The organism is Stenotrophomonas oahuensis (assembly GCF_031834595.1).
GTDB classification, from domain to species: Bacteria; Pseudomonadota; Gammaproteobacteria; order Xanthomonadales; family Xanthomonadaceae; genus Stenotrophomonas; species Stenotrophomonas oahuensis.
The window spans coordinates 3,573,765-3,689,107 of sequence record NZ_CP115541.1; the positions used below are offsets into that span (position 1 = coordinate 3,573,765).

A 115,343-nucleotide genomic window follows, 5' to 3' on the forward strand; every position below is an offset into this window, starting at 1 on the left:
TTGTTCGCACAAATCCAACAGACAAAAAAACGGCAGCCACCTGTACCAGCGCGGCTGCCGTGGAGGAACATCCCCCGCCGTGACGTGCGGCGGGGGTGGAACTCAGAACTTGTAGGTCGCGCCGAAGTACAGCTGGCGGCCGGTGTACAGGTTGGAGATCAGGCGGGCATCCGTGTCGTTGCCCAGGTGGATGCGCTGCTCCGACTTGGTGGCGTTCAGCACCGAGGCGGTGAAGGTCAGCGAGTCGGTGAAGTTGTACGCCACGTTCAGATCCAGCTGGTCGTACGGTTCGCTGTACTCGGTCATGCCGGCAGTCAGGCCACCCACGATTTCGCCACGGCGGTTGTACGAGGCACGGGCCAGGAACTTCTCGTTCTCGTAGAACACCGTCACGTTCGCCTGGTTCTTCGCGCTGCCGACCAGCGGCGAGGCACCCAGGTCCTGGCCGTCCAGCACGATCGAGGCCAGGTTGGTGTCGTTGTAGGTGTAATTCGCCTGCACGCCCAGACCGAAGTCGAAGGTGTACTGGCCGTACAGTTCCACGCCCTGCGACACGCCGTCACGGCCGTTTGCCTCGGTTTCGTAGTCCTGCACCGTCACCGTCTGGCCGCCCACTTCCATCTGCAGGTCACGCACCACCGGCACCGTGAAGTTGTTCACTTCCTTGCGGAACAGGCCAATACCCGCCACCGCCCCCGGCTTGAAGTACCACTCCAGGCCGATGTCGTACTGGTTGGCTTCGAACGGTTCCAGGTTCTTGTTGCTGCCATGGCCCGCCCAGCCTTCCTCCGGTGCACCACCGGCCACGCGGCGGTCGTTCACGTACTCGGCGCTGTAGTAGCTCAGTGCGCCCGGGGCCGCGATGCTGGTGTAGCTCGGACGTGCGATCACCTTCGAGGCCGCACCACGCAGCACCAGGTTGTCCGTGATGTCCCACGCGATGTTGAAGCTCGGCAGGAAGTCGGTGTAGGTCTTGTCCGAACCGATCAGCTCGAAAGTCTTCTCGCGTGCCAGGTTGTCCGGCAGACGCACGAAGCCGCTTTCACAGCCGTAGGTCGGGAACGCGGCCGCAGCCGGGTCGTCGCACGACATCGGCGCGCCCGAAGCGTTGTCCAGGAAGTAGTCGTTGAAGCGTTCGATCGAATCGCTCGACTGCGCGAACTGCTCGGTACGCACCATGCGCACACCCACGTTACCGCGCAGACGCTCGGTACGGAAGTTGACCTGGAAGTAGCCCGAGTAGATCTTCTCGTTGACGTTGTAGACGAAGTCTTCTTCGACCCGGTTGTGCGAACCGCCGTAGGTCTGGTTCAGATAGTTGATGTACGCCGGGTAGTTGATGCCCGGGAACACGTTCGCATCGAAGCCACCGCGGATGCCGCTGATCGGGTTGGACAGGAAGAAGCCCGGCTGGGCGATGCCTGCCGTGCTGTCACAGCCCGCCTGGTAGCGGTTGTTGTCATAGTCGGCCGGGTCGGTGCCCGGGCACACCCAGTAGGTGTTGCCGGTGTTGCGGTGGACCTTGCCGTCACGGTATTTCGCGCCGAACTGGATCGAATCCAGCCAGCCGGTTTCGAACAGCTTGGTGAAGTCAGCCTGGAAGTAGTTCTGCTCCACTTCGGTCTGCATCCAGGACGAATCGGTCGAGCCGGTGTCCACTTCGGCAATGCCGTTCATCAGCTGCTGCTGCAGGTCCGGCGAGAACGTCACCGACGGCGTGCCGGTCAGGTCCCACGCGGTGTAGCGGTTGCCGGCTTCCCACACGCCATCGACGCGGCGACGCGGCTTGGCCGACATGCGGAAGTTCATCGACGGGCCACCTTCCGACCAGGTACGGCCGCCGGTGAACGACGCCTTCCACAGCGGGCTGATGTCCCAGTCGATGCTCAGGTCGGCAGTCTGCGACAGCGCCTTTTCGCGGCTGTAACCACCGGTCAGCTGCGGGGTCGGCACGGTGCAGTCGTCCGGACCCCAGCCACCCGGGGCCATGCCGGCGGCAGCGGCCTGGTCTTCACTGCAGTAATAGGTCTTGCCGGCCTGCTTCTCGAACTGCGCGCCCGTGACGATGGTGCCGCTGGGGTCCATGGTCAGCCCATTGAGCAGGCGACCGCCAGCCCAGTTGCCGTCCTGGTTGTAGCGCGCCATGTTCCATTCCGGCACCTTCAGCATGTGCTGCTCGTAGTTTCCGTCCAGTTCGAAACGGAAGTAGTTCGCCGTCATGGTGAGGTTGTCGATCGGCTTGAACTGGAAGGTGAACTGGCCACCCTTGCGCTCACGCTCTTCTTCCTTCACCGCGAAGTTCACCGAGGTGGGCATGAAGAAGTCGGTGTAGCTGCCACCGTTCTGGTCGTTGAAGCCGGAGTTGCCCCACCAGTAGTTGACACCGCCCTGGGTGATGTCGCGGCCATGCACGTCACGCGCGATGGTATCCATGCCGTACCACTGGTAGTTCTCGGAGGTGACCTCCATGGTCCGGCTGGTGCGCTTCTGCTGGGTCACGCCGACCAGCACGCCGAAGCGCTCGTCCTGGCTGTGCCAGGAGTACAGCGCCGACGCCTGCGGATCCACGTCTTTGTGGGTGTCCGAGGAAGTGCCTTCCAGGGTTACGTAGCCGGAGTTGGATTCCATCTCCAGCGGGCGACGGGTGTGCAGAATCACCGTGCCGCCGATGCCACCTTCGTCGATGCGCGCTTCCGGCGACTTGAACAGCTCGGCGCTGGACAGCATGTTCGACGGCAGCAGGGTGTAGTTGAAGGAACGGCTGGCCTCGTCGTTGGTCTCCGAGGTGGCGATGTAGTTGCCGTTCAACTGGGTCAGGGTCAGGTCCGGGTCGAGGCCGCGCACGCTGACGCTCTTGCCTTCGCCGCCGTCACGGGTGATGACCACGCCCGGCACGCGCTGCAGCGAATCGGCGACGTTCTTGTCGGGGAACTTGCCCACGTCCTCGGCGGTGATCACTTCGACCACGGCGTTGGCGTCGCGCTTCTGCTGCAGGCTCTGCTCGATGGCGTAGCGGTAGCCGGTAACCTGGACGCTGTCCAGGGTGGTGGCGTCGGCGCTCTGGGCCGGGGCAGCGGCGGGGGCGGCCTGCTGGGCGAGGACGGCCGGCGCAAAGGCGGCGGTCAGGGCGAAGGTGATCGCTGCCGACAGGGCATGGCGACCGTGCTTACGGGACATCTGTTTCATTTCCACTCTCTCCCTCTCCTGGATCGAACTGGGGTGCTGGTACACGGATGTGATTGAATCGATCTAATCTTGTGTGCCGATTTCTCTGGGGTATCCGGGCTGCTCCCCCCAGCGCGCCACGGCCGCTGTATGACGGTTTAGAGTTGGATCGATCTAAACTGCCGACCGGGGAATTTTAAACATGGCTGAAACAAAAGCGCATGCTGCTCCGCAATAACTGAACAGGGAGACGGTCGTTCATGTTGCGGCGCAGAATGCATCGATCCAAACCGGCGTGGTTTACTCCGCCACTTAAATCGATCTAAATTCCCGCCAACGGGGATTTGCACGCCCATCGACCCACAGGAACCCACTGCATGCGCCGATTGCCGTCCCTTCGCCCCCTTCCTGCCCTGCGCCGCCCGCTGCTGGGGTTGGCCTGTCTGACCGTGCTGGGCTTCACCCCGATGCTGCAGGCCGCCCCGGCCGCGCTGGAGCGTGAGGTCAACACCTTCATTGGCAGCAAGGACGACGGCAACACCTTCCCGGGTGCCTCGGCCCCGTTCGGCCTGATCCAGGTCAGCCCGATCGGTGAGCACTACGCCGGCTGGCGCTATGACGACCCGAAGATCCGCGGTTTCGGCCACTCGTTCCTGTCCGGGGCCGGCTGCTGGGAGCAGGGCGGCCAGGTCTCGGTGCTGCCGGTGACCGGCAGCATCGGCCCGGGCGGCGATTTCGATACCGACAACGCCAAGAGCTTCGACCACAAGGCGTATGCCTCCAGCTACACCCATGAAGGCGAAGTAGGGCAGGCCGGCTATTACAAGGTGCGCCTGACCAGCTACGGCGGCATCGACGCCGAGGCCACCGCGCGCACCCGCGCCGCCGCCGAGCGTTACACCTTCCCGGCCGACCAGGCCGAAGGCCACGTGCTGGTCAACGTCGGCCAGGCCAATGAACGCCATTCGGTGATCGGCAGCGTCATCGACGTGGTCGGCGACCGTGTGGTGGAAGGCAAGCTGGTCACCAAGAGCTTCTGCGGCGGCCACCAGTACACCACCTGGTTCCGGATCGAGTTCGACCGCCCGTTCAAGGCGTTCGGCACCTGGGGTGAGGCCGGCGGTCTGCCCGGTGCGCGCCATGGCATGGAAGGTGAGCAGAAGCCGAGCGGTGCTTGGCTGAGTTTCGATACCTCCAAGGGCCGTGCGGTCACCGCCGTCAGCGCCATCTCGCACGTAGACGCGGAAGGCGCGCGTACCAACCTGCGCGAAGACGGCATGCAGAACGGCAAGCTGATCGGCTTCGAGCGCATGCGCAGCCTGGCCCAGCAGCAGTGGCGCAAGGAACTGAACACCGTGCGCGTGGACAGCAAGCACGCCGACGACCGCACCGTGCTGTACACCGCGCTGTACCACGCGCTGCTGCAGCCGCTGACCGGCAGCGATGCCGACGGCCGCTACCGCGGCTACGATGACCAGATCCACCGCGCCGACGGCTGGACCTACTACGAGTACTTCTCGCTGTGGGACACCTACCGCGCGCAGAACCAGTGGCTGGCGTTGACCCGTCCGGAGGTCACCCGCGACATCGGCCGCACCCTGCTGGCGATCAACGAACAGGGCGGCTGGCTGCCGCGCTGGGGCTACGCGAACTTTGAAACCAACATCATGACCGGCGACCCGGTCACCCCGTTCATGGCCGACCTGTGGCGCTTCGGCGCACTCAAGGGGCGTGAAGCCGAGGCCTACACCGCGCTGCGCCGCAACGCGTTCGAGCTGCCGCCGATGAACTCCCGCCATGCCGGCCGCTCCGGCAACCCGGGCTATGTGCAGAACGGCTTCGTCGCCTACGACCGTGCATTCCCCTCCAAGGGCATGGACGTCGACCCGCACCACGGCGGTTCGGCCACGCTGGAGTACGCCCTGGCCGACTGCGCGCTGGCACAGATGGCCGACGGCCTGGGCCACAGTGCCGATGCCGGCGTGCTGCGCGAGCGCGGCCGCAACTGGAACAAGGTATGGGATGCCTCGGTGCGCGATGAAGAGACCGGCATGAGCGGCTTCCCGCGTCCGCGCATGGACGACGGCAAGTGGTACGTGCCGGCCGACGGTCACTACAGCCCGCGTTCGCACCACGGCTTCCATGAAGGTACCGCCTGGCAGTACCAGTGGCTGGCCCAGCAGGACATGCCGGGCCTGGTCCAGGCCATGCACGGCCGCGAGCAGGCCGGCAAGCGCCTGGACGCCTTCTTCGCCTACGACGCGCTGCTGCAGTCGCCGCTGCAGGCTGCGCGCAAGGAATGGGTGGTGGGGCCGTACAGCTACTACAACCAGTACCGCTACAACCCGAACAACGAACCCGACCTGCACGCGCCGTGGATGTACACCCTGATCGGCCAGCCGTGGAAGACCGCCACGGTGGTACGCGCTGCGCAGCAGCTGTTCACCAACGCGCCCAATGGCGTCACCGGCAACGACGACCTGGGCACCATGTCGGCGTGGTACCTGTTCAGTGCGCTGGGCCTGTACCCGGCCGTGCCGGGCACCGGTGAGTTCCTGCTGCACACCCCGCGCTTCGCCAATGTGGAAGTGGACCTGGGCACCGGCCGTACGCTGAAGCTGCAGGCCCCGGGGGCCGAAGGCCGCACCCTGCAGTACATCCAGTCGGTGAAGGTCGACGGCCAGGACCAGGACAAGGTCTGGCTGGACTGGAACCGCCTGCAGCAGGGCGGCACCATCCGCTATGCGTTGGGCACGCAGGCCCCGGAAAGCGGGTGGGGCACCTCGACCGGGGCGCTGCCGGTGTCGTACTGCGCGACCCCGGGGGCGTCCCTGGAATGAGCGCGGCGTAGGCCGATGCGATCGTTTAGGCTTGCATCTCCCTTGACCCGCCCGATGCCACGATGAAAAAGGAACGTTCTACTGCCAGAGGGGCCGCCACGAAGGCATCGTCTTCGAAGGGGGCCGCTGCACCCACGTCTCGCGCAAGCGGGCGTGCGGTGACCGTGACCGACATTGCCGAGGCCATCGGGGTCTCGCGCGCGACCGTGTCGCTGGTGCTGCGTGGCAGCCCGCTGGTCAACGTGGACACCCGTGCGCGGGTTGAGGCCGAGCTGCGCAAGCAGCGCTACGTCTACAACCGCAGCGCAGCGAATCTGCGCCGTCGCACCTCCAGCAGCGTGGCGCTGGTGATCAACGACCTGTCCAACCCGTTCTTCGCCGAATTCGCTTCCGGCGTGGACGAGGCGCTCGGCGCGAAGGGCTACGTGACTCTGCTGGGCAGCACCGGCGAGTCGCCGCAGCGCCAGCAGGCGGTGGTATCCACGCTGATGGAACACACCCCGGCCGGGTTGATCCTGTCGCCGGCCGAGGGCACCGACGCCACCGAGCTGCGTCAGGCGCTGGGCTTCAATGCCAACGTGCTGCTGTTCAACCGCGAGCTGAAAGGCGGGGACTGGGACTTCCTGACCCTGGACAACCAGCAGGGGGCCTACCTGGCCACGAAGCACCTGATTGAACGGGGGCATCGCCGGATTGCCTTCTTCGGTGGCCATGCCGACTCCAGCTCCTGCCATCAGCGCCGTGCCGGCTACAAGCAGGCGCTGGGCGAGGCCGGGCTGCAGGTACCGCCGCAGTGGATGATCGAATCCGCGCCCAACCGGCTGGAAGCGGCCGCACGCACCGGCGAACTGTTCGCCGAGGGCGCGCAGCCGACCGCGGCGGTCTGCTACAACGACACCGTGGCCCTTGGCCTGATGCTGGGCCTTGCTTCACGTGGCGTACGCCCCGGCACCGAGTTCGCGGTGACCGGCTTCGATGACATTTCCGAAGCAGCGGTGGCCCTGCCGCCGTTGACCACCCTGACCGTGAATCCGCGCGAGCGGGGCCGGCAGGCCGCCGAGCTGCTGCTGCACCGGCTCGACAACCCCACCGCACCGCCACAGCGCACCGTGGCTCCGGTGCAGCTTCGCATCCGCGACAGCAGCGGCACCGCCGCCTGACATCGCATCCCTTTCATCTGCCCGTACCCTGAGACGCGTCCCGCATGCCCATCTCTCCAACGCCCCGACTGCCCACTTCGTCTTCGTCCGCGCCCGTGGTCAACACGCGCGTCGCGCTGGCCGTGGCCACCACGATCTTCTTCATGTGGGGCTTCCTGACCTGCCTCAACGACATTCTGATTCCGCATCTGAAGGCGGTGTTCGAACTGAACTACGCGCGCGCGATGCTGGTGCAGTTCACCTTCTTCGGTGCGTACTTCCTGATGTCGCTGCCGGCGGGTCGGCTGGTGGCGCACCTGGGCTACAAGAAGGGCATCGTGGCCGGTCTGGCCATCGCGGCCGTCGGCGCGCTCGGCTTCTGGCCGGCCGCCGAACTGCGCGTGTATGAAGCGTTCCTCGGCGCGCTGTTCGTGCTGGCCACCGGCATCACCGTGCTGCAGGTGGCGGCCAATCCGTATGTGGCGCTGCTGGGGCCGGAAAAGACCGCGTCCAGCCGCCTGACCCTGGCCCAGGCGCTGAACTCGCTGGGCACCGCGATCGCGCCGATCTTCGGCGGCCTGCTGATTCTGGGCAACACCGTGAAGAGCGCCGATGAGCTGGCCGCGCTGAGCGCCGCCGAACAGCTGGCCTACCGCACCCAGGAAGCCCAGTCGGTGCAGGGCCCTTACGTGGGTCTGGCGATCGCGCTGGCGCTGCTGGCGGTGTTCGTCTATCTGTTCCGCCTGCCGGCGTTGAATGAAACCACCGAGCAGGCCGACCCGGTCAAGCACACCCTGATGGATGCGCTGCGCCATCGCCATGTGCTGTTCGGCGTGCTGGGTATCTTCTTCTACGTGGGCGCGGAAGTGTCGATCGGCAGCTTCCTGGTCAATTACCTGTCGATGCCGAACATCGGTGGCTTCAGCGAACAACAGGCCACCGGCTTTGTCGCCCTGTACTGGACCATGGCCATGTTCGGTCGCTTCGCCGGCTCGGCGATCATGTTCATGTTCTCACCGCGCATGCTGCTGACGATCTTCGCCACCGCCAACGTAGCGCTGCTGGCGCTGACCATGAGCACCGAAGGCCATGTCGCGGTGTACTCGGTGGTCGCCATCGGTCTGTTCAACTCGATCATGTTCCCGACCATCTTCGCGCTCAGCATTGAACGCCTCGGTCCGTTGACCAACAAGGCTTCGAGCCTGTTGATCATGGCCATTGTCGGCGGCGCGATCGTGCCGTTCCTGCAGGGCCTGCTGGCCGACCGCATCGGCCTGCATCTGTCCTTCATCCTGCCGTTGCTGTGCTACGGCTACATCCTGTTCTATGGCATGTGGGGCTCGCGCCCGCGTGCTGGTTTCAGCCAGGGGGGCTGAGCGCGTCATGACCAAGATTGTGTGTTTCGGCGAAATTTTGATCGATCTACTTGCGCAGCCACCGGCCACGCCGGATACCCCGCGCGCGTTCCTGCAGTACGCCGGCGGCGCGCCGGCGAACGTTGCCGTGGCCGCCGCCAAACTGGGTGCGGACACCCATTTTGCCGGCATGCTCGGCCAGGACATGTTCGGTGACTTCCTGGCGCAGAGCCTGAGCGACGCCGGCGTGGCTACCGACTGCATCGTGCGCACCGACCAGGCCAAGACCGCGCTGGCGTTCGTGGCGCTGGACGCGCAGGGCGAGCGCAGCTTCAGCTTCTACCGGCCGCCGGCCGCGGACCTGCTGTTCCGCGCCGAGCACTTCCAGCCGGCGTGCTTTGAAGGCACGCGCACCTTCCATGTGTGCTCCAACAGCCTGACCGAGGCCGAGATCGCCGAGGCCACGCTGCAGGGCATGCAGCGCGCCCGCGCTGCCGGTGCCCTGGTCAGCCTGGACCTCAACCTCCGTCCCTCGCTGTGGCCGGCCGAGGTCGACCCGACCCCACGCCTGTGGGAGGCACTGAAGCTGGCCGAGCTGGTCAAGCTGTCGCGCGAGGAGCTCGACTATCTGGCGGCACCGCTCGGCATCGACGGTGGCGATGCGGTGATCCAGCGTCTGCTGGGTGCCAACGCGCAGGCCGTGGTGGTCACTGACGGGGCCGCGCCGATGCGCTGGTTCACCCGCCATGACCAGGGCACGGTGACCGGCTTCCAGGTGCCGACGGTGGACAGCACGGCCGCTGGCGACGCCTTCGTGGCTGGCCTGCTGTTCGCACTCGGCGAGCGCGGGGCTGATGGCAGTGCCTTCGCCGCGTTCTGCCGTGACGCGGCCGGTCTGCGCGAGGCGATTCGTTTCGGGGCCGCCGTGGGCGCTCTCGCGGTCACCCGCAAGGGCGCGTTCGCCGCCATGCCCAGCCTGGCCGAAGTGACACAACTGCTGCAGCAACAACAGGACACCGCCGCATGACCCCGCATGTTCCGCCCCAGCCTGATTTCCGTTCGCCCGAGTTCCTGCGTGCGCATATCGCGCAGACCATGGCGTTCTACCAGCCGCACGAGATCGACCCCAACGGCGGCTTCTTCCACTACTACCGTGACGACGGCAGCGTGTACGACGCCAGCCACCGCCACCTGGTCAGCAGTACCCGTTTCGTGTTCAACCACGCCATGGCGTACCGCGAGTTCGGCAAGCCGGAAGACCTGAAGGCGGTGGAACACGGCATCGCCTTCCTGCGTGACGTGCACCGCAACCCGGTCACCGGCGGCTACGCCTGGACGCTGCGCGACGGCGTGGTCGAAGATGCCACCAACCACTGCTACGGCGTGGCCTTCGTGCTGCTGGCTTACAGCTGCGCACTGAAGGCCGGCATCGGCGAAGCCCGGCAGTGGATGGACGAAACCTGGCAACTGCTGGAAGCGCGTTTCTGGGAGCCGGAGTTCGGCCTGTACAAGGACGAAGCCGACGCCGACTGGAATTTCAGCGACTACCGTGGCCAGAACGCCAACATGCACATGTGTGAGGCGATGCTGGCGGCGTTCGAGGCCAGCGGCGAACAGCGCTACCTGCAGCGTGCGCTGCTGCTGGCCGACCACATGACCCGCCGTCAGGCCGCGCAGGGCGAGGGTCTGGTGTGGGAGCACTACGACACCCAGTGGAAGATCGACTGGAACTACAACCTCGACAACCCCAAGCACCTGTTCCGTCCGTGGGGCTTCCAGCCCGGTCACCAGACCGAGTGGGCGAAGCTGTTGCTGATCCTGGATCGTCACGTGCAGGCCGACTGGCTGGTACCGACCGCGCGTCATCTGTTCGACGTGGCCGTGGAACGCAGCTGGGATGCCGAACGCGGTGGCCTGTACTACGGCTTCGCGCCGGATGGCAGCGTGTGCGACGACGACAAGTACTTCTGGGTGCAGGCCGAGTCGCTGGCCACCGCGGCGCTGCTGGCCAAGCGCACCGGTGAAGCGGTGTACTGGGAGTGGTACGACAAGCTGTGGGCGTATGCCTGGCAGCACATGATCGACCACCAGTACGGCGCGTGGTACCGCATCCTGGATGCGGACAACCGCAAGTACAGCGATGAGAAGAGCCCGGCCGGCAAAACCGATTACCACACCATGGGCGCCTGCCACGAAGTGTTGAACGTGGTGCGTTGACTGGGGAATGGGAAACAACCGTAGAGCCACGCCCTGCGTGGCTTCGCGGAAATGATCGGCCGTAGAGACGCGCCATGCGCGTCTGCGCGGTGCCGGGGTGGGTCGAAGCCACGCAGGGCGTGGCTCTACAGGAGGATGTATGCGGCGATTGGGCGTTCTGCTTCTCACTCTGCTTTGGGCGCTGCCAGCCGCAGCCACCCCGCTGTCAGCCCAATGGTCCTTCCGCCTGCTCCCAGGCAACGCCCAGGCAAGCGCCCACCCTGAAGTCACCCAATGGCGCAGTGCCCAGATCCCAGGTTCGGTCCACACCGACCTGCTCGCACACGAGTTGATACCCAACCCCTACGCAGGCGCACCCGAAGCCGGCCTGCAATGGATCGGGCTGGCCGACTGGGAATACCAGGCCCGCTTCGACGTCGACGCCGCCACGCTGGCCCGCAAACACGCCGAACTGACGTTCGAGGGCCTGGACACCTTTGCCGAGGTCACCCTCAACGACCGCCCGCTGTTGAAAGCCAACAACAGCCACCGCAGCTGGCGCGCCCGCGTCGATGGTCGCCTGAAGGCGCACGACAACACCCTGCGCATCGTGTTCCGTTCACCGATCACCACGCTGCTGCCCCGCGTGCAGGCGATGCCGCACAAGATCGCCGGCAACTATCCGTCTCCCTACGGCGATGAACCCAAGGACGCGATGGTCGGCAACTTTGTGCGCAAGCCCGGTTATCACTTCGGCTGGGACTGGGGCCCGCGTTACGTGACGGCGGGTATCTGGCGTCCGGTCACGCTGGACAGCTGGGACGTGCAGCGCATCACCGATGTGGCGGTGCAGACGCAGGCGCTGAGTGAGCAGCGCGCCGAGCTGCAGGTGGACGTGGAAGTGGAGCGAGCTGCGGCCGGCACCGCCCAGGTACAGGTGACCCTGATCGACCCGGATGGCAGCGTCGCCGCCACCGTCGAACAGGAGGCCAGCCTGCGCAAGGGCAGGCAGGTGGTTTCCGTACCCGTGCAGGTGGCCAACCCGCGTCGCTGGTGGCCGGTGGGCTACGGCGAACAGGCGCGTTACACCGTACGCACGGTGGTCGACGCCGGCAAGCAGGGCAGGGTGGAGCAGCAACTGCGCACCGGCCTGCGCACGGTGGAGTTGCGCCGCGAGGTCGACCGCGATGGCGGCCAGGGCTTCGCCTTCGTCATCAACGGCGTGCCGATCTTCGCCAAGGGCGCGAACGTGATTCCGTTCGACGCGTTCCCGGCCCGGGTGGACGCCGCACGTCTGCGCCGCGACCTCACCGCTGCACGCGACGCCAACATGAACATGGTGCGCAACTGGGGCGGTGGCTACTACGAGGATTCCACCTTCTTCGACATCGCCGACGAGCTCGGCCTTCTGGTCTGGCAGGACTTCATGTTCGGCGGCGGCATGCAGCCCGGCTACGACCCCGCGTTCCGCCAGAATGTGGTGGCCGAAGCACGCGACAACGTGCGCCGGCTGCGCCGCCACCCGAGCATCGTGCTGTGGTGTGGCAACAACGAAGAAGAGACCGCGTGGAAGGATTGGGGCCACGGCCGCGATTTGACCGCGGCCGACCCGGTGTTCGCGAAGAAGGTGTGGCAGGGCTATGTGGATCTGTTCGGCCACGACCTGCGCCAGGTGGTCAGCGAGCACGGTTTGGGCGTGCCGTACTGGTCGAGCTCGCCGAGCAACGACCTGGACGAGAAAGCCAACGACTCCACCCGTGGCGACAAGCACTACTGGCAGGTGTGGGGCAATCCGGCGCTGCCGGTGCAGGCGTATCTGCGCGAGACCCCGCGTTTCATGTCCGAGTACGGCCTGCAGGCGTGGCCGTCGCTGCGCACGCTGCAGGGGATCATTCCCGCCGACCAGCAACAGGTGGACAGCCCGGTGGTGAAGGCGCACCAGAAGTTCATGGCGGGCGAGGGCAATCAGCGCCTGCTGCAGTACATCGAGCGTGAGTTCGGCACACCGCGCAATTTCGATGACTTCGTCTACCTGAGCCAGGTGACCCAGGCCGAAGGCATTGCCCTGGCCGCGCTGCATCACCGCGCCTCACGCCCGTACACCATGGGCTCGCTGTACTGGCAGCTCAACGATGTGTGGCCGGGCGCGTCGTGGTCGAGTGTCGATCACGACGGTCGCTGGAAAGCGCTGCATTTCCATGCCAAGCGCTTCTTCGCCGGGCATGCCGTTGCCGCGCTGCGCGACGAAGGTGTGACCCGGGTCAGTCTGCTTAACGACCGTGCCGAGCCGCTGCGCGGGGCGTGGCGGTTGCGGGTGATGGATGTGGATGGCCGCGTGCGTAGTGATGAGCGCAAGGCGGTGACGGTGCCGCCGTTGGCTGCGTTGGAGGTCGGGCGGTTCACCGATGCGCAGCTGCTGGGCAAAGCGGATCCGAGGCGCACCGTGGCCGTGGCGGAGCTGCTGGACGGCGAGCAGGTGGTATCGCGGCAGGTGGTGTATTTCGCTGCGGCCAAGGACATGCGTCTGCCGCAGGCAAAGATCGTCAGTCGCTGGGTCCGCGAGGGTGATGACAGCGTGCTGGAGCTGCGCTCTGCGCAGCTGGCGCGGGGGGTGTGGGTGGAATTTGACGGGTTTGATGCCGTACTGGACGACAACGCGCTGGACCTGGTGCCGGGGGAACCGGTGCGGATCCGGGTGAAGGCGGATCAGAGTGCCAAGGCGTTGGCCGACGCGTTGCGGGTGCGGAGCGTGGCCGAGGCAATGGGCCGGTAATCGAACGCGGCCCGGGATGGTCGTGGACACGCATGGCGTGTCCCTACATCGATGCCGCGTAGGGACGCGCCATGCGCGTCCGCCGCGCTGCTGGAATTACAACGTGATCTGCTGGAAATTCTCGACCCGGTCGTGGCCGTGCGTTGCCTCACCTGTGCGCGGCAGCGGGTAATCCTGCAGGCGGTCCAGCAGACGCGTCTGCAGCCCGGCCTCTCGCGCCGCATCCAGCTCTTCCACCACGTCCGACAGGAACACGATCTCCCCGGCCGGCACGCCTATCGCCTGCACGATGTTGCGGTAGCTGTCGGCCTCGCGCTTGCCGCCGATCTCCGTGTCGAACCAGCCCGACACCAGCGCGGTCAGGTCGCCGGCTTCGCTGAAACCGAAGAACTGCTTCTGCGCCGGCACCGAGCCGGACGAGTACACGTACAGGGCCTTGCCCTGTGCGTGCCAGCCCTTCAGCACCGCAGCGACTTCCGGATAGAAGTGCGCCTGGTAGTCGCCGCGCTCGTAGCCGCTCTTCCAGATCATGCCCTGCAGCGCCTTCAGCGCGGTGTGCTTGCGGTCCTGGTCGATCCAGCCCTGCAGGGTTTCCACCACGAGTGCGTCCTGGCAGGCACCGCCGATCTCGGCGGCCACCGCGTCCAGCCAGCGGCGCACTTCAGGCTCCTGCCCATGCGCGGCAACGAATGCCGGCAGCGCCTTGCGCGCATACGGGAACAGCACGTTCTTGACGAACGAGATGCTGCTGGTGGTGCCTTCGATATCGGTCAATACAACGCGGGGCGACTGCGACATGGATCAGGAAGCCTGGGTAGGAATGTAACGGGGGAATTTCTGCGCGATATCGGTGCCGGTGAAGTGACCGACCCAGCCGTCCGGCTCGGTGAAGAAGCGGATCGCGACAAAACTCGGCTCTTCGCCCATGTCGAACCAGTGCGTGGTGCTGTCCGGCACGGCGATCAGGTCGTCCTTCACGCACTCGATCTCGTACACCTTGTCACCCACGTGCAGGGTGAACAGGCCGGAGCCGGCAACGAAGAAGCGCACCTCGTCTTCCTTGTGGAAGTGTTCGTCGAGGAACTTCTTGCGCAGTTCCGCACGGTTGGGGTTGTCCGGGGCGATCGAGGCCACGTCCACGCTCTTGAAGCCACGTTCGGCGACCAGCCGGTCAATGTCGCTGCGATAGGCCGCGAACACCTCGTCCTGGCTGGCACCGGGGGCCACTTCATGGGCCGCCTGCCAGCGCTCGAAGGTCACGCCGATTTTCTTAAGTTCATCGGCAATCACGGCACCGTCCTGGGTATCCAGCAACGGGGCCTCGGGGGCGGTGTCATTGAAGATGCGCAGTCGGCTCATGGCGGCAGCTTGAACGTGGGAACGGGGGTCTTAAAGGGTAGCAGCCGCAGCCCGCGGTTGGGGGCGCGGCGTAATGACGCGGGGGAAGCAGCACATTGCCCGTATTCATGATGCAACGTAGAGCCGGGCTTGCCCGGCTGATTTAAACGGCAGCCGGGCAAGCCCGGCTCTACACGGGCGTTCAGAGCCCGCGCAGCTTCCTGAGCTCCAGCTCGCAATGGAACAGGAACTCAAACGCTTCCAGGTGCCGGCGCGCCTCGGCCATGTCCCGGCCCCAGGCATACAGCCCGTGGCCATCAATCAGATACCCCCACAGGCACTGCTGGTCGAGCAGGGCATCGACCTGTGCGGAGAGCACGTTCATGTCCTGGGTATTGGCAAACACCGGCACTTCAATCGCCATTTCGTGCGTGCTGTTGCCATGGAAGGCCTTCAGCAGCTCGTAGCCTTCCAGCCGGATATGCCCCTGCGCCGCATACAGGCGCGAGGCCACGGTCTGCACCGGGGAATGCGTATGCAGCACACAGCCTACTTCCGGGAAGCGGCGGTACAGCTGGGTGTGCAGCAGGGTCTCCGCCGACGGCCGCAGCGGCCGACCCACGGCCTGGCCATCGAAGTCCACGACCATGATGTCGTCTTCGATCAGCCGGCCCTTGTCCTTGCCGGACACGGTAATGGCCGCATGCTGGTCATCCAGCCGGTGCGAGAAATTGCTGCTGGTCGCCGGCGTCCAGCCGGCCTGGGCCAGCTCACGCACGTTGTCGATCAGGATCTGGGCAAGCTGGCTGAGGCGGGTGGTGTCGTAGGGGGTGTTCATGGGGGTGATTTTAACTGGCTTTCGGTTGTTTGGTCGCGAAGAGCCGGGTTCCTGGGGGAGTCCGGTCGGGGTGGGGTTTGCGGGGGACGCTGCAAGTACGTCCATGTAAGCTTTGTCGCCGCATCCATGCGGCTCAAACCCCCGCAAACCCCACCCCGACCGGCCTTCGACAGAATTCTGCGTGTGCCAGCACTTGGGGGGAGGGGAGAAAAAGCAGAGCCGGCCAGTGGCCGGCTCCAAGGCATGACGACCAACGGTCGTCATCTACCAGCGGCACGGGCGCCGCTTTTGCTTTTCGGCTCCGTCACCGACGCACTGTCGAGGGTGGGTCGGGATGGGCTGGAGGGGGCGTGAATCAACGCCCGCGCAGGCGGCTGTGGCGGAAGCCGTACAGGAAGTAGATCGCAAACCCGATCACCGTCCAGCCAATCATCAACATCCAGTTGTGCATCGTCATCGCCGACAGCAGCGCCAGGCAGCTCAGCACCCCCAGGCTGCACACCAGCCACGCCGCCGGAATCCGGAACGGACGCGGCAGGTCCGGCTGGGTGCGGCGCAGGATCAGCACGCCCGCGCACACCGCTGCGAACGCGATCAGCGTGCCCATCGAGGTCAACTCACCCAGCACGTCCAGCGGGAACAATGCCGCCAGCAGCGCAATGCCAATGCCGGTGATCACCGTATTGATGTGCGGCGTGCGGTAGGTCGGATGGATCTTGGTGAACACCGGCGGCAGCAGGCCGTCACGGCCCATGATCATGAAGATGCGCGGCTGCGCGATCACCATCACCAGCACCACGGACGACAAGCCGATCAGCGCGCCTATCTCCACCACCACCCGCAACCAGCCCAGCTGCGGATGCGCGGCCACCGCCGTCACCACCGGCTCGTCGGTGCCCAGCAGGTTGTACGGCACCAGGCCGGTCATCACCGCAGCCATCGCGATGTACAGCACCGTGCAGATCACCAGCGACAGCATCATGCCGATCGGCATGTCACGCTGCGGCCGGTGCGATTCCTGCGCCGCCACCGACACCGCCTCGAACCCGATGTAGGCGAAGAACACCATCGCCGCACCGCGCAGCACGCCTTCCATGCCGTACTTGCCCGGGCCTTGGTTCTCCGGAATGAACGGGGTCCAGTTGGCCGGGTCCACATACTTCCAGCCCACCACGATCACCAGAATGATCAGGCCGGTCTTCAAGACCACCATCGCCATGTTCATCGCCGAGGATTTGCTGATGCCCACGTAGCACAGCCAGGTCAGCAGCAGCACCAGGATGGCGGCTGGAATGTTGGCAATCGCGCCGGTCGGACGCAGTTGCCCGTCCAGCGGCGCGCTGACCAGTGCGGCCGGTAGATGGATGTCGAAATGGCTCAGCAGGCTCAGGAAGTAGCCGGTCCAGCTGACCGCCACCGCAGAGGCCGAGACCCCGTACTCCAGCACCAGCATCCAGCCGATGAACCAGGCCGAGAGCTCGCCGAAGGTGGCATAGGTGTAGGTGTAGGCACTGCCCGACACCGGGACCATCGAGGCGAACTCGGCGTAGGCCAGCGCGCAGAAGGCGCAGCAGATCGCCGCCAGCACGAACGACAGCATGATCGCCGGGCCGGCATGGTTGGCCGCGGCCTGACCGGTGATCACGAAGATGCCGCCGCCGATCACCGCGCCGATGCCCAGCGCAGTCAGGCCCCAGGGGCCCAGATGGCGCTTCAGGCTCAGCCCGTTGGCGTCTTCATGGGCGGCATGCGGGTGCTTGGTGGCCCACAGTTGTTTGAGCATGTGTTTGGGTCTTTTCGGGTGAAAACGAACGGGCCGGCAGTGGGCCGGCCCGTTGCGGAATTATGACTGCTTGGCGAGCTTGCTGTTGCGGATGCCGTAGCCGAAATAAATCAGCAGGCCCAACACCGTCCAGCCCACGAACAGGTGCCAGTGCACCACGAACGCCTGCCAGAACAGGAACAGACAGGTCAGCGCGCCGAGCGGGGCGATCAGCCATACCGCCGGGACCCGGAACGGGCGCTCGAGCTCCGGACGGGTCCGGCGCAGCACCAGGATGCCGATGCAGACCGTGGCGAACGCCAGCAGCGTACCCATCGAGACCAGTTCGCCCAGCACGTTCAGCGGCACCAGCCCGGCCAGTGCGGCGGCGATCACGCCGACCACGATGGTGGCCCAGTACGGCGTACGGAAGCGGGCGTGGACCTTGCCAAACACCTTCGGCAGCAGGCCGTCGCGGGAGATCGTGTAGGCGATGCGGGTCTGGCCCATCATCATCACCAGCACCACCGAAGAGAGGCCGGCGATGGCACCGATCTCCACGAAGGTCTTCAGCCAGCTCAGGGTCGGGTAGGGCTCCAGCGCGGTGGCCACCGGCTTGTCGGTGCCCAGCAGGTGGTACGGCATCATGCCGGTCAGCACCGCGCAGACGATGATGTAGACCACGGTGCATACGGCCAGCGAGCCGAGCAGGCCGATCGGCATGTTGCGCTGCGGGTTCTTGGTTTCACCGGCGGCGGTGGAGACCGCGTCGAAGCCGATGTAGGCGAAGAACACGATGGTGGCCGCACGGAACACGCCGCTCCAGCCGAACTCACCGTCCACGCCGGTGTTATCCGGAATGAAGGGGGTCCAGTTGGCCGGGTCGATATGCGCGGCACCTACGCCGATGAACAGGCAGATCACCGTGACCTTGATCGCCACGATGATCGCGTTGACGAACGCCGACTGGGTCACGCCCACGTACAGCAGGCCCGATACCGCCGCCACGATCAGCACCGCCGGCAGGTTGAAAAGCTTGCCGGAGGAGACAAACTCCTGCCCGGTCCAGGCAATGGGCGCGGCGCTGAGCGCGTCCGGGAACGGCATGTGCAGGGTGGTGGTGATGAAGCTGATCAGGTACGCCGACCAGCCCACCGCGACCGAGGCCGAGGCGAACAAATACTCCAGTACCAGGCACCAGCCGATGAACCAGGCCATGCCTTCGCCGAGCGTGGCATACGAGTAGGAGTAGGCGCTGCCGGAGACCGGCATCATCGCCGCGAACTCGGCGTAGCACAGGCCGGCCAGAGCACAGGCGAAGCCGGCGATCACGAACGACAGCATGACGGCGGGGCCGGCATGGTTGGCTGCAGCCTGACCGGTCAGCACGAAGATACCCGCGCCAATCACCGCGCCGATGCCCAGCAGGATGAGGTGTCTCGCGGTGAGGGTCCGTTTCAGTGTGGCTTCGCCATCCAGGCTGCCTTCGATCGGCTCACCGGCATCGACGTGCCCGGCCGGTGCCACCGGTTTGACCCTCAACAGAGACTTCAGCATGCAGTGCTTCCCGTAACGCGAGGCCAGGCCCCGCTGAATGGAATGAGCGGGGCGCGATACATTGCCGCGCCCCCTTGATTGGGGTGGTGCCGCCCCAGCGGACGGCCCGCTGTACCTTAGCCAAAGCTGAAGCCTGCGCACAAGCGCAAATGCAGCATCGGCGGCGATAATGGGTCAAATCCGCCTTCGCCCCCCGATTCCATGTCGCTGAACTCTGAATCCCTTGTAGGACAAGACGCCGCTCTGCGTGCGCAATTGGCGGATTACGCCCGCCGGCACCCCGAACACGCCGCACTGGCTGACGAATTCAGCACACTTCTGGACGATGCCGAGAATCCGTTCCTGCGCAGCCGGCTGGCCGGGCATTTCACCGGCAGTGCCTGGCTGGTCAGCGCCGACGGTGAGCGCATCCTGCTGACCCATCACCGCAAGCTCGACCGCTGGCTGCAACTGGGTGGGCATGCCGACGGCGAGCGCGACCTGGCCAAGGTGGCGCTGACGGAGGCGGAGGAGGAATCCGGCCTGGGCGGGTTGGTGCTGGAGGACGGGGTGCTGTTCGACATCGACAAGCACTGGATTCCCGAGCGCAAGGACGTGCCGGGGCATTGGCATTACGACGCCCGCTACGTGGTGCGGGCGCTGGGCAGCGAGGCGTTCGTGGTCAGCGAGGAGTCGCTGGCACTGGCCTGGCGCACGGTGGCCGAGGTGGCGGCGGAGGCGATTGCGACCCCGGATGGGGATCAGTCGTTGCCGCGCATGGCGAAACGGTGGTTGGCGCGGTAGGTCACGACCGTTGGTCGTGACGATCAATACAAAACGCGCGTCCGCAGCGTGCCCGGAATCGCCGCCAGCTCCTCGCGCACGCCCGCGGCCTGCTCCTCGCTGGCGGTGATGTCGATCACCACATAACCCACCTTGGGGTCGGTACGAAGAAACTGGCCGTCGATGTTGACGTTGTGACGCGAGAAGATCTCGTTGACCTTGGACAGCACGCCCGGCACGTTCTGGTGGATATGCAGCAGGCGCAGGCTGTCGGCGTGCTCCGGCAGGGTCACTTCCGGGAAGTTGACCGCCGACAGGGTGCTGCCGTTGTCGCTGTAGCGCACCAGCTTGGCCGCCACTTCCACGCCGATGTTGTCCTGCGCCTCCAGCGTGCTGCCGCCGACGTGCGGGGTCAGAATGACGTTGTCATGCGCGGTCAGCGGCGAGACGAAGGCGTCGCCATTGCCCTTCGGCTCGACCGGGAACACGTCCAGTGCCGCGCCGCCGATATGGCCCGAATGCAGCGCTGCATCCAGCGCATCGATATCGACCACGGTGCCGCGTGCGGCGTTGATCAGGTGCGCGCCGGGGCGCATCTTCGCCAGCTGCGGGGCACCGATCATCCACTGCGTGGCGGCGGTTTCCGGCACGTGCACGGTGACGATGTCGGCGCGGGCCAGCAGGTCGTCCAGATCGATCGCAGCGCGCGCATTGCCCAGCGACAACTTGGTTTCAATATCGTGGAAGATCACCTGCATGCCCATGGCTTCGGCCATCACGCCAACCTGGGTGCCGATATGGCCGTAGCCGACGATGCCCAGGGTCTTGCCGCGCACCTCATGGCTGCCTGCGGCCGACTTCGACCAGCCGCCGCGATGGCATTCGGCGTTCTTCTGCGGAATGCCACGGGTCAGCATGATCGCTTCGGCAATGACCAGTTCGGCCACGCTGCGGGTGTTGGAGTAGGGCGCGTTGAACACTGGAATGCCGGCCTGTTCCGCCGCTTCCAGGTCGACCTGGTTGGTGCCGATGCAGAAGCAGCCCACGGCCATCAGACGTTTCGCATGCGCAAGCACGTCAGCGCTGAGCTGGGTGCGCGAACGGATGCCGACGATATGCGCCTCGGCGATGCGCGCCTTCAGCTCCTCGTCCGGCAGCGCCTTGCTGTGCACCTCGATCTGCGAATAGCCGGCAGCGCTGAACACGTCGATGGCGGTCTGGCTGACCCCCTCGAGCAACAGCACACGGATATCCTGCTTCGGGAACGAGGTCTTCTTCGGCGACATGGGCAAAGTGCAGCACGGTGGAGAGGGTGGACCACTATGCCAGAACGGCACCGCGATGGTGCGGCGCGGCAACGGTTTCAGATGCATCCATTGCGCCGTCCGTCGAGGTCGCACGACCAACGGTCGTGCGCTACCCTTCGGGGTTTCCCCGGCCCCGTGAGTTCCATGACCGACCCGCGCCTTGAATCGCTGTTGCAGGACTGCCCCGGGCTGCGGCTCAAGACCGATGCGGCCGATCTGGAACATTACGGGCGCGACTGGACCCGCCGCTGGACGCCGGCCCCGCTGGCCATTGCCTTGCCGGCCAGCGTGGAGGAGGTGCAGGCAGTGCTGCGCTGGTGCAGTGCCCAGGGCGTGGCGGTGGTGCCCTCGGGCGGTCGTACCGGGCTGTCTGGCGGGGCCGTTGCCGCGAATGGCGAGCTGGTGCTCAGCCTGGAGCGGATGAACAAGCCGCTGACGTTCAATGCCGTGGACCGCACCCTGACCGTGCAGGCCGGCATGGCACTGGAAGCCGTACACAACGCGGCGCTGGAACACGGCCTGATCTACCCGGTGGATTTCGCCGCACGCGGTTCCTGCTCGATTGGCGGCAACATCGCCACCAATGCCGGCGGCATCCGGGTGATCCGCTACGGCAACACGCGCGAATGGATCGCCGGCCTGAAAGTGGTCACCGTCAACGGCGAACTGCTGGAGCTGAACAAGGGGCTGATCAAGAACTCCAGTGGCTACGACTTCCGCCAGCTGCTGATTGCCTCGGAAGGCACCCTGGGGGTGATCGTCGAGGCCACCCTGAAGCTCACCGACCCGCCGCCGGCCAGCAACGTGATGCTGCTGGCGCTGCCCTCGTTCGAGGTGCTGATGGAGGTGTTCGCGGCCTTCCGCGAGCGCCTGCAGCTGCAGGCCTTCGAATTCTTCACCGACCGGGCGCTGGAGCACGTGCTTGCGCATGGCGCACAAGCCCCGTTTGCCGAGGTGCATCCGTTCTATGTGGTCACCGAGTTCGCCGCCGGCGATGAGGTCCAGGAGGCGGCTGCCATGGCCGCGTTCGAGGCCTGCATGGAGCAGGGCTGGGTGAGTGATGGCGTGGTCAGCCAGAGCGATGCGCAGGCCGCCCAGCTGTGGCGTCTGCGCGAAGGCATCACCGAGGCGGTGGCGCGCTACAAGCCGTACAAGAATGACGTTTCCGTCCGCATTTCGTCGATGCCGGCGTTCCTGGCCCGCACCCAGGCCCTGATCGGCGAGGCCTATCCGCACTTCGACGTGGTCTGGTTCGGCCATATCGGCGACGGCAACCTGCACATCAACGTGCTCAAGCCCGACGGCACCGGCGATGCCGAGTTCCTGCAGCAGTGCGAGCACGTGACCAAGCTGCTGGCGCAGGTGCTGAAAGACTTCGATGGCAGCATTTCCGCCGAACATGGGATCGGATTGGTCAAGAAAGGCTATCTGGACAGCACCCGCGGCCCGGCCGAAATTGCCTTGATGAAGGCGGTCAAACGCACGTTTGATCCCCAAGGTTTGCTGAATCCCGGCAAGGTTTTTGACCTGTAGGGCGCGACAGCTCTTCACGCACCCGATACGCTCTGTGCTTTCCCGCCTGAATGACACCCTGATGATGCGTCCGATTCTTGTTGTTGCCGTGCTCGCCCTGTCGCTGCCGCTGTCGGCCCTGGCTTCCAGCTTCGCCGGTTCTTCGGCCGGTTCCGCATCCGGTGCCTCGTCGGCCGGTTCGTCCAGTTCCGATGATGACAAGGTGGTGCTGGACGCGCGCGAAGACGCGGCTGCCTTCGTGGCCAGCGACGGCGCGATCCGCGGTGCCCGCCTGGAAGCCGCGCTGCTGCACCTGCGCGAGCGTGATGCCGCACAGCGCGAGGCCAGCGACATGGCCCTGGCGCGGACCCTGCTGGCGCGCTGATGCGTTTACGCCGCTGGGCCCTGCGCCAGTGCGCGGCGGTCCTGGCGGCGTTGCTGGCCGTTCCCGCCGCCCACGCCGCGCTGCAACTGGAGTTGCAGCCGGCGGGTCTGACCGCCGCCGAGCAGGCCGCGGCCGCACAGGTCCTGGCGGCTGCGCCGGATCTGTTGCCGGTCGGCTGGCAGGCTCGTTTCCACGCACCGGTGCCGGTGCGCTGGTCTGATCGACTTCCTGACGGCGTGCATGGCCGCGCCCGGGGCGGGACGATCATGCTCAGGCGCGCCCTGTTGAATGACGTACAACCCGGGCAGCCGCTGCCGCTTCCGCTGCAGGCGGCGCTGATCCATGAACTGACCCACGTGCTGGACCGCGCTGCCGACGGCGGCTGGTCCGGCAGCGCGCGCTGGCGCGACCTCGCCGGCTGGCAGCAGCGACCGTGGCGCATGGGACGTGGTGCCAATGCGTTCAGCGCGCGCAGCCCGGATGCCTATGAGCGGCACAGCCCGGCCGAGTTCCTGGCGGTCAACGCCGAGCACTATCTGCTGGATCCGGACTATGCCTGCCGCCGCCCGGCGCTGGCCGCGTGGTTTGCCGAGCACATCGGGCAACGCGACACCCCCGCGACCGGGTGCGACGCACGCGTGCCGCTGGTGCAGGCCGGCGAGGTCAGCGGCCAGGCCTCGCTGCTGGAACTGGACCCGTCGCGCGTCTATGCAGTGGAGTACCTGCTGGCCGAAGGCAATGACGCGCTGATGAGCCGCTGGGGCCACAGCATGCTGCGGCTGGTGATCTGCGCCCCCGGACGGCCGCGCGGACCGGCCTGTCGCATGGATCTGGCCCACCATCGGGTGCTGTCGTTCCGCGCGTTCGTCGGTGATGTGCAGATCTCCAGCTGGGCCGGTTTGACCGGCGCGTATCCCTCGCGGCTGTTCGTGCTGCCGCTGAACCAGGTGATCAACGAGTACACCCAGGTCGAACTGCGCGGGCTGTCGTCGATTCCGCTGCAGTTGAGTGACGCCGAGATCGCCTCGCTGCTGGAACGGGTCGCACAGGTGCATTGGAGCTACGACGGCCGCTACCGCTTCATCAGCAACAACTGCGCAGTGGAGACCGGCAAACTGCTGCAGGAAGGCGTGCCGCGGCTGGGCGTGGAAGGCCTGAACCGGATCACCCCGCGCGGCCTGCTGTCGCGGCTGCAGCGGCAGGGCGTTGCCGATACGTCCGTGCTGGATGACCGCCGCGAGGCGACTCGTCAGGGCTATTACTTCGCGTCCGCGCAGGCGCACTACCAGCAGTTGTTTGAGGTCGTGCAGGCCGAGCTGGCGGTGCCGGCATCCGATGTCACTGACTGGCTGCAACTGCCTGCCGCACAACGCGCAGTCTGGGTGGAGCAGGGCGGCTTGCGTGCCACTTCGGCGATGCTGCTGCTTGAACAGGCCGCGCGCAATCGCGAAGAGCTGCGTGCGCGCTCGGGGTTGAAGCGCGCGCTCAGCGATCCGCACGGTGGGGTGGATGCCGCGCATGCGGCGTTGATGGCGTTGCTGGATGACGCCGGGCAGCTGGTGAGTCCGGCCGGGTTGTTGCCGCCGGGTGGGTATGGCGTCCCGGTGGGCGACGAGCGCGCGGCTGCGGAAGTTGCGACGGCGCGGCTGAGCGCGCGGGGTGTGAGTGGGTGGGAGGCGTTGCAGGTGGAGCTGCGCGAGCGGTTGCCAAGCGCCCAGCAGCAGGAACTGCAGATGATCGAACGCAGCCTTGAGCGGTTGGGAAACAGGATGCGGCAGTTGGCGAGCGATGAAGTGGCGTCGTGATGATCCGGCACCGCGAGGACACGCATGGCGTGTCCCTACGTAGTGACGCGCCATGCGCGTCAGCGTAACCCGGGTCATTCCAGCTTCACCTGCCTATACATCGGTCCGACTACGATGAACGGCTGACGTAACCGATCGGCAAGGAGTCGAACATGCGCATTTCCCCCTGGATTCTCAGCGCCGCGATCACCGCAAGCCTGGCCGCCTGCCAGCCCGCCGCGCAGGACGCCAACACCGGCACCGCCGAAGTCGCGCCGCCCGCCGGCACTGCCACCAGCGATGAACGCACTTACGCGTTCCAGTGCGGCGACCTCGCCGTGCAGGCCACCTATCGCGGCCAGGATTCGGCCACCGTCGTGGTCGGTGGGCGCACCTTCGTGATGTCCTCTGAAACTGCGGCCTCGGGCGCGAAGTACGGTGATGGCCAGGGCAATGTGTTCTGGACCAAGGGCACCACTGAAGGCACCTTGACCCTCGCCGGCGAGCCCGACCGTAGCTGCACGGGTTCCGGTACGGAAGGCGAAGCGGCACCGGCGGCGACCACGCCGGCAGCTTCCACGGCCACGTTCCGCGCCACTGGCAATGAACCCGGCTGGCTTGCGCAGGTCAGCGACGGTGAAGTACCGCGCCTGCATGTCGAGACCGACTATGGCGAGAAGAAGTATGAGATCGCAGCACCGACGCAGGGCCAGGATGGCTGGTCAGGCAGGGCCGATGATGGCACTGAGATCAAGCTGACGTTCCAGCGCACGGTGTGCGAGGACAACATGAGCGGAAAGGCGTTTGGCGCGACGGTGATGCTGACTGTGGGTGCCAGGCAGTTCCACGGCTGTGGTGATTTTTCCGGTGCCCCAAAGGTGGCGGTGAAGCCGTAGATCGGGCGCATTGCCGCGCTTTGGATTCGCGCTTTGGACTTTTGTAACCGCTGCAGATGATCCATCGGGGGAGGCCTGCGGGTAGCCTCCGGAGGGACACTCCACGGCATGGATGCCGTGGAGTAGCCTACATGGACGTACTTGCGGCGTGTCCCGGAGCGGGGCTGCCCGTAGGCCTCCCCGCACGGAACAGTGGAAACGCCGTGGCCGTTGGCGATAGCGCCGAAAGCAGCCGGGCAAGCCCGGCTCAACGGGACGGCGAACGATCGGCGTTTGCGGTGTCCGGGACGGCGAACGATGGGCGTTGCGGATGGCGGACCATCCGCGTTGCAGGCGATCAGATCAATCCGCGCGGCCGGCGAATTCGCCGGTGGTGGTGTTGACCAGCACGCGCTCGCCGTTGGCGATGTACTCCGGCACCATGATTTCAATGCCGGTGTTGAGCTTGGCCGGCTTCGGACGCTTGGTCGCGGTGCCGCCCTTCAGTTCCGGCGGGGTTTCAATCACTTCCAGCACCACGCTGGTCGGCAACTGCACCGCCACCGGCTGGTCGTCGATCACCTGCACGTAGATGCCGGTCAGGCCGTCGGTGATGTAGCCCGCGTCGTCACCGATCACGTCCGCGTCCAGCGTGTACGGGGTGTAGTCCTCGTCGTCCAGGAACACGAACGCGTCGCCATCCTTGTACGAGTAGGTGCTCTGACGGCGCAGCAGTTCCACTTCCGGCAGGTTGTCGTCGGCGTCGAAGCTGGCATCCAGCTTGTTGCCGCCCGGCACGCTGTACATGATGAAGCGGAAGCGGACGTTGCCGCCGCGGCCCTGCGGCGAGCTGCGCTCGATGTCGCGGATCTGGTAGACGCCGTTGTTGTACTCGACGACGTTGCCTTTCTTGATGTCGTTGGCTTTCATGGGAATGAAGGTCGGTGGTGTGGGAGGTAAGGGATTACTTGGCGGCCAGACGCACCGCGCCGTCCAGGCGGATGGTCTCACCGTTGAGATAGGTGTTGCCCAGGATGTGCCCGACCAGGCCGGCAAAGTCCTCCGGCTTGCCCAGGCGCGGCGGGAACGGAATCGACGCCGCCAGCGATTCCTGCACCGCAGGCGGCATGCCGTCCACCATTGGCGTCCAGAAGATGCCGGGGGCAATGGTCATCACGCGGATGCCGAACCGGGACAGCTCGCGCGCCATCGGCAGGGTCATCGCGACCACGCCGCCCTTGGAGGCGGAATAGGCGGCCTGGCCGATCTGGCCCTCGTAAGCGGCCACGCTGGCGGTGTTGATGATCACGCCGCGCTCGCCGTCGTCGCCGGCTTCGTTGTGCTGCATGCGATTGGCGGCCGCCTTGGCGACGTTGAAGCTGCCAACCAGGTTCACCATCACCGTGCCCTGGAAGTTGGCCAGCGGCATCGGCGCTTCCTTGCCCAGCACCCGGCCCGCGCCGAGGATGCCGGCGCAGCTGATCACCGCGTTCAGGCCGCCCAGGAACTCGGCCGCGGCGTCGATCTGCGCCGCAACGGCCGCTTCGTCGCTGACGTTGGTATTGAAGTAGCGCGCTTTGTCCGCGCCCAGCTCGGCCACCGCGGCCGCGCCTTTCTCGTCGTTGAGGTCCCACAGGGCGACCTTGCCGCCATGGGAAACCAGATGACGGGCCACGGACAGGCCCAGGCCGGAAACGCCACCGGTGACGACGGCACGCACAGAAGACAGCTGCATCAGGTGATTCCGCAGGTTCAAGAACCGCCGATTCTAGCCGAAGCCGGGCCTTGCACCGTTGTGCACTGCCACCTGCGGCTCAGCCGCGACGCGCCAGCCGGCGGGCGAAATCGTCCGGAGCCAGCCCCGGCGCGAACAGGAAGCCCTGGCCGACGCTGATGCCCATGCCGTGCAGGGCATGGCGCTGCTCCTCCGATTCAATGCCCTCGGCCACCAGCCCCAACCCCAGGCTGCGGGCGATGCCGCACACCGCTTCGCACACCGCCACGTCCGAGCGGTTGCCCGGCACGCCCTCGACGAACATCTGGCTCAGCTTCAGCCCGTGGATCGGCAACCGGCGCAGGTAGTTCAGTGCACTGTAGCCCTCGCCGAAGTCGTCGATGGTCAGCAGTACGCCCATTTCGCGCAGGCGGCCGAAGGTCTGCAGGGTGTCCGGTGCGTCCTCGATCAGCACCCGCTCGGTGAACTCCAGCTCCAATGCGGTGCCTGGCAGGTCGAACTCCTCCAGTACCTGGCGCACGTTGCGGGCCAGGTCCTCACCGACGAACTGGCGGTAGGACACATTCACTGCCACCCGCACGATGCCCAGCCCGGCGTCCTGCCACAGGCGCACCTGCCGGCAGGCCTCGCGCAGCACCCACTGGCCGATGCGCACGATGTCGCCGGTGCTTTCGGCGTGGCCGATGAACACATCCGGGCGCAGTTCGCCCAGCTGTGAGTTGCGCCAGCGGATCAGCGCCTCGGCCGCGATCAGCTGGCCGCTTTTCAGGTCCACCTGTGGTTGGTAGACGAGATGGAACTCCTCGTCGTCCAGCGCGCGATGCAGGCGGCTTTCAATCTGCAGGCGGTCGTGCTGGCGCTGCGCCAGTTCCGGCGAGAACACCTGCCAGCCATTGCGGGTGCGGCGTTTGACGTCGTACATGGCGATGTCAGCGTTCTGGATCAGCACCTGCGGCCGCAACCCGTCCTGCGGCGCGCGGGCGATGCCGATGCTGGTGGTCACCGCAAACTCGTCGCTGCCGAAGCGGAACGGCGGAATGAAGGCGCGGGTAATGGCCTCGGCCAGCCGCTCGGGCTGGTCGGGCTGGTCGCGGGTGTCGCACACCACCAGGAACTCGTCGCCGCCGAAGCGCGCCACCAGCCCTTCGGTGCCAATGGCGGTGGAGATGCGCCGGGTGGCGTCGATCAGCAGTTCGTCGCCGGCGTTGTGGCCGAGCATGTCGTTGACCGTCTTGAAGCGATCCAGGTCGATGTACAGCACCGCCACCCGGCTGTGGGTGGGGCTGGCCATGCGCGTGGCCAGGTCGCCCAGCACCGCGTCGCGGTTCATGATGCCGGTCAGCGGGTCGGTGCGCGCCTGGATGCGCAGGGTTTCCTCGGCGTGCTTGCGTGCGGTGATGTCCTGCACGGTGCCGGCGATGCGCGCGGCGTCCACGTCGCCGGCCTCGGCCTCGCCGATCATTCTTACCCAGAACGAATGGCCGTCGCTGCGCGTGCCCTGCAGTTCCAGCTCGAACGGCACCTGCCGGTCGATCACCTCCAGCAGCGCCTGCTGCAGCTGCAGGCGGTCGTCGGTGCGCAGGCAGTCCATCAGGTGGGCCATGTCCTGCATCGGCAGGTCCTGGCCCAGAATGCGCGCGGCCTCGTCGGTGAGGTACAGCCGCTGCAGGCCGCGGTCCCACTCCCAGCCGCCGATATGCGCCAGCGACTGCGCGCGGTCGAACAGGGTGTTGTTGCGCTTGAGCTCGGTGATGTCGCTGAACAATCCGAACACGTGGTCCGGGGTGTCGCGACCGTTGCTGTACACCGGCACATTGGTGGTGGAGATCCAGATCATGCGCCCGCGCGGGCGGTGGTACAGCCCGACGATGGTGCTGCGGATGATGCGTCCGCGCTGCAGCGACTCGGCCGCCGGCCACTGCTCGCGGGTGAGCGGATGGCCGTGTTCGTCCACGCTGATCCAGTCTTCCGGGGCCAGCAGGTGCTGCAGGCTGCCGCCGCTGGTGCCGAGGATGCGGTGCGCAGCCGGATTGGCCGAGACCACCTGCAGATTGCGGTCGAACAGGATCACACCCTTGTCGATGGATTCCATCAGCAGCCGGTAGCGCGATTCAGCCTGCCAGCGGCTGCTCAGGTCGCGTGCCACCGCCACGATGCAGTGCTCGCCCTGGTGCTCGAAGCCGGCCGAGTGCACTTCAACCGGGAAGCGGCTGCCGTCGCCGCGCATGTTGGTGACTTCGATGACGTAGGTTTCGCCCCGGCGCAGGGCTTCCCAGACCGGATCGAGGTGGTCGCTGGGCAGGTCGGGATTGAGGATCTCGATGGGCTGTCCGACGATGTCCTCGCGCGGGCGGCCATAGGCGCGCACGCCGGCGTTGTTGAGGTCCAGCACCACGCCACTTTCGCTGAGGATGCTGACCGGGTCGGGCACGGCGTCGAACAGCGCGGCATAGCGCCGGAGTGCCAGCTGGCGCTCGTCCATCGCCTCCTGCAGGGCCTGCTGCACATCGCGCAGCACGGCGTGCAGGTCCTCGCCGGTCGGGTGGGCGAGGGCGCGTTCCAGGGCGGCCAGCGCGTGCAGATGGCCGGTGAGATGGTCACCGACCGCTGCATCCCTGCGCGGGCCGCCCCGGCTCATAAGGCGGCCAGCGCTTTGCCGGCCTTGCTGCCGGTTTCCCGGCCCAGCCGCGCAGCCAGCCAGCGGCCGGTGGCAGCCAGGGCCAACAGGTCGATGCCGGTGCGCATGCCGATGCCGTGCAGCAGGTACACCACGTCCTCGCTGGCGACGTTGCCGCTGGCCCCCTTGGCGTAGGGGCAGCCGCCCGCGCCGGAAACCGCCGCATCCACCACCCGCACGCCTTCGTCCAGGCAGGCGTCGATGTTGGCCAGTGCCTGCCCATAGGTGTCGTGGAAGTGCACCGCCAACGCCGGCATCGGGATTTCACTGGCCACGGCCTTCAGCATGGCGCGCGCTTTGCGCGGCGTACCGACGCCGATGGTGTCGCCCAGCGAGATTTCGTAACAGCCCATGTCATGCAGGGCGCGGGCCACCCGTACCACCTCGCTGACCGCGACCTCACCCTGGTAGGGGCAGCCGAGCACGGTGGAGACGTAGCCGCGCACCTTCACCCCGTCGGCGCGGGCGCGCTCCAGGATCGGCGCGAAGCGCGCCAGTGATTCGTCAATGCCGGCATTGGTATTGGTGCGGTTGAACGTTTCCGAAGCAGCGGTGAACACCGCCACTTCCTCCACACCGACCGAACGGGCGCGGTTATAGCCCTGTTCGTTGGGCACCAGTACCGGGTAGTCGATGCCGGGCCGGCGCTCGATCCCGGCGTAGACCTCGGCGGCGTCGGCCAGCTGCGGTACCCAGCGCGGGCTGACGAAGCTGGTCGCCTCGATGCTGCGCAGGCCGGTCAGCGACAGCTGCCGGATCAACTCGATCTTGTCGGCGGTGGCCACCGGCTGGGCCTCGTTCTGCAGCCCGTCACGCGGGCCGACCTCGACAATGCGCACGAAGTCATCCATGGCAGTGCGCCTCCTGGCGGGAAAGACACAGATCACACAGCGGGCAGCGAACAGGTTCGATCACGAAAATTCCTGGCAACGTATTGGAGACCGCAGTTCCCTGGCAGGCCACGACAGGGTGTTACGCGGGATGAGCGATAAAGCGGCCATTGAAGGGTGGGACGGGGATCACGTGGGGGTGGACACGCCGGTAGGTACCGACCGTTGGTCGGTACGCAGGGCGAGTCAATCCTGTGTCACCCAATGCGGCGAGCGCTTGCCGAGGAATGCCCCAAGGCCCTCCTGTCCTTCCGCAGATACCCGCAGCCGGGCGATCAACGCGGCGTTGTCATGGTCCAGCGCGTCGCGGTCCGGCCCCTGCGCCACCCGGCGCACCAGCTGCTTGGCGCTGGCGGCGGCAATCGGCCCCGCCTTGTCCAGCAGGCCCAGCTGGCGCTGGACGGCTTCGTCGATGCGCTCCGGTTCCACCAGCTGGTGAACCAGGCCGATCCGCAGGGCGGTCTCGGCATCGAAATGTTCACCGGTGGCAAACCAGCGGCGGGCCTGGCGCGGGCCGATGGCCTCGATTACATAGGGGGAAATCACCGCTGGCAGCAGGCCCAGCCGGCTTTCGGTCAGACCGAAACGGGCAGCGGTGCTGGCAATGGCGATGTCGCAGCAGGCCACCAGGCCGACCCCGCCGCCAAAGGCCGCGCCGTGCACGCGGGCCAGGGTGGGCTTGGGCAGCTCGTCCAGAGTGCGCATCAGCCGGGCCAGGGCCAGCGCGTCCTGCCGGTTTTCCTCCTCGCCCGCGGCGGCCATGCCGCGCATCCACTGCATGTCGGCCCCGGCCGAGAAGGACGGCCCTTCACCGGCCAGCACCACCGCGCGGATCTGCGGGTCGTTGCCGGCCGCGTCCAGGGCCAGGGTCAGCTGCGCGATCAGCCCGGCATCGAAGGCATTGTGCAGGGTGGGGCGGTTCAGGGTCAGGGTCAGTACCGCGCCGTGGCGTTCACGCTTGAGGGCATCACTCATGGGGGACCTGCAGTTGCTCCATATACATGTACGGATCATAGCGGTGCAGGGGCGCGCGGCCATGACGCGGCGCGGCGATGCTAATATTGATAACCATTCTTATCGACCCGAAGGCGACCTGTGACGTTGTCCGATCTGCCGCTGAACGGCTCCGCTCTGGTGGATTCCGTGCAGGAAATTCATGCAAACGACGCCATTGCCCGACGACTCCAGGAACTGGGGTTCGTCGCGGGTGAGAATGTGCGTCTGGTAGCCCGTGGCCCGATCGGCGCTGAGCCGCTGCTGGTGCAGGTAGGCTTTACCCGTTTCGCCCTGCGCATTGCCGAGGCAAAGCGCATCCAGGTGCGTCCGCTGGCTGAAGGAGCGCAGGCATGAGCGCGGCCGCCGCATTGCGCGTGGCGCTGGTGGGTAACCCCAACAGCGGCAAGACCGCGCTGTTCAACCAGCTGACCGGCAGCCGCCAGAAGGTGGCCAACTACACCGGCGTCACCGTGGAACGCAAGGAAGGTCGCCTGCGCGCGCCGTCCGGCCGCGAGTTCGCCGTGCTTGACCTGCCGGGTGCCTACAGCCTGCAGCCCGCCAGTCTGGATGAGGCGATCACCCGCGACTTCTGCCGGGGCTTCTACCCGGGCGAGGCTGCGCCGGACGTGCTGCTGTGCGTGATCGATGCCACCAACCTGCGTCTGCACCTGCGTTTCGCGCTGGAACTGCGCGAGCTGGGCAAGCCGATGATCGTCGCCCTGAACATGGTCGACGCCGCCCAGCGTCGCGGCATCCAGATCGACGTGCGGGCGCTGGAAAAGGCGCTGGGCGTGCCGGTGGTGGAAACCGTGGCCGTGCGCCGGCACGGGGCCAGGGCGCTGGTCGAGCGCCTGGACGCGATGGTGCCGCACCTGCAGGCCCCGGTGGAGGTGCCCGACAAGGCCGCCGACTACCACGCCCAGGTCCGTGACATCCTGGCTGCCGCGGTCAGCATGCCCAGCCGCACCGCGAAGATCGACGACACCCTGGACCGCTGGCTGCTGCACCCGGTGTTCGGGCTGCTGACCCTGGTGGTGGTGATGTTCCTGATCTTCCAGGCGGTGTTTGCCTGGGCCACGCCGATGATGGACGGCATTGAGGCCGGCTTTGGCTGGCTGGGCGAAACGGTCGCCGCCACGCTGCCGGAAGGACCGCTGACCAGCCTGCTCACCGACGGCATCATCGCCGGTGTCGGCGGGGTGGTGGTGTTCCTGCCGCAGATCCTGATCCTGTTCGCCTTCATCCTGGCCCTGGAAGAATCCGGCTACCTGCCGCGCGCTGCGTTCCTGCTGGACCGCATGATGGCCTCGGCCGGCCTGTCCGGGCGCTCGTTCATCCCGCTGCTGTCCAGCTTCGCCTGTGCGGTGCCGGGCATCATGGCCACCCGCAGCATCCAGGACCCGCGTGACCGCCTGGCCACCATCCTGGTCGCCCCGCTGATGACCTGTTCGGCGCGTCTGCCGGTGTATGCGCTGCTGATCGGTGCCTTCATTCCGCAGAAAACCCTGTGGGGCTTCGTCAGCCAGCAGGGACTGGTGCTGTTCGGGCTGTACGTGGCCGGCATTTTCAGCGCGCTGCTGATGTCGTGGGTGATGAAGAAGTGGCGCCGGGACAAGAGCGAGCATCCGCTGATGCTGGAGCTGCCGTCGTATCGCATTCCTCACCCGCGCGATCTGGCGGTGGGCCTGTACGAGCGCGGCATGATCTTCCTCAAGCGGGTGGGCGGCATCATCCTGTCGCTCACCATCCTGCTGTGGGTGCTGCTGAGCTTCCCGGGTGCCCCGGAGAACGCCACCATGCCGGCCATCGACTACAGCTTCGCCGGTCAGATCGGCCACGCCATGGCGGTGTTCTTCGCCCCGCTGGGCTTCAACTGGCAGATCTGCATCGCGCTGATTCCGGGCATGGGCGCGCGCGAAGTCGCGGTGTCCTCGCTGGCGACGATCTACGCGCTGTCAGCCGCCGATGACGACGCGGCGATCCAGGCGCTGACCCCGGTGGTGGCCAATGGCTGGTCGCTGGCCACGGGCCTGTCGCTGCTGGTGTGGTTCATCTATGCGCCGATGTGCATTTCCACCTTGGCCACGATCAAGCGTGAAACCAACTCGTGGAAGCAGGTCGGCTTTGCCACCTTCTACCTGTTCGCGGCGGCCTACGTGGCGGCGCTGATCACCTACCAGGTGACCAAGGCACTGGGAGGCGGCTGATGGAGCTGAGCCTGCTGCTGCAGTACCTGGTGATCGCGCTGGCCGCCCTGGTCAGCGCGTGGGTGGTGCTGAAGAAGCAGTTCCCGGGGGCGGCGCGCAGGCTGAGGGGCGGGCTGGCACTGTGGCTGCTGAAGCCGCAGCGTGGGGCGCGGCTGCAGGCGCTGGGGCGGAAGATTGCGCCGCCGGCGAATGTGGGCGGTGGCGCGTGTGGTGGTTGCGACAGTTGTGGGCCGAGTACGCCGAAACAACATTGATCGTTTCCGGTGGCGCACGACCGTTGGTCGTGCGACGTCCAGTGTGACGACCAGCGGTCGTCACCTACCGTTTGGGCCGCCTTTCCGCTAGCCTTTCTGTATGAACAACTCCCCCCTTCGTCTGCTCATTCACGGTGCCTCCGGGCGCATGGGCCAGGCCCTGCTGCGCCTGGCCGCCGAGCGTGACGACCTGCAGGTCGTCGCCGCCATTACCCGCCGCTCGCCGGCCCAGCGCGTGGTCGAGGGCGTGCCGCACTTCGCCGCCAGCGAATTGTCTGGTGCGCCGGCTTTCGACGTCGCCATCGATTTCAGCCTGCCGGAGGGCTTCGACCCGATCCTGGCGCTGTGCCTGGAACGCAAGGCTGGGCTGGTGTCGGGCACCACCGGCATCAGCGAAACCCAGCGCCAGGCGCTGATCCAGGCCGCCGCCAGCATTCCGCTGGTCTGGGCCTCCAACTTCAGCCTCGGCGTGGCTGTGCTGGACGAGCTGGTCGAACGCGCCGCCACCGCCCTGGCGGGCTGGGACTGCGACATCGTCGAGTCCCATCACATTCACAAACAGGATGCGCCGTCGGGCACCGCGCTCACCCTGGGCGCAGCCGCGCAGAAGGGCGGGGCCCAGCCGCACTACGCCAGCCTGCGCGCGGGCGACATCGTGGGCGAGCACCTGGTCCAGTTCACCGGCATGGGTGAGCGCATCGAGCTGACCCACCGGGCCACCAATCGCGACATCTTTGCCCGTGGGGCCCTGTTTGCCGCCGTTCAGCTGAATGGGCGGGCGGCAGGCAGTTACCGGGTACGGGATCTGCTTTCGGCGTAGAGCCACGCCCTGCGTGGCTGAACAGGCAGCCACGCGCCGCCGGGCGCAACGGAATGCACGCAAACGCTGGCGCTGGCGTGACCTTCCTATTACAATTCCCGCTCGCCGAATCACGACAGCCGGACCGGATAAAAACCGACGTCCGCGCTTTTTTGCAACCGCTTTTCAGTGGATCGCGCGGCGTGACTTCGGTGACCCCTCGGTAGCCAAAGTGAGATTTCCGTGACCCAAGCCGCAATCCTCGTCCTCGAAGACGGCACCGTATTCGAGGGCGAATCCGTAGGCGCGCCCGGCCTGTCCGTCGGTGAAGTGGTGTTCAACACCGCCATGACCGGTTACCAGGAAGTGCTGACTGATCCTTCCTACGCCCGGCAGATGGTCACGCTGACCTACCCGCATATCGGCAACACCGGCATGACCGACCAGGACGACGAAGCCCGCAAGGTGTGGTCGGCCGGTCTGATCGTGCGCGATGTGCCGCGCCGTCCGAGCAACTGGCGCAGCCAGGTGTCGCTGCAGGACTGGCTGAACCAGCGTGGCGTGGTGGCCATTTCCGGCATCGACACCCGCAAGCTGACCCGCATCCTGCGCGAGAAGGGCGCGCAGAACGGCGCACTGATGGCCGGTGACGACATCAATGTCGACGTAGCGCTGGAAGCCGCGCGCAAATTCCCGGGTCTGAAGGGCATGGACCTGGCCAAAGTGGTGAGCACGGATGCGACCTACAGCTGGAACGAGGGCCAGCTGGACCTGGACCGCAACGCGTTCGTCAACGCCGCGCCGCAATACAAGGTCGTCGCTTACGACTTCGGTGCCAAGCTGAACATCCTGCGCATGCTCGCCGAGCGCGGCTGCGATATCACCGTGGTGCCGGCGCAGACCCCGGCCGCCGAAGTGCTGGCGCTGAATCCGGACGGCGTGTTCCTGTCCAACGGCCCGGGCGACCCGGAGCCGTGCGACTACGCCATCGACGCCATCAAGGTGTTCCTGGACAAGAAGCTGCCGACCTTCGGCATCTGTCTGGGCCACCAGCTGCTGGCACTGGCCTCCGGTGCGAAGACCGTCAAGATGGGCCACGGCCACCACGGTGCCAACCACCCGGTGCAGGACCTGGACAGCGGCCGGGTGATGATCACCTCGCAGAACCACGGTTTTGCGGTGGATGAAGCCACGCTGCCGGCCACCCTGCGCGTGACCCACCGCTCGCTGTTCGACGGCACCAACCAGGGCATCGCCCGCACCGACGTGCCGGCGTTCTCGTTCCAGGGTCACCCGGAAGCCTCGCCCGGTCCGCACGACGTCAGCCCGCTGTTCGACCAGTTCGTGGCGCTGATGGCGCAGGCCAAGGCCTGATGCGACGCGCCGCTGCCCCAGGCGCGGCGCGGTTCCACCCCCAGTTTCCTGATCGACAGCGTGCGATCACCCCACACACGCTGTACTGACTTAGAGAAGAAAATGCCCAAGCGCACTGACCTCAAGACCATCCTCATCATCGGTGCCGGCCCGATCGTCATCGGCCAGGCCTGCGAGTTTGACTACTCCGGCGCACAGGCCTGCAAGGCGCTGCGTGACGAGGGTTACCGCGTGGTGCTGGTCAACAGCAATCCGGCCACCATCATGACCGACCCGGAGATGGCCGACGCGGTCTACATCGAGCCGATCAACTGGCAGACGGTCGAGAAGATCATCGCCAAGGAAAAGCCCGACGCGCTGCTGCCGACCATGGGCGGCCAGACCGCGCTGAACTGCGCGCTGGACCTGGCCGACAACGGCGTACTCGAGAAGTACAACGTCGAGCTGATCGGTGCCAAGCGCGAAGCGATCCGCATGGCCGAAGACCGCGAGCTGTTCCGCGTCGCCATGGGCGAAATCGGCCTGGAATGCCCGAGCGCCGCTGTCGCACATACCCTGGACGAAGCGCTGGAAATCCAGACCCGCGTCGGCTACCCGACCATCATCCGTCCCAGCTTCACCCTGGGCGGCAGCGGTGGCGGCATTGCCTACAACCGCGAAGAGCTGGTCGAGATCGTCACCCGCGGTCTGGAACTGTCGCCGACCACTGAGGTGCTGGTGGAAGAATCGGTGCTGGGCTGGAAGGAATTCGAGATGGAGGTGGTGCGCGACACCGCCGACAACTGCATCATCGTCTGCTCGATCGAAAACCTCGACCCGATGGGCGTGCACACCGGTGACTCGATCACCGTGGCTCCGGCCCAGACCCTGACCGACAAGGAATACCAGCGCCTGCGCGATGCCTCCATCGCCGTGCTGCGCAAGATCGGCGTGGATACCGGTGGCTCGAACGTGCAGTTCGGCATCAACCCGGAAACGGGTCGCGTCGTCGTCATCGAAATGAACCCGCGCGTGTCGCGTTCGTCGGCACTGGCCTCCAAGGCCACCGGCTTCCCGATCGCCAAGGTCGCCGCCAAGCTGGCCGTGGGTTACACCCTGGACGAGCTGAAGAATGAAATCACCGGCGGCCTGACCCCGGCCTCGTTCGAACCGTCGATCGACTACGTGGTCACCAAGATTCCGCGCTTCGCCTTCGAGAAGTTCCCGGCCGCCGATGCCCGCCTGACCACCCAGATGAAGTCGGTGGGTGAGGTGATGGCGATGGGCCGCACCTTCCAGGAGTCGGTGCAGAAGGCCCTGCGCGGCCTGGAAACCGGCAAGGTCGGCTTCGACCCGACCGAGCTGGATCTGAGCAGCGAAGACGACCTGCAGACCCTGCGCCGCGAGCTGAAGGCTCCGGGTCCGGAGCGTCTGTTCTACGTGGCTGACGCATTCCGCGCCGGCATGAGCGTGGAAGAGATCTACAACCTGTCGTTCATCGATCCGTGGTTCCTGGACCAGATCGAAGAAATCATCGCCGAAGAAGCCAAGGTCGCTGCCGACGGCATCGATGCGCTCGACGCTGCGCGCCTGCGCAAGCTCAAGCGCGCCGGTTTCTCCGACGCCCGCCTGGCCCAGCTGACCGGCACCAACGAAGCGGCCGTGCGCGCGCTGCGTCGTGCCCACAAGGTGCGCCCGGTGTACAAGCGCGTCGACTCCTGCGCCGCCGAGTTCGCCACCGGCACTGCCTACCTGTACTCGACCTACGAGGACGAGTGCGAAGCCGCGCCGAGCAACCGCGACAAGATCATGATCCTGGGCGGCGGTCCGAACCGCATCGGCCAGGGCATCGAGTTCGACTACTGCTGCGTGCACGCGGCACTGGCGCTGCGCGAGGATGGCTATGAAACCATCATGGTCAACTGCAACCCGGAAACCGTGTCGACCGACTACGACACCTCCGACCGCCTGTACTTCGAACCGCTGACCCTGGAAGACGTGCTGGAAATCGTCGAACTGGAACAGCCGAAGGGCGTGATCGTGCAGTACGGCGGCCAGACCCCGCTGAAGCTGGCGCGCGCGCTGGAAGCCAACGGCGTGCCGGTGATCGGCACCAGCCCGGATTCCATCGACCTGGCTGAAGACCGCGAGCGCTTCCAGCAGCTGGTCGAGAAGCTGGGCCTGAAGCAGCCGCCGAACCGCATCGCCCGCAACGACCAGGAAGCCCTGCTGCTGGCGCGCGAGATCGGCTACCCGCTGGTGGTGCGCCCGAGCTACGTGCTGGGTGGCCGCGCGATGGAAATCGTGTACGGCGAATCCGACCTGGCCCGCTACGTGCGTGACGCGGTGAAGGTGTCCAACGACTCGCCGGTGCTGCTGGATCGTTTCCTCGACAACGCCGTGGAATGCGACGTCGACATCATTGCCGACAAGGACGGCAACGTGCTGATCGGCGGCGTGATGGAGCACATCGAAGAAGCCGGCGTGCACTCGGGCGACTCCTCGTGCTCGCTGCCGCCGTATTCGCTGTCGGCTGAAACCCAGGCCGAGCTGCGCCGTCAGGTGGTGGAACTGGCCAAGGCCCTGAATGTGGTCGGCCTGATGAACACCCAGTTCGCGATCCAGGCGGGCGAAGACGGTAACGACATCGTCTACCTGCTGGAAGTGAACCCGCGTGCCTCGCGCACCGTGCCGTTCGTGTCCAAGGCCACCGGCATGGCGCTGGCCAAGATCGCCGCGCGCTGCATGGCCGGCAAGACCCTGGCCGAGCAGGGCGCAACCAAGGAAATCGTGCCGGATTACTACTCGGTCAAGGAAGCGATCTTCCCGTTCGCCAAATTCCAGGGCGTGGACCCGATCCTCGGGCCGGAAATGCGCTCCACCGGTGAGGTGATGGGCGTGGGCCGCAGCTTCAGTGCCGCGTTTGCGCGCGCGCAGGAAGCCGGTGGCATCAAGGCTCCGCCGCAGGGCAAGGCCTTCGTTTCGGTCCGCGACCCGGACAAGAAGCGCGTGCTGCCGGTCGCCCAGGCGCTGCTGGAACGCGGTTACACCCTGGTCGCCACCCGTGGCACCGCCGCGTGGCTGCAGCAGCACGGCATGGACTGCGAGATCGTCAACAAGGTGGTCGAAGGCCGTCCGCACATCGTCGACTTGATCAAGAACGGTGAAATCGTCTACATCGTCAACACGACCGAAGGCCGTGCCGCGATCAACGACTCGTTCTCGATCCGTCGCGAGGCGCTGCAGCACCGCGTCACCTATTCGACCACCATTGCCGGTGCCAAGGCACTGGTGCAATCACTGGAATTCCGCGGGACCGGCCCGGTCTGGTCGCTGCAGGAGCTGCACAAGGAGTTGAATGCATGAGAGCACCCATCACCCTGAAAGGCGCGCAGAAGCTGCGCGACGAACTGGATCACCTGAAGACGGTCAAGCGCCCGAAGGTCATTGCTGCCATCGCCGAAGCGCGTGAGCACGGTGACCTGAAGGAAAACGCCGAGTACCACGCCGCGCGCGAAGAGCAGGGCTTCATTGAAGGCCGCATCAAGCAGCTGGAAGGCGAGCTGTCGCATGCCGAGATCATCGACATCAGCAAGCTCAACGCCGGCAGCAAGGTGGTGTTCGGTGCGAGCGTGACCCTGGCCGACGTGGACACCGACGAAGAGAAGCAGTACCAGATCGTGGGTGACCTGGAAGCGGACATCAAGCAGGGGCTGATTGCCATCTCCTCGCCGGTGGCCCGTGCGCTGATCGGCAAGAACGAAGGTGACAGCATCACCATCGACGCGCCGGCCGGCCAGCGCGAGTACGAAATCGTCAGTGTGCAGTACCTGGCCTGACCCGTGGCCAGCGCGACCCTGCTGCTGCCGGCGCGCAGCCGGTTCCCGGCCGCGCCCTTGCCCGATGATGTGGCCAGGGCGCTGGGCCGCGCCGAGCGCAGTACGGTGGAGGCGGGCGAGCGCGCCCAGCTGCAGCGGCATTTCCAGCTGCAGCCGGCGCACTGGCCGGTGGCCGCGCTGACCCGCCAGCTGGATGTCGGCGATGCGGTGGACGGCGTCTGGCTGCGTGCCGATCCGGCTAATGTGGCCCCGGACATGCAGGGCGCTCGGATGATGGGGCATGGCGACACGCTGCGCCCGGACGACGAGGACGTGGCCGCGCTGCTGCCTGCGCTGCAGCCGCTGTTTGCCGGCTACGGTTTCACCCTGGATGCCCCGGTGCCCAGCCGGTGGTACCTACGCTTGCCTGAAGAGATCCAGCTGCCCGCGTTTGCCGCGCCGGATGATGTGCTGGGGGATGATCTGTTCGACCATCTGCCGCCCGGTGACACCGGTCGGTTGTGGCGGGCGCTGCTGACCGAGGCCCAGGTCATGCTGCATCAGCACGACTGGAATGCGCGTCGCGTGGCCGCGGGCAAGCGCCCGATCAATTCGTTGTGGTTCTGGGGCGGTGGTGAACTGCCGCAGAGCGTCAGCACGGCCTATGCGCAGGTGCGCAGCCGTGAATCGCTGCTGCAGGCGCTGGCCAAGGCGGCCGGCGTCGAGGTCGGTGGTGACCAGCCGGTGGATGCACTGGTGGACTTGCGCCAGCTGCGTTCGCTGGAACAGCTGGGGAATGAGGCGATTCGTCCCTTGCTGGCGGCATTGCAGCGCGGCGAGTTGCGCCGGCTCGTGCTGGATTTCGAGGATGGTCTGCGGTTTGAGCTGGACAAAGGCCAGCGCTGGAAACTGTGGAAGAAGCCGTTGCAACTGCAGGACGCATGACCACCTCCCACACCGCCCGAATTCAACGTCGCCCGATCATTGAATGCGCGGGCTGGCCCGCCGACACGCTGCCGTTGCTGCAGCGCCTCTACACCGCGCGCGGTGTTACCGATCCCGCTCAGGCGCAACCAAAACTGGCCCAGCTGCACGCCCCCGACCTCATGGGCGGCATGCAGGCCGCGGTCGACCTGCTGGCGCACGCAATCGCCCACAACGAACGCATCCTCGTGGTCGGTGACTTCGACTGCGACGGTGCCACCGCCTGCGCGGTCGGCGTGCGCGGACTGCGCCTGCTCGGCGCACGTGACGTGGTGCACGCCGTGCCCAACCGCATGCTGCACGGCTACGGCCTCTCGCCCTCGCTGGTGGCCGAGCTTGCAGCGCTGCAGCCGGGATTGCTGGTGACGGTAGACCACGGCATCGCCTGCCACGCCGGTGTCACTGCCGCCAAGGCGCTGGGCTGGAAGGTGCTGGTCACCGACCACCATTTGCCCGGCGAACACCTGCCACCCGCGGACGCGCTGGTCGATCCGAACCTGCAGGGCGATGCGTTCCCGAGCAAAGCGCTGGCGGGCGTTGGCGTGATCTTCTACGTGCTGATGGCACTGCGTCGCCACCTGCGCGAGCAGGGCGCTTTCGCCAGCGCCCCCGAACCCGACCTGCTGACCCTGCTCGACCTGGTCGCGGTCGGCACCGTGGCCGACCTGGTCGCACTGGACGCGAACAACCGCGCATTGGTGTCGGCTGGCCTGCGCCGCCTGCGGGCTGGGCAGGGCTGTGTCGGTCTGCAGGCACTGATCGAAGCCAGCGGGCGTGACGCCAAGCGATTGAGCGCGACCGATATCGGCTTCGCGCTGGGGCCACGCCTCAATGCGGCCGGGCGACTGGAAGACATGGCGCTCGGCATCGAGCTGCTGCTCACTGAAGATCGCGCCCAGGCCCGTGAGATTGCCCAGACCCTCGAGCAGATCAACGCCGAGCGTCGCGCCGTGCAGCAGCTGATGACCGACGATGCCGAACTGGCGGTGTCACGCGCCGTGCTCACGGCCGAGGGTGAGCGCCCGATTGCGGCGTGTCTGTTCGATGCCGAATGGCATCCGGGTGTCGTTGGGTTGGTCGCTTCGAAGATGAAGGATCGCCTGCACCGGCCGGTGATTGCGTTCGCGCCTTCCGAGCCCGGTAGCGATTCACTGCGTGGTTCGGCACGTTCAATTGCCGGCTTCCATATCCGTGATGCGCTGGCGCTGGTGAATGCCGCGCACCCGGGCTTGATCGACAAGTTCGGCGGTCACGCCATGGCGGCGGGGCTGAGCCTGGCGCGGGCGAATCTGGCTGTGTTCGAGCAGGCGTTCCTGGCGGTGGTGCAGGGGCAGATGGATCCTGCGTCACTGCAGCAACTATTGATGAGTGACGGCGAGCTGGGCGCGGATGAGCTGGATTTCCGCCACGCCGAAGCGCTGCGCCTTGCGGGACCATGGGGGCAGGGCTTCCCTGAGCCTTTGTTCGACGGGCATTTCCAGGTGGCACGCTGGCAGGTGCTCAAGGAGAAGCATCTCAAGCTGAGCCTGCGCGTGCCGGGCCGGGCTGAGCCGCTCAATGCGATTCACTTCAGCGGCTGGACCGGCAATGCACCGGCCAACCATGTGCATATCGCGTACCGGTTGGTGAGTGATGATTACCGGGGTGGTGGCGCGATTCAGTTGATCATCGAGCATTGCGCTGACGCGTGAGGGATTGCGGTGACACGCATGGCGTGTCACTACAGGGCCGTAGTGGCAATGCGGGGAAATGGTAGAGTCGGTCGACAGACGACTGCCGATAGCGGCGATCGGTGCGGCGAACGCATGACCCGTTGCCGAGCAGACACGCGACTCAGGGTTCCTTGATTTCGCTCACCAATGACGGCATCTGCCACGCACCGCCAGCGGCGACCAGACGGCACAACCCGGTATTGGAGTCGTCGGTCTGTACGTACTCGCTGCCGTTCCACGCCCAGGCCGCCGTGCTCCAGCAGTCTCCCAGACCACGGCTCTTGTGCGAGGCACTAATGGTGCGGGTGTCGTCGTCCACGCCGAGGTTGGTGATGTAGCGCGGCTGATACGGCGCGCGGTCATTGACCACCCAGTAGCCGGACCCTTCGTTGTAGGCTCCGCGCCAGCACACGGTGGAAGCCAGCAGGTGCTTGCTGTCCAGCCGCTTGACCGTGACCGGCTGCGGCTCCTCGTCGAATTGGGTACCTTCGGCCGGATGCAGCGCATCACAGTCGTCGGCAGACGTCGCGGCCGCCAGGGCTGCGCGCAGGGCAGGCACACTGGCCAATGCCTCATCGGCAGCCGTGGTCTGCACGCGCTTGCCCAGCGTGACCACCGGCACCGGCAACGCCGGCAGCACGCTGGCTTCGGCACGGTTGCCTTTGCGCATGATCGCACCGGGCGTGCCCAGCCGGCCCTGGAACTCGTCCATTTTCAGCAGCACCGCAGAAGCGCCGCGATCGGAGAGCGCCCAGCGGCGACCATTGTTGCCGATCAGCTCGATCCGGCTGTCCTTGACCAGCGCCTTCAGCAGGGCGCTGACCTGCGCCGCGGAGAAGTCTGTGTTCTCCTTCACCGCACCCAATGAAGTGCCATTGATCTGCAGGCTGACTGCGCTGGGCAGGTCGCTCTCCTCATACTCGCCGAGCATCAGCTGGCCGGTGATAGGTTGGTTCGGTCCGCCCTTGCGGGTCAGCAGCACCGACACCGGGTCATCGCCGGCGTCTTCGTTCTGGTAGCCGGCCGCGCGGCAGGTGCGGGTGTTGTCGCAGGCCAGGGTCCAATCGTTGTGGGTGAACTCAACCCCCTTCAGCGGGGCGGCATGGGCAGCGGGTAACAGCGTGGCAAGCAGCAGGCAGGCCAGAGGCAGGCGCATGCGATCTTCCTTGTAGGGTACGGTCCGTGGGGCTGTCAGCGTGGCGCAAGGCGACCCTTCTGTCCATGTGCAATGGCTTCAACCCCGTTTGCCACGCTGGTGCGTTCAAGGTTCCGTCATCGTCATCAGGAGCGTCACATGGACAGCGTGCTGCGCAGGTTGGGGTGGGGGATCGCGGTGTGGGTTGCTGTTGCCGTGGGGCAGGGTGCGGCCGCGCAGTCGGCTGGGCAGGGCCTGCTGAAGGTGGCGGGAGCCGAGCGTGAGGTGCAATTGGAACGCGCGCAGTTGCACAGCCGGGTCGCCGCCGGACTGGGTGAAACCCGGATCGAGCTGGTCTTCCGCAATCTCAATAACCGCGTGCTGGAAGGCAACCTGGAGTTTCCGCTGGCCGATGGCCAGCAGGTGACCGCCTTTGCGCTGGATATTGATGGAGCACTGCGTGACGCGGTGCCGGTGCCCAAGGACAAGGGCCGACAGGTGTTCGAGGCCATCGAACGACGCGGCGTGGACCCGGGCCTTCTGGAGCAGACCGCCGGCAACCAGTTCCGGCTGCGCATCTACCCGATACCGGCGCACGGCACACGCCGGGTCGCCCTGACCGTGCGCGAGACGCTGCCGCTGGATGCCAAGGGGCTGCGCTGGAACCTGCCGATGCAGTTCGCGCAGGGCGCGCAGCAGGTGCAGGTGCAGCTGGACGCCGTCGGTACCGGCGTTCCGGTCAAGCGCGGTACCTCTCCGCTGGAACTCACCCTGGCCGGTGCCACCTGGCGGGCACGCTGGCAGGGGCGCGGTGACCAACTGCCCGCGCAGCTGGGCTGGACCCTGCCGCTGCCGCGGGGCATCAGCGGCGTGCAGGGCCTGTTCAACGGCGAACGCTACTTCATGCTGCAGGTGCCGGTGACGGGCCAGCCCCGGCCGCGTGCGCTGCCGCGCCGCATCGGGTTGGTCTGGGATGCGTCCGGCTCCGGCCGCCAGCGCGACACCGCCGCCGAATTGACGGTGCTGGACCGCTACTTCCAGGCGGTGGGCCAGGCCCAGGTGCAATTGACCGTACTGCGTGATCGCGCCGAGCCGATGCGTCGCTTCAACGTGCAGGGCGGCAACTGGAGCGCGCTGCGTCGTGAGCTGGAAGGCCTGGTCTATGACGGGGGCAGTGCGCTCAACGACTGGGCGGCGAGTCCCGATGTAGATGAAACCCTGGTGGTCAGCGATGGCATCGGCAACTTTGGTGCCCGCACGCGGCCCGCATTGCAGCCCGGGCAGCCGCTGTACGCGCTGAGCGGTGCCGGTGCCCGGACCGATGCGTCGCACCTGCGCTACTGGGTGGAAGGCAGCGGCGGTCAGGTGCTGGTCCTCGCTGGCGTGGATGACGTGACCTCGGTCGCCGAACGCCTGCTGCGGCAGGCGCCGGCTCGCATCGAACCGCAGGGGCAAGGTCTTGCCGATCTGCTGCTGGATGACACGCAGGCGGGTCAGGGCTGGGTGCGGGTAATGGGGCGCATCACCGCTCAGCCGGCATCGCTGCGACTGCGCCTGCCCAGCGCAGACGGCTCCACCACCGAACAGACGATGGCCATGAACGGACTGCCCGATGCTGACGGCGGGATGGCCGCGTACGCCTGGGCGTCGCATCAGCTGCAACGGATGCAGAGCGACCGCACGGTGCCGATGTCGACGACCCAGGCGTTCGCGCTGAAGTTTGGCCTGGTCAGCGCGGATACCTCGCTGCTGGTACTGGAAACGCTGGAGGACTACCTGCGTTACGGCATCCGCCCGCCGGTTCCGCTGCAGGCCGAATACGACAAGCGCCACGCCCTGCAGATCCGTGACGAGGCCGAACAGCGCCGCCAGCGTCTGGATGCCATCGCGCGCCAGTTTGCCGAACGTGAGCAATGGTGGAACCGCAGTTGGCCCAAAGGATCGCGTCCGCAGGAACCGGACCCGCGCAGCAAGCAGCGGTCAGCGGGATGGGGTGAGGCCGCGCGCGAGGCGCGTGCTGCGCCGCCGCCGCCGGCACCGGCTGCACCCGCGATGACGCTGGCTGCCGCGAACGCCAGCGACAACCAGACACTGGATGCCATCAGCGTGACCAGCAGCCGTATCCAGGAGGAAGCCTACGCGCCTGCCGCAGCGGATGCGCCGGCCAATGGTGGTCAGCTGCGGATCACCCTCAGTGCCTGGCAGCCCGACTCGCGGTATGCCCGCCAGCTGCGCGCCGCCGCACCCGCGCAGGTCTACGCCCTGTACCTGAAGGAGCGCGATGAACACGCCAACAGCAGCGCGTTCTACCTGGACGTGGCCGACATCCTGCTGGAGCGAGGTCAGCGCGAGCTGGCCATCCGGGTGCTGTCCAACCTGGCCGAAATGCAGCTGGAAAACCGCCATGTGCTGCGCGTGCTGGGCTACCGGCTGATGCAGGCCAACGCCCCGGAACTGGCCGTGCCGGTGTTCCGGCAGGTGTTGGCGATGGGCGAGGAGGAGCCGCAGAGCTTCCGCGACCTGGGCCTGGCGCTGGAGGCGGCCGGTCAGGCGCAGGCCGCGGTGGATGCGCTCAACGAAGTGGTGATCCGCCCGTGGGACGCCCGCTTCGACGGCATTTCGCTGATCGCACTGGATGAACTGAACACGCTGGCCAGCCGCACCAAGGTGAATCTGGACAAGGTCGACCCGCGCCTGCGCCGGCCCATGCCGCTGGACCTGCGGGTGGTGCTGGGCTGGGACAGCGACAACAGCGACATGGACCTGTGGGTGACCGATCCGAATGGCGAGCGCGCCTATTACGGCAACCGCCTGACCTGGCAGGGCGGGCAGATGTCGCGGGACTTCACCGGGGGCTATGGACCGGAGCAGTTCTCGCTGCGCCAAGCCAAGCCCGGTGTTTACAAGGTGGAAGCCAACTATTTCGGCAGCCGCGAGCAGCTGGTGACCGGGGCGACCACGCTGATGCTGCGGCTGACCACGAAGTGGGGTGCCAAGGGGCAGCAGGACCAGTACGTGACGATGCGGCTCAAGGATGACAGTGAGACGGTGCTGGTGGGCGAATTCGAGGTGAGGTGACAGCACCGGCCGATCCCAACATGAACGGGGCCGCTGGCGCTATAATCGGCGGTCTTGTCCAAGCCTTCATGACTGCCGATATGATCGAGCTCAATCCCGTGCGCCAGCGAATCACCGATCTGACCGATCGCGTGGTCTCGCTCAGGGGGTATCTTTGACTACGACGCCAAGAAAGAGCGTCTGGAAGAAGTAACCCGGGAACTGGAAAACCCCGACATCTGGAACAACCCGGAGTATGCCCAGAACCTGGGCAAGGAACGCTCCCTGCTGGACAAGACGGTGGGCGGCATCGCCACCATCCTGGACGGGTTGACCGAAAGCACCGAACTGCTGGAACTGGCTGAAAGCGAGCAGGACGAAGACACCGCGCTGGCCGTGGTCGCCGACCTGGACAAGTACCAGAAGCACGTGGAACAGCTGGAATTCCAGCGCATGTTCTCCGGCGAGATGGACAGCGCGGCCGCCTTCGTCGACATCCAGGCCGGTGCCGGTGGCACCGAAGCCCAGGATTGGGCCGAAATCCTGCTGCGCATGTACCTGCGCTGGTGCGAATCGCGCGGCTGGAAGACCGAACTGATGGAGGTCTCCGGCGGTGACGTCGCTGGCATCAAGTCGGCCACGCTGCGCGTGGAAGGCGACTATGCCTATGGCTGGCTGAAGACCGAAACCGGCGTGCACCGCCTGGTGCGCAAGTCGCCGTTCGACTCCGACAACCGTCGCCACACCAGCTTCACCTCGGTGTTCGTGTCGCCGGAAATCGACGACAACATCGACATCACCATCAACCCGGCTGACCTGCGCACCGACGTGTACCGCTCCTCCGGTGCCGGTGGTCAGCACGTCAACAAGACCGAGTCGGCGGTGCGTATCACCCACGTGCCCAGCGGCATCGTGGTGGCCTGCCAGACTGGCCGCAGCCAGCACCAGAACCGCGACAACGCGATGAAGATGCTGGCCGCCAAGCTGTACGAGCTTGAAATCCAGAAGCGCAACGCGGAAAAGGACGCCGTGGAAGCGACCAAGTCCGACATCGGCTGGGGCAGCCAGATCCGCAACTACGTGCTCGACCAGAGCCGTATCAAGGACCTGCGCACCGGCATCGAGCGTTCCGATACGCAGAAGGTGCTCGATGGCGACCTCGACGAGTTCGTCGAAGCCAGCCTGAAGTCCGGCCTGGAAGTCGGCTCCAAGCGCCTCGACGCGTAATTCCCTCCCTTTGTATCCCCCGCACAAGACCAGCGACCACGCCATGAACGATCAGACCCCCGCGCCGCAGACCCCCGTCGACGAGAACAGCCTCATCGCCGAGCGCCGCGCGAAACTGACCGCGCTGCGCGGGCAGGGCATTGCCTACCCGAACGACTTCCGCCGTGAAGACTTCGCCGGCAGCCTGCAGGCCGAGTACGCCGATGCCGAGCAGTGGACCGCCGAAACCCTGGAGGCCAACGGCCGCCAGGTGAAGATGGCTGGCCGCCTGATGGCCAAGCGGGTGATGGGCAAGGCCAGCTTCGCCCAGATCCAGGACGAATCCGGCCGCATCCAGCTGTTCCTGCAGGGCAATGCCCTGGGCGACGTCTATACCGCGTTCAAGGGCTGGGACGTGGGCGACATCATCGCCGTTGAAGGCGGGCTGACCCGGACCAAGACCGGCGAACTGTCGGTCAAGGCCACCAGCATCCGCCTGCTGACCAAGTCGCTGCGTCCACTGCCGGACAAGTGGCACGGTCTGGCCGATGTGGAGCAGCGCTACCGCCAGCGCTACGTCGACCTGATCGTCACCCCGGAATCGCGCGAAGTGTTCATCAAGCGCTCGCGCATCATCCGTGCGATGCGTGCGTGGCTGGACAGTCGCGACTTCCTGGAAGTCGAGACGCCGATGATGCATTACATCCCCGGCGGTGCCACGGCCAAGCCGTTCACCACCCACCACAACGCGCTCGACCTGGACCTGTACCTGCGCGTGGCCCCGGAGCTGTACCTCAAGCGCCTGACCGTGGGCGGCCTGGAGCGGGTGTACGAGATCAACCGCAACTTCCGCAACGAAGGCGTCAGCACCCGCCACAACCCGGAATTCACCATGATGGAGCTGTACGAGGCCTATGCCACGTACAACGAGATCATGGATCTGACCGAAAACGTCATTCGTGACGTCGCCCAGAGCGTGCTCGGCACCACCGAGGTGGAATGGGACGGCGCAAAGATCGACCTGGGCCCGGCGTTCCGCCGCTGGCGCATGGACGAGGCGGTCCGCCACCACAATCCGGAAATCAGCGCGGCCGACTGCACCGACCGTGACGCCCTGCTGCGCCACTGTGAACGCCTGAAGATCCGGGTCAAGCCGTCCTACGGCTGGGGCAAGCTGCTGCTGGAGATCTTCGAGGCCACGGTGGAACACACCCTGATCCAGCCGACCTTCATCACTGACCACCCGGTCGAGGTCTCGCCGCTGGCCCGTGCCAACGACAACGACCCGGGCTACACCGACCGCTTCGAGCTGTTCATCAACGGCAAGGAGCTGGCCAACGGATTCTCCGAGCTGAACGACCCGGAAGACCAGGCAGCGCGCTTCCAGGCGCAGGTGGCGGCGAAGGAAGGCGGCGACGACGAGGCCATGCACTACGACGCCGATTACATCCGTGCGCTGGAGTACGGTATGGCCCCGACAGGGGGTCTGGGCATCGGCATCGACCGCCTCGTGATGCTGCTGACCGGCAGCAGCTCGATCCGCGACGTGCTGCTGTTCCCCTACATGCGCCCGGAAAACTGAGACCGGCGTCTCGGATGGCCCGGAAAGGGCCGTCCCCCGGGGCTTTCGCCGACATGGCCGCGCGAGTATGGTTTCTGCGTGGCCTCATGGATTCCCAGGCACTCTGGCCACGGATCATGGTGGGTTGCGGGCAGCTGACGCTGACTTCACACTGTGACCACGATCATGAACTGGGGCGATCATGAGCGGAGGTGACGCGTGCAAGGTCCCGGTGTGCAAGGTGGCGGAGTATCCTTTACACAGCCTGTTCCAATGTGGTCCCGGCAGACGACGGAAGCAGCCTTGAATATTGTCATCGTTGACGATCAGACGTCCGCGCGCACGATGCTGCGCCATGTCATCGAAGACATCGCGCCGGAACTGAGCGTGCACGATTTCGGTGACCCGCTCACCGCGCTGGCGTGGTGCGAATCCAATGCCGTCGATCTGCTGCTGCTGGATTACCGCATGCCGGAAATGGACGGGCTGGAGTTTGCCCGCCGCTTCCGCCGTCTGCCCAAACACCGCGATATTCCGGTGATTCTGATCACCGTGGTGGGTGACGAGCCGATTCGCCAGGCCGCTCTGGAAGCCGGGGTGATCGACTTCCTGGTCAAACCGATCCGCCCGCGCGAACTGCGCGCGCGCTGCTACAACCTGCTGCAGTTGCGCCAGCAATCCGAGAACGTGAAGCAGCGTGCACTGTCACTGGAACAGCGCCTGCTGGCCAGCATGCACGAGGTGGAAGAGCGCGAGCGCGAAACGCTGTCGCGGCTGGCCCGCGCGATCGAGTTCCGCGACGCCGGCACCAGTGCCTACCTGGAGCGCATGGCCCATGTGGCCGGGCTGATTGCCGAACAGCTGGGTCTGCCCGAAGAAGAGGTGCGACTGATCGAAATGGCCGCGCCCCTGCACGACATGGGCAAGATCGCCATTCCCGACTCGGTACTGCTCAAGCAGGGTAAACTCAACGACGAAGAGCTGGCGATCATGCGCCGGCACCCCCGAATCGGTTACGAGCTGCTCAGTGGCAGCCAGAACCGGTTCATCCAGGTGGGCGCGCTGATCGCGCTGCGCCACCACGAACGGTATGACGGCAGCGGGTATCCCGACGGCCTGGTTGGCGAGGCGATCCCGCTGGAAGCGCGGATCGTGGCGGTGGCCGACGTCTTCGACGCCCTGATCTCGCCGAGACCTTACAAGGAAGCTTGGAGCATGGAAGCCACTTTGGCCTATCTGTACGCGCAACGCGGTCGTCTGTTCGACCCGCGCTGCGTGGATGCGCTGCTGCGCGGTCGCGTCCAGTTGGACGAGATCTGCGCGCAGCATTCCGTTGCGTCGTCCCGACCGGGGATGTGACATGGGCGGTGTGTTCCAGAAAGTGAGGCAGCGTCTCGGTGCGAGCGGTGCCCTGGCGTTTCTGCGCGCGCGGCTGAGCGGTCGCCCGGACAGCGAGCACGGGCAGGCCATCGTGCGCATGGTGCTGATCGTGCTGATCCTCGCCTACGTGCTGATGCCAAACGTGCGCAATGACCTGCCGCACCACCAGTACCAGGTGGTGCTGGGCATCGTGCTGACCGGCCTGACCTTGTCGGTAATGTTGTTCGGTTGGCTGCTGGCACGGCCGGGGCGTTCGGACCCGCGCCGCGTGGCCGGCATGCTGGCCGACTACGGCCTGATCGCCGCAGGCATGGTGCAGATGGGTGAGCCGCTGGCCTGGGTCTACATCGTGGTGATGTGGGTCACGGTGGGCAACGGCATGCGCTTCGGCAACCGCTACCTGTATGCCGCCGTGGGCATGGCGCTGGTCAGCTTCGGCGTGACCATGCTGACCACTGACTACTGGCGTGACAACGCGCGCCTGGGCTTCGGCCTGTGGCTGGGTCTGGCCGCAGTGCCGCTGTATTTCGCCACCCTGCTGCGCCAGCTGACCCGCGCCATGGACGAGGCGCGCCGCGCCAGCGAGGCCAAGAGCCGCTTCCTGGCCAACATGAGCCACGAGTTCCGCACCCCGCTCAACGGTCTTTCGGGCATGACCGAGGTGCTGGCCACCACCCAGCTGGATGAAGAGCAGCGCGAATGCGTGAACACCATCCAGGCCTCGTCGCGCAGCCTGCTGACGCTGGTCGAGGAGGTGCTGGACATCTCGGCCATCGAGGCCGGCAAGCTGCGTGTTGTCGAGGAAGACTTCGCGCTGGCCGATGTGATCCAGTCGATGGGCCTGATCCTGATGCCGCAGGCACGGGTGAAGCGCCTGGACTACGTAGTGAAGGTAGACGAGGCGGTGCCGCTGCTGTTGCGCGGCGACCTTGGCCATCTGCGCCAGATTCTGCTCAACCTGGCCGGCAACGCGGTCAAGTTCACCGAGCATGGCAAGGTGGAGATCCGGGTCGGATTACTGGGTGAAGCGGGCGACGGCCGGGTGCGGCTGCGCTTCGACATCTTCGATACCGGTATCGGCGTCAATCCGGAGATGGTGCCGCGTCTGTTCCGGGCGTTCGAGCAGGCCGACGTCAGTCTCGGCCGCCGCCATGAGGGCTCCGGCCTCGGCACCTCGATTGCGCGTGGCTTGGTCGAGGCCATGGGCGGTGACATCGGCTTCGCCGACAACCCGCCGCAGGGCAGCCATTTCTGGTTCGAGCTGCCGTTCGCGCTGCCGCCGGTGGAGCAGGGCCGCTTCACCCCGGCCGTGGTCGGTGAGTCCGCACCGGGCGGGGCAGGCAACGTCATTGCCTTCGCCGACCCGTTCCTGCGCCACCGCGCGCGCGTGCGCAGCATGAAGGTGCTGGTGGCCGACGATCACCAGGCCAACCGCTTGGTGCTGCAGCGCCTGCTGCAGAAGGCCGGGCACAAGGTGGTGTGCGTCAACGGCGGCGAAGCCGTGCTGGATGCCATGGCCGAAAGCGATTACGACGTCGCCATTGTCGATCTGCACATGCCGGGCATGAGCGGGCTGGACATGCTGAAGGAGCTGCGTGTGATGCAGTCCGGCGGTGGAGCGCGTACGCCAGTACTGGTGCTCAGCGCCGATGTGACCCCCGAGTCGATCCAGCAGTGCACCCAGGCCGGTGCGCATACCTTCTTCGGCAAGCCGGTGGTGCCGGTGCGCCTGCTCGACACGCTGGCGGAGATTGCCAGCAACGACGCGCGCAAGCCGCGGGTCAACGTGGTGCCCGCTCCTGCAGTCGGGGTCGGCGTGCTCGACTCCGGCGTGCTGGATGAGCTGGCCTCGCTGGGCATGGGAGAGAGCTTCGAGCAGGAGTTCATCCGGCAGTGTCTGGTGGACGCCAAGCAGTGCCTGGTAACGGCCAACGAGGCGGGGGAGCGCGGCGACTGGGTGCTGCTGCGTGAGCAGGCGCATGCGATCAAAGGCGTGGCCAGCAACCTGGGTCTGGTGCGGGTGGCGTTCCGTTCCGGTGAGGTCATGCACATGGCCGACTGGCAGCTCAAGAGCGAGTGGAAGGAGCGGATGAAGCAGATCCGCGCGGCAGTGAAGGAAGGCCGGCAGGCATTGGCGGCACGCATGCACCCCAGTGCGGTCACCGGCGACAGCGATATCGACATCGGCTGATGCCCCGGCGGACGCGCATGGCGCGTCCCTACAGGTGAACCGTGATCCGTCGCATTCCGCGGGCCATGCGTGGACCCGCGTAGTGACGCGCCATGCGCGTCATGCAGCATTCCGTCGTCCCTGAACACCGTTCACATAGGAGCCGTTGCGGCTCGTATGCATGTTTGCATTGCGCCGCGCTTCCCCGGTGTAGGATCGCGGCGTGTGGACCCGTCAGGCCTGCCGCCCACCGTCCTCCCTCCAGGCCAACTCGCCGAGGAAATTGCCATGCAAACGATCGAAAAGCTCCCCACCACCCCCCGCGGCTACGCCACCATCCGCACCGAGACCACGCATGACAACGCCGCGCACTGGTTGTTCATGCACGCCGACGCCGCCACCGGCATACGCCCCTGCTGCCGCAAGGACATGCTGGATGAAATGTGGACAGTGATGAGCGAGATCACCGCCAGCCCGGCCGAGCGCGCCAGTGGCAGGCTGCGTCATTTCGTGTTGGCATCCGATGCCACCGCCTACAACCTCGGCGGCGACCTGGAGCTGTTCGCACGGCTCATCCGTGAAGGCAACCGTGACCGCCTGCTGGCCTACGCGCAGCGTTGCGTGGAAGGCGTGCATCACCTGCACACCGGCTTCGGCGGCGATGTGCGTTCCATTGCGCTGATCCAGGGCGATGCCTTGGGCGGCGGCCTGGAAATGGCGCTGGCCTGCCACACCATCGTGGCCGAAGCGGGCAGCGGCATGGGCCTGCCTGAGGTGCTGTTTGGCCTGTTCCCGGGCATGGGCGCGTACTCGTTCCTGTGCCGCCGCGTCGCCCCGCAGGTCGCCGAGAAGATCATCCTGGAAGGGCGTGTGTACAGCGCCGAAGAAATGTATGCGATGGGCGTGGTCGACGTGCTGGTGCCGAAGGGGCAGGGCATGAAGGCCGTGGAAGACCTGATTCGCCAGCACCAGCGCACCCCGCGCACGTACCTGGCCATGAACGCGGCGCGCAATCTGGCTCAGGCGGTGAGCTATGACGAGCTGCTGGAAATCACCAAGATCTGGGTGGAATCCGCGCTCGCTCTGGAAGACAAGTCGCTGCGCACCATGGACCGGCTGATCAAGGCGCAGACGCGCCGTGCCCAGTCCGATGCGGCGTAACGCCGGAATCAGGGGGAACTGAAGGCCCGGCAATCGCCGGGCCTTCTTTGTTTCAGACCTTACTCCGCCGGTGCGTCGCGCAGTTCGCGGCGCAGGATCTTGCCGACGTTGGTCTTCGGCAGTTCCTTGCGGAATTCCACGATCTTCGGATGCTTGTACCCGGTCAGGTTGGCACGTGCGTGCTCCTTGACCTGCTCGGCGGTGAGGTTCGGGTCCTTCTTGACGATGACCACCTTCACGATCTCGCCGGACTTGTCATCCGGCACGCCCACTGCGGCCACTTCCAGCACGCCCGGCATCATCGCGATCACGTCTTCCACTTCGTTCGGGTAGACGTTGAAGCCGGACACCAGAATCATGTCCTTCTTGCGGTCGACGATGTAGAAGAAGCCGTGCTCGTCCATGCGCGCCATGTCGCCGGTGTGCAGCCAGCCGTCGGCGTCGATCGCCTTGGCGGTTTCTTCCGGGCGCTGCCAGTAACCCTTCATCACCTGCGGGCCGCGGATGCACAGCTCGCCGACGTCACCGGGGGTCATGGTCTGGCCGTCGTCGTTCTTCACGCAGGCATCAGTGGACGGAATCGGCAGGCCGATGGCTCCGTTGTACTCGGCCAGGTTGAGCGGGTTGATGCACGCGGCCGGCGAGGTTTCGGTCAGGCCGTAGGCCTCCACCAGAGTGACCCCGGTAACCTTCTTCCAGCGCTCGGCGACGGCGCGCTGCACGGCCATGCCGCCACCCAGGGTGACCTTCATCGACGAGAAGTCGATCTGGTCGAAGCCGGGGGTGTTGAGCAGGCCGTTGAACAGCGTGTTGACGCCGGTGATGGCGGTGAAGCGCGTCGACTTGAGCTCCTTGACGAAGCCCTTCATGTCGCGCGGATTGGTGATCAGGTGGTTGCAGCCACCGAACTTCATGAAGACCAGGCCGTTCGCGGTGAGTGCGAAGATGTGGTACAGCGGCAGGGCGGTGATGATCCACTCCTTGCCCATCTCGATGCCGGACGCGGAAATCCACGCCGAGGCCTGCTGCATGTTGGCGACCAGATTGCGGTTGGTCAGCATGGCACCCTTGGCCACGCCGGTGGTGCCGCCGGTGTACTGCAGGAACGCCACGTCGTCGTGGTCCATTTCCACCTTCGGCAAGGTGTGCTGGCTGCCCAGCTTCAGCGCCTGATTGAAACGGATCGCGCCGCGGATGCTGTAGTTCGGCACCATCTTCTTGATGTACTTCAGCACGAAGTTCACCAGCACGCCCTTGGCACCGAGCATGTCGCCCAGACCGGTAGTGATGACCTGCTTGACCTGGGTATCAGCGATGACCTGCTGCACGGTGTCACCGAAGTTGTCGACCACCACCAGCACGGCCGCGCCGGAGTCGACCAGCTGGTGTTTCAGCTCGCGGGCGGTGTACAGCGGGTTGACGTTGACCACGGTCAGGCCGGCGCGCAGCACGCCGAAGGTGGCCACTGGGTACTGCAGGCAGTTGGGCATCATCAGGGCGACGCGGTCACCCTTCTTGAGCTTCAGTTCGCCCAGCAGATACGCGGCGAACTGTTCGACCAGGGCGTCGGTTTCACCGTAGGTGAGTACCTTGCCGAAGCTGGAGTAGGCAGGGCGGTCGCGGAACTTGGCAACCGAGGTATCGAATACGGCCGAGACCGAAGCGAATTCGTTGACGTCGATCTCGGCGGGCACGCCGGCGGGATAGCTGTTCAGCCAGGGACGTTCCAGACTCATATTCCCCCTCCAGGAAACGTTGATGGTGTGCGGTGACGGTGAGTATCCGTCGTTTCGGCAGTGGGCAGCATACCGGGCCGAATGGAAAACGCGAAGGATTTGTGAAGCAGGTGTGCACAAGGCCCGTTCAGCCTGGCCGTAGCGAGGCGTTTGCCCATCATGCGGCACTTCCGCCGGCGCTGTTTTCGCTGCACTGCAGCGCAGCTTCCATCACCGGCACGGCCCAATCCGGGGTCTGGCGCAGCTGCTCGGCATCGTCCGGCTCAGGCCAGACCAGCTGCCCGGCCTCCATCTGCAGCACCAGCTGCGGGTCCGGTACCGCCTCGCCGGGGGCAGCATCGGCGCTGTTGTCGTAGACCTGCAGCTGGGCCAGGCGCGGCATCAGTGTGGCCAGATTGGCCAGCGCCAGCGGGTAGCGGCGACGGATGTCGGCTTCGTTGATCGGGTGGCCACCTGCGCGTACGCGGGCCTGCACGCGGGCCAGATGATGCTCGGGCGAGGGCAGCCCGCAGTACCACATCAGCACGTCGTGGGTGGCGGTGGCTTCGGCCAGCAGTGCGGCGATGGAGCGGCCACCCAGGGTGGTCTCGAACGCGTGGTTGCGGCGCTCGGTCAGCGCACGCTTGATCCGCTCCACGCCTTCGGTCCAGGCCTGCGCATTGGCCTGGGCCTGATCCATGCCCATTTCGGTACGCAGCTGGCGGGCCCAGCTGTCCGGATTGAACCAGTCCAGCCCGGCCTGACGCAGCAGGTGCCCACCGATGGAACTCTTGCCGGCCCCGTTGACGCCGGCCAGTACGAACAGGAAGGGACGCGGCATCAGTAGCCGGTACCGGCCGCGACCTTGCCCTTCAGGCGTGCCGGCTTGCGCAACAGGGCGCGGGCCTTGTTGCCGGCCCCGGCCGCATCCAGCGAGGACAAGCGCGCGTCGAAGCTGTCGCGCAGCTGCTGCAGCACCGGGCTCTGCTCACGCAGCGAGGCCAGGTCGCGCTGCAGGCCCACGACCTGCGCCTGCAGGGCCTGGTACTGCTCGGCCGAGATGATCACCGCCTGCGGTTCGTTGTGGTTGGTGACCAGCACCGCCTGCTGGTCACGCACGTCCTGCATGACCTTGCGCCAGTGCTCCTTCACCGACGAGGCGGTGGTGCGGGTCAGCTCGGTGATCGGGTCGAACTTGAGGGCGTGCAACATGGCGGAGATTCCGGCAGCAGCGATGGCCCGAGCATAGCGCGGATGGGATAAAATGGGAATTTAATGAAAAATAGGAAAAATGTCTGATTCAGGTTGGGCGCACGACCAACCGCCATGCGCCACCCCGATTCCGGTAGGTCACGACCGTTGGTCGTGACCGGGGGTGTGTTACCCCTTGGCCGCCAACTGCCGCAGCACGTACTGCAGCAGGCCGCCATGCTTGAAGTACTCCACTTCCTTCGGCGTCAGCAGCATCACGTGGGCCTTGAAGGTCACCACCGTGCCATCCGCCTTGGCCGCGGTGACCGTGGCGGTCTTGCTGGCCCCGTCCTGCAGTCCGGTGATGTCGACCACCTCCGACCCATCCAGGCCCAGGCTTTGTGCGTTCTCGCCGGCCTGGAACTGCAGCGGCAGCACGCCCATGCCGACCAGGTTGGAACGATGGATGCGCTCGAAGCTCTCGGCCATCACCGCCTTCACCCCGAGCAGGTTGGTGCCCTTGGCCGCCCAGTCGCGCGATGAACCGGTGCCATATTCCTTGCCTGCGAACACCACCAGCGGCACACCGTCGGCCTTGTACTTCATCGCCGCGTCGTAGATCGCCAGCTTTTCCGGCTCGCCACCGGCCTTCGGGAAGTACAGCGTGTTGCCGCCTTCCTCACCGCCGAACATCAGGTTCTTGATGCGGATGTTGGCGAAGGTGCCGCGCACCATCACGTCATCGTTGCCGCGGCGGCTGCCGTAGCTGTTGAAGTCGGCTGGCTGCACACCGCGTTCCTGCAGGAAGCGCCCTGCGGGTGAATCTTTCTTGATGTTGCCGGCCGGCGAGATGTGGTCGGTGGTGATCGAATCACCGAACAGGCCCATCACCCGCGCACCGTGCACATCGTCGACATGGCCGACCTGCATGGTCATGCCGTCGAAGTAGGGCGGGTTCTTGATGTAGGTCGATGCACCGTCCCACTCATACAGATTGCCTTCCGGCGACTGGATGGTGTTCCAGCGCGAGTCGCCCTTGAACACGTCGGCGTAGTTCTGCTTGAACATCTCCGGGCCGATGGTCGCGGCGATGACGTCGCCGATTTCCTTGTTGCTCGGCCAGATGTCCCGCAGGTAGACCGGCTGGCCATCGCTGCCGGTGCCGAGCGGTTCGGTGGTCAGGTCGATGTCGGTGGTGCCGGCAATCGCATAGGCCACCACCAGCGGCGGGCTGGCCAGGTAGTTCATTTTCACTTCGGGGTGCACGCGGCCTTCGAAGTTGCGGTTGCCCGACAGCACCGAGGTCACCACCAGGTCACCGGCGGCAATGCCGGCGCTGACCTCGGTGGGCAGCGGGCCGGAGTTGCCGATGCAGGTGGTGCAGCCGTAGCCGACCACGTAGAAGCCCACCTTTTCCAGTTCGGTGAGCACGCCTGCCTTTTCCAGATAGTCGGTCACCACACGCGAGCCTGGGCCGAGCGAGGTCTTCACCCACGGCTTGCGGTCCAGCCCCTTGGCGGCCGCGTTGCGGGCCAGCAGGCCGGCCCCGATCATCACCGCCGGGTTGGAGGTGTTGGTGCATGAGGTGATCGCCGCGATGACCACCGCGCCGTCCTTCAGGCGGAAGCGCTGACCGTCCAGCTCCACATCCGAATAGCCCTTGGCCAGCTGTTCGTTGCCGACTGCCGCGCCGCCACCTTCGTTGACGAATTTCGACACGTCCTCGTTGCGCTTGTCGCGGTTGGTGGTCAGTCCGCCCAGGTTGTCGCGGTAATTCTGCTTCACGTCCTGCAGCAGCACCCGGTCCTGCGGCCGCTTCGGGCCGGCCAGCGACGGCTTCACCTCACCCATGTCCAGTTCCAGCGTGGCGCTGTAGCTGGCGTGCGGGCTGTTGGCGTCGTGCCACAGGCCCTGGGCCTTGGCATAGGCTTCGACCAACGCGATCTGCTCTTCGCTGCGGCCAGACAGGCGCAGGTAGTTCAGTGACTCCTGGTCGATCGGGAAGATGCCGCAGGTGGCACCGTATTCCGGTGCCATGTTGCCGATGGTGGCGCGGTCGGCGAGCGGCAGGTGCTGCAGGCCTTCACCGAAGAACTCGACGAACTTGCCGACCACGCCGTGCTTGCGCAGCATCTGGGTGACGGTCAGCACCAGGTCGGTGGCAGTGGCCCCTTCCGGCAGCTTGCCGGTCAGCTTGAAGCCCACCACCTGCGGAATCAGCATCGAAGAAGGCTGGCCGAGCATGGCCGCTTCGGCTTCGATGCCGCCCACGCCCCAGCCCAGCACGCCAATGCCGTTGATCATGGTGGTATGGCTGTCGGTGCCGAACACCGTGTCCGGGTAGGCCACTGCCTTGCCGTCCTTGTCCGCGGTCATCACCACACGGGCCAGGTTCTCCAGGTTCACCTGGTGGACGATGCCGGTGTTGGGCGGCACCACCTTGAAGTTGTCGAACGCCTTCTGGCCCCAGCGCAGGAAGCCATAGCGTTCCTGGTTGCGCTGGAACTCGATCTTGCCGTTGAGGTCCAGTGCCTCGGGCTTGCCGAACACGTCCACCTGCACCGAGTGGTCGATGACCAGTTCGGAGGGAATCTGCGGGTTGATCTGTTCCGGGCGGCCGCCCAGCTTGACCACCGCATCGCGCATCGCCGCCAGGTCGACCACGCAGGGCACGCCGGTGAAGTCCTGCAGCACCACGCGGGCCGGCATGAAGGCGATCTCCACGTCCGGTTCGGCCTTGGGGTCCCACTTGGCCACGGCCTCGATGTGCTCGCGGCCGACGGTGGCACCGCCGTCCTCGTGCCGGAGCAGGTTCTCCAGCAGGATCTTCATCGAATAGGGCAGGTGGGAGATGTCGAACTGCTGGCCCAGCTTAAGCAGGCTGAAGTAGTCGTAGGCCGCGCCGCCGACATCCAGCTGGCTGCGGGTGGAGAACGAATCGCTCATGCGGGGAAACTCCTCTTGCGGATGGCTTGCAATGGCCCGCGCACGGGCCTGCTTGCGGTGGCCGGCGGGACGGGCCGGCCGGGCAGGGGCCCAGTATGGCCGATGCCGGCAGGCCCGCAGCACCACGGGCTCAGAACGCAAGGTTATACATTCGTATGTAGCCTTCGTGTCACGGCTTCCCTCGCCACTGGCTCATCAGCATCTGCAGGAAACGTTCGGCGCTGGGTGAGAGCAGGGCGCCGCGCCGGCGCACGATGCCAATGGTGCGCGACACGACCGGGTTGCCGATCGGGCGGGTGACCAGGATGGGGTGGTCACCGTCCGGCGTGGCCATCTTCGGCAGCACCGATACGCCGATGCCGGCTTCGACCATGCCGAGCGAGGTGGACAAGTGAGTCACCTCGTAGTGCCAGCTGAGCTTGAGGTTTTCGCGTGCCAATGCGCCATCGAGCAGGGTGCGGTTGCCGCTGGTGCGGTGCACGGTGATCAACTGATGGCGGGCCAGGTCGGACCATTCCACCTTTCGCTTTTTCGCCAGCGGATGATCGCGGCGGCAGGCGAGCACGAACGGATCTTCGGCGAGCACGTCGAAGTCCAGGTTGGGGTCGTTGGCACCCATGAAATTGATGCCGAACTCCACTTCACCACGCTCCACCGCCTGCAGGCCTTCAGTGGCGGGAATGTCGAGAATGCGGAAGCGCACGTTCGGGTGCGCGTCATGGAAGCGAGCCATCACGCTCGGCAGGAAGTAGAACGCGGCCGTTGGCAGGCAGGCGATGGTCACCGTGGCACCGCGCGTGTCGTCGTGGCCACGTAGTGAGAACAGCGAGCCATCGAACTCTTCAATCATGCGTCGTACCAGCGGCAGCAGGTTTTCACCTACGGCGGTGGTGCTGACGCTGCGCGTGGTGCGTTCGAGCAGCGGTGAACCGACCGCCTGTTCCAGCTTCTGTATGCGCCGGCTGAGTGCCGGCTGCGAGACGTGCAGCGTTTCAGCGGCACGGTGGAAGCTGCGGGTTTCGGCCACCAGCAGAAAGGCGCGCAGGTCGAGAATTTCGCAATTGATGCTCATGGGGCATTAATCATCCAAAAATCAGCAATTCACAGATCAATCGGGGTCATGCCAGTATCGAATCACAGGGTGATATTCATCCGCTATAAGCATCAATCTACCACACGTATGTCCAACGATCTCACCTCGATTCCCTGCGTCCTGATGCGCGGCGGCACCTCCAAGGGGCCGTTCTTCCTGGCATCCGACCTGCCGGCCGACACCGCGGCACGTGACCGGCTGCTGGTGGAGGTGATGGGCTCGGGGCATCCGCTGCAGATCGACGGGATTGGTGGCGGCAATGCACTGACCAGCAAGGTCGCGATCATCGACAAGGCCAGCCGCGAAGATGCCGACGTGGACTACCTGTTCGCGCAGGTGAAAGTGGAGCAGCGTCTGGTGGATACCTCACCGAACTGCGGCAACATGCTGGCCGCAGTGGGTCCGTACGCCATCGAACGGGGCCTGGTGCAGGCGCATCATCCGCGCACTGAGGTGCGTATCCACAACGTCAACACCGGCAAGGTGATCGTGGCAACGGTGGAAACGCCGGGCGGCCAGGTGGTGTATCGCGGTGACACCCATATTGCCGGCGCACCCGGCGGTGCCGCGCCGGTGCAGCTTGCGTTTCTCGACGCGGCGGGCGCGCGCACCGGCAAGCTGCTGCCCAGTGGACATGCGATGGAGCAGATCGATGGTGCCGATGTCAGCCTGATTGATTGTGCGATGCCGATGGTGCTGATCCGCGCCAGCGACCTGGGCGTGCAGGGTGGGGAATCGCCGGCTGAGCTCAACGCCAACCGTGAGCTGATGGCGCGGATGGAAGCCATTCGCATCCAGGCAGGCGAACGCATGGGCATCGCCGATGCGGGCAACAAGGTGATTCCTAAACCCGTTTTGCTTTCCGCACCGCAACATGGCGGCACCCTGCAGGTGCGTTATTTCATGCCACATCAATGCCATACGGCGCTGGCGATCACCGGCGGCGTGGGCATTGCAACCGCGGTTGCAACGCCGGGCACGTTGGCTAACACGTTTGTCGGGTGTGACGCAGTGCCCACTTTGATTACTCTCGAACATCCGAGCGGTGCCCTGGACGTGGGCTTGAGTCGCAGCTCGGAACACGCGCCGGTTGTGGCCAGCGTGGTACGCACGGCCCGCCGCCTGTTTGAAGGCCGGGTGTTCGCCACCACGCCGATTGCCACCGAAACCACGCAATGGACTTCAGCGGCATGACCTGACCCTGGACGGCAGGCCGCGCCCCTGGCACGACCTTCCGCCCTCCACCGAAACACCGTTACACGTAGCAGCACATCCTGGGAGGGATAGATGTACAAGCGATTTCTGATGACCGCGCTGGTCGCGGCAAGCCTGGCTGTTGCCGGCTGTGGCAAGAGTGGCTCCGAAGGGGCCGCCAGCGGCGGCGACAATGCACCCGTCCGCATCAGCGTGGGGTCTTACAACCTCAACAATCTGCCGTTCTTCATCGCCGATTCCAAGGGCTACTTCAAGGAAGTGGGTCTGGAGGTGAAGACCGAGAACTTCGCCCAGGGCGGTTCAAAGGTGCTGCAGGCGCTGGTCGCCAATTCCACCGACGTGGCGGTGGGCTTCTATGACCACACCATCCAGATGCAGGCCAAGCAGAAGGACGTTGTCGCCTTCGTGCTGCTGTCGCGCAACTCCGGCCTGGTCATGGCCGGCCGCGACGATGCGACCTTCGACCCGGCGCGTCCGGAAACGATCAAGGGCCAGAAAGTGGGCATCACCGCACCGGGGTCATCGTCGGACTTCTTCGTGCGCCACTTCCTGGCCCAGCATGACATCCCGGTCGACAGCATTTCGCTGATCGGCGTGGGTTCGGGTGCCGCGGCCGTGGCCGCGCTGGAGCAGGGCAAGATCGACCTGCTGGTGAACTACGACCCGGCCGCCACGCTGATCACCGAGCGCAAGGTCGGCAAGATCATCATCGACGCACGCAGCGACGACGGTGCCCGCCAGGTCTACGGCGGCCTGTACCCGACCTCGGTGATGTATGCCAACCAGAGCTTCCTGGAGCAGCGCCCGGACGCGGCCGAGAAGATTGCGCGTGCCGAGCAGAAGGCGCTGAAGTTCATCGCCGACAACAGCGCCGAAGACATCGTCGCCGCACTGCCGGACAGCTACGTCTCCGGCGACCGTGCCACCTATGCCCGTGCGGTCGAGAACGCCCGCGCCATCTTCACCAAGGATGGCCACTTCACCCCGGCCGACCTGGAAACACCGCTGAAGGTGCTGCGCGAGTTCAACAAGGACGTCGCCAACCACGATATCGACCTGTCCAAGACCTACACCAATGCCTTCGTCGAGCGCGCCAGCGCCTCGGCCCCGGCTGCCCAGAACTAAGCGGAGGTAACCCATGGCCACCAATGCCACCGTGCGCAAGCTCAACGGCGCACCGCAGCTGGAGCCTGCACAGACCATGGTTGCGATCAACCAGGTCACCATGTCCTTCGGCGATTTCACCGCCGTACGCGACGTCGACATCCAGGTGGGCAATGGCGAGTTTCTCGCCATTGTCGGCCCCACCGGCTGCGGCAAAAGCACCATCCTCAATTCTGTGGCCGGGCTGCTGAAGCCCTCGGCCGGCGAGGTCAGCATTGACGGGCGCGCCGTGAACGGCGTGCAGGAGTCAGTGGGCTATCTGTTCCAGCAGGACGCGCTGCTGCCGTGGAAGACCGCGTACCAGAACGTCGAACTGGGCTTGAAGTTCCGTGGCGTCAGCGATGCAGAGCGCAAGCAGAAGGTCAACGCGTGGCTGGCGAAAGTGGGGCTGACCGGTTTCGAACACCGGTATCCGCATCAGCTCTCCGGCGGCCAGCGCAAGCGCGTGCAGATGGCGCAGGCGCTGATCGTGGAGCCGAAGGTGATCCTGATGGACGAGCCGTTCTCGGCGCTGGACATCCACACCCGTCACCTGATGCAGAACGAACTGCTGCGGCTGTGGCAGGAAGATCGCCGCTCGGTGATCCTGATCACACACGACCTGGAAGAGGCGATTGCGCTGGGTGACCGCGTGGTGGTGCTGTCTTCCGGTCCCGCCAGCCGCGTGGTGCGCAGCTTCGACGTAGATCTGGAGCGCCCGCGCAACGTGGCGGAAATCAAACTCGACGAACGTTTTACCGACCTGTACCGCGATATCTGGGCCTGCCTGCGCGGCGAAGTGGAGAAGAGCTATGCACGCCAGGACTGACAAATTCATCCAGCTCGCGCTGATCATCCTTGTCTTCGGTGGTTGGGAAGGCGGCATTGCAATGGGTTGGATCGACCCGTTCTTCTTCCCAGCTCCCACCGCCATTGCCAAACAGTCGTGGACCTGGCTGTCGGATACCTCGTTCTACCAGCACGTGTACATCACCCTGACCGAAACCGCGCTCGGCTACCTGATCGGTACCGCGCTGGGCGTGGCCGGTGGTGTGTGGCTGGGGCTGAGCCGGCGTTCGGCACGCATCCTGGATCCCTTCATCAAGGGCTTCAATGCGATTCCGCGTGTAGTGCTGGCTCCGATCTTCGTGCTGTGGCTGGGTCTGGGGCTGTGGTCGAAAGTAGCGCTGGCGGTGACGCTGGTGTTCTTCACCACCTTCTTCAACGCCATGCAGGGCGTGCGTGAAGTCAACCCGGTAGTGCTGGCCAATGCCCGCATTCTGGGGGCCAGCCGCAGTGACCTGCTGCGCCATGTGTACTTCCCGGCGGCGGCCAGCTGGATCCTGTCCTCGCTGCGTACGTCGGTTGGCTTTGCGGTGGTGGGTGCGATCATCGGCGAGTACCTTGGTGCTTCGGCCGGTCTGGGCTACCTGATCGCGCAGGCCGAAGGCAACTTCAACGCGGTGGGCGTATTCGCCGGCATCATCATCCTGGCGGCCTTCGTGCTGGTGATCGACGCCCTGCTGGATATCGTCGAGAACCGGGTGATCACCTGGCGTCCGAACGCGCAGCAGGGCGCGACCAGCTGATGGTCAGGTGCCCGGCCTCGCCGGGCACCGCGACACACATTTCCCCCGCATCATCGCAATGCACCCGCCAGGCCAGCGGCCGGCGGGTTGGAGAGAACCCATGAACACGTATCCCGTGCTGCCTCGCGTAGCGCTGTCGGTGGCGCTTGGCCTGTTACTGGCCAGCGGCCACGCCGCCGCGCAGTCCACGCCGCCGGCTCCGCTGAGCCAGGCTGAGCTCACCGCGCTGGTGCAGCAGCAGGCGCAGCAGATCCAGCAGCTTCAATCCCGCCTTGACGCGCTGGAAGGCACCGGCACCGCCGTAGCGACACCTGCAGCTACACCGACCCCGGAACTCGAAACCCGCGTGGCCAAGCTGGAAACCCAGCAGTCGAAGGCACCGAAGATTTCCTTCAGCAAAGGCGCGCCGGAGTTCACCAGCGCCGACGGCAACGTAAGCTTCCGTCCGCGCGGTCGTCTGTTCGTGGACGGTTCCAGCACCGACGGCTCGTCCAGCAACGACCGCAACATCAACGGTACCGAGATCCGTTCGGTTCGTCTGGGCGCGGAAGGGCGCTACGGCATTCTGGGCTGGGCGGTGGAAGGCGACTTCGCCGACAACGAAGTGGCGTGGAAGTCGGTGTACGCCACCGTCGACCACAAGCTGTTCGGGCTGCCCGCCGACCTGACCGTGGGTAATCGCTTGAACGACCGCGGCATCGACGGTTCCAGCAGCACCTCCAACACGCCGTTCCCGGACCGCAACGTGGTCGGCACGCTGATGCTGCCGCAGCGCGGCCTGTTCGGTGTTGGCTTCACCGAGCGCGTGTACGGCAAGAACTGGCACGCCAGCCTGTCCGTGGCCGGCAACGATCTGAACAACGTCGGCGACAACAACGACAGCCAGACCTGGGCCACCCGCGTGCACTGGAACCCGCTGGTCAGCAAGGCGGCCACGCTGCACCTGGGGGCGTGGGCATTCCATGAGGAAATCGCCGCCGGCTCCACCGGCGTGCTGCGCAGCTCGGCGATTGCCGGCCATTTCAATGATCTGGTCAAGATCACCCCGGGGACGTTGGCTGGCACCGACCGCAGCACCGCCTATGGCTTCGAAGCCGCCGGTTATTTCGGTCAGGGCTGGGCAACGGGTGAGTGGGGCACACGCAACCTGCGCGGGGCCGGCGCGAGCGGCCGTTATGACCTCGACCACGATGCCTGGGCAGTGTCGGCTGGCTGGTTCCTGAGCGGGGCCAGCCCGTCGTACTCGGCCAAGGCCGGTACCTGGGGCAAGGTCAAGGTGGCCGACCCGGTCACCAGCGGTGGTCGCGGTGCGTGGGAACTGCGCGGGCGCTATGAAGACGTGGACTACGCCGAGCTGCCCACCGGCGGCACCGGCCACGCCTGGACACTGGGCGCGAACTGGTACCTCAACGACTACAGCCGGGTGATGTTCGATGTAATCCGGTGGGAAACCGATAACCGCAGTGGCGCGGTGCAGGGCAAGGATGAAGGCACCACGTTCAATACGCGGTTGCAGGTGGCGTTCTAAGCAGGGCACAAACGGTGCCGGTCCCACCGGCACCGTGATTGCGATGTCGTATCAGGGCAGCGCAATCGGTACGATGTTGACGATGAAGCGTTCCTCCAGCCCGCCGATCGCGGTAATCCGCAACGGCACAGGGCCGGGCTCGACGCCGTGCTGGATCAGGAGCTGGTTGTCATTGAGTACCAAGCCAAGGCGCGGATGGTCCAGATGGAACTCCCAGGTATCGCGTTCAAAAGGAAGTTCGATCCAGTCCGCATCGTACAGAAATGCCAGGGCGGTGACCGTCTTCTCCTCGTTCGGCACAGGGACCTGAACCGTCAGCGGCCCAATTTTGGTGCGCATGTGGGTTGGGACTACATTCCGGCCATCACGTATCTGCAGCACCCCGAGGTCAACCGGTCTGCCGTCCTTTAGATAGCGAACTTCCAGATTGGCCGGCCATGGCCCGGTGTAGTTCTCCGCAAATGTGTGGTCAATCCGAACGGTTCCCACATGTGCGCCATCTCCGATGCCGAAGTAGATCCCTTGAACCTCCCCAGCACTACTGTTCAACGCGGTATCGAAATCCTCCCGATCAAGTTCTCCCAGAAGGGTTTGCATGATGGCCTTCTGCGTACGCTGGTGCGACAGGCGGGGGCGTACACCGCTCGTGGCTGGAAAACGATGCCGATATGTTCGTTGCGTTGCTTTGCCTCGGCGGTTGCGGCGACATCCACGGCAGGTTCTGTGCGACGGTTCTTGCTGGTCATGTCTGGTTCCTCCAGAGCTGAAACGTTGACCCCCGTCATCGCTGAACCTGGCTGGATGGTAATGCCACTTCCCGTTAAGTGGAGGTGTTGGAAGTTGGCATTGGTAGAGGCGGTCGCAAGACGCCTGCCGATAACGTTGATCGGTGCTTTGACGCATGGACCTCATCTGGCCAACGCCTCCGTTCAACGTTCATGCCGCACCGGTCGTTGCACCACTATCGGGAGTCGACTGTCGTGCGACTCTACCGATGCGGTCCATGTAACGAAAACGGGGTGCCAATGGCACCCCGCCGCTGACTCAGGGTGCTACGACGTCGATCTTGAAGGTCTGCGCCAAGCCGCCTTTCGCCGTCACCCGCGCAGTCAGCCTGCCCGGTTGGGCACCGGGGGCGACACGCAACTGGTTCTGCTTCACGTACACACCCTGCACGGTCTCAGCGAGTTCCAGGTCCCAGTAGTTGTCATCGAAGGGAAGGGGAACGTGGTCTTCGTCAAACAGGGTGATGGAGAAGTAGACCATGCTCTCTTCGCCAGGCGGGGGGATCTTCACGGAGGTGGTTGAGGGTTGGACATGCATGTGCCGTGGCTTCATGTCGCTCGATTCCCTGAGCTGCAGGAAGGCGCGATCTACTGGAACGCCTTCCTTCAGATAGCGAATTTCCAAAAGAACGGGCCAAGGGCCGTTGTATTGGCGGGCAAAGTACGTGTGCACCTGCACTTGGCCGAAGCCGGATCCTTCGACGATGATCAACTCTATGCCTTCTTCCGGGCCTGGGACGCCATTGACGGTGTAGTCAAATGCTGTCGGATCAAGCGATGGAAGCAGGGTATGCATGATGGCAATCTGAAGCGTGTGATGCACCTGCGGCGCATACAGGGCGATGGGCACGAACGCCATGCCGATGAAGTCTTCGTTGTGCTTGGAGCTAGGGGTCTTGCTGGTCATGTCTGGTTCCTCCAGAACTGAAGCGTTGACCCCCGTCATCGCTGAACCTGGCTGGATGGTAGTGCCACTGCCTGTTAAGTGGAGGTGTTGGAATTTGGCATTGGTAGAGGCGGTCGCAAGACGCCTGCCGATAACGGTGATCGGTGCTTTGACGCATGGACCCCTCCAGGCCAACGCTTCCGTTCAACGTTCATGCCCCACCGGTCGTTGCACCACTATCGGCAGTCGACTGTCGTGCGACTCTACCGAGCCCTCGAACCGCGTGAGAGGAGATTCCGCGGAGAAGCGGGATGCATGAAGCGCATCCCGTCTTGCCGCCGCCGTCATGCCTGCAAGCCATTCAAATTGGCGCACCCGACACCAGAGTGAACGTGACGGTTTCCTCAAGCCCCCAGATCGTCGTGATGCGTACGCGGTAATCCCCGGGCGTAGCGTTTGAGTAAATGGAGAACGACTCGCGATTCTGGGCGATGCCTGAGTCGTGATCCAGCAACTGGACCTCCACCCCGTGCATGTATGTGATGGGAATATGATTGGCATCGTAGACGTGAGGATTCACCGCGACCCGTCCCGGCCAATCGTCCTGCGGGATCACGCAGGGCGATCCAGACATCGCGATGCGCATATAGGCTGCAACGGCGGTAAGCGGGTTGAGAAGCGGTAGTCGACCCAGATCAGCAGGCTTTCCATTCTTTGAATAGATGACTTCCAACTGGGCGGGCCACGGACCGTCGTAACTCTCGATGAATTCAGGCTCTACGCGAACGCCACCGCCTTGATGGAAGAAGAAGAGCTTGACGTTCGGAACCGGGCCTTCAATCCCATTGAGCGTGTATGAGAAGGCGTCTGCATCGGGGAATGGGGCGGTTGTGTGGATCGTCGCCAACTGAGCCCCGTATCCCTCCATCGGGGACACGTACATCGCGGGCGGCTCAAAGTGAATGCCGATATGTTCATAGCGAGGGGTTTTGCTGGTCATGTCTGGTTCCTCCAGAACTGAAGCGTTGACCCCCGTCATCGCTGAACCTGGCTGGATGGTAGTGCCACTGCCTGTTAAGTGGAGGTGTTGGCATCTGGCATGGGTAGAGGCGGTCGCAAGACGCCTGCCGATAACGGCGATCGGTGCTTTAACGCATGGACCTCATCTGGCCAATGCCTCCGTTCAACGTTCATGCCCCACCGGTCGTTGTGCCGATATCGGCGGTCGACTGTCGTGCGACCCTACCGGTGCAGTTCATGCAGTTCATGCAGTCCAAACGGTCCAAACGGTCCAAACGGTCCATGCGTTTCAAGAAGGCACCCGGAAATGAAAACGGGGTGCCAGTGGCACCCCGTCAGGTCCGCATTGTCCGCTGGACTCAGCCGCCCAGGAACGGGTTGCCGGTCTTGGCCGGAGCTGCGCCGCGCGACTTCTTCTTCAGCACGCCATCCTTGCCGAACTCGAACACGGTCGATTCCTGCTTGTTCTTGAAGTGGCCGATCTTGGCGTAGTCGTAGTACCAGACCTGCTCGTCACCCAGCTGCTCACGGCGGGTCGGGGCACCGAAGGCGTCCTGGATCTGGTCCTTGGTGGCCTTGCCGACTTCGATCGCTTCAAGCGTCTTGTCAGTGATTTCCACGCCGCTCTTCACGCCGCCGAACGGATTGGCGTGTGCGGGAGCGACGGATAAGGCAAGCGGAGCGGCCAGAACGGCGGCCAGGGCGAGGGCGGAAATACGCATCGTTGGGATGTCCTTCTCAAATTCGATGGGTGGCGTGAGCCGGGTGGTCGGGCAGGGTCCCAACGGGGCGTCCTGCTCCGGCAGCGAGGCTGCGCGCCCATAGTACCGATATGCCGGTGAAATACTGCCAATTGCGTCAAATTACCGGCTGAAGGGGCGACGCAAGTCGCTGAACGGTAAGAAACAAGGGCCACCCTGATCTCGGCCATCCGCTCTGGGCAGTGGCGGTATGGTGGCGAAAGTATGTATAATTTGTGCATACCGAAGAGGGCGTACCCGATGGAAGCCACTGTCGCTGAACGCGGTCAGATCACGCTGCCCAAGGCCGTGCGCGACGCGCTGGGCCTGACCAAGGGCACCCAGCTGAAAGTCGAGCTGGACGGCAGCCGCATCATCCTGCGCAAGAGCGTTGACGACGCCATATCGCGCGCCCGTGGAAAATTCGCCCTGGACGGCTTCGATTCGGCCCAGGCCGCCGTCCGCGCGGTGCGCGACGAGGACTGATCCGTGATGATCGCCGTCGATTCACCGGTGCTGGTGGAACTGCTGAGCAATGGCCCGCAGGCCGACGCGGTTGAAGCCTGCCTGCGGCAGAGCCTGGTCAGCGGCAAGGTGGTGGTGTGTGGAGCCACACTGGCCGAAGTCTGCGCCAGCCTGCGCGGCGGAGCCGAGGTGCTGGAAGCGCTGGAAGAAATGGGTGTCCATTTCAATGCGCTGGAGGCCAAGTCCGCCCTGCGCGCCGGTGAGATGCACCGCCGTCACCGCCAGCGCGGCAGTACCCGCCGCAGCCTGGACGACTTCATGGTGGGGGCCCATGCACTGCTGCAGTGCGACGGCTTGATCACCTGGAACGACACGTTTTACCGCGACTACTTCAAGGGCCTGAAGCTGATCGTGCCGAACGCCTGAGCCCGCTGCATTCCTTTCACTGTTTCATTCAACGTATTACCCGGGAGTTGTCATGTTGGAAGCCTATCGCCACCACGTAGCCGAGCGCGCCGCGCTTGGCATCCCGCCGCTGCCGCTGACCGCCCAGCAGACGGCCGACGTCATTGAACTGCTGAAGAACCCGCCGGCAGGCGAGGCCGAGTTCCTGCTCGACCTGCTGACCCACCGCGTGCCGGCCGGCGTCGATGACGCCGCCAAGGTCAAGGCCTCGTACCTGGCCGCCATTGCGCTGGGCAGCGAGCAGAACCCGCTGATCAGCCGCGAGCGCGCCACCGAACTGCTGGGCACCATGCTGGGCGGCTACAACGTGGCCCCGCTGGTCCAGCTGCTGGACGATGCCAGCGTCGGCACCATCGCCGCTGACGGCCTGAAGAACACGCTGCTGGTGTTCGATGCCTTCCACGACGTGCAGGACAAGGCCAAGGCCGGCAACGCCAATGCCCAGTCCGTGCTGCAGAGCTGGGCCGACGCCGAATGGTTCACCAGCAAGCCGGAGGTGCCGCAGAGCATGACCATCACGGTGTTCAAGGTGCCGGGCGAAACCAACACCGACGACCTGTCGCCGGCCCCGGACGCGACCACCCGTCCGGACATTCCGATGCACGCCCTGGCGATGCTGAAGAACAAGCGCGACGACGCCCCGTTCACTCCGGAAGAAGACGGCAAGCGCGGTCCGATCCAGCAGATCCTGTCGCTGAAGGACAAGGGCCACCTGGTCGCCTACGTGGGCGACGTGGTCGGCACCGGTTCCTCGCGCAAGTCGGCGACCAACAGCGTGCTGTGGTGGACCGGCGATGACATTCCGTACATCCCGAACAAGCGCGCCGGTGGCGTCTGCCTGGGTGGCAAGATCGCGCCGATCTTCTACAACACCATGGAAGATGCCGGCGCACTGCCGATCGAGCTGGACGTTTCGCAGATGAACCACGGTGACGTGGTGGAACTGCGTCCATACGACGGCAAGGCGCTGAAGAACGGCGAAGTGATCGCCGAGTTCGAAGTGAAGTCCGAAGTGCTGTTCGACGAAGTGCGCGCCGGTGGCCGCATTCCGCTGATCGTGGGCCGCGGCCTGACCGGCAAGGCGCGTGAAGCGCTGGGCCTGGCTCCGACCGACCTGTTCCGCCTGCCGGTGCAGCCGGTCGACACCGGCAAGGGCTTCTCGCTGGCACAGAAGATGGTCGGCCGCGCCTGCGGTCTGCCGGAAGGCCAGGGCATGCGCCCGGGCACCTACTGCGAACCGAAGATGACCTCGGTCGGTTCGCAGGACACCACCGGCCCGATGACCCGCGACGAGCTGAAGGACCTTGCCTGCCTGGGCTTCTCGGCCGACCTGGTGATGCAGTCGTTCTGCCACACCGCCGCTTACCCGAAGCCGGTGGACGTGAAGACCCACCACACGCTGCCGGAGTTCATCTCCACCCGTGGCGGCATCTCGCTGCGTCCGGGCGATGGCGTGATCCACAGCTGGCTCAACCGCATGCTGCTGCCCGACACCGTCGGCACCGGCGGCGACTCGCACACCCGTTTCCCGGTGGGCATTTCGTTCCCGGCCGGTTCGGGCCTGGTGGCCTTCGCTGCGGCCACCGGCGTGATGCCGCTGGACATGCCGGAATCGGTGCTGGTGCGTTTCAAGGGCCAGATGCAGCCGGGCGTGACCCTGCGTGACCTGGTCAACGCGATTCCGCTGTACGCGATCAAGTCTGGTCTGCTGACCGTGGCCAAGGCGGGCAAGAAGAACATCTTCTCCGGCCGCATCCTGGAAATCGAAGGTCTGCCGGAGCTGAAGGTCGAACAGGCGTTCGAACTGTCCGACGCCTCGGCCGAGCGTTCGGCCGCCGGTTGCTCGGTGCGCCTGAACAAGGAACCGATCATCGAGTACCTGACCAGCAACATCACCCTGCTGAAGTGGATGATTGCCGAGGGTTACCAGGATCCGCGTTCGCTGCAGCGTCGCATCGAGAAGATGGAAGCGTGGCTGGCCAACCCGAACCTGCTGGAGCCGGATGCCGACGCCGAGTACGCCGCCGTCATCGAGATCGACCTGGCCGACATCCACGAGCCGATCGTGGCCTGCCCGAACGACCCGGACGACGTGAAGACCCTGTCCGAAGTGGCCGGTGCCAAGATCGACGAAGTGTTCATCGGTTCGTGCATGACCAACATCGGTCACTTCCGTGCGGCTGCAAAGCTGCTGGAAGGCAAGCGTGACCTGCCGACCCGCCTGTGGGTGGCTCCGCCGACCAAGATGGACGCCTCCGAGCTGACCAAGGAAGGCGTGTACGGCACCTTCGGTGCCACGGGCGCGCGCATGGAAATGCCGGGCTGCTCGCTGTGCATGGGCAACCAGGCGCAGATCCGCGAAGGTTCCACCGCGATGTCGACCTCGACCCGCAACTTCCCGAACCGTCTGGGCCGTAACACCAACGTGTACCTGGGTTCGGCCGAACTGGCCGCGATCTGCTCGCGTCTGGGTCGCATCCCGACCAAGGAAGAGTACATGGCCGATGTGGGCGTGATCGCTGCCAGCGGCAGCGAGATCTACCGCTACATGAACTTCGACCAGATCGAGGAATATCAGGACGTCGCCAAGACGGTTGCTGCCTGATCGGTTGATGCGTTGAACGAAAACCCCCGGTGAAAGCCGGGGGTTTTTGTTTGTGTCATGGGGGATTGCGGACGGGCTATCGGTGACACGCATGGCGTGTCACTACGGGGCATTCGAATGCTTGGGAGGGGTAGGGTCGGTCGACAGACGAACGCCGTGGAATCGTCCGCGCCCGGTAACGCATGACATGGGGCGGCGACTTCGTGCCGGCCAGCGGCCGGCACTACCGTGCTTACCACGGTCCCCACTCGGCAGTGCCCTCCATGCGGCGGCCGTTGTAGTGGAGAACACCCCGGGTACCGATCACGTCCATTTCGAACCATGGCAGTTCACCCCGCGTTCTGGGACGGACGTAGGCACGCTGTTGCGCGCGGTTGAACTCTACGTAGTACGGTTGCCGCGGCATGAACGGCTTGAAATCGCTCGAGCTGATCTGGACAGAACCAGGATCCATCCGTCCCGCCATTTCAAGTGAGAAGCTAAATTCACCTTGAGACGCATGGAAGCGGAACAGATCCCCGGTTGCCGCTGCGGGCGAGGGCAGGGTGGAGATCAGAACCAGCAGTGTGAGTGTGCGAAGGAGGTTACGAACCGGCCTTTCCATGGCGCATTTCTCCGGGAAAATGGGTTGCAGTGAACCACACAGCGCACCGTGATCAAGCCGAGACCGGCTTCGACGATCACCCGTGAGCCCGGCTCCATGCCCATGTCGCGCAGCCAGGTGCCGTGCAGCATGATGAAAGGAACGGGTTCATGGTTGAGGGCAGGGGGGCGAAGGAGGCTGTTGCAGCAGTGGCAGCGCTGATACAGCCGGGTGTCTTCGTTGGCGGCTGCGTTCTTGAAGGGCGTCGTGGCCCAGTTGTTTGACATGTTCAATCTCCAGCTTCAGGAAAAGCCTCCTCGCCGGGAAGGCGAGGAGTGTCGGGAGGTTAGCGACCGTACCTGAGTAGAGGGTGTGGTGTATTTCCCCGCTTGAGGGTGTTGTATTAACCACCCTCCCGACGCTGGGATGCACAATATTTTGACTCAGGTATGGGTCGCTAAACCCGAAGCGGACATTGCGCCTTGTTCCGACGAAATGGAAATCGCGATTTTTTGCGGGATTTTCGTATTTGACCGTTGAAAAAATTGAGGTGACGCTTTCAGCATTCAGAAAATGAGATCCTTGTTCCAGAATGCGAAACATCAATGGCGATTGATCGGGGCATCCGGCGCGCTTGGCACCTGAAAATGGAGAGAAGAAGTGCCGGAAGCGCGACTGGTGCACGACGCAATCGTCCTGCGCACGCATCAATTCCCGTAGACACCACGCCCTGCGTGGTGCCCGCGCGCCGCGCGGCGCAAGCTGACGACGCCGATGCCGGTGCCGTGTTCCAGGCAATGCCAACGCTTAGCGGCGAATGAAGCCCGGCCCCAGGCTTTCATGACGCCGGAACGGAGAGCGGACGCGCATGGCGCGTCCCTACGGCAGACGTTCCGTAGTGACACGCCATGCGTGTCAATGGCTAAATTCTCACGGTGCCTGAACGGATGGCAGCCACGCACGGCGTGCCTCTACGACCGGGACAGTGCCATCAAACGCTCGGCAATGCGTTCCAGAGGCAACTGTTCGTCTGCGGCACCCAGTTTGAACGCTGCGCCGGGCATGCCCCAGACCACGCTGGTGGCTTCATCCTGCACCAGGGTGGGAGCACCGGCGTTCTTCAGTTCCAGCAACCCGCGTGCACCGTCGTCGCCCATGCCGGTCAGAATTGCGCCGATGGCATTGGCACCGGCGCTTTCGGCCACGGAACGGAACAGCACGTCCACCGCCGGCTTGTGGCGATTCACGGCCGGGCCGTCGTCAATGCGGCAACGCCAGCGCGCACCGTCGCGGATGATGCGCAGGTGCTTGCCGCCGGGCGGCAGGTAGGCGTGGCCGGCGAGCACGGCTTCACCGTCGGTGGCCTCACGCACGGACATGGCCGAATGCTTGTCCAGGCGCTCGGCAAACGCGGTGCTGAAGGTCGCCGGCAGGTGCTGGGTCAGCACCACCGCCGGGGCGTCGGCGGGCATGCCTTCCAGCACCACGCGCAGCGCTTCGGTACCGCCGGCGGAGGCACCGATGGCAATCAGTCGGTCGGTGGTGCGGAACTGGATGGAGCGCGGCTTCGGTGCGGTGGCCGGGTCCAGCCGCACCTGCGGTACCACCGGGCGTGACAGCGTGCGCACGCGCGAGCGAGCGGCGGTCTTGACCTTGGTAATGATCTCTTCTGCGTAGTCCTGCAGGCCACGGGCGACGTCGAATTTGGGTTTGGACACGAAATCCACCGCACCCAGCGACAGGGCCTGAAGGGTGGTGTCGGCACCGCGCTCGGTCAGCGAGGAAATCATCACCACCGGCAGCGGATGCAGCCGCATCAGGTTTTCCAGGAACGCCAGCCCGTCCATGCGTGGCATTTCCACGTCCAGGGTGATCACGTCCGGGGCCAGGCGCTTGATCTTCTCGCGCGCCAGCAGCGGATCGGCGGCGGTGCCGACGACTTCGATGCCCGGGTCGCTGGCCAGGATTTCGCTGAGCATCTGCCGGACGACCGCCGAGTCGTCCACGATCAACACACGGCAAGGGGCTCCGGTGATCATTCGAACAGCTCCACGCCACCGGTGACCGGGGCCTTGGACAGGCGGGCACGCACGGCCGATTCGGTCGCGGCCACTTCGGCTTCGTGCGCATGCGGCAGGCGCTGCACGACCACGCGGCCGCTGTCGGCGAAGAACCACACCTTGCGCGGATGAATGCCGCACAGGTCTTCAGCCAGCACCGGAATGTGTTCGGCCTGCAGGTACTGACGCACAAACTCGGCGTTGCGGGTGCCGACCGGGTTGCTGGTGAAGCCCTTGAGCACGTTGGCCCCGCCGAACACCTTGGCTTCCAGGCGCTTGCGATGTGCGCCGCGCTTGAGCAGGTCGTTGATCAGCAGTTCCATGGCATAGCTGCCATAACGTGCGGGCGCACCGTCGCCGACATTACCTTCCGGCAGCAGGAAGTGATTCATGCCGCCGATCTTGAGCACCGGGTCGCGCAGGCACGCGGCCACGCACGAGCCGAGGGTGGTGGTCAGTGCGGTGTCATCGTCCACCACCAGGTACTGGGTCGGCAGCAGCTTGGCGGCGGTCACCTTGAAGCGGCTGTCGAAGTAGCGCATCACGTCGTCATTGCGCGCGGCCTGATTCATGCCGGGGCTCCGGGGTTGCGCTTGTACAGGGTGCGGCCGCACGGCTGGATCAGATCCGCAGCGTGCAGGTAGTTCTCCGAATGGCCGGTATAGAGCAGGCCGTCATCACCCATGTGCTGGATCAGACGCGAAAGGATGCCGCGCTGGGTGGGCTTGTCGAAGTAGATCATCACGTTGCGGCAGAACAGCGCGTCGTAGGGGCCGCCGACGTCGTAGCGCGGTGCCAGCAGATTCAGCGGGCGGAACTCGATCAGCTCGCGCAGGGCCGGAATTACCCGGCACTGGCCTTCGTTGGGGCCACTGCCGCGCTGGAAGTAGCGCTTCTTGATCGCCAGGTCCAGACCATTGACCCGGTCCAGCGCATACACGCCACGGCTGGCCGTGGCCAGCACCTGGGTGTCCACGTCGGTGGCCAGGATGCGCACTGGCGGCTTCAGCGTACCGAACGCTTCGCAGGCGGTGATCGCCATGGAGTAGGGCTCTTCACCGGTAGAGGCGGCGCAGGACCACAGCTGCAGGGTGCCGTGGCCGGCGCGTGCGCGCAGTTCCTCGTTGAGCTTTTCGAAATGATGCGGCTCGCGGAAGAACGCGGTCAGGTTGGTGGTGAGCGCGTTGGTGAATGCCTGCCATTCGTCACCGCCATGGGCTTCGAGCTGGTTGAGGTAGTCCTCGAAACTGCGCATGCCGAGCGCACGCAGGCGGCGCGACAGGCGGCCGTAGACCATGTCGCGCTTGGCCGGGGCCAGTGAGATGCCAACGCGCTGGTAGATCAGGTCGCAGATGCGGCGGAAGTCGCGGTCGCCGAAGTCGAACTCACGGCTGTTGGCGGAAGCAGGAGCGGAAGGCGTGGTCACGGGCGACATCCATCGAAGGGGGGCAACGGTAGAGCCGGGCTTGCCCGGCTTTACGGCCGATCAGCCGGGCAAGCCCGGCTCTACGTCAGTGGTTAAAACTCCTGCCAGTCGCCTTCGTCTGCACCGGTGGTGCGCGGCAGCGGCTTGGTGGCGGCTTTCGGCGTGCTTGCGACAGGCTTCAGGCGTGGTGCGGCGGCGCTGACCGGGGCGACCCGGGCGGTGACGGCGCTGACCGCGGCGGCGACCTGGTTGTCGAGGCGGAAGATGGCCACGGCATCGGCCAGCTGGGTCGCCTGTTCTTCCATGGCGCGGGCGGCGGCGGTGGCTTCTTCCACCAGCGCGGCGTTCTGCTGGGTGGTTTCGTCCATCTGCACCACGGTCTGGTTGACCTGCTCGATGCCGGCCGACTGTTCCTGCGACGCGGCGGAGATCTCGGCCATGATGTCGGTGACGCGCTGCACCGAGGCAACGATCTCGCCCATGGTGCTGCCGGCCTTGTTCACCAGCGCCGAACCGTCGGCGACGCTGGCCACCGAGTCGTCGATCAGGCCCTTGATTTCCTTGGCGGCCGCAGCGGAACGCTGGGCCAGGGTGCGCACTTCCGAGGCCACCACGGCAAAGCCGCGACCCTGTTCGCCGGCACGTGCGGCTTCCACCGCCGCGTTCAGCGCCAGGATGTTGGTCTGGAATGCGATGCCGTCGATCACCGAGATGATCTCGGCAATGCGCTTGGAGCTCGATTCAATCGCACTCATGGTGGTCACGACCTGGCCGACCACTTCACCGCCCTGGCTGGCGACGGTGTGTGCGCCGATCGCGAGTTGGTTGGCCTGGCGGGCATGCTCGGCGTTCTGGCGTACGGTGGAGGTCAGTTCCTCCATCGACGCGGCGGTTTCCTCCAGGTTGGCGGCCTGCTGTTCGGTACGACGCGACAGGTCGCTGTTGCCGGTGGAGATCTCGCTGGCCGCGAGGTTGATGCTGCTGGCCGAGGTCTGGATCTGGCCGACAATCTGGGTCAGCTGGGCAACCGTGGCGTTGGCGTCGTCGCGCATGGTGGCGAACACGCCCTGGTAGTCCCCGTGCATGCGTGCGGTGAGGTCGCCTTCGGCGATGGCCGAGAGCAGCTGCGACAGCTTGCCCAGGTTGTCGTCGCTGACCTGCATCATCGCGTTCAAGCTGGCGATCATCTGACGGAAATCGTGATCGAAGCGGGCTTCGTCACCACGCTGGGTGAAGTCGCCGGCAGCGGCCGCGCTGCCCAGGCGCTTGATCTCTGCGTTGATGCTGGACAGGTTCTGTTTGACCGTATCGACGGTGCTGCTGATTGCGGCCTTGTCGCCCGGGTAGCGCGGCGCATCAACACTGAGGTCGCCGACGGCGTAGCGTTGGACCACGGCCAGCACGTCCTGCATGGTCTGCACGTGCGCACCGACCAGCGCATTGGTTTCATGCACCATCAGGCCGTACTCGCCCGGGAAGGCGGATTCGTCCATGCGGTAGCGGGTCTGGCCGGCATCATGTTGCGCTGCCATCTCGCGCTGGGCGGTGATCACCGCGTGCAGCTGCTGCTGCATGCGGCCCATGCTTTCCAGCAGGCGACCGGGTTCGTCCTGCGCCTGCGTGCCGATGCGGCTGTCGAGCTTGCCGCTGGCGATGCTTTCGGCGACGCCGGTGGCCTGGCGCAGCGGACCGGTGATGCGGTTGCCGATGATCCAGCTCAGGGCCAGCACGATGATCACCAGCGTACCACCGGTGGCGGTCATCACCGCGGTGAAGGCGAGGGCGTCGTTCTGCACGTCGTCCATGTAGACGCCGCTGGTGACCACCCACTGCCACGGCTTGTACATCGAGGCAAAGGTGGCCTTCGGGATCAGGCCTTCGGCACCGGGCTTGGTGGTGGAGTAATAGGTGTAGCCGCTGCCGTTCTTGACCGCATCGTCCACCTGCAGCTGGTACAGCGCCACTCCATCGGCCGACTTGTAGTCCTTCACCATCTGGCCCACGCGCTTGGGCTGGAACGGATGCACGTGCAGCACGTAGTCGGTGGTGAGGATGTTGTAGTAGGCACTGCCACCGTCGGCGCGCATCGCGTCGACCGCCTTCATGGCGTTTTCCTTGGCCGCTGTTTCGGTCAGCTCACCCTTGTCAGCCAGGGCCTTGTAGTGGTCCATGATCCCGAAGGTGATTTCCACCTGGGTCTTCAGGCTTTCCTTGCGTGTCTCGTACAGGTCCAGGTACTGCTTGCGCGCGGCGACCACGGCCAGCGCGATCACGCCGATGGCAATCAGCACGGTCAGCAGGTTGAGCTTGTTGCGGACGGAGAGGTTGGAAAAGAACTGGTTCCAGCGGCTGAGCAAGGTCATGGGAGAGGATCTTTACAGTCGGGGGCATGCTGCGATGCCTGGAGTGGTGGCGATGGCCGGAAAGGCCGACGTCGACGAACGTGCCGAGGCAAAGGAGATATCGGCCATTACGCCTTTGAATTGAGACGTGGAAACTGAGCGTGTTCAGGTTTGAAAAGAAGAACGCCCCGATGCGTGCGCATCGGGGCGTTCTGTGTTGCGTTCGGCGGTAGAGCCGGGCTTGCCCGGCTGCAGGTCAGACCAGCCGGGCAAGCCCGGCTCTACATCAGAATTCCTGCCAGTCGCCTTCCGCGAGTTCGGCGGCGGCTACTGCACGCGCCGGTGCCTTGCGCGCCGGAGCCGGGGCCGGGGCGGCCGCGGCGACCGGACGCGAGGCGCGCACCGGAGCGGCGGCGACCACGACCTGGTCTTCCAGCTTGAAGATCGACACCGCATCGCTGAGGTGACCGGCCTGTTCTTCCATGGAGCGCGCGGCCGCCGTGGCTTCTTCCACCAGTGCAGCGTTCTGCTGGGTGGTTTCGTCCATCTGCACCACGGTCTGGTTGACCTGCTCGATGCCGGCCGACTGTTCCTGCGAGGCAGCGGAGATTTCCGACATGATGTCGGTCACGCGCTGCACCGAGGCGACGATCTCGCCCATGGTCTGGCCAGCCTTGTGCACCAGCGCCGATCCGTCATTGACCTTGCCGACCGAGTCGTCGATCAGGCCCTTGATCTCCTTGGCGGCACCGGCCGAACGCTGGGCCAGGGTACGCACTTCCGAAGCCACGACGGCGAAGCCGCGACCCTGTTCGCCGGCACGGGCAGCTTCAACTGCTGCGTTCAGCGCCAGGATGTTGGTCTGGAAGGCGATGCCGTCGATCACCGAGATGATCTCGGCAATCTTCTTCGAGCTGGTCTGGATAGCGCTCATGGTGGTCACCACCTGGCCGACCACTTCACCGCCCTGCGAAGCGACCGTGTGCGCGCCAATGGCGAGCTGGTTGGCCTGGCGGGCGTGTTCGGCGTTCTGGCGCACGGTGGAGGTGAGTTCCTCCATCGAAGCGGCGGTTTCTTCCAGATTGGCGGCCTGCTGTTCGGTACGGCGCGACAGGTCGCTGTTGCCGGTGGCGATCTCGCTGGCGGCCTGGCTGATCGCCTGGCTGCTCTGCTTGATGCGGGTGACGATGCCGCTGAGCTGTTCGGCGGTGGCATTGGCGTCGTCGCGCATGGTGGCGAACACGCCGTGGAAATCACCGTGCATGCGCGCAGTCAGGTCGCCCTGCGACAGCGCGGTGAGCAGGCTGGAGATCTGTTCGATGCTGCTGGCGTTGGCGTCGAGCAGGCCGTTGATCTGCTGGGCCAGCTGCAGGAAGAAGCCGTCCTTGCCTTCGGCGGCAATGCGGCCGCTGAGGTCGCCGGCGGCAGCCTGGGCAATGACGCGGGCCACTTCGGCTTCCACCAGCGCTTCCGGGGTGCGGTCGCGCCATTCCACCACGTGGCCGACGGTGTGGCCGTCGTCGTTGCGGATGACCGAGACCACCTGGGCGAACTGGGCATCGCCGAACTGCATGGCGCGACGGGCGACGCCGTTCTGCTTCAGGTTGGCGAGCAGGGTCGGGTCGGTTTCGCCGTTGTGTTCCAGCACGGTCAGCGGGCGGCCGACCAGGCTCTGGGCGGCGTCGAACGCCGGCAGGTCCTTGCGCAGTTCGTCCTCGTACTGGGACAGGGTCTGTTCCAGGGCGCGGTTGGCGTAGACGATGTTGAGGGTGTCGTCGGTCAGGTACACGCCGGTGGAGCTGTAGTCCAGCGCGGTGCGGATGCGCAGGTTCTCACGGGCGACGGCCTGTTCGGTTTCGGTGCGCTCGCGCAGGTCGCGCTGCATGCGCTGCATGGCCTGCAGCAGGTCGCCGACTTCGTCCTTGCGGGTGACGTCGATGTGGCCATCGAGCTTGCCGCCAGCGACTTCATTGGCGACCGAGACGGCACCGCGCACGCTGCCGACCAGCGAACGGGCGAACAGCCACACCAGCACCAGGCCTGCGGCGGCACCGCCGAGCAGGGCGATGACGGTCAGCGTGGCCGACGCGGCGTACGTGGAGGAGGCTTCCTCGCGCGAGGCGCGGGCCAGGCGGTTGTCTTCGGCGATCAGCGTTTCCAGTGCGGCCGAGGCCTTCTGGTGCTTGCCGCGGGTTTCGCCGACGAAGGTGTCAACGGCGTCGTCCGGCAGGTCCAGCTCAAGCATTTCGGTGACGGAGTCGTAGGAGGCCAGCGAATCGGCCCACTCCTTGGCGAACGTATCGAACAGCTTCTTCTGCTGCGGGCTGTCAATCAGTTCCGGGTATTTCTTGATCGAGGCATCGATCTTGGTGCGCAGGTCGGCGGCGCGGGTCTTGGCTTCGGCCTTGACGTCGTCGCTGGCGCGGATCAGGCCCTGGAAGGCCGAATTGCGGTACTCGCCGAGCATGCCGCGCATTTCACCGGCCATGCGGATGCTTTCCATCCGGTTGCCGGCCAGCTCGGTGGTGACATTGTTGAGGGAGTGCAGGCCGCGGTACGCGACGATGCCCTGAAGCAGCATCACCAGAAGCAGGACGCCGAACGTCAGCATCAGCTTCGGCATCAGTTTGAGATTGTTGATCCATTGCATGGTGGTGCACTCTCCAGTGGCAAACGCGTCCGGGCGTGTCCCGGTTGCAGCGACCACGCCGGCCAGTGCCGGCGTGGCAGGGCGTACGGGAATTACTTGATGTCGGCCAGCTTCAGGCCGGACGGACCGCTGACTTCGATTTCAGCGCGCGAGGCGTCGCGCTGGATGGTGCCGATGACGCAGACGGTCTTGCCTTCCAGGGATTCCAGCGGGAAGTTGAACTTGCCGCGGTTGGAACCGGCGATGCGGGCCGAGAAGGTGTGGCGCGGGAAGGCACCGCCCATGTACAGGAAGGTGGGCTGGCCTTCGGAACCTTCAGCGTAACGGGCCTTTTCGACCTTGCCGCAGACCATGCCGTCCTTGCCGACCGAGCGCGGAGCCAGCTCCGGCGGAATCATGGCCGACTGGGCGGAGACGGGAGCAGAAGCGGTGGTGGCCAGCACGGCAACCGAGAACACGGCAAGCAGAGACTTCATCGGGAGATACTCCGGGGGATTTGGATGGTTGGCCTGGCCGTGGAATGCCCACGGCTCGAGGTCCTGACACGAGCTATCGGCCAAACGCGACACAACTGAAGTGAGAATGTGTGCTGTTCATCACAATTCTTCACGGTGGTGCGTCAAGCGGCCGCATCTTCCAGCTGCTGGGCCTGGCCCATGTCGGCGCTGTCGAGCAGGGTTTCGATATCGAGCAGGATGAGCATGCGATCGTCCTGGGTGCCGATGCCGGAGATGAAGCGGGTATCGACGGCGGCACCGAACTCGGGGGTGGGGCGGATCTGGTCGGCGTTGAGCGGGATGACGTCGGAGACGCTGTCGACGACGATGCCGACGACGCGGTCTTCGACGTTGAGCACGATCATGACGGTGAAGGCGTCATAGCGGGCATCTTCCAGGCGCAGCTTGAGGCGCAGGTCGATGACCGGCACGATGGTGCCGCGCAGGTTGATGACGCCCTTGATGTAATCCGGCGCATCGGGCACGCGGGTGACCGAGTCGTAGCCACGGATTTCCTGGACCTTGAGGATGTCCACGCCGTAGTGCTCGGCACCGAGGGTGAAGCTGAGGAATTCGCCGCCGCTGCTGGCGGCATTCTTGTTGCTGTCGTTCATCGGAAAGATCCTGGGTCGGGCGTGGCGGTCGAAAGAAACCGGGTGTCACGCTGGATATCGGCCTGGATCTTGTTGTCTTTAGCGTCAAAGTTTGTCGCGAACAGCCTGCCTGAGCGGTCGGTCTACGAGCTTGGGCCATCGGGCACGGGGGTACGGGACACGCCGTGAACCCATCCATGGGGGCTCGTCGAAAACATCCATGTTTTCAACGGTCCCGTACCCCCGTACCCGATGGCCCACGACAGAGGGTCGGCTGCCATGGAAGATCAAATGCAGGTGGCTCTGGTAGCGTCGGTCGACAGACGACGGCCATGAAATGGCCAACATCCGGTAACGCATGACCCCGGATCGAAACCTACCCTCAGTCGCCGTTCTTTCTAGCGCTGCGCTGGCGGTCAATGCGGAAGATGTAGCGCTGGATGGCGCTGTCGCCCCCGCGGGGGAGGCCGTCGAAGCGCATGCCGATGCGCTTGGTCTCGGTGCCGTTGGCCATCTTGATGCTGAGCTGGTTGCAGACGATCAGCGAGACCTGCAGGGGGCCGCTGTCGGGCATGTCAAGGCGGGCGTCGTAGCGCTTCTGCAGGCCGAAGGCGTTGCAGCTGGCCGGGACGGTGACCGCCAGGCCGCCGGCGCTGATGTCGACCACGCGCAGGTGAAGGGCCTCGCTGCGGTCTTCGTTGACCGGGAACAGCAGATGCGGGGAATCCGTGATCGGGGTTTCCAGGCGGTACAGTTCGCGCCGCTGCAGGTGCACCAGTTCGGTCGGGAACGGGGCCCGGAACCCGACGTGGCGGTGGTCGCCGGTGCGCTCCAGGTGGTCTACCCGGAAACGCACCATCACCCGGTCCAGCTGGGCGAAGCAGAGCAGGTGGCCGGCTTCTTCCGCCGCCCGGTTGGCCGCCGGCGACGGGCTGCCGTCCAGCAGCAGCCAGTCCTCGTCTTCGTCCAGTTCCAGAATCGCGGTCGGGAACGACTGGTCACGGCCGCCCAGGTGCGCGTTGATCAACGAACGCTGGTCGATCAGCGACTGCAGCAGCTGCCGGATCTGGCGTGGGTTGCGAACGAGGAAACGATCATCCGTGCCGTCGTCGCCGACGGCATGGGCGGTGTCGTGTTCGTCAAGGCTGCCTACGGACATGAATTCTGCTGGGTGCTACCGGGTCTCCCTGCATTTATCGGCAGCCGGTCACAGTTCTGTAGGGCGAATCTGGCCAGAAATGGGGTCATGGCGATGCATCCGCTATCTGGCGGACCCGCTGCATGACGCCCAGTGGGCTGGCCGGGTCGTGCAGATGGAAGCGCGCGACCGCTTCGGCCAGCGTGCCGGCTTGTTCCTCCATTGCATGGGTCGACTGGCGCGAAGCGTCCACCAGTGCCGCGTTCTGGCGCGTGCCCGCGTCCATCTGCGCGATGCTCTGATTGACCTGCTCGATGCCGGTGGACTGCTCCTGCGAGGCGGCGGAGATCTCACCCATGATGGTGTTGACCTGACCCACCGCGCTGACGATGCCCCCCATGGTCTGGCCGGCACGGTTCACCAGCTGAGCGCCGTGGGCGACCTTGTCGACCGAATCGGAAATCAGGCCCTTGATCTCGCGGGCGGCGTCGGCCGAGCGTTGTGCCAGGGTGCGCACCTCGGTGGCGACCACAGCAAAGCCGCGGCCTTGTTCGCCGGCGCGTGCGGCTTCCACCGCCGCGTTCAGGGCCAGGATGTTGGTCTGGAAGGCAATGCCGTCAATCACCGTGATGATGTCGCCGATCCGGCGCGAAGCGGCTTCAATCGCGCTCATGGTGTCGACCACTTCACCAACCACCGTACCGCCCTGGGCGGCGACATCGGCCGCTTCGCTGGCCAGTCGGTTGGCCTGGCGTGCATGTTCTGCATTCTGACGCACCGTGGCGGTGAGTTCTTCCATGGTGGCCGCGGTTTCTTCCAGGCTGGCGGCCTGCTGTTCGGTGCGGCTGGCCAGGTGGGCATTGCCGTGGGCCATCTCGCCGGCGGCCTGGTTGAGGTTGTGGGACGCGCTTTGAATGCGGCCGACAATGTCGGTGAGCTGGGCGATGGTGGCGTTGGCGTCGTCCTGGATGCGGGCGAACACGCCGTGGAAATCACCGTGCATCTGCGCGGTGAGGTCGCCGCGCGACAGGGCGGCCAGCAACTGCGAGACCTGCTCGATGCTGCCGGCGGTGGCGTCCAGCAGCGCGTTGAGGCGCTGCGCCAGCTGCAGGAAGAAGCCCTGCTTGCCTTCGGTGACCACGCGGCCGCTGAAGTCGCCCGCCGCGGCGGCGTCGACGATGCGGCCCAGCTCTTCTTCCACCTGCACTTCCAGAGTGCGGTCGGCCCATTCCACCACGAAGCCCTGGCGGCTGCCGGCATCATCGATGATGGGATTGACGATCAGCTGCATGACCCGGCCGCCAACGCGGATCTGCGCGCGGTGGGTGCTCTTCAGGGTTTCCAGCAGCCGTGCCTGGTGCTCGGGGTGGCGGTGGAAGATGTCGATGTTGCGGCCAACCAGCTCGGCGGCGCTGAACTGCGGCAGGTCGCGGCGCAGGTCGGACTCGGCGGCGGTCAGCATGCGCTGCAGCGGCCGGTTGACGTAGACGATGTTGCGCTGGGCGTCGGCGATCATCACGTTGGTGGTGACGTCGTCCAGTGCGGCGCGGATGCGCAGCATCTCGTCCAGGCCGGCCTGTTCCTGCTCGCGCCGGGCGAGCAGCTGGTGGCTGCTGTGGACCATGGCGCGGGCCAGCGAGTCGGCCGGGAACTGCGCTTCGTGCAGGTCGGCTGGCAGCGGCTGGTCATTGGCGACGCCGCGGGCCAGTCGCGCCAGTTCGCGCGGGTCATGGCCGAGCAGCAGCAGCTGGCGACGCATCTGCACGGCCATGGCGCAGAGCAGGGCGGTTTCAACCACCACGTAGGCGGCGTGCAGCAGCACCACGCCAAAGCCGCTGCCGGCGGCAAACACCGGCAGGTCCAGGCCACGGCTCTGCAGCACGAAGAACAGCACGTGGTGCACGGCAATCGCGGCGGCGGCCACCACGATCGGCAGCCAGTCGCGGTAATACAGCAGCAGCGCGATCAGCACGATCACGCCGAAGTGGGTTTCCAGCATGCCGTGGGTCTGGTGGATCAGGGTGGCGGCCAGCACCATCCAGACCAGCGCCACGGTGCAGCGCGACAGCCGGGTGCCGGGCAGCCAGCGCGTCTGCAGCGCGACCAACGCCAGGCTGGGCAAGCTGATTGCCAATGCCGGCGTCCACACGCCGTTGCGCCAGGCGAGCACCAGCGAGATCGCCGTGAGCAGCGCGGTGACCGCCAGGAACAGGCGATCCGCCTCGGCGGCAAGGGCCTGCAGATAGGGCACGTTCTCGTGGCCTACCAGTGAATGGGGAACAGGGCGGGGTGCGGACATGCGGTCGACTCCTTCGGGCATGAGCAACGGGTGGGTCGCTTACCTGCTGGGGGCGGCGGGCGAGCAGACGGCTTGTGTGATTCCCACAGTGGTGACGCGTGACGACGGTGCCTGGTAGAGCAGCGGAATCACCCAGCCGATCCACAGCGCCAGCGCGGTGAGGCCGGCCACGGCGCGGGCGGTAGAGACCGGGCGCGGTGCGCCTGGCGACGATGAGGGTGCTGCCATGTGCCGCCCTCCCAGGCCACAACGGTCCCTTCTTAACGGCCCGCATGCGTACGGACTTGATCCTGTTCAGCGCGCGTTTTGCCGAATTCGGTCGAGTTTCTTTCAATTGTGTGACGCACTGCGCATTTTTCATGGGAGAAACAAAACACCCCGCCGAAGCGGGGTGTGTGGGATTGCCGAAGCAACAATGCTTCTGGTCAGAACTCCTGCCAGTCGCCCTCGCTGGCCAGTGCCGCTTCACGCACGGGCGCGCGCTTGGCAGGAGTGGGCGCGCGTCCGCGCACCGGGGCCGAGGGGCGCACCGGTGCCGGCGCGGTGGCAAGCGCTGGGGCCGGTCGCGATGCCTGGCCTTCCAGCTTGAACAGGGCGACGGCGTCGGTGAGGTGACCGGCCTGTTCTTCCATGGCGCGGGCAGCGGCGGTGGCTTCTTCCACCAGCGCGGCGTTCTGCTGCGTGGTTTCGTCCATCTGCACGACAGTCTGGTTGACCTGCTCGATACCGGCCGACTGTTCCTGCGACGCGGCGGAAATCTCCGCCATGATGTCGGTGACGCGCTGCACCGAGGCGACGATCTCGTCCATCGTGCTGCCGGCCTGGCTGACCAGCGCGGACCCCTCGGCGACCTTGTCGACCGATTCGTCGATCAGGCTCTTGATCTCCTTGGCGGCGCTGGCCGAACGCTGGGCCAGGGTACGCACTTCGGAGGCCACCACGGCGAAGCCGCGGCCCTGCTCGCCGGCGCGGGCTGCTTCAACGGCGGCGTTCAGCGCCAGGATGTTGGTCTGGAAGGCGATGCCGTCGATGACCGAGATGATCTCGGCGATCTTCTTCGACGAGGTTTCAATCGCGCTCATGGTGGTGACCACCTGGCCGACCACTTCGCCGCCCTGGCTGGCCACGCTGTGCGCACCAATGGCGAGCTGGTTGGCCTGACGGGCATGCTCGGCGTTCTGGCGTACGGTGGAGGTCAGTTCCTCCATCGAGGCGGCGGTTTCTTCCAGGTTCGCTGCCTGCTGCTCGGTACGACGCGACAGGTCGTTGTTGCCCGACGCAATCTCGCCCGCTGCGGTGCTGATACTGCCGGTCGCCTGCTGGATACGGCTGACGATGTGGGTCAGCTGGGCGACGGTGGTGTTGGCGTCGTCGCGCATCGCGGCGAACACGCCGTGGAACTCGCCGTGCATGCGCGCGGTGAGGTCGCCGCCGGCGATGGACTGCAGCAGGTGCGAGAGCTGGTTGAGGTTGCCGTCGGCCACTTCCATCATGGTGTTGAGGTTTTCGATCATGACCCGGAAGTCATGTTCGAAACGCAGGGCGTCGCCACGCTGGCTGAAGTCGCCGGCGGCGGCGGAGCGGGCCAGCGACTGGATCTGGGTGTTGATGGCCAGCAGGCTGGCCTTGGCCGCGTCCATGGATTCGTGCAGGATTGCGCGGGTGCCAGGCAGGCGACGGGCATCGCGCGAGAGATCGCCGGCGGCGTACTCGTTGAGCACGGCGATGGCGTCCTTGATCGCGTCCAGGTGTTCGAAGATGACGGTGTTGGTGCCCACGGCCAGTTCGCCGTACACGCCGGGGAAGTCGATCGGCATGTGGTGGGAGATGTCCGGGCCGGCATGCATCTCGGCCATCTTGCGGGTTTCGTCGGAGTAGCGACGCAGCATGGCGGTCATGTCGCCGGTGGCGACCAGCATCTGACCGACTTCGTCGTTGCTGGTGGCACGCGTGCTGACGCTGAGGTCACCGCGCGCCACCGACTTGATGGCATGCACGGCCTGGCCCAGCGGGCGGGTGATGGCGCGGGCGATGACCACGCCGGCACCGATGGCGAGCAGGGTCAGCAGCACGACGGTGGTGATGATGGCGACAACGCTGCTGTGGTGGGTAGCGTTGGCTTCATCGATGCGCGACTGCATCAGCTTGCTGCTGAAGGCACCGAGGGTCTTGAGGTCGTCGAACATCTTGCGACGGGCCGGGCGCGAGCGATCATCGGAAATCTGCTGGGCCAGCACGCCGTCACCGGCGGCAATGGCGGCGCGCATGTCGGTGTTGGCGGCGAAGTAGGCGTCGAGGTCGGCGGCGACGTGGCCGTAGAGTTTCTTCTCTTCCTCGCCAGCCGGCAGCTCGGCATACGCGGCCAGTTCGTCGCGTGCGGCCTTGGCGGTGGTGTCCATGCGCTTGTTGTAATCGGCCACCTTGTCGGGTTGGTCGAGCATGCTCAGCTGCGCCAACTCATACGTACGGAATTCGCCGAGCAGGGAGCGCACCTCGCCCAGGTGTTCCACCGAGGGAATGTCATTGCTGGCCATGCCCGCCAACTGGGCGTTGGCCCCATTGAGGCGCACCAGGGCAAACACGCCCAGCGCAACGGTCATCAGGGTAGTGAGGGCAAACCCGACCGCAAGCTTGCGGGCGATGGGCAGATCGTAGAACCACTTCATACTGTGAACTCCGGACAAGGCGGGGCGCGCAGCTGTGGGGGCGCTGGGCGAGGGGGCATGGATGCAGGTGGGGCGCGGAACATGACAGTGTTCCTTCACCATCTCTCCGGTTAGCGGCGTCTTCACGCGCGGACTTTAGTGTTCCGCATCACGTTTTTTTTGTGATGTCTGTCGGCGGGGTGTTGGTCGCGAACAGCTGCGATTGCGAAATCTACGTATCGCCGGGCGCTGCCCGGCTGCTGTGGGTTCTTGGCGAACAGCCCTTGGCTGCTGATCTACGTGCCTGGGGCCATCGGATGGGGGGTACGGGACACGCCGTGAACCCATCCATGGGGGCTCGTCGAAAACATCCATGTTTTCAACGGTCCCGTACCCCCCATCCGATGGCCCCTCGATACATGGTCGGCGGCCCATGGGAAATGCCAGATCAACGGCGGATACGTGCTTTTGATCTTCCATGGCCACCGGCCAACTGTCTGGGGCGTGCCGGGGTGGGTTTGCGGGGACCGTCAAAAACATGGATGTTTTTGACGAGCCTCCATGGATGGATTCACGGCGTGTCCCGCAAACCCACCCCGGCGCGCCAAAGCACGGAAACCGATGACCATCGGCGTTTCGCGCAGACAACAAAAAGCCCCGCGATGCAGGGCTTTTGCTCTTGCTCTATGCGATCAACCAACAAGCGTTACGCCGCCTGCGGTACTCGGAGCGAGCGTACCAGGCCGCCGATGTCGACGATCAGGGCGACGCGGCCGTCGCCGAGGATGGTGGCACCGGAGACACCACTGATGCGGCGGTAGTTGTTCTCGATGTTCTTGACCACCACCTGCTGCTGGCCGACCAGTTCGTCCACTTCCAGCGCGATCTTCTGGCCGTCGCCTTCCACCACCACGACCAGCGAGTCGTCATTGGCGCGGTGGCCGTAGCCGTAGTACTCGCTCAGCGACAGGATCGGCAGGTATTCGCCGCGGACGCGCAGCACGCGGCCTTCGCCGGCCATGGTGCGGACGTCTTCGGCCTGCGGCTGCAGTGCTTCCAATACGTAGGCCAGCGGCAGGATCAGGGTTTCGCCGGCCACCGACACGGTCATGCCGTCCAGGATCGCCAGGGTCAGCGGCAGGCGGATCAGGGTGCGGGTGCCCGCGCCCAGGCTGCTTTCAATCTGGACTTCGCCGCCCAGCGCCTGGATATTGCGGCGGACCACGTCCATGCCCACGCCACGACCGGAGAGATCGGTAACGGCGTCGGCGGTGGAGAAGCCCGGCTGGAAGATCAGGTCCCAGACCTGGCTGTCGGTCGGATTCTCCGGCACGCTCAGGCCACGTTCCTGGGCCTTGGCCAGGATCTTTTCGCGGTTCAGGCCACGACCATCGTCGCTGACTTCAATGACGATGTGGCCGCCCTGATGCGAGGCCGCCAGGGTGATGGTGCCGGTTTCGTCCTTGCCCGCGCCCTTGCGCACGTCGGGCATTTCCAGGCCGTGGTCGATCGAGTTGCGGACCAGGTGGACGAGCGGATCGGCGATCTTTTCGATCAGGCCCTTGTCCAGTTCCGTGCCTTCGCCGACGGTGCGCAGGCGGACCTGCTTGCCCAGACGGCTGGACAGGTCGCGGACCAGGCGCGGGAAGCGGCGGAACACCGCATCCACCGGCAGCATGCGCACGCCGATGACCGCTTCCTGCAGATCGCGGGTGTTGCGTTCCAGCAGGTCCAGACCGGCGAACAGCTGCTCGGCATGCACCGGGTCGAGTGCGTGCGACACCTGCTTCAGCATGGCCTGGGTAATGACCAGTTCGCCGACCAGGTTGATCAGGGCGTCGACTTTTTCAACCGCGACGCGGATCGAGGTCTCTGCTTCGTGCGCAGCGGCCGGCGCAGCGGCTCCGGCGGCGGGTGCAGCAGCGGGAGTCGTGGCGGCGGCGACCGGTGCAGCCGGTGCCGGCGCGCTGGTCGCCAGGCTGGGCGGCGCGGCCGGACGGATGTCCAGTTCGCAGTCGTCCACCACCCAGGCGAAGGTGTCTTCAATCTTGCTGCGCGGCACCTTGCCGACCAGGCCCAGGTCCCAGGCCAGGTGCGCTTCCAGCGGATCCAGCGCGTCGAAACCAGGCAGGCGTTCAAGGCGGGCGGCCACCTGCAGCGAACCCAGGTGTTCCAGTTCGCGGATGATGCGCAGCGGATCATTGCCGCTCATGAACAGCGACGGAGCCGGCACGAAGCCGATCTGCCACGCTTCCGGGGTGTCGTCGACCTTGGCCGCGACCGGCGCTGCGGTGCTGGCGGCGGTGCCGGACAGTACAGCTTCCAGGCGCGCCTTCACTGCGGCGACGGCCTGCGGGTCGGCCGGCTGGCCGTGTTCGGCTTCGCGCAACAGGGCGCGCAGCACGTCCACCGACGACAGCATGGCATCCACCGCCACCGGTTCCAGCGCGCGCTTGCCGGCACGCAGCTCATCCAGCAGCGTTTCCAGCACGTGGGTGAGCGCGGCGATGGCATCGAAGCCGAAGGTGCCGGCACCGCCCTTGATCGAGTGGGCGGCGCGGAACACCGAGTTGATGATTTCAGGGTCCTGCTGGCCCGATTCCAGTGCCAGCAGGCCAGCTTCCATCGCGTCCAGGCCTTCGCGGCTTTCCTCGAAGAAGGTGGCGTGGAAGCGTTGCAGGTCCATGCTCATGACAGTTCGGGTCCGGTTACGGGGAAGAGGGAAGGCGGTTGGGGATCAGCCCAGGACTTTCTGGACAGTGGCGACCAGCTGTTCCGGGTTGAACGGCTTGACCAGCCAGCCTGTGGCACCGGCGGCCTTGCCTTCGGACTTCTTGTCGGCGGCCGACTCGGTGGTCAGCATCAGCATCGGGGTGAACTTGTAGTCCGGCAGCTGACGCAGCTCGCGGATCAGCGAGATGCCGTCCATGTTCGGCATGTTCACGTCGGTGACCACCGCATTGAAGCGCTGACCCTTGGCGCGGCCAAGCGCGACCGCACCGTCTTCGGCCTCTTCAACAGAAAAGCCGGCCGAGGTGAGGGCGAAAGAGACCATCTGGCGCATCGACGCCGAATCGTCCACCACCAAGATACGTGCGCTCATGCCGCGTTCTCCACAGATTTCAGGTTGTCATGGGTTGCATCCAGGCCCAGGGCCTGGGTGAGGCCGAGCAGGCGCGCGGCATCACGGAAGGTAGGGGTGCAGCCGTCGAATCCGGTCGCGTAGCCCGCCTGGCGGCGGGTGTCGACGAAGGCGCACAGCACCTGCATGGCGGCGGTATGGATACGGCCGACCTGGCTGGCGTCCAGCGTCAGGTCGCCTTCCTGGTCCACCAGGGGGGCGAGGCGGGTTTTGAGCTCGGTGCTGTTCTCGATACCGAGATCATCACCCAGGGCCACAGTGCTCATCGTTGCTCCGGACAAACGGTTCCTAGGTCAATAACGGCGGGGTTGAGGGAACCTTTAATGTGATTTTTGGTTCTCAGTTCAACAATTGCGTGGCGTCGAGCAGGATCATTGGCTGGGCCGAGATCCGCGCCACGCCCCGGAACAGGTCGTTGGAGATCTGGCAGATGCGGGCGGTATCCGGCGGTTCGATCTGCGAATCGGTGAGGTTGGCGACGTCTTCAACGGCCGAGACGCGCAGGCCCATGGTCTCGCCGTTCTCTTCCAGCACCACGATGCGGGTGTTGGCGTCGTCGACCGCGGGGCCGGCACCGAGGTGGGTGCCCAGGTCCATCACCGGGACGACCTGGCCACGCAGATTCATGATGCCCAGCATGGCCGCCGGGGTGCCGCGCAGCGGCAGCAGCGGGACTGGCAGCACCACCTCCTGCACCTTGAGCAGCTCCAATGCGTACGCCTGGCTGCCGCAGCGCATGCGCAGCCAGCGCGAGGTGCGCTCGTTGGCGCGGCGGTGTTCGCGCGGGCTGGACGCGGGGTTCAGGGCCTGCGCCTGCAGTTCCTGCCAGCTGCCCGGGCGCGCCGGGTTGGGGGCGTTGGCCGGCAGAATCGGGGCAGCGCGGGCGGTCGGGGTGGGCGCGGCGCGCGGCGGCAGGGGGGCGGGTGCCGGCTTTGCGGGGGCAGGGGGTGGTGCGGCAACGGGTGCGGCGACGACGGGCGTGTCGTGCAGGGCTTCGTCGGGCAGGTCGTTCCAGTCCGGGCGGTCGTCTTCGGACGCAAGCCGGGCAAGGCCCGGCTCTACATCGACCACCGGGCCCAGTGCAGGATCGTTCATCAGTTCGTCGAGCAGGGCGAGGTTGGCCTGTGCACCCGGGGACGTCGGGGTGTCGAAGGCCGTGATCGGGCCGAGGGCCGGGTCGTTCATCAGCTCGTCGAGCAAGGCCAGGTTGGCCGGCGCGCCCGGCGAGGTCGGCGTATCGAAGGCCGGCGCGGGGGCGTCGGGTTCCACAGGCGCGGTCGGTGCTACGGCGATGGCATCACCAAGCAGCTCTTCCAGGTAATCGTCCAGTACACCAGGCGTGCTCATGCGGCGCGCTCCATCTGCTGGGCGTCGTCGGCCAGGATCCACTCCAGTGCGCGCCGGTAGGCGGCTAAACCGCGCCCCGGGTAGTCATCGGACTGCGCCGGCACGGTCAGGCTGGCGGCATTGCAGATGCGGGTGTCGACCGGAATGGCGTCTTCCCACACGCGGTGGCCGTGGCGGTCCTGCATTTCCTTGACGGTTTCGTTGCCGGCACGGGTGCGGCGGTCGAACAGGGTGGGCAGGATGCTCATCGGCAGCGCGCGGCGGCGCGAACGCTCGACCATCTCACCGGTGCGGACCATGCCGTCCAGCCCGTGCAGGGCCAGCGGCTCGGCCTGGGTGGGAATGATCAGGCGGTCGGCGGCGGCCAGTGCGTTGATCATCAGCAGGCCGAGCGTGGGCGCACAGTCGAGCAGGATGTAATCGTGCTGGCCCTGATGGCGGGCCATGGCGTTCTGCAGTGCCAAGCCGAGGCCGGGCTGGTTGGCGCTGCGGCGTTCCAGGGTGGCCAGTGCGGCCTGCGCGCAGACGAAGTCCAGGCCGGGGATCTCGCTGCGATGGGCGAGCGTGGCCAGTTCGGCCGGCGGCGCGGCGAACAGCTCCAGCACACCGGCAGGCGGTGGATCCAGCGGCACATTGAAAGCGCGGGTCAGCGAGGAGTGCGGGTCCAGGTCGATGAGCAGGACGCGGTGACCCTGCGCAGCCAGCCCGCGGCCGAGCGCCAGCGTGGTGGTGGTCTTGCCGACGCCGCCCTTCTGATTGGCAATTGCCCAGATACGCATTGCTTCACTCCTTCATTGCAGGGGGAACGGCGGCGCCTACGCGGCTGCCGGCCGGCACCGGTGGCAACTGCACCGGTGCGATGGGAGAAACGGGGGGTGTTGCGGCCGGCTGTCCGAGTGCCTCGGGAGTGGTCTCGGCGGTGAGCTTGGCTCCCAGCGGATCCACCGACTGCGCGGTGTCGGCCAGGATGATGACCATCACCCGGCGGTTGCGGTTGCGACCGGCCGCGCTGCTGTTGTCTTCGCGCGGACGGAACTGGCCGTAACCGACCATTGCCAGCCGGGCCGGCTGCAGGCCCTGGTCGGCGAACAGGTGCACCACGCTGGCGGCGCGTGCGGCCGACAGTTCCCAGTTCGAGGGGAACAGCGCTGTAGCGATCGGCACGTCATCGGTGTGGCCTTCCACGCGCACGCCGTTGGGCGCGTCGCGCAGGACCTCGGCCAGGCTGGACAAGGTCTGGCGGGCGTGTACGTCCAGCGAGGCCGAGCCAGTGGTGAACAGGATGTCGCTGTTGATTTCGACCTCGATCCACAGTTCGGTGCGGCGCACGGTGATCATGCCGCGGTCGATCAGCGGGGCCAGTGTCGCGGTCAGCCGGTCGGCGATGCCGTTGAGCTGCTGCTCGGCACGTCGGATCTGTTCCTGGTCGTGCACCGACACCGGCATGCGCATCTGCGACGCCATCGCCGGCAGCAGGGTGGGGTCGTTGGAGGGGGCTGGCGCGGAAGGGCCGATGCGGTTGCCGGCCTTGATCACGTTGGGGCTGTCCCAGCCACCGCCCTGTACCTGCTGGTTGCCGACCTGCACCGGGTTGATGGTGCGCGGTGCGCCGCCGAAGGCGGTGGTCAGCGCATCGGCCATGACCCGGTACTTGCCTTCGTTGATGGACGAAATGGCGTACATCACCACGAAGAAGGCAAGCAGCAGCGTCATGAGGTCGGCGTAGGGGATCGCCCAGGCCTCATGGTTTGCATGCTCTTCGTGGGCTTTGCGGCGCGCCATGTCAGTGCAGGAACCCGGACAGGTTGGTTTCGATGTTGCGCGGGTTCTCACCCTGGGCAATGGAGATCAACCCTTCGATGATCATTTCGCGGTCGCGCGAGTTGTGATGGATCACGCTCTTGAGCTTGGCCGAAATCGGCAGGAACAGCAGGTTGGCCGAGGCGATGCCGTAGATGGTGGCGGTGAACGCGGCGGCGATGCCGTGGCCGAGCTTGCTCGGGTCGGCGAGGTTCTTCATCACCGCGATCAGGCCCAGTACTGCACCGATGATGCCGAGGGTGGGGGCATAGATGCCCATGCCTTCGAACACCTTGGAGGCGGCCAGGTCCTGGCTTTCCTGGTTGCTGAGTTCGATTTCCAGCATGTGCCGGATGGACTCGGGCTCGACGCCGTCGACCAGCAGCTGCAGGCCCTTGCGCAGGAACGGGTCGTCCTGCGCATCAACCTGCGCTTCCAGGCCGAGCAGGCCTTGGCGGCGGGCGATGTTGCTCCACTCCACGATCTGGCGGATCAGATCCTGGCGGTCACTGCCGGGCGGACGCACGATCCAGCGCACGATTTTGAAGGCGTGTTTGAACACCGCCGGCGAGGTGTGCAGCAGGATCGCGGCGAGGGTACCCACGATCACGATCACAAAAGCGGCCGGCGACCACAGCGACGCCAGACCGGCTCCCTTGAGGATGCTGCCGCCGACCAGCGAGGCCAGGGCGAGAAAAAGTCCGATGAGGCTGAGTCTGTCCATTGTTCGGGTATCGGCGGGCGTGAAGCGGTCTTGAGCGACCGGGTGTCGCAGGGTGGACGGGGTTCACATTTCCGGGTGTGCCAATTTCATCGGCGCGTTCAGCCGGGCAAGCCCGGCTCTACGTCAGCGCAAACCGTCGACGTCGAGAATCAGCGCCATGCGGCCATCCCCGATGAGCGTGGCCCCGGCATAGCCGCGCAGGCCGCGCAGGGTCTTGGGCAGTGGCTTGATCACCACTTCCTCGCGACCGCGGACCTGGTCCACCACCAGCCCGAAGCGGGCTTCGCCGGCCTGCAGCACGACAATGGTGAGCAGCGGCGAGGCCACCGGTTCGACCGCCAACCAGTGGCGCAGGTCGACCAAGGGCAGGGTGTGCGAGCGACGGTCCAGCACCGCGCGGCCGTCGAACCAGCCCAGCTGCGAGTTGGGGGCGTGCAGGACTTCCATCACGCGGGCAAGCGGCAGCGCATAGACGTCCTCGCCGGCCTGCACCAGCAGGGTCGGCAGAATGGCCAGGGTCAGCGGGACGCGGATCATGAAGCGGCTGCCACGACCGAGTTCGGACTGGATCTGGATCTGGCCGCTGAGTTCGCGGATGCGCGACTGCACTACGTCCATGCCGACGCCGCGGCCGGAGATATCGGTGACTTCCTGCTTGGTCGAGAAGCCAGGCAGGAACACCAGGTGCAGGCATTCCTCGCTGCTCAGGCGGGCGGCGGCTTCAGGATCGATCAGACCCTTCTCGCGGGCCTTGGCGCGCAGCCGCTCGGGGTCGATGCCGGCCCCGTCATCCTGCACTTCAATGCTGACGTAGTCGCCTTCCTGTTGCGCCGACAGGCGCACATGACCGCTGCGCGGCTTGCCCTGCGCTTCGCGCAAGTCGGGCATTTCCACGCCATGGTCGATCGCGTTGCGGACCAGGTGCACCAGCGGGTCGGCGAGTGCTTCCACCAGGTTGCGGTCCAGCTCGGTATCGGCGCCGATCAGCTCCAGCTCCACTTCCTTCTTCAGGTTGCGGGCGACGTCGCGGGCAACCTTGGGGAAGCGTGAGAACACCTTGCCGACCGGCTGCATGCGGGTGCGCATGACCGCCGACTGCAGGCGCGCGGTGGCGATGTCCAGGGTGGAGACGGCGCGGTCCAGCTCTTCGTCATGCAGACGCGCACGCAGGGTCTTGAGGCGGTTGCGCGAGAGCACCAGCTCGCCAATCAGATTGACGATGGCATCCAGGCGCTTGGTGTCCACGCGCACGGTGTGCTCGGCTTCGGCAACCGGCTTGGCAGCGGCGGGCTTCGGCGCGGCAGCCGGAGCGGGTGCTGCGGCGGGGCGCGGGGCCGGCGCAACGGCCGGGACCGCAGCGACCGCGCGCGCGCCCGGGGCCGCACCGCCGTGCAGCTGGTCCAGCAGCGCTTCAAATTCGTCTTCGCCGATCAGGCCGTCGTCGGCCTTCTTCGCGGCGGGCACGGCGGTGGGCGCAGCGCCACCGTGGAGCTGGTCGAGCAGCGCCTCGAACTCATCGTCGGTGATCAGGTCGCTGGCCGGTGCTGCCGCAGCTGCAGTGGGTGCGGCGGCGACCAGGGCAGGTGCACCGCCGTTGACGTCGAACTGCGCGATCAGCGCGGGCGGGGCATAGCCCGGTTCTTCGCCGGCGGATACCGAATCCAGCATCGACTGCAGATAGTCCAGCGACTGCTGGGCGGCATCGAAGTGGTGCGCCTGCAGCACGGCCTGGCCGGAACGGGCCATGCCCAGGGTTTCCTCGGCGGCGTGGCACAGTTCCACCATGGCCTGGATGCCGAGGAAGCCGGCACCGCCCTTGAGGGTATGGAAGCCGCGGAACACCGCGTTGAGCTGGTCGGCGTCCTGCGGGGCCTGTTCCAGCGTGACCAGCTGTTCGCCGAGGCGATCCAGGATCTCCTGGGCCTCGAGGATGAAGTCAGCGGCGATATCGTCTGGAACAGCACTCATGGTCTTAAAGCCCTAGATCGGAAAGCAGGTCATCGGCGTCGACCTGCGACACCGCATGGCGGTCGAGCCCGTTGACGGCGGGGCCGGCCAGGCCGTTGTCCTGCTTCTTGCGGTCGTCGTCGTTCGGCGGCGGCAGGCCCAGCGCACCAAAGCCTTCGTGCACGCGGCGCACGATCCCCACCACGCGGCGGATGATCTGGCCGGTAAGGTCCTGGTAGCTCTGGGTCAGCGCGATTTCGGTCAGGTTGTGGCGGATGCGGTCCAACTGCTGATCCTGCTCCGGATTCAGGCCTTCGGCACGCAACTGCTCGGTGAGCGAACGGCATTCCTCGGCCAGATCCAAAGTGCGGTGGGTGGCCTGTTCGGTCATCGCCACCACATGATCAAGGCGTGCGCAGGCGTCATCGAGCTCACCGGCTTCGGTGGGCACGGTGGGCAGTTCGCCCAGCGCCTGGCCCAGCTCGCGTGCCAGCCGGTTCAGCCCGGCCATCATCGGCTGGGTGCGCAGCGCGCCCAGCGCGTCGATTTCCCGACGCCAGCCGGCTTCGTCGCCGCTTTCCAGCGCGGCCAGGGCATCCTGCAGGCGCTGCACCAGCGCCGACTTGTCGCTGAGGGTTTCCATCAGGCGCTCGCTGCCAGTCGTTCGAAGATCTTGTCCAGCTTCTCGGACAGCGTGACCGCGGTGAACGGCTTGATGATGTAGCCGTTGACCCCGTTCTGGGCCGCTTCGATGATCTGCTCGCGCTTGGCTTCGGCAGTCACCATCAACACCGGCAGGGTCTTGAGCTTGGCGTCGGCGCGGATCGCCTTGAGCAGTTCGATGCCGGTCATCACCGGCATGTTCCAGTCGGTGACCACGAAATCGAACGGCTGGCTGTTCAGCAGCGCCAATGCGGCATGCCCGTCCTCGGCTTCGGCCGTATTGGTGAAGCCCAGATCGCCCAGCAGGTTCTTGACGATACGACGCATGGTCGAAAAGTCGTCGACGATCAGGATACGCATGTTCTTGTTCAAAGCACTTTCCTCGGTATCAAGTGTTCTCGAGGCCGGCGTCGGCCGCCTCGAAGATCTTCAGTCGGCCACGCAGGCGCAGCACCGCCTGGCCGTGGATCTGGCAGACGCGCGACTCGCTTACGCCGAGTACCGCGCCGATCTCCTTCAGATTCAATTCCTGTTCGTAGTACAGCGACAGCACCAGCTGTTCGCGTTCGGGCAGCAGGCCGATGGCGGCCCCCAGCTCGCGGCCGAACTCACCCCGTTCCAGCACCTGCTGCGGGGTCGGGCCGCCCTGGGCCACGGTATCCAGCTCGCCCTGGTCCTCGATGCGCGACTCCAGGCTGAGCACCTGGCCACGCGCGGCATCTTCCATCAGGCGCAGGTACTCGTTCAGCGGCATCTCCATCGCGGCCGCCACTTCGGTGGCGCTGGCGGCGCGGCCGGTGCTCTGCTCCAGCTTGCGGATGGCCGAGGCGGCATCGCGGGCACGACGGTGCACGGAGCGCGGCACCCAGTCGCCACGACGGATCTCGTCGATCATCGAACCGCGGATGCGGATCGAGGCATAGGTTTCAAACGAGGCACCCTGGTCGGCGTCATAGCTGCGCGACGCTTCAATCAGCCCCATCATGCCGGCCTGGATCAGGTCGTCGATCTCGACGCTCGCCGGCAGGCGCGCGGCCAGGTGGTGGGCGATGCGCCGCACCAGGTCCGAGTGCTGGGCAATGCACTCGGTGGCAGCAGCACGCTGCACCTCTTTGTATTGCGCGGCACCTTTCATGCGGCCACCCCACGCTGTTTGAGGATGCGTTCGAGGAAGAACTCGACGCCGCCGCGCGGTTCGGTCGGAGCCTGCCAGCGCGCGGTGCGTCGGGCGATTTCGGTGATGGCCTGCGCGGCCGGGCTGGACGGGTAGGCTTTGACCACCGGCTGCTGGCGCTGCACCGACAGGCGCAGCCAGTCGTCCTGCGGCACGCAGCCCAGATAGTTCAGCGAGACATCCGCCAGGAACTTGTCGCAGACCCGGCTCAGCTTTTCGTACAGCACGCGGCCTTCGTTCGGATCGCGGGCCATGTTGGCCACGACCTGGATACGGTCAACCCCGCGCTCGCGCGACAGCACCTTGATCAGCGCGTAGGCGTCGGTGATCGAGGCCGGTTCGTCACAGACCACCACCACGGTGTCCTGGGCGGCCTGGCAGAAGGTCAACACGCCATCGGTGATGCCTGCGGCGGTGTCGACGATCATGAAGTCCAGCTCGCGCTCCAGTTCGGAGAACACGTTGACCAGGCCGACGTGTTCGGCCGGCTGCAGCTCCGCCATGTGGCGGCGGCCGGACGCGGCCGGCACCACCAGCACGCCGCCGGGACCTTCCATGATCACTTCGTCCAGGGTGCAGCGCCCGGCGACCAGGTCGGCCAGGGTCAGCTTCGGCTGTAAGCCCAGGATGACGTCGATGTTGGCCAGGCCCAGGTCGGCGTCGAGCAGCAGGGTGCGTTTGCCCATGTCGGCAAGCGCCACGGCCAGGTTGGCCGAGACGTTCGTTTTGCCCACGCCGCCCTTGCCGCCGCTGACGGCGATGGTGCGGACCGGGCCCAGCGGCTGGCTGCGGGTGGCCGACAGCGGGAAATTCTGGGTCAGCTTGGCGTACTCACGCGACGGCATGGTTCAACTCCGGGTTGCAGGGCATATCGGCCGCGCGGCGCAAATCTTCAAGGCGAAGTACAAGATTGGCGGCGGTGGCCCGGTGCAGGTCTTCAGGAACGTCCTGGCCGTCGGTCACCCAGGTGATGGGCAGGCGGTGGTCGACGGCCACCGAGAGGGCGGTGCCGAAACGGCCGGTCTCGTCCAGCTTGCTCAGCACCACGCCCTGCGGGTTGGCGGCGCTGAAGCGGCGGACCACTTCGTCCATGTCGCCAAAGCTGGTGTTGGCCGGCAGCACCAGCAGGGTGCGGATCTGGCTGGCGGCGCGCAGCCACTGCAGCTGGGCGGCGAGGGCGCGGTCGCGCGGGCCGAGGCCGGCGGTGTCGATCAGCACCAGCTTGTAGTCCTTCAGGCGTTCCAGCAGCTGGGCGAGGTCGCTGCCGCTGTTGGCCTCGTGCACGGCGATGCCGAGCTGGCGGCCGAAGCCGTACAGCTGTTCGCGGGCACCGATGCGGCCGGTGTCGGTGGTGACCAGAGCGACGTCACGCGGGGCATGGGCTTCGGCAAAGCGCGAGGCCAGCTTGGCGATGGTGGTGGTCTTGCCGGCACCGGTGGGGCCGACCAGGGCGATCACGCCGCCGGCTTCCAACGGGTCGATCGGGGCGATCGGCAGCTTGCGCGACAGCAGGCCCAACATGAGACCGCGGCCACGATGGGCTTCGGTGTCCAGCGGGATCTGCAGGGCCACGTCGCGGCTGATGCCGGCGTCGAAGCCGTACTCGTCCATCAGGTCCAGCGCGGCGGCGCGCACTGCCGAGCCGCGCAGGCGCTCGTCGGTGAAGCGGGTCATTTCGCGTTCGATGACCTGGCGCATGCCGGCCACTTCGTGACGCAGCTGGCGCAGCTCTTCGTCGTCGCGCGGAACCAGGTTCAGCGTCGGTGCCGGGGTCGGGACCACGGTCGGGGCGAGGACCGGCGCTTCCATGGCCTCGACCGCAGCGGCCAGGGCGACCGGCAGTTCCGCCGGTTCATTGGCGGCGCTCATCGGAGCCAGCGGGCGGGCGGCCGGAGCCATCCAGGCCATCGGTGCGGCCGGGGCCAGCGGAGCAATGGGCGCGGGGGCGACCGGAGCCGGCGCGACCGGCACCACCTCGATGACCGGGGCGACCTCGGCAACCGGGGCGAACACCGGCGAGTCTTCAATCGGATTCAGCGCGGCGACCGGCGTGGTCACCGGCACCATCGGCACGGTTTCCCACAACGGGGCCATCGGGGCTTCGGCCGGGACGCGCTGCATCTGCTGGGCCGGCATCGGCGGCGGCACCGGACGCGCCACCGATGCGCGCATGTCCAGCACCGGCTCGTCGTCCGTCGGCGGGTCGATGATGAAGCGGGCGCGGTTCACCGCGGCCGGCGGGGCAACCGGAGCCGGTGCCGCCATAGGAGCAGGTGCGCGTTCGGCGGCGGCCGCCTGTTCCACATTGAACGGGGCGAAGATCTGCTCCGGCAGGGCATCCACCAGCGGCTGCGGGTTGGCGCGGGCCAGGGTGGCGGCAAAGCCGCTGCTGCCCGGCGGCGGCACGTTCTCGTTGGCGGTGTCCAGGGTGCGGCCGGTGGCACCGACGGCGGCGCGGGCCAGCGCGGCAACCGCCGAGGTGGTGGCGGCCACCGGTTCGGCTGCCTGCGCAGCGGGCTTGCGGCGCGTGACTGCCGCAATCATCGCATCGGCGGCGCTGCGCGGGCGCGGGGCCGGCGGCGGCGGGGCCACGTCCTTGCGTGCCGCTTCCAGCGCACGCTGCACCGCGCCTTCGTCGTAGTTGGCGGCAGCCACGATCTCAACGCCTTCCTCGATCCGGCGATTGGACAGGATCACGGCGTCGGGGCCGTGTTCCTTGCGCACCAGATTCATGGCCGAGCGCATATCGGGAGCGACAAAGCGTTTGATTTTCATGCTGTGGTACCGGGACTTGGGCGGCTGTTCGGGTGAAGGGAAGCGCTGGTTGTCGGTGGTCTGCACGGTCCGGGTTTCCCTTCTGTTCCTGCTGCGTGATGTTCGAAGTGGTGTCTGTTTTCTGACGCTGTACTGTCGGAGTTCCGGCTCAGCTGATCGTGCCGACCAGCTTCAACCGCTTGTCCTCGGGTACCTCGCTGTAGGCCAGGACCGACAGCGACGGAACGCTGTGGCGGACCAGGCGTGCCAGCGCGGCACGTACGGGGGCGGGGACCAGCACCACGGCGGGCTCGTTCTTCGCTTCCTGCTTGCCGACACATTCGGCGAGGCTTTGATGCAGTCGCTCGGCGAGTCCGGGTTCCAGCGCGGCGCCATTCCCCTGAGTGGACTCCTGCAAGACCCGTTCCAATTGTGGGTTGAGGGTGAACACCGGCAGCTCCGGCGACATTCCGGCGATCTCCTGAACGATGAAACGGCCCAGCGCATTGCGCACCGCGGCGGTCAGTACGCCCGGGTCCTGGCTCAGCGGGGCGTGCTCGACCAGCGATTCGGCGATCTTGCGCAGCTGGCGGATCGGAATGCGCTCGATCAGCAGGTTCTGCAGCACCCGCACCACCACCGACAGCGGCAGCGCCTTGGGGGTGAGGTCTTCGACCAGCTTCGGCGCGCTCTTGGCCAGGTTGGCCAGCAACTGCTGGGCTTCTTCGAAGCCGAGCAGTTCCGGCGCATGCTCGCGGATCAGGTGCGACATATGGGTAGCGACCACGGTGGCCGGGTCGACCACGGTGTAGCCCATCGATTCGGCGTGGGCGCGCTGGTGGGGCTGGATCCAGGTGGCATCCAGGCCGAACGCCGGGTCTTTGCCGGCAATGCCCTCGAGGGCGCCGAGCGCGCTGCCCGGGTCCAGCGCCAGTTCGCGGTCCGGATGGATCTCCGCGGTGGCCACCGGCACGCCGTGGATCAGCAGACGATAGGTGGTGGCCCCCAGTTCCAGGTTGTCGCGGATATGCACCGAGGGAATCAGGAAGCCGATGTCGTGGGTGAGCTTGCGGCGCACGCCCTTGATCCGCGCCATCAGCTCGCCGCCGTTGGCCTTGTCGACCAGGGGGATCAGCCGGTAGCCGACCTCCAGCCCGAGCGGATCGACCGGGCGCAGTTCGTCCCAGGTGAGCTCGGCGGTGGGCGAGGGGGTGCCGCCGGGCAGGCCGATCACCGGGGCGTTCGGATCCACCGGGGCCGCGTCGGCCGCGGCAGTTGCCTGCTGCTTCTTGTAGATCTTCCAGGCGATGAAGCCGAGGATGGCGGCCAGCGTCAAGAAGGCGACGTTGGGCATGCCGGGCACCAGGCCGACCACGCCGAGGATGGCGGCGGTGATCGCCAGTGCCCGGTACTGACCGAAGGCCTGGCCCATCATGGCCTGGCTCATGTCCTGCGAGCGCGAGGCGCGGGTCACCAGCATGGCCACCGCCGAAGACACCAGCAGCGCCGGCAGCTGCGCCACCAGACCGTCACCAATGGACAGCAGGGTGTAGGTGGCGGCGGCATCGCCAAACGGCATGCCATGCTGGAGCACGCCGACGGCCAGGCCGCCCAGCATGTTGATGAACAGGATCAGGATGCCGGCGATCGCATCACCACGGATGAACTTGCTGGCACCGTCCATCGCGCCGTAGAAGTCGGCTTCCTCACGGACTTCTTCGCGGCGAACCTTGGCTTCTTCACGCGTCAGCAAACCGGCGTTGAGGTCGGCGTCGATCGCCATCTGCTTGCCGGGCATGGCGTCCAGGATGAAACGGGCGGTCACTTCCGACACGCGTCCGGCACCCTTGGTGATGACCACGAAGTTGATGATGGTCAGGATCGCGAACACCACGATGCCGACCGCGTAGTTGCCGCCGATCACGAACTCGCCGAAGGCGGCGATCACCTTGCCGGCGGCGTCATGGCCGTTCTGGCCGTTCAGCAGGATCACGCGGGTGGAGGCCACGTTCAGGGCCAGCCGCAGCATGGTGGTGACCAGCAGCACGATCGGGAAGATGGTGAAGTCCAGCGGGCGCTTCACGTACACCACGGCCAGCAGCACCATCAGCGAGATGGCGATGTTGAAGGTGAACAGGGCATCCAGGACCGGCGCGGCCAGCGGCACCACCACCATCGCCAGCAGGGCCAGCACGATCAGCGGAGCTCCCAGGCCGCTGCGGATCATGTCCAGGACCCGGCGGGCGTTCATGCCACCTTGGGCGGGCTGGGCGCTCATGGGCGGCCTCCCTTGCCGAATTCATCCACATCGATACGCGGCGCAGCCGGCATCGGGCCGCCGCGCCAGGCGCGCAGCTGGTAGACGTAGGAGAGGACCTGGGCCACGGCCGAATACAGTCTCACGGGGATTTCCTTGCCGAGTTTCCCTTCCCGATACAAGGCGCGTGCCAAAGGCGGGGCAGAGACCAGCGGCACCTTGTTGCCGTCGGCCACTTCACGGATGCGCAGCGCGGTTTCGTCCACGCCCAGGGCGACCACGGTGGGAGCCCCCATCTTGCCGCCGTCGTACTTCAGGGCCACCGCGTAATGGGTGGGGTTGACCACCACCACGTCGGCGGTGGGGACGGCTTCCATCATCTGGCGGTTGGCCATCTGGTGCTGCATCTGGCGGATGCGGCCCTTCATTTCCGGGCTGCCTTCGCTTTCCTTCATTTCCCGGCGCAGCTCTTCACGGGTCATCTTCAGCTTGCGCATCCAGTTCCAGCGCTGGTACGGCGCATCGATGGCCGCCAGCAGCACCATAGCGCCGCCGGTAGCCAGCATCAGCTTGAGGGTGAAGCCCAGGCCGTTGACGATGGCGGCTTCCAGCGGCTGGTGGACCAGGTCGCGCAGGCCGCGGATGCCGTGCCACACCACCAGCCCGGCGGCAACGCCGACGAAGGCCACGCGCAGCAGCGACTTGATGAACTCGGCGATGGCCTCGGGCCCGTACAGGCGCTTCATGCCGGCCATCGGGCTGAGCCGGTTGAACTGCGGCATCAGCGACTTGTTGGACCAGCGCAGGCCGTCCATGACCAGGGGCGAGAGCAGGCTGGCCAGCAGGCAGATCAGCACCAGCGGCCACATTGCCACCAGCAGCTGCAGCAGCAGCTCGCCGAAGTGGCCGAACAGGGCCTGCGGATGCAGGCGCAGGCCCGGCTCCGGGCTCAGCGCGGCCTTCATCCACTCGCGCGAGTTGGTCGCCATCGTGCCGGAAAACGCCATCAACGTAGCGACCGCAGCGCCGAACACGGCGGCGGTGCCGAGCTCGCGCGAGCGCGGGGTATTGCCCTCTTCACGGGCGTCGCGCAGGCGTTTTTCGGTAGGTTGTTCGGTTTTTTCGCCGGCTTGTTCTTCGTCGGACATCGTTCACGCACCCCGGGGTATCACCCGGTGCAGTGCAAGATCCGTGCCTCAATTCAGAAAATCGCCGCCTTCCGGTTCCTTCCACCCGGCGGCGACCTCGATCCGCGGCCGGGGCAGGTCATGCAACTGTTTGAATCGCACCGGGTCGACCGGATGCCCCAGCAGATAGCCCTGCAGATAATCGCACCCCAGTCGTTCCAGGTACGCGCGCTGCCCGGCCGTCTCCACGCCTTCGGCGACGATATCCATGTCCAGCGCATGGCCCAGCGCGACAATCGCCGAGACAATCACCACGTCCTCGGAACTGTTTTCCAGTTCGCGCACGAAGGCATGGTCGATCTTGATCTCCGACGCCGGCAAACGCTTCAGATAGAGCAGGCTGGAATAGCCGGTGCCGAAGTCGTCGATGGAAATGCCCACCCCGAGCCGGGCCAGGGCCTGCAGCAGGCGCAGGCTGGTTTCGGTGTCGCGCATGACCGTGCTTTCGGTGATCTCCAGAATCAACCGGCGTGGCTCGATGCGGTGCCGCGCCAACACATCGCGCACCTCGTTGAGCAACTGCGGCGCACTGAACTGGATGGGCGACAGGTTGACCGACATGGTCCAGTTGTCGTGTCCGGCGTCATGCCATTGGCGCAGCTGACGGCAGGCTTCATTGAGCGCCCAGCGCCCGATTTCGTTGATGATGCCGCTGCGTTCAGCCAGCCGGATGAAGCGGTCCGGCGGAATCAGGCCCTGCTCGGGATGCTTCCAGCGGATCAGAGCCTCGGCACCGGCCACGGTATGCCGGGCGACGCTGAGCTTGGGCTGGTAGTGCAGGAACAGCTGGTCAGTGCCGATCGCGCTGCGCAGGTCGGCCAGCAGCCGGAACTGCTGTTCCGCGCTGTCGTTCATCCATTCGGCAAACACCGCAAAACCGTTGCGTCCGGCTTCCTTGGCCTGGTACATGGCCGAATCCGCGTAGCCCATCAGGTGACGCTCGGTCGCGGCGTGGTCCGGGCAGATGGCAATGCCGATGCTGGCGGTCACCTGCAGTTCGTGGCTGGGCACCAGCCGGCTGCTGCCGATCGCATTGATGATGCGACTGGCCAGTGCCGCCACGTCTTCATCGCCTTCAATGTTCACCACCATCACAAACTCGTCGCCGCCCAGGCGCGCCAGCACGTCGTTGGCGCGCAGCAGCTGGCTGGTGCGTTCGGCGACCGCGACCAGCAGGGCGTCGCCGGTCTGGTGGCCGTAGGCATCATTGACCTGCTTGAAGCCGTCCAGGTCCATGAACATCACCGCGAAACGGCTGCCGCGCTGCTCCGCTTCGATCAGCGCGCTTTCGATGTGCTGCTGCAGCAGTCGGCGATTGGGCAGGCGGGTCAGGGGGTCGTGCAGCGCCGCCTGGCTGAGTTCCGCGTGGGCGTCGTTGAGTGAGCTGCGCAGGTCCTGGTTGCGCAATCGCAGCAACTGCGCCTGCATGCGCTGGTCGAGCCAGGACACCAGCAGCACGACGCCGAGAATGGCGATGGACAGAATCATCACCAGGGTGGCCAGCCACTGCGAGTGCAGGCCCGCGCCCGCGGCGGCACCGCAGATGCTGTTGGCGGGGAAGCGGGCAGCCGCCATGCCGGTGTAGTGCATGCCGACGATGGCCAGCCCGAGCAGAATGGCAGGCGGGACCCGATGGCGCAGGCGATTATCGTGATGACGAAGCCGAAACGCGATGAACAGCGCTACCCATGACGCGGCCACGGCGATCACCAGCGACAGCAGCACCCAGCCAAGGTGATAGTCGATGCCCGGCTGCATGCGCATGGCGGCCATGCCAAGGTAATGCATGCTGGCGATGCCGGCCCCCATCAACAGTGCGCCGAAGGCCAGGCGTTCGTGTGGAAGCGTTGGGCGCGAGACCAGCCACAACGCATAGATCGACGAGGCAATCGCGGCCAGCAGCGAAACCGTGGTCCAGATCGCGTCGTAGCCGAGGGGAATGGGCAGGCGGAACGCCAGCATGCCGATGAAGTGCATGGACCAGATGCCCAGGCCCATCGCGCAGCCACCGCCCAGCAGCCACAGCTGTCCCTGCTTTGGCGTTGTCGCCGTGGTGATGCGATTGGCCATCACCAGCGCGGTGAAGGAAGCCAGTATGGCTACCAGTAGTGATACGACGACCAACCACGACGTGTAGTTGCCGACGAGCATCTAAGCATCTCCTGAAACCAGCACGCGATAATCGAAAGTTTCCGTCCAAAGATCTTTCGTTTGCAGCTTCCACTGCGGCAGACAGCGGCCCCCCGTTGCCGTGCGCGCAAACTGTACGCACACCCCCCGGGGGGTATGCAATACCTGAAAGGGTAATTTTTGTCGGAATAATGTTATTGGCAGTTTCTACGTGAGAAAATCACGCAGAATACACGCGTAATAATCAACGATTCGCGATTGATAATCAGTGCGTGACGCTGTCTGCGGCCTGGAAAGTGGCATCAAACAGGCGCTGTACGGGTGGCCCCATTTCACCGGCCAGCACCGTCAGCAGGAACAGACCAAGCAGCAGCGATACCGGCAGGCCGAGCTGGATCGGATTGAGCGCAGGGGCGGCTTTGGCCAGCACGCCAAAAGCCAGATTGATCGCCAGCATGGCCACGACCACCGGCAACGCCAGGCTGAGTGCACCGCGCAGCACCTGCAGCAGAAAATTGGGGGCGACGCTGAGGAATGCGTCCATGTTGGGCAGGGATGTGCCGATGGGCACCGCTTTGTAGCTGTCCATCAACAGCGAGATCAAAGCCAGATGCCCGTTGGCGGTGAAGAACAGCAGGCCGAACAGCAGGTAGAACCATTGCCCGATGACGCCGGAGCTGCCACCGCGCATTGGATCACTCATCTGCGCAAAGGCCAGGCCGGTGCCCTGTGCGACTAGTTCGCCGGCCAGCGCACCGGCTTCGAACACCATGCGCAGCAGAAACCCGATGGAAATGCCAATGGCCAGCTCGCGGGCGATGCTGAGCACGGTGGCGGCATCGAATCCGGTCCACTCCGGCACCGGCGGCAGCAGCGGCGACAGCGCGATGGCCAATGCGCCGGCCAGCATGACCCGCACGCGCGCTGGCACCGCGCGGGTGCCCACCAGCGGCATGGCCATGATCATTGCGCCGATACGCAGCATGGTCCACAGGATGGTGCCGATCATGCCGAAGGCCTGCAGGCCGTCGGCGGCCATCTGGGTGGCGGAATCCATGGCCGTGGCTATCCAATCAGATGTGGTATGCGCTGGAACAGCAACGCGGTGTACTCCACCAGGTGACCGATGAGCAGGCTGCCCAGCGCAAACAGCACCGCTGTCAATGCAGCGGCCTTGGCGACGAAGGCAATGGTGGGCTCATTGAGCTGGGTCGCGGCCTGCACCACGCCGACCACCACACCCACAATCAGCACGGTGAGCAGCAGCGGGCCGGCCACCCACAGCACGGTGATCAGGCCACCGCGCAGTTCAGTAAGGGCAAGTTCGGGGGTCATGGCAGGCTCAAACCGCGTTGAAGCTGGCGGCCAGCGTGCCGACCACCAGCACCCAGCCGTCGACCAGCACGAACAGCAGGATCTTGAAGGGCGCAGAGACCAGCATCGGCGACAGCATCATCATGCCCATCGACATCAGCACGCTGGCCACGACCAGGTCGATGATGACGAACGGAATGAAGATCAGGAATCCGATCTCGAAGGCGGTTTTCAGTTCGCTGGTGACGAACGAGGCGACCAGGATCGGGAACGGAATGGCATCCGGGCTGGCGTAGGTGCCGTGCCCGGCCATGCCGGCGAAGGTCATCAGATCGGTCTCGCGGATCTGCGCCAGCATGAAGGCACGCAGCGGCTGGGTGGTCAGGTTCCAGGCGGTCTGGAAGTCGATCTCGCCATTGAGGTACGGAGCCATGCCGGTTCCCCATGCCTTCTGCCACACCGGCAGCATCACCATGGCGGTCAGGAACAGGGCCAGGCCCAGCAACACCTGGTTCGACGGGGTCTGGCCGGTACCCAGGGCCTGGCGCAGCAGGCCGAGCACGATGATGATGCGGGTGAATGCGGTCAGCACCAGCAGCATCGACGGAATCAGCGTGATCGCCGTCATCAGCAGCAGGGTCTGCAACGGCAGGCTGACGTTCTGGCCGCCGATCTTGCCGACATTCACGTCAGGCAGCGCGGGCACCGCCGGCGCACCGGGGGCGGCCAGGGCCAGCGCGGGAAGGGCGCACAGCAACAGCACGAACAGCAACGGCAGGTAACGGGTCCAGGACACTCGGGGGCCACGCATGATCATTTTTCCTTGCGCAGCCGCTGCTGCAGCAGCTGGGCGAAATTCGGCAGGTTCTTCAGGTCCGGCAGGCGTGCCGGTTCGGGAGTGGGCAGCGGTTCGGCGAGCTGGTGCAGCGTGTTGATACCGCCGGCGGTCACGCCGAGCAGCAGCTGCTGGCCGTTGACCTCGACCACCACGATGCGTTCCTTGGCACCCACGTTGAGGCTGGCGACCATGCGCAGGCCGTCGGCGGGCTTGAAGCCGCTGCCGGGCATGCGCTTGAGCACCCAGCCCAGGCCGACAATCAGCGCCAGCACGGCCAGCAGGGCGAGGATGGCCCCGAACATGCTGGGCGCAGCGGCGGCATGCTGGCCGACCTTGACCGCCGGCGTGCCGGCGGCGATGAGTGCCACGGTGATCAACGCAGTCTCCGGATCCGTTCGCTGGGGCTGACCACGTCAGTCAGGCGCACGCCGAAACGATCGTTGATGACCACGACTTCGCCGTGGGCGATCAGGGTGCCGTTGACGAACACGTCCAGCGATTCGCCGGCACCGCGTTCCAGTTCGACCACCGAGCCCTGGTTGAGCTGCAGCAGGTTGCGGATCGGCAGGCGGGCGCGGCCGACTTCCAGCGACAGGGTCACCGGCACGTCCAGAATGACGTCCAGGTTCAGATCCGGTGCACCGGCGTCTTCGGCATGCAGGTCGGAGAACTGGGCGGCGGCCGGTTCGTTGGTTTCGATGTCGTTCATTGCGGGTCTTCCTGGATGACGGGTACGCGCGGGCGGGTGCCCGGAGGGTGGGTCGCGGTGATCTTGACGGCGTTCATGCCGTTGGCGATGCCGAACTGGCCGGTGAACACCGGAATGTTCTCGATGCACACCGGAACCTGGTTGGGCAGGTCGATGGGCAGGATGTCGCCGACTTTCAGCCTGGTCAGCTCACGCAGGCTCATGCGCTTGCTGGCAAGCACGCTGGAGAGGGTGACCTCGGCGATGTTGAGCTGCTCGCGCAGCATCACGCCCCAGCTTTCATCGCGGTCGTTGCGATCGCTCTGGATGCCGGCGTCGAGCAGTTCACGGATCGGCTCGAGCATGGAGTACGGCAGGGTGACGTGGATGTCGCCGCCACCGCCGTCAAGTTCGACATGCAGGCGGCACACCACGACGTACTCGCGCGGGGTGACGATGTTGGCGAAGTGCGGGTTGATTTCCGAGTTGATGTATTCCAGCTCGACGTCCATGACCGGTGCCCAGGCTTCGCGCAGGTCGGCGAAAGTCTGCTTGAGCAGCAGGTGGATGACGCGCATTTCGGTGGCGGTGAATTCGCGGCCTTCGATACGGGTGGGGTAGCGCCCGTCACCGCCGAAGAAGTTGTCAACGATGGCGAACACCAGGGTGGGTTCGAACACGATCAGGCCGGTGCCACGCAAGGGCTTGAAACGGATCAGGTTCAGATTGGTGGGCACGTACAGCGAGTGCATGTAATCGTTGAACTTGATCAGTTCGATGCCGCGCACGGACAGTTCGGCCGAACGGCGGATCAGGTTGAACAGGCCGATGCGCCACAGGCGGGCGAAGCGTTCGTTGACCATTTCCAGGGTCGGCATGCGACCGCGGATGATCCGGTCCTGGCTGGCGAAGTCGTAATTGCGGGCTTCGCCGGGCGGGATGCCTTCGTCCTTGGTTTCGACCGCGCCCGAGTCGACGCCATGCAGCAGGGCATCGATCTCGTCCTGGGAAAGCAGGTCATTCATGGGGCGGCCCTTACTGGGTGACGAAGCTGGTGAACAGCAGTTCGTCGACGCTGTTGTTGCCGGTCTCGGCCTTCATCAGCTTCTGCACCTCGGCCAGGGAGTCGGCCTGGAGCTTTTCCTTGCCGGCGCGGTCGGCGATCTGGGCGGGCTCGACCTGCGAGAACAGCATGAGCAGCTTGGCGCGGATGGCGGGGGCGTGGAGCTTGAGGGCTTCCAGGGCGGCGGGGTCGCGGGTCATGAGCTGGACTTCGACCTGCAGGTAGCGCGGGCCGTCGAAGCTGCTGCTGAGGTTGACCACGAACGGGGGCTCGAGCCCGAAGTACTGGGCGGGGGCCGGCACGGCGGGCTTGGCGGCGGCCTTCTTGGCGGGGGCCTTCTCGTCGTGGCTCTGGGTGAAGTACCAGACGCCGCCACCGGCGGCACCGGCGGCGAGGACGGCGATCAGGGCACTGATGAGCAACGGGCTGCGCGGCTTGGCGGCCTTGTCCTTGTCGGCGGATTTCTTGGTTTTGTCAGCGGCTGCGGCCACGAGGGGAAGCTCCATAGGATTGCTTCCTGGCTACATGCAAGCGCTGTGCCGAACCGCGCTGGTTTCCCGTTGTCGGGATTTTGACGTCTTCCGGCAACGTCAACGTCAACGTCAACGTCAAGAGCGTCGGCTCTGTATTGCTTTCTGGCTGGGCCGGTCGGGGTGGGCGTTCCGGGGGACGCTGCAAGTACATCCATGTAAGCTCGGTCGCCGCATCCATGCGGCTCACGCCCCCTCCAGCCCACCCCGACCGGCCCTCGACAGCTCGCCGGTGACGGAGCCGAGGGCAAGGGCAACGGCAACTTCGCTCGTTACGCGTACGCGTCCACCAATCCGCGCTGGCGCATCAACTGCGCCGAACTGATCGTGGTATCCACCATCGCCGGCTCATCGCCACCCCCGATCCCACTACGCTCACTGCCACCACCACCAGACTTCCCATCCTGCGCCGTCTGCTGATGACCCACATCCGCATTGCCGAGCTGGAAGCCTTGGTCATTCAGCATTTCCCGCAGCCGGGGCAGGGTGCTTTCCAAAGCATGACGAACATCCGCGTGGGCACTGCTGAAGCTGGCGTGGACCTTGTCGCCGTCCATCTGCAGGCGGACTTCGATCAGGCCGAGGTCATGCGGGGTGACCTTGATGGTGGCGTGGCCGATCTTCTGGTCGGCCAGCCAGCCGATGCGGGCGCTGATGTCTTCGTCGAACGACTCGCCGCCGACGTGCGGGGTGGCGGTGGGGCTGCCGGCGAACGGGGTGCTGGCGGCACCGCTCTTCAGCTCGGCGGCGGTCTGCAGGGCGTGCAGGAACGGGGTGGCGGGGGCGTCGGCGTCGGTCGCACCGGCGCTCAGGGCATCGGCGAGTGCCTTGGGCAGGGCGATCTCGTCGTTGGCGGCGGCGTCCAGGGGCAGGGCGATCGGGCCGGCGTCGGCGCTGGCTGCAGCGGCATTGACCGCTGGCGCTGCGGTGGTGGGGCCGCCGGTTGCGGGCGCAGGCGTGTTCGCGGTCGGCAGATTGTCCGCTTTGCCGGCCAGCAGCGTGTCGGCAACGACGGGCGTGCTGGCGGCAGCGGCGGCCTGCGCATCGGTGGCGGCGGGGACCAGGCCGGTCAGGGCCAGCCCGGCCAGGCCGAGCGGGGGCCAGGGTGCGGCATCGGCCTCGTCACCGGTGGCGGGCTCAGCGGGGGAACTGGCCTCTGCGCTTGCGGTGGCGGGGACGGTGGCGTCGCTGGACGTCTCGTCGGCGTGGCCGGGCTTGTCGGTGCTGCGCTTGCCGCTGGGGTCTTTCGCAGCGGTCGTGTCGTCTTTGCTCTGGCTGCTGTCGGTACTTTTGGGCTTCGGCTTGGCCGAGGCTTCGGGCGCGCGTGCGCTGTCTTTGCCGCCTTTGAGCAGGGCGTCAAAGTCCTGGCGGCCACCGGTGCCGCCGCTGGCGCTGTTGCTGCTGCCGGCGGAGGTGCTGCTGGTGCTGGTGCCGGCGGAAGGGGCGCTGCCGGCGAGCAGGGTGGGGGACATCACGGGGTACC

The 115,343-nt window shown here is 65.8% G+C and carries 94 protein-coding genes (1 of these 94 only partly in view); 34 read left to right on the forward strand and 60 right to left on the reverse strand.

From position 1 onward, the window contains the following. Positions 1-102: 102 nt before the first annotated feature. On the reverse strand, positions 103-3,186 hold the full coding sequence (locus PDM29_RS16040; RefSeq protein WP_311191061.1) for a TonB-dependent receptor: 3,084 nt from the start codon (positions 3,184-3,186) through the stop codon (positions 103-105). Between the two features lie 356 nt (positions 3,187-3,542). Here PDM29_RS16040 and PDM29_RS16045 point away from each other — a divergent pair, with 356 nt between their 5' ends. The 6 genes from PDM29_RS16045 to PDM29_RS16070 all read left to right on the forward strand — a co-directional run bounded on the left by PDM29_RS16045 (position 3,543) and on the right by PDM29_RS16070 (position 13,468). Beyond that, entirely contained in the window at positions 3,543-6,005 is a 2,463-nt protein-coding gene (locus PDM29_RS16045) for a GH92 family glycosyl hydrolase (RefSeq protein ID WP_425508680.1), read from the forward strand. Positions 6,006-6,067: 62 nt separating this feature from the next. Continuing rightward, positions 6,068-7,165, forward strand: coding sequence for a LacI family DNA-binding transcriptional regulator (locus tag PDM29_RS16050; RefSeq protein WP_311191062.1), 1,098 nt, complete (start codon positions 6,068-6,070; stop codon positions 7,163-7,165). Between the two features lie 44 nt (positions 7,166-7,209). Beyond that, positions 7,210-8,520, forward strand: coding sequence for an L-fucose:H+ symporter permease (fucP, locus tag PDM29_RS16055; RefSeq protein ID WP_311191063.1), 1,311 nt, complete (start codon positions 7,210-7,212; stop codon positions 8,518-8,520). A gap of 7 nt (positions 8,521-8,527) precedes the next feature. Next, a complete protein-coding gene (locus tag PDM29_RS16060) occupies positions 8,528-9,526 on the forward strand; it encodes a carbohydrate kinase family protein (protein ID WP_311191064.1) in 999 nt (332 codons plus the stop codon). Beyond that, positions 9,523-10,716 (forward strand): AGE family epimerase/isomerase, encoded by a 1,194-nt coding sequence (locus tag PDM29_RS16065; protein WP_311191065.1) that lies wholly within the window; start codon positions 9,523-9,525, stop codon positions 10,714-10,716. The genes PDM29_RS16060 and PDM29_RS16065 overlap by 4 nt, the downstream gene beginning before the upstream one ends. Positions 10,717-10,855: 139 nt before the next feature. Continuing rightward, positions 10,856-13,468 carry a beta-mannosidase gene (locus PDM29_RS16070; protein WP_311191066.1) on the forward strand — a complete coding sequence of 871 codons (2,613 nt, stop codon included), beginning with the start codon at positions 10,856-10,858 and terminating at the stop codon, positions 13,466-13,468. 96 nt (positions 13,469-13,564) lie between these two features. On the opposite strand, the gene mtnC is transcribed toward PDM29_RS16070, so the two are convergent. The 5 genes from mtnC to PDM29_RS16095 all read right to left on the reverse strand — a co-directional run bounded on the left by mtnC (position 13,565) and on the right by PDM29_RS16095 (position 18,963). Beyond that, positions 13,565-14,266, reverse strand: coding sequence for an acireductone synthase (gene mtnC / locus PDM29_RS16075; RefSeq protein WP_311191067.1), 702 nt, complete (start codon positions 14,264-14,266; stop codon positions 13,565-13,567). Positions 14,267-14,269: 3 nt separating this feature from the next. Next, positions 14,270-14,827, reverse strand: coding sequence for a 1,2-dihydroxy-3-keto-5-methylthiopentene dioxygenase (locus tag PDM29_RS16080; RefSeq protein WP_311191068.1), 558 nt, complete (start codon positions 14,825-14,827; stop codon positions 14,270-14,272). Positions 14,828-15,008: 181 nt separating this feature from the next. Continuing rightward, the gene (locus PDM29_RS16085) at positions 15,009-15,644 is read right to left on the reverse strand and encodes a methylthioribulose 1-phosphate dehydratase (protein ID WP_311191069.1); all 636 of its coding nucleotides are present in this window, start codon (positions 15,642-15,644) and stop codon (positions 15,009-15,011) included. A gap of 355 nt (positions 15,645-15,999) precedes the next feature. Next, the gene (locus PDM29_RS16090) at positions 16,000-17,427 is read right to left on the reverse strand and encodes an amino acid permease (protein WP_311191070.1); all 1,428 of its coding nucleotides are present in this window, start codon (positions 17,425-17,427) and stop codon (positions 16,000-16,002) included. Positions 17,428-17,487: 60 nt separating this feature from the next. Next, complete coding sequence (locus PDM29_RS16095; protein ID WP_311191071.1) at positions 17,488-18,963, reverse strand: amino acid permease; 1,476 nt, start codon at positions 18,961-18,963, stop codon at positions 17,488-17,490. A gap of 201 nt (positions 18,964-19,164) precedes the next feature. On the opposite strand from PDM29_RS16095, the gene PDM29_RS16100 reads away from it, so the two are divergent. Next, positions 19,165-19,746 carry an NUDIX hydrolase gene (locus PDM29_RS16100; RefSeq protein WP_311191072.1) on the forward strand — a complete coding sequence of 194 codons (582 nt, stop codon included), beginning with the start codon at positions 19,165-19,167 and terminating at the stop codon, positions 19,744-19,746. A gap of 23 nt (positions 19,747-19,769) precedes the next feature. On the opposite strand, the gene serA is transcribed toward PDM29_RS16100, so the two are convergent. Continuing rightward, complete coding sequence (gene serA / locus PDM29_RS16105; protein WP_311191073.1) at positions 19,770-21,011, reverse strand: phosphoglycerate dehydrogenase; 1,242 nt, start codon at positions 21,009-21,011, stop codon at positions 19,770-19,772. Between the two features lie 165 nt (positions 21,012-21,176). On the opposite strand from serA, the gene PDM29_RS16110 reads away from it, so the two are divergent. The 4 genes from PDM29_RS16110 (at position 21,177) to PDM29_RS16125 (ending at position 25,609) form a co-directional block, all read left to right on the forward strand. After that, on the forward strand, positions 21,177-22,565 hold the full coding sequence (locus PDM29_RS16110) for an FAD-binding oxidoreductase (RefSeq protein WP_311191074.1): 1,389 nt from the start codon (positions 21,177-21,179) through the stop codon (positions 22,563-22,565). A gap of 61 nt (positions 22,566-22,626) precedes the next feature. Next, positions 22,627-22,929, forward strand: a complete 303-nt coding sequence (locus PDM29_RS16115) for a DUF2388 domain-containing protein (RefSeq protein WP_311191075.1) — start codon at positions 22,627-22,629, stop codon at positions 22,927-22,929. After that, positions 22,929-24,734 carry a DUF7844 domain-containing protein gene (locus PDM29_RS16120; protein ID WP_311191076.1) on the forward strand — a complete coding sequence of 602 codons (1,806 nt, stop codon included), beginning with the start codon at positions 22,929-22,931 and terminating at the stop codon, positions 24,732-24,734. The genes PDM29_RS16115 and PDM29_RS16120 overlap by 1 nt, the downstream gene beginning before the upstream one ends. Before the next feature lie 152 nt (positions 24,735-24,886). Further along, positions 24,887-25,609: an MliC family protein gene (locus tag PDM29_RS16125; RefSeq protein WP_311191077.1), complete on the forward strand. Its 723-nt coding sequence runs from the start codon at positions 24,887-24,889 to the stop codon at positions 25,607-25,609. A gap of 342 nt (positions 25,610-25,951) precedes the next feature. Here PDM29_RS16125 and yeiP read toward each other — a convergent pair whose 3' ends face one another. From yeiP to PDM29_RS16150, 5 genes are all read right to left on the reverse strand, one after another. Next, the gene (yeiP, locus tag PDM29_RS16130; RefSeq protein WP_282296074.1) at positions 25,952-26,518 is read right to left on the reverse strand and encodes an elongation factor P-like protein YeiP; all 567 of its coding nucleotides are present in this window, start codon (positions 26,516-26,518) and stop codon (positions 25,952-25,954) included. Positions 26,519-26,552: 34 nt separating this feature from the next. After that, complete coding sequence (locus PDM29_RS16135) at positions 26,553-27,323, reverse strand: SDR family NAD(P)-dependent oxidoreductase (RefSeq protein ID WP_311191078.1); 771 nt, start codon at positions 27,321-27,323, stop codon at positions 26,553-26,555. Between the two features lie 79 nt (positions 27,324-27,402). After that, positions 27,403-29,961, reverse strand: a complete 2,559-nt coding sequence (locus PDM29_RS16140) for a sensor domain-containing protein (protein WP_311191079.1) — start codon at positions 29,959-29,961, stop codon at positions 27,403-27,405. Beyond that, on the reverse strand, positions 29,958-30,851 hold the full coding sequence (locus PDM29_RS16145; protein WP_311191080.1) for a hydroxymethylglutaryl-CoA lyase: 894 nt from the start codon (positions 30,849-30,851) through the stop codon (positions 29,958-29,960). Before PDM29_RS16145 ends, PDM29_RS16140 begins: the two co-directional genes overlap by 4 nt. A 225-nt stretch (positions 30,852-31,076) precedes the next feature. Further along, positions 31,077-31,865 (reverse strand): enoyl-CoA hydratase/isomerase family protein, encoded by a 789-nt coding sequence (locus PDM29_RS16150; protein WP_311191081.1) that lies wholly within the window; start codon positions 31,863-31,865, stop codon positions 31,077-31,079. Between the two features lie 120 nt (positions 31,866-31,985). Between PDM29_RS16150 and PDM29_RS16155 the strand changes: the two genes are divergently transcribed. The 9 genes from PDM29_RS16155 (at position 31,986) to recJ (ending at position 42,992) form a co-directional block, all read left to right on the forward strand. After that, complete coding sequence (locus PDM29_RS16155; protein ID WP_311191082.1) at positions 31,986-32,240, forward strand: FeoA family protein; 255 nt, start codon at positions 31,986-31,988, stop codon at positions 32,238-32,240. Beyond that, positions 32,237-34,093 (forward strand): ferrous iron transport protein B, encoded by a 1,857-nt coding sequence (gene feoB / locus PDM29_RS16160; protein ID WP_311191083.1) that lies wholly within the window; start codon positions 32,237-32,239, stop codon positions 34,091-34,093. Before PDM29_RS16155 ends, feoB begins: the two co-directional genes overlap by 4 nt. Then, the gene (locus PDM29_RS16165; RefSeq protein WP_311191084.1) at positions 34,093-34,347 is read left to right on the forward strand and encodes a DUF6587 family protein; all 255 of its coding nucleotides are present in this window, start codon (positions 34,093-34,095) and stop codon (positions 34,345-34,347) included. Before feoB ends, PDM29_RS16165 begins: the two co-directional genes overlap by 1 nt. A 100-nt stretch (positions 34,348-34,447) precedes the next feature. Continuing rightward, entirely contained in the window at positions 34,448-35,167 is a 720-nt protein-coding gene (gene dapB / locus PDM29_RS16170; RefSeq protein WP_311191085.1) for a 4-hydroxy-tetrahydrodipicolinate reductase, read from the forward strand. Positions 35,168-35,389: 222 nt separating this feature from the next. Continuing rightward, positions 35,390-36,520, forward strand: coding sequence for a glutamine-hydrolyzing carbamoyl-phosphate synthase small subunit (carA, locus tag PDM29_RS16175; protein WP_311191086.1), 1,131 nt, complete (start codon positions 35,390-35,392; stop codon positions 36,518-36,520). A 102-nt stretch (positions 36,521-36,622) separates the two neighbouring features. Next, a complete protein-coding gene (gene carB / locus PDM29_RS16180) occupies positions 36,623-39,865 on the forward strand; it encodes a carbamoyl-phosphate synthase large subunit (RefSeq protein WP_311191087.1) in 3,243 nt (1,080 codons plus the stop codon). Then, entirely contained in the window at positions 39,862-40,338 is a 477-nt protein-coding gene (gene greA, locus PDM29_RS16185; protein WP_311191088.1) for a transcription elongation factor GreA, read from the forward strand. Before carB ends, greA begins: the two co-directional genes overlap by 4 nt. 3 nt (positions 40,339-40,341) lie before the next feature. After that, positions 40,342-41,262: a phosphoglycerate mutase gene (locus PDM29_RS16190; protein ID WP_425508681.1), complete on the forward strand. Its 921-nt coding sequence runs from the start codon at positions 40,342-40,344 to the stop codon at positions 41,260-41,262. After that, entirely contained in the window at positions 41,259-42,992 is a 1,734-nt protein-coding gene (recJ, locus tag PDM29_RS16195; protein WP_311191089.1) for a single-stranded-DNA-specific exonuclease RecJ, read from the forward strand. The genes PDM29_RS16190 and recJ overlap by 4 nt, the downstream gene beginning before the upstream one ends. A gap of 142 nt (positions 42,993-43,134) precedes the next feature. Here the strand turns inward: recJ and PDM29_RS16200 are convergent, their stop codons facing one another. Then, entirely contained in the window at positions 43,135-44,169 is a 1,035-nt protein-coding gene (locus PDM29_RS16200) for a DUF1176 domain-containing protein (RefSeq protein WP_311191090.1), read from the reverse strand. A gap of 138 nt (positions 44,170-44,307) precedes the next feature. Between PDM29_RS16200 and PDM29_RS16205 the strand changes: the two genes are divergently transcribed. The 6 genes from PDM29_RS16205 to PDM29_RS16230 all read left to right on the forward strand — a co-directional run bounded on the left by PDM29_RS16205 (position 44,308) and on the right by PDM29_RS16230 (position 54,683). Continuing rightward, on the forward strand, positions 44,308-47,226 hold the full coding sequence (locus PDM29_RS16205; RefSeq protein WP_311191091.1) for a VIT domain-containing protein: 2,919 nt from the start codon (positions 44,308-44,310) through the stop codon (positions 47,224-47,226). Between the two features lie 80 nt (positions 47,227-47,306). After that, positions 47,307-48,432 (forward strand): peptide chain release factor 2 gene (prfB, locus tag PDM29_RS16210; protein WP_311193808.1). Its coding sequence is split into 2 segments (ribosomal slippage): positions 47,307-47,381 and positions 47,383-48,432, totalling 1,125 coding nucleotides; the frame shifts between segments, so codons are not numbered across the junction. A gap of 43 nt (positions 48,433-48,475) precedes the next feature. Then, positions 48,476-49,993 (forward strand): lysine--tRNA ligase, encoded by a 1,518-nt coding sequence (lysS, locus tag PDM29_RS16215; protein WP_311191092.1) that lies wholly within the window; start codon positions 48,476-48,478, stop codon positions 49,991-49,993. Positions 49,994-50,245: 252 nt separating this feature from the next. Next, positions 50,246-51,331, forward strand: coding sequence for a cyclic di-GMP phosphodiesterase response regulator RpfG (gene rpfG / locus PDM29_RS16220; RefSeq protein ID WP_311191093.1), 1,086 nt, complete (start codon positions 50,246-50,248; stop codon positions 51,329-51,331). Positions 51,332-51,449: 118 nt separating this feature from the next. Beyond that, complete coding sequence (locus tag PDM29_RS16225; RefSeq protein ID WP_311193809.1) at positions 51,450-53,543, forward strand: ATP-binding protein; 2,094 nt, start codon at positions 51,450-51,452, stop codon at positions 53,541-53,543. 267 nt (positions 53,544-53,810) lie between these two features. After that, positions 53,811-54,683 carry a crotonase/enoyl-CoA hydratase family protein gene (locus PDM29_RS16230; protein WP_311191094.1) on the forward strand — a complete coding sequence of 291 codons (873 nt, stop codon included), beginning with the start codon at positions 53,811-53,813 and terminating at the stop codon, positions 54,681-54,683. 59 nt (positions 54,684-54,742) lie between these two features. Here PDM29_RS16230 and PDM29_RS16235 read toward each other — a convergent pair whose 3' ends face one another. From PDM29_RS16235 to PDM29_RS16255, 5 genes are all read right to left on the reverse strand, one after another. Then, the gene (locus PDM29_RS16235; RefSeq protein WP_311191095.1) at positions 54,743-56,419 is read right to left on the reverse strand and encodes a long-chain fatty acid--CoA ligase; all 1,677 of its coding nucleotides are present in this window, start codon (positions 56,417-56,419) and stop codon (positions 54,743-54,745) included. A 157-nt stretch (positions 56,420-56,576) separates the two neighbouring features. Then, on the reverse strand, positions 56,577-57,239 hold the full coding sequence (locus PDM29_RS16240) for an ATPase (RefSeq protein WP_311191096.1): 663 nt from the start codon (positions 57,237-57,239) through the stop codon (positions 56,577-56,579). Further along, on the reverse strand, positions 57,239-57,610 hold the full coding sequence (locus tag PDM29_RS16245; RefSeq protein ID WP_311191097.1) for a type II toxin-antitoxin system prevent-host-death family antitoxin: 372 nt from the start codon (positions 57,608-57,610) through the stop codon (positions 57,239-57,241). The genes PDM29_RS16240 and PDM29_RS16245 overlap by 1 nt, the downstream gene beginning before the upstream one ends. Before the next feature lie 168 nt (positions 57,611-57,778). After that, positions 57,779-60,535: an aconitate hydratase AcnA gene (gene acnA / locus PDM29_RS16250; protein ID WP_311191098.1), complete on the reverse strand. Its 2,757-nt coding sequence runs from the start codon at positions 60,533-60,535 to the stop codon at positions 57,779-57,781. A 169-nt stretch (positions 60,536-60,704) separates the two neighbouring features. Next, positions 60,705-61,607 carry a LysR family transcriptional regulator gene (locus PDM29_RS16255; protein WP_311191099.1) on the reverse strand — a complete coding sequence of 301 codons (903 nt, stop codon included), beginning with the start codon at positions 61,605-61,607 and terminating at the stop codon, positions 60,705-60,707. Between the two features lie 108 nt (positions 61,608-61,715). Here PDM29_RS16255 and PDM29_RS16260 point away from each other — a divergent pair, with 108 nt between their 5' ends. The 5 genes from PDM29_RS16260 to PDM29_RS16280 all read left to right on the forward strand — a co-directional run bounded on the left by PDM29_RS16260 (position 61,716) and on the right by PDM29_RS16280 (position 67,103). Then, on the forward strand, positions 61,716-62,822 hold the full coding sequence (locus PDM29_RS16260) for a 4-oxalomesaconate tautomerase (protein ID WP_311193810.1): 1,107 nt from the start codon (positions 61,716-61,718) through the stop codon (positions 62,820-62,822). 93 nt (positions 62,823-62,915) lie between these two features. Beyond that, a complete protein-coding gene (locus PDM29_RS16265) occupies positions 62,916-63,968 on the forward strand; it encodes an ABC transporter substrate-binding protein (protein ID WP_311191100.1) in 1,053 nt (350 codons plus the stop codon). A 13-nt stretch (positions 63,969-63,981) separates the two neighbouring features. After that, complete coding sequence (locus PDM29_RS16270; RefSeq protein ID WP_311191101.1) at positions 63,982-64,815, forward strand: ABC transporter ATP-binding protein; 834 nt, start codon at positions 63,982-63,984, stop codon at positions 64,813-64,815. Continuing rightward, the gene (locus PDM29_RS16275) at positions 64,799-65,575 is read left to right on the forward strand and encodes an ABC transporter permease (RefSeq protein WP_311191102.1); all 777 of its coding nucleotides are present in this window, start codon (positions 64,799-64,801) and stop codon (positions 65,573-65,575) included. The genes PDM29_RS16270 and PDM29_RS16275 overlap by 17 nt, the downstream gene beginning before the upstream one ends. Before the next feature lie 100 nt (positions 65,576-65,675). Then, on the forward strand, positions 65,676-67,103 hold the full coding sequence (locus tag PDM29_RS16280; RefSeq protein WP_311191103.1) for an OprO/OprP family phosphate-selective porin: 1,428 nt from the start codon (positions 65,676-65,678) through the stop codon (positions 67,101-67,103). Between the two features lie 51 nt (positions 67,104-67,154). On the opposite strand, the gene PDM29_RS16285 is transcribed toward PDM29_RS16280, so the two are convergent. The 4 genes from PDM29_RS16285 to bamE all read right to left on the reverse strand — a co-directional run bounded on the left by PDM29_RS16285 (position 67,155) and on the right by bamE (position 70,516). Continuing rightward, on the reverse strand, positions 67,155-67,700 hold the full coding sequence (locus PDM29_RS16285) for a hypothetical protein (RefSeq protein ID WP_311191104.1): 546 nt from the start codon (positions 67,698-67,700) through the stop codon (positions 67,155-67,157). Positions 67,701-68,147: 447 nt separating this feature from the next. Continuing rightward, the gene (locus tag PDM29_RS16290; protein ID WP_311191105.1) at positions 68,148-68,795 is read right to left on the reverse strand and encodes a hypothetical protein; all 648 of its coding nucleotides are present in this window, start codon (positions 68,793-68,795) and stop codon (positions 68,148-68,150) included. Positions 68,796-69,135: 340 nt separating this feature from the next. Then, complete coding sequence (locus tag PDM29_RS16295) at positions 69,136-69,774, reverse strand: hypothetical protein (protein ID WP_311191106.1); 639 nt, start codon at positions 69,772-69,774, stop codon at positions 69,136-69,138. A 379-nt stretch (positions 69,775-70,153) separates the two neighbouring features. Next, entirely contained in the window at positions 70,154-70,516 is a 363-nt protein-coding gene (gene bamE, locus PDM29_RS16300; protein WP_311191107.1) for an outer membrane protein assembly factor BamE domain-containing protein, read from the reverse strand. A gap of 279 nt (positions 70,517-70,795) precedes the next feature. Between bamE and PDM29_RS16305 the strand changes: the two genes are divergently transcribed. Genes PDM29_RS16305 through acnB form a run of 3 tightly spaced genes read left to right on the forward strand, consistent with a single transcriptional unit; the run spans position 70,796 to position 74,069 of the window. Continuing rightward, positions 70,796-71,020 carry an AbrB/MazE/SpoVT family DNA-binding domain-containing protein gene (locus tag PDM29_RS16305; RefSeq protein WP_282295902.1) on the forward strand — a complete coding sequence of 75 codons (225 nt, stop codon included), beginning with the start codon at positions 70,796-70,798 and terminating at the stop codon, positions 71,018-71,020. Between the two features lie 6 nt (positions 71,021-71,026). Further along, the gene (locus PDM29_RS16310) at positions 71,027-71,425 is read left to right on the forward strand and encodes a type II toxin-antitoxin system VapC family toxin (RefSeq protein WP_125361015.1); all 399 of its coding nucleotides are present in this window, start codon (positions 71,027-71,029) and stop codon (positions 71,423-71,425) included. A 52-nt stretch (positions 71,426-71,477) separates the two neighbouring features. Beyond that, positions 71,478-74,069, forward strand: a complete 2,592-nt coding sequence (acnB, locus tag PDM29_RS16315) for a bifunctional aconitate hydratase 2/2-methylisocitrate dehydratase (protein ID WP_311191108.1) — start codon at positions 71,478-71,480, stop codon at positions 74,067-74,069. A 232-nt stretch (positions 74,070-74,301) separates the two neighbouring features. Here acnB and PDM29_RS16320 read toward each other — a convergent pair whose 3' ends face one another. From PDM29_RS16320 to fliJ, 38 genes are all read right to left on the reverse strand, one after another. Further along, positions 74,302-74,673 (reverse strand): hypothetical protein, encoded by a 372-nt coding sequence (locus tag PDM29_RS16320; protein WP_311191109.1) that lies wholly within the window; start codon positions 74,671-74,673, stop codon positions 74,302-74,304. A gap of 147 nt (positions 74,674-74,820) precedes the next feature. Next, entirely contained in the window at positions 74,821-75,336 is a 516-nt protein-coding gene (locus tag PDM29_RS16325; protein WP_311191110.1) for a hypothetical protein, read from the reverse strand. Between the two features lie 287 nt (positions 75,337-75,623). Continuing rightward, positions 75,624-76,691: a protein-glutamate methylesterase/protein-glutamine glutaminase gene (locus PDM29_RS16330; RefSeq protein ID WP_311191111.1), complete on the reverse strand. Its 1,068-nt coding sequence runs from the start codon at positions 76,689-76,691 to the stop codon at positions 75,624-75,626. Beyond that, a complete protein-coding gene (gene cheD, locus PDM29_RS16335) occupies positions 76,688-77,284 on the reverse strand; it encodes a chemoreceptor glutamine deamidase CheD (RefSeq protein WP_311191112.1) in 597 nt (198 codons plus the stop codon). Before cheD ends, PDM29_RS16330 begins: the two co-directional genes overlap by 4 nt. Continuing rightward, positions 77,281-78,147 carry a CheR family methyltransferase gene (locus PDM29_RS16340; protein ID WP_311191113.1) on the reverse strand — a complete coding sequence of 289 codons (867 nt, stop codon included), beginning with the start codon at positions 78,145-78,147 and terminating at the stop codon, positions 77,281-77,283. Before PDM29_RS16340 ends, cheD begins: the two co-directional genes overlap by 4 nt. 83 nt (positions 78,148-78,230) lie before the next feature. After that, entirely contained in the window at positions 78,231-80,501 is a 2,271-nt protein-coding gene (locus PDM29_RS16345) for a methyl-accepting chemotaxis protein (RefSeq protein ID WP_311191114.1), read from the reverse strand. Positions 80,502-80,766: 265 nt separating this feature from the next. After that, positions 80,767-83,130: a methyl-accepting chemotaxis protein gene (locus PDM29_RS16350; RefSeq protein ID WP_311191115.1), complete on the reverse strand. Its 2,364-nt coding sequence runs from the start codon at positions 83,128-83,130 to the stop codon at positions 80,767-80,769. A 92-nt stretch (positions 83,131-83,222) separates the two neighbouring features. Beyond that, positions 83,223-83,606, reverse strand: coding sequence for a hypothetical protein (locus tag PDM29_RS16355; protein ID WP_311191116.1), 384 nt, complete (start codon positions 83,604-83,606; stop codon positions 83,223-83,225). A 143-nt stretch (positions 83,607-83,749) separates the two neighbouring features. After that, positions 83,750-84,241, reverse strand: coding sequence for a chemotaxis protein CheW (locus PDM29_RS16360; RefSeq protein ID WP_311191117.1), 492 nt, complete (start codon positions 84,239-84,241; stop codon positions 83,750-83,752). A 361-nt stretch (positions 84,242-84,602) separates the two neighbouring features. Beyond that, positions 84,603-85,379 (reverse strand): flagellar brake protein, encoded by a 777-nt coding sequence (locus PDM29_RS16365; protein ID WP_311191118.1) that lies wholly within the window; start codon positions 85,377-85,379, stop codon positions 84,603-84,605. 85 nt (positions 85,380-85,464) lie between these two features. Further along, positions 85,465-87,657: a methyl-accepting chemotaxis protein gene (locus PDM29_RS16370; RefSeq protein WP_311191119.1), complete on the reverse strand. Its 2,193-nt coding sequence runs from the start codon at positions 87,655-87,657 to the stop codon at positions 85,465-85,467. Positions 87,658-87,696: 39 nt separating this feature from the next. Beyond that, positions 87,697-87,885 carry a hypothetical protein gene (locus PDM29_RS16375; protein WP_311191120.1) on the reverse strand — a complete coding sequence of 63 codons (189 nt, stop codon included), beginning with the start codon at positions 87,883-87,885 and terminating at the stop codon, positions 87,697-87,699. Between the two features lie 197 nt (positions 87,886-88,082). Then, entirely contained in the window at positions 88,083-90,323 is a 2,241-nt protein-coding gene (locus tag PDM29_RS16380) for a methyl-accepting chemotaxis protein (protein WP_311191121.1), read from the reverse strand. Between the two features lie 685 nt (positions 90,324-91,008). Next, complete coding sequence (locus PDM29_RS16385; protein ID WP_311191122.1) at positions 91,009-92,994, reverse strand: chemotaxis protein CheA; 1,986 nt, start codon at positions 92,992-92,994, stop codon at positions 91,009-91,011. Positions 92,995-93,039: 45 nt separating this feature from the next. After that, the gene (locus PDM29_RS16390; RefSeq protein WP_038688521.1) at positions 93,040-93,405 is read right to left on the reverse strand and encodes a response regulator; all 366 of its coding nucleotides are present in this window, start codon (positions 93,403-93,405) and stop codon (positions 93,040-93,042) included. Then, positions 93,402-93,710, reverse strand: a complete 309-nt coding sequence (locus PDM29_RS16395) for an STAS domain-containing protein (RefSeq protein ID WP_311191123.1) — start codon at positions 93,708-93,710, stop codon at positions 93,402-93,404. Before PDM29_RS16395 ends, PDM29_RS16390 begins: the two co-directional genes overlap by 4 nt. 73 nt (positions 93,711-93,783) lie before the next feature. Beyond that, positions 93,784-94,791, reverse strand: a complete 1,008-nt coding sequence (locus PDM29_RS16400; RefSeq protein WP_311191124.1) for a chemotaxis protein CheW — start codon at positions 94,789-94,791, stop codon at positions 93,784-93,786. After that, on the reverse strand, positions 94,788-95,570 hold the full coding sequence (locus PDM29_RS16405) for a ParA family protein (RefSeq protein WP_311191125.1): 783 nt from the start codon (positions 95,568-95,570) through the stop codon (positions 94,788-94,790). The genes PDM29_RS16400 and PDM29_RS16405 overlap by 4 nt, the downstream gene beginning before the upstream one ends. Positions 95,571-95,574: 4 nt before the next feature. Continuing rightward, positions 95,575-96,573: a flagellar motor protein MotD gene (motD, locus tag PDM29_RS16410; protein ID WP_311191126.1), complete on the reverse strand. Its 999-nt coding sequence runs from the start codon at positions 96,571-96,573 to the stop codon at positions 95,575-95,577. Position 96,574: 1 nt separating this feature from the next. Then, entirely contained in the window at positions 96,575-97,315 is a 741-nt protein-coding gene (locus PDM29_RS16415; RefSeq protein ID WP_311191127.1) for a flagellar motor protein, read from the reverse strand. A gap of 123 nt (positions 97,316-97,438) precedes the next feature. Beyond that, positions 97,439-99,283 carry a chemotaxis protein CheA gene (locus PDM29_RS16420; protein ID WP_311191128.1) on the reverse strand — a complete coding sequence of 615 codons (1,845 nt, stop codon included), beginning with the start codon at positions 99,281-99,283 and terminating at the stop codon, positions 97,439-97,441. A 4-nt stretch (positions 99,284-99,287) separates the two neighbouring features. Next, positions 99,288-99,905 carry a protein phosphatase CheZ gene (locus PDM29_RS16425; protein WP_311191129.1) on the reverse strand — a complete coding sequence of 206 codons (618 nt, stop codon included), beginning with the start codon at positions 99,903-99,905 and terminating at the stop codon, positions 99,288-99,290. Further along, positions 99,905-100,297, reverse strand: coding sequence for a chemotaxis response regulator CheY (gene cheY / locus PDM29_RS16430; protein WP_311191130.1), 393 nt, complete (start codon positions 100,295-100,297; stop codon positions 99,905-99,907). Before cheY ends, PDM29_RS16425 begins: the two co-directional genes overlap by 1 nt. 16 nt (positions 100,298-100,313) lie before the next feature. Next, entirely contained in the window at positions 100,314-101,060 is a 747-nt protein-coding gene (locus tag PDM29_RS16435) for an RNA polymerase sigma factor FliA (RefSeq protein ID WP_311191131.1), read from the reverse strand. After that, entirely contained in the window at positions 101,057-101,944 is an 888-nt protein-coding gene (locus PDM29_RS16440; protein ID WP_311191132.1) for a MinD/ParA family ATP-binding protein, read from the reverse strand. The genes PDM29_RS16435 and PDM29_RS16440 overlap by 4 nt, the downstream gene beginning before the upstream one ends. Beyond that, complete coding sequence (locus tag PDM29_RS21130; RefSeq protein WP_311191133.1) at positions 101,931-103,874, reverse strand: AAA family ATPase; 1,944 nt, start codon at positions 103,872-103,874, stop codon at positions 101,931-101,933. The genes PDM29_RS16440 and PDM29_RS21130 overlap by 14 nt, the downstream gene beginning before the upstream one ends. Positions 103,875-104,022: 148 nt before the next feature. Then, a complete protein-coding gene (flhA, locus tag PDM29_RS16450) occupies positions 104,023-106,104 on the reverse strand; it encodes a flagellar biosynthesis protein FlhA (protein ID WP_311193811.1) in 2,082 nt (693 codons plus the stop codon). 23 nt (positions 106,105-106,127) lie between these two features. Then, a complete protein-coding gene (gene flhB, locus PDM29_RS16455; protein ID WP_311191134.1) occupies positions 106,128-107,258 on the reverse strand; it encodes a flagellar biosynthesis protein FlhB in 1,131 nt (376 codons plus the stop codon). A gap of 48 nt (positions 107,259-107,306) precedes the next feature. Further along, positions 107,307-109,448 (reverse strand): putative bifunctional diguanylate cyclase/phosphodiesterase, encoded by a 2,142-nt coding sequence (locus PDM29_RS16460; RefSeq protein ID WP_311191135.1) that lies wholly within the window; start codon positions 109,446-109,448, stop codon positions 107,307-107,309. A gap of 244 nt (positions 109,449-109,692) precedes the next feature. After that, positions 109,693-110,484 (reverse strand): flagellar biosynthetic protein FliR, encoded by a 792-nt coding sequence (fliR, locus tag PDM29_RS16465; RefSeq protein ID WP_311191136.1) that lies wholly within the window; start codon positions 110,482-110,484, stop codon positions 109,693-109,695. A gap of 8 nt (positions 110,485-110,492) precedes the next feature. Next, positions 110,493-110,762, reverse strand: a complete 270-nt coding sequence (locus PDM29_RS16470; RefSeq protein WP_311191137.1) for a flagellar biosynthetic protein FliQ — start codon at positions 110,760-110,762, stop codon at positions 110,493-110,495. A 7-nt stretch (positions 110,763-110,769) separates the two neighbouring features. Beyond that, on the reverse strand, positions 110,770-111,552 hold the full coding sequence (fliP, locus tag PDM29_RS16475; RefSeq protein WP_425508682.1) for a flagellar type III secretion system pore protein FliP: 783 nt from the start codon (positions 111,550-111,552) through the stop codon (positions 110,770-110,772). 2 nt (positions 111,553-111,554) lie between these two features. After that, the gene (fliO, locus tag PDM29_RS16480) at positions 111,555-111,956 is read right to left on the reverse strand and encodes a flagellar biosynthetic protein FliO (protein WP_311191139.1); all 402 of its coding nucleotides are present in this window, start codon (positions 111,954-111,956) and stop codon (positions 111,555-111,557) included. Next, complete coding sequence (gene fliN / locus PDM29_RS16485) at positions 111,953-112,288, reverse strand: flagellar motor switch protein FliN (protein WP_125361821.1); 336 nt, start codon at positions 112,286-112,288, stop codon at positions 111,953-111,955. The genes fliO and fliN overlap by 4 nt, the downstream gene beginning before the upstream one ends. Continuing rightward, positions 112,285-113,292, reverse strand: a complete 1,008-nt coding sequence (fliM, locus tag PDM29_RS16490) for a flagellar motor switch protein FliM (protein WP_311191140.1) — start codon at positions 113,290-113,292, stop codon at positions 112,285-112,287. Before fliM ends, fliN begins: the two co-directional genes overlap by 4 nt. Positions 113,293-113,302: 10 nt before the next feature. Beyond that, positions 113,303-113,836 carry a flagellar basal body-associated FliL family protein gene (locus tag PDM29_RS16495; protein ID WP_311191141.1) on the reverse strand — a complete coding sequence of 178 codons (534 nt, stop codon included), beginning with the start codon at positions 113,834-113,836 and terminating at the stop codon, positions 113,303-113,305. 296 nt (positions 113,837-114,132) lie between these two features. Next, complete coding sequence (locus tag PDM29_RS16500; protein ID WP_311191142.1) at positions 114,133-115,332, reverse strand: flagellar hook-length control protein FliK; 1,200 nt, start codon at positions 115,330-115,332, stop codon at positions 114,133-114,135. Beyond that, positions 115,332-115,343, reverse strand: partial view of a flagellar export protein FliJ gene (fliJ, locus tag PDM29_RS16505; protein ID WP_311191143.1) — the end only. It continues 447 nt past the right edge of the window; only the last 12 of its 459 coding nucleotides appear in the window; its start codon lies off the right edge, out of view — the gene reads right to left on this strand; the stop codon is at positions 115,332-115,334. Before fliJ ends, PDM29_RS16500 begins: the two co-directional genes overlap by 1 nt.

Coding starts and splice junctions, on each gene's coding strand:
- PDM29_RS16040 (WP_311191061.1), bottom strand. CDS start 3,186: ATGAAACAGATGTCCCGTAAGCACGGTCGCCATGCCCTGTCGGCAGCG.
- PDM29_RS16045 (WP_425508680.1), top strand. CDS start 3,543: ATGCGCCGATTGCCGTCCCTTCGCCCCCTTCCTGCCCTGCGCCGCCCG.
- PDM29_RS16050 (WP_311191062.1), top strand. CDS start 6,068: ATGAAAAAGGAACGTTCTACTGCCAGAGGGGCCGCCACGAAGGCATCG.
- fucP (WP_311191063.1), top strand. CDS start 7,210: ATGCCCATCTCTCCAACGCCCCGACTGCCCACTTCGTCTTCGTCCGCG.
- PDM29_RS16060 (WP_311191064.1), top strand. CDS start 8,528: ATGACCAAGATTGTGTGTTTCGGCGAAATTTTGATCGATCTACTTGCG.
- PDM29_RS16065 (WP_311191065.1), top strand. CDS start 9,523: ATGACCCCGCATGTTCCGCCCCAGCCTGATTTCCGTTCGCCCGAGTTC.
- PDM29_RS16070 (WP_311191066.1), top strand. CDS start 10,856: ATGCGGCGATTGGGCGTTCTGCTTCTCACTCTGCTTTGGGCGCTGCCA.
- mtnC (WP_311191067.1), bottom strand. CDS start 14,266: ATGTCGCAGTCGCCCCGCGTTGTATTGACCGATATCGAAGGCACCACC.
- PDM29_RS16080 (WP_311191068.1), bottom strand. CDS start 14,827: ATGAGCCGACTGCGCATCTTCAATGACACCGCCCCCGAGGCCCCGTTG.
- PDM29_RS16085 (WP_311191069.1), bottom strand. CDS start 15,644: ATGAACACCCCCTACGACACCACCCGCCTCAGCCAGCTTGCCCAGATC.
- PDM29_RS16090 (WP_311191070.1), bottom strand. CDS start 17,427: ATGCTCAAACAACTGTGGGCCACCAAGCACCCGCATGCCGCCCATGAA.
- PDM29_RS16095 (WP_311191071.1), bottom strand. CDS start 18,963: ATGCTGAAGTCTCTGTTGAGGGTCAAACCGGTGGCACCGGCCGGGCAC.
- PDM29_RS16100 (WP_311191072.1), top strand. CDS start 19,165: ATGTCGCTGAACTCTGAATCCCTTGTAGGACAAGACGCCGCTCTGCGT.
- serA (WP_311191073.1), bottom strand. CDS start 21,011: ATGTCGCCGAAGAAGACCTCGTTCCCGAAGCAGGATATCCGTGTGCTG.
- PDM29_RS16110 (WP_311191074.1), top strand. CDS start 21,177: ATGACCGACCCGCGCCTTGAATCGCTGTTGCAGGACTGCCCCGGGCTG.
- PDM29_RS16115 (WP_311191075.1), top strand. CDS start 22,627: ATGATGCGTCCGATTCTTGTTGTTGCCGTGCTCGCCCTGTCGCTGCCG.
- PDM29_RS16120 (WP_311191076.1), top strand. CDS start 22,929: ATGCGTTTACGCCGCTGGGCCCTGCGCCAGTGCGCGGCGGTCCTGGCG.
- PDM29_RS16125 (WP_311191077.1), top strand. CDS start 24,887: ATGCGCATTTCCCCCTGGATTCTCAGCGCCGCGATCACCGCAAGCCTG.
- yeiP (WP_282296074.1), bottom strand. CDS start 26,518: ATGAAAGCCAACGACATCAAGAAAGGCAACGTCGTCGAGTACAACAAC.
- PDM29_RS16135 (WP_311191078.1), bottom strand. CDS start 27,323: ATGCAGCTGTCTTCTGTGCGTGCCGTCGTCACCGGTGGCGTTTCCGGC.
- PDM29_RS16140 (WP_311191079.1), bottom strand. CDS start 29,961: ATGAGCCGGGGCGGCCCGCGCAGGGATGCAGCGGTCGGTGACCATCTC.
- PDM29_RS16145 (WP_311191080.1), bottom strand. CDS start 30,851: ATGGATGACTTCGTGCGCATTGTCGAGGTCGGCCCGCGTGACGGGCTG.
- PDM29_RS16150 (WP_311191081.1), bottom strand. CDS start 31,865: ATGAGTGATGCCCTCAAGCGTGAACGCCACGGCGCGGTACTGACCCTG.
- feoB (WP_311191083.1), top strand. CDS start 32,237: ATGAGCGCGGCCGCCGCATTGCGCGTGGCGCTGGTGGGTAACCCCAAC.
- PDM29_RS16165 (WP_311191084.1), top strand. CDS start 34,093: ATGGAGCTGAGCCTGCTGCTGCAGTACCTGGTGATCGCGCTGGCCGCC.
- dapB (WP_311191085.1), top strand. CDS start 34,448: ATGAACAACTCCCCCCTTCGTCTGCTCATTCACGGTGCCTCCGGGCGC.
- carB (WP_311191087.1), top strand. CDS start 36,623: ATGCCCAAGCGCACTGACCTCAAGACCATCCTCATCATCGGTGCCGGC.
- greA (WP_311191088.1), top strand. CDS start 39,862: ATGAGAGCACCCATCACCCTGAAAGGCGCGCAGAAGCTGCGCGACGAA.
- recJ (WP_311191089.1), top strand. CDS start 41,259: ATGACCACCTCCCACACCGCCCGAATTCAACGTCGCCCGATCATTGAA.
- PDM29_RS16200 (WP_311191090.1), bottom strand. CDS start 44,169: ATGCGCCTGCCTCTGGCCTGCCTGCTGCTTGCCACGCTGTTACCCGCT.
- PDM29_RS16205 (WP_311191091.1), top strand. CDS start 44,308: ATGGACAGCGTGCTGCGCAGGTTGGGGTGGGGGATCGCGGTGTGGGTT.
- lysS (WP_311191092.1), top strand. CDS start 48,476: ATGAACGATCAGACCCCCGCGCCGCAGACCCCCGTCGACGAGAACAGC.
- rpfG (WP_311191093.1), top strand. CDS start 50,246: ATGTGGTCCCGGCAGACGACGGAAGCAGCCTTGAATATTGTCATCGTT.
- PDM29_RS16225 (WP_311193809.1), top strand. CDS start 51,450: ATGGTGCTGATCGTGCTGATCCTCGCCTACGTGCTGATGCCAAACGTG.
- PDM29_RS16230 (WP_311191094.1), top strand. CDS start 53,811: ATGCAAACGATCGAAAAGCTCCCCACCACCCCCCGCGGCTACGCCACC.
- PDM29_RS16235 (WP_311191095.1), bottom strand. CDS start 56,419: ATGAGTCTGGAACGTCCCTGGCTGAACAGCTATCCCGCCGGCGTGCCC.
- PDM29_RS16240 (WP_311191096.1), bottom strand. CDS start 57,239: ATGCCGCGTCCCTTCCTGTTCGTACTGGCCGGCGTCAACGGGGCCGGC.
- PDM29_RS16245 (WP_311191097.1), bottom strand. CDS start 57,610: ATGTTGCACGCCCTCAAGTTCGACCCGATCACCGAGCTGACCCGCACC.
- acnA (WP_311191098.1), bottom strand. CDS start 60,535: ATGAGCGATTCGTTCTCCACCCGCAGCCAGCTGGATGTCGGCGGCGCG.
- PDM29_RS16255 (WP_311191099.1), bottom strand. CDS start 61,607: ATGAGCATCAATTGCGAAATTCTCGACCTGCGCGCCTTTCTGCTGGTG.
- PDM29_RS16260 (WP_311193810.1), top strand. CDS start 61,716: ATGTCCAACGATCTCACCTCGATTCCCTGCGTCCTGATGCGCGGCGGC.
- PDM29_RS16265 (WP_311191100.1), top strand. CDS start 62,916: ATGTACAAGCGATTTCTGATGACCGCGCTGGTCGCGGCAAGCCTGGCT.
- PDM29_RS16270 (WP_311191101.1), top strand. CDS start 63,982: ATGGCCACCAATGCCACCGTGCGCAAGCTCAACGGCGCACCGCAGCTG.
- PDM29_RS16275 (WP_311191102.1), top strand. CDS start 64,799: ATGCACGCCAGGACTGACAAATTCATCCAGCTCGCGCTGATCATCCTT.
- PDM29_RS16280 (WP_311191103.1), top strand. CDS start 65,676: ATGAACACGTATCCCGTGCTGCCTCGCGTAGCGCTGTCGGTGGCGCTT.
- PDM29_RS16285 (WP_311191104.1), bottom strand. CDS start 67,700: ATGCAAACCCTTCTGGGAGAACTTGATCGGGAGGATTTCGATACCGCG.
- PDM29_RS16290 (WP_311191105.1), bottom strand. CDS start 68,795: ATGACCAGCAAGACCCCTAGCTCCAAGCACAACGAAGACTTCATCGGC.
- PDM29_RS16295 (WP_311191106.1), bottom strand. CDS start 69,774: ATGACCAGCAAAACCCCTCGCTATGAACATATCGGCATTCACTTTGAG.
- bamE (WP_311191107.1), bottom strand. CDS start 70,516: ATGCGTATTTCCGCCCTCGCCCTGGCCGCCGTTCTGGCCGCTCCGCTT.
- PDM29_RS16305 (WP_282295902.1), top strand. CDS start 70,796: ATGGAAGCCACTGTCGCTGAACGCGGTCAGATCACGCTGCCCAAGGCC.
- PDM29_RS16310 (WP_125361015.1), top strand. CDS start 71,027: ATGATCGCCGTCGATTCACCGGTGCTGGTGGAACTGCTGAGCAATGGC.
- acnB (WP_311191108.1), top strand. CDS start 71,478: ATGTTGGAAGCCTATCGCCACCACGTAGCCGAGCGCGCCGCGCTTGGC.
- PDM29_RS16320 (WP_311191109.1), bottom strand. CDS start 74,673: ATGGAAAGGCCGGTTCGTAACCTCCTTCGCACACTCACACTGCTGGTT.
- PDM29_RS16330 (WP_311191111.1), bottom strand. CDS start 76,691: ATGATCACCGGAGCCCCTTGCCGTGTGTTGATCGTGGACGACTCGGCG.
- cheD (WP_311191112.1), bottom strand. CDS start 77,284: ATGAATCAGGCCGCGCGCAATGACGACGTGATGCGCTACTTCGACAGC.
- PDM29_RS16340 (WP_311191113.1), bottom strand. CDS start 78,147: ATGTCGCCCGTGACCACGCCTTCCGCTCCTGCTTCCGCCAACAGCCGT.
- PDM29_RS16345 (WP_311191114.1), bottom strand. CDS start 80,501: ATGACCTTGCTCAGCCGCTGGAACCAGTTCTTTTCCAACCTCTCCGTC.
- PDM29_RS16350 (WP_311191115.1), bottom strand. CDS start 83,130: ATGCAATGGATCAACAATCTCAAACTGATGCCGAAGCTGATGCTGACG.
- PDM29_RS16355 (WP_311191116.1), bottom strand. CDS start 83,606: ATGAAGTCTCTGCTTGCCGTGTTCTCGGTTGCCGTGCTGGCCACCACC.
- PDM29_RS16360 (WP_311191117.1), bottom strand. CDS start 84,241: ATGAACGACAGCAACAAGAATGCCGCCAGCAGCGGCGGCGAATTCCTC.
- PDM29_RS16365 (WP_311191118.1), bottom strand. CDS start 85,379: ATGTCCGTAGGCAGCCTTGACGAACACGACACCGCCCATGCCGTCGGC.
- PDM29_RS16370 (WP_311191119.1), bottom strand. CDS start 87,657: ATGTCCGCACCCCGCCCTGTTCCCCATTCACTGGTAGGCCACGAGAAC.
- PDM29_RS16375 (WP_311191120.1), bottom strand. CDS start 87,885: ATGGCAGCACCCTCATCGTCGCCAGGCGCACCGCGCCCGGTCTCTACC.
- PDM29_RS16380 (WP_311191121.1), bottom strand. CDS start 90,323: ATGAAGTGGTTCTACGATCTGCCCATCGCCCGCAAGCTTGCGGTCGGG.
- PDM29_RS16385 (WP_311191122.1), bottom strand. CDS start 92,994: ATGAGCATGGACCTGCAACGCTTCCACGCCACCTTCTTCGAGGAAAGC.
- PDM29_RS16390 (WP_038688521.1), bottom strand. CDS start 93,405: ATGAGCGCACGTATCTTGGTGGTGGACGATTCGGCGTCGATGCGCCAG.
- PDM29_RS16395 (WP_311191123.1), bottom strand. CDS start 93,710: ATGAGCACTGTGGCCCTGGGTGATGATCTCGGTATCGAGAACAGCACC.
- PDM29_RS16400 (WP_311191124.1), bottom strand. CDS start 94,791: ATGAGCACGCCTGGTGTACTGGACGATTACCTGGAAGAGCTGCTTGGT.
- PDM29_RS16405 (WP_311191125.1), bottom strand. CDS start 95,570: ATGCGTATCTGGGCAATTGCCAATCAGAAGGGCGGCGTCGGCAAGACC.
- motD (WP_311191126.1), bottom strand. CDS start 96,573: ATGGCGCGCCGCAAAGCCCACGAAGAGCATGCAAACCATGAGGCCTGG.
- PDM29_RS16415 (WP_311191127.1), bottom strand. CDS start 97,315: ATGGACAGACTCAGCCTCATCGGACTTTTTCTCGCCCTGGCCTCGCTG.
- PDM29_RS16420 (WP_311191128.1), bottom strand. CDS start 99,283: ATGAGTGCTGTTCCAGACGATATCGCCGCTGACTTCATCCTCGAGGCC.
- PDM29_RS16425 (WP_311191129.1), bottom strand. CDS start 99,905: ATGGAAACCCTCAGCGACAAGTCGGCGCTGGTGCAGCGCCTGCAGGAT.
- PDM29_RS16435 (WP_311191131.1), bottom strand. CDS start 101,060: ATGAAAGGTGCCGCGCAATACAAAGAGGTGCAGCGTGCTGCTGCCACC.
- PDM29_RS16440 (WP_311191132.1), bottom strand. CDS start 101,944: ATGCCGTCGCGTGAGTACGCCAAGCTGACCCAGAATTTCCCGCTGTCG.
- PDM29_RS21130 (WP_311191133.1), bottom strand. CDS start 103,874: ATGAAAATCAAACGCTTTGTCGCTCCCGATATGCGCTCGGCCATGAAT.
- flhA (WP_311193811.1), bottom strand. CDS start 106,104: ATGAACGCCCGCCGGGTCCTGGACATGATCCGCAGCGGCCTGGGAGCT.
- flhB (WP_311191134.1), bottom strand. CDS start 107,258: ATGTCCGACGAAGAACAAGCCGGCGAAAAAACCGAACAACCTACCGAA.
- PDM29_RS16460 (WP_311191135.1), bottom strand. CDS start 109,448: ATGCTCGTCGGCAACTACACGTCGTGGTTGGTCGTCGTATCACTACTG.
- fliR (WP_311191136.1), bottom strand. CDS start 110,484: ATGGATTCCGCCACCCAGATGGCCGCCGACGGCCTGCAGGCCTTCGGC.
- PDM29_RS16470 (WP_311191137.1), bottom strand. CDS start 110,762: ATGACCCCCGAACTTGCCCTTACTGAACTGCGCGGTGGCCTGATCACC.
- fliP (WP_425508682.1), bottom strand. CDS start 111,552: ATGCGTGGCCCCCGAGTGTCCTGGACCCGTTACCTGCCGTTGCTGTTC.
- fliN (WP_125361821.1), bottom strand. CDS start 112,288: ATGAACGACATCGAAACCAACGAACCGGCCGCCGCCCAGTTCTCCGAC.
- fliM (WP_311191140.1), bottom strand. CDS start 113,292: ATGAATGACCTGCTTTCCCAGGACGAGATCGATGCCCTGCTGCATGGC.
- PDM29_RS16495 (WP_311191141.1), bottom strand. CDS start 113,836: ATGGAGCTTCCCCTCGTGGCCGCAGCCGCTGACAAAACCAAGAAATCC.
- PDM29_RS16500 (WP_311191142.1), bottom strand. CDS start 115,332: ATGTCCCCCACCCTGCTCGCCGGCAGCGCCCCTTCCGCCGGCACCAGC.